Annotated in this window: 102 protein-coding genes (2 of these 102 only partly in view); 53 read left to right on the top strand and 49 right to left on the bottom strand. The window is 70.5% G+C overall.

Translation table 11 applies throughout. The annotated features are described in order from the left end of the window. Together K8625_RS12520 and K8625_RS12515 are read right to left on the bottom strand one after the other, a co-directional pair. Positions 1-2,497 carry the 5' portion of a discoidin domain-containing protein gene (locus K8625_RS12520; protein WP_223782835.1) on the bottom strand. The gene continues 113 nt to the left of window position 1, outside the view, so only the first 2,497 of its 2,610 coding nucleotides appear in the window; its start codon is at positions 2,495-2,497; its stop codon lies beyond the left edge, outside the window. A gap of 126 nt (positions 2,498-2,623) precedes the next feature. Next, positions 2,624-3,607: an NADPH:quinone oxidoreductase family protein gene (locus K8625_RS12515; protein WP_223782834.1), complete on the bottom strand. Its 984-nt coding sequence runs from the start codon at positions 3,605-3,607 to the stop codon at positions 2,624-2,626. A 35-nt stretch (positions 3,608-3,642) separates the two neighbouring features. Between K8625_RS12515 and K8625_RS12510 the strand changes: the two genes are divergently transcribed. Next, positions 3,643-4,635, top strand: a complete 993-nt coding sequence (locus K8625_RS12510) for an AraC family transcriptional regulator (protein ID WP_223782833.1) — start codon at positions 3,643-3,645, stop codon at positions 4,633-4,635. A 12-nt stretch (positions 4,636-4,647) separates the two neighbouring features. On the opposite strand, the gene K8625_RS12505 is transcribed toward K8625_RS12510, so the two are convergent. Then, positions 4,648-5,895, bottom strand: coding sequence for a serine hydrolase (locus K8625_RS12505; protein WP_223782832.1), 1,248 nt, complete (start codon positions 5,893-5,895; stop codon positions 4,648-4,650). Positions 5,896-5,970: 75 nt separating this feature from the next. Between K8625_RS12505 and K8625_RS12500 the strand changes: the two genes are divergently transcribed. The 6 genes from K8625_RS12500 (at position 5,971) to trxA (ending at position 11,595) form a co-directional block, all read left to right on the top strand. Continuing rightward, the gene (locus K8625_RS12500) at positions 5,971-6,612 is read left to right on the top strand and encodes a TetR/AcrR family transcriptional regulator (RefSeq protein ID WP_223749711.1); all 642 of its coding nucleotides are present in this window, start codon (positions 5,971-5,973) and stop codon (positions 6,610-6,612) included. Positions 6,613-6,759: 147 nt separating this feature from the next. Beyond that, on the top strand, positions 6,760-7,419 hold the full coding sequence (locus tag K8625_RS12495; protein ID WP_223782831.1) for an LON peptidase substrate-binding domain-containing protein: 660 nt from the start codon (positions 6,760-6,762) through the stop codon (positions 7,417-7,419). 93 nt (positions 7,420-7,512) lie between these two features. Beyond that, entirely contained in the window at positions 7,513-9,405 is a 1,893-nt protein-coding gene (gene nadE, locus K8625_RS12490) for an NAD(+) synthase (RefSeq protein WP_223749623.1), read from the top strand. A 152-nt stretch (positions 9,406-9,557) separates the two neighbouring features. Beyond that, positions 9,558-10,706 (top strand): outer membrane protein, encoded by a 1,149-nt coding sequence (locus K8625_RS12485; protein ID WP_223782830.1) that lies wholly within the window; start codon positions 9,558-9,560, stop codon positions 10,704-10,706. 144 nt (positions 10,707-10,850) lie between these two features. Continuing rightward, on the top strand, positions 10,851-11,174 hold the full coding sequence (locus K8625_RS12480) for an FKBP-type peptidyl-prolyl cis-trans isomerase (RefSeq protein WP_046716635.1): 324 nt from the start codon (positions 10,851-10,853) through the stop codon (positions 11,172-11,174). 40 nt (positions 11,175-11,214) lie between these two features. Further along, positions 11,215-11,595 (top strand): thioredoxin, encoded by a 381-nt coding sequence (gene trxA / locus K8625_RS12475; RefSeq protein WP_141326991.1) that lies wholly within the window; start codon positions 11,215-11,217, stop codon positions 11,593-11,595. A gap of 58 nt (positions 11,596-11,653) precedes the next feature. Here the strand turns inward: trxA and K8625_RS12470 are convergent, their stop codons facing one another. Together K8625_RS12470 and K8625_RS12465 are read right to left on the bottom strand one after the other, a co-directional pair. Then, positions 11,654-12,247, bottom strand: a complete 594-nt coding sequence (locus tag K8625_RS12470; protein WP_223749625.1) for a DUF2378 family protein — start codon at positions 12,245-12,247, stop codon at positions 11,654-11,656. A 66-nt stretch (positions 12,248-12,313) separates the two neighbouring features. Beyond that, the gene (locus tag K8625_RS12465) at positions 12,314-13,186 is read right to left on the bottom strand and encodes a hypothetical protein (protein ID WP_223782829.1); all 873 of its coding nucleotides are present in this window, start codon (positions 13,184-13,186) and stop codon (positions 12,314-12,316) included. A gap of 125 nt (positions 13,187-13,311) precedes the next feature. Here K8625_RS12465 and K8625_RS12460 point away from each other — a divergent pair, with 125 nt between their 5' ends. Then, the gene (locus K8625_RS12460; protein WP_223782828.1) at positions 13,312-16,218 is read left to right on the top strand and encodes a TonB family protein; all 2,907 of its coding nucleotides are present in this window, start codon (positions 13,312-13,314) and stop codon (positions 16,216-16,218) included. Next, a complete protein-coding gene (locus K8625_RS12455) occupies positions 16,215-17,063 on the top strand; it encodes a hypothetical protein (protein ID WP_223782827.1) in 849 nt (282 codons plus the stop codon). Before K8625_RS12460 ends, K8625_RS12455 begins: the two co-directional genes overlap by 4 nt. On the opposite strand, the gene K8625_RS12450 is transcribed toward K8625_RS12455, so the two are convergent. Further along, a complete protein-coding gene (locus K8625_RS12450) occupies positions 17,058-18,311 on the bottom strand; it encodes a sterol desaturase family protein (RefSeq protein ID WP_223782826.1) in 1,254 nt (417 codons plus the stop codon). The genes K8625_RS12455 and K8625_RS12450 overlap by 6 nt on opposite strands. A gap of 67 nt (positions 18,312-18,378) precedes the next feature. Here K8625_RS12450 and K8625_RS12445 point away from each other — a divergent pair, with 67 nt between their 5' ends. Then, complete coding sequence (locus K8625_RS12445; protein WP_223782825.1) at positions 18,379-18,966, top strand: Crp/Fnr family transcriptional regulator; 588 nt, start codon at positions 18,379-18,381, stop codon at positions 18,964-18,966. Positions 18,967-19,015: 49 nt separating this feature from the next. On the opposite strand, the gene K8625_RS12440 is transcribed toward K8625_RS12445, so the two are convergent. The 10 genes from K8625_RS12440 to K8625_RS12395 form a co-directional block, all read right to left on the bottom strand. Next, positions 19,016-20,266, bottom strand: a complete 1,251-nt coding sequence (locus K8625_RS12440; protein ID WP_223749630.1) for an Ig-like domain-containing protein — start codon at positions 20,264-20,266, stop codon at positions 19,016-19,018. Positions 20,267-20,374: 108 nt separating this feature from the next. After that, on the bottom strand, positions 20,375-21,079 hold the full coding sequence (locus K8625_RS12435) for a DUF859 domain-containing protein (protein WP_223749631.1): 705 nt from the start codon (positions 21,077-21,079) through the stop codon (positions 20,375-20,377). A 145-nt stretch (positions 21,080-21,224) separates the two neighbouring features. Then, the gene (locus K8625_RS12430) at positions 21,225-21,866 is read right to left on the bottom strand and encodes a hypothetical protein (RefSeq protein ID WP_223782824.1); all 642 of its coding nucleotides are present in this window, start codon (positions 21,864-21,866) and stop codon (positions 21,225-21,227) included. 126 nt (positions 21,867-21,992) lie between these two features. Further along, a complete protein-coding gene (locus K8625_RS12425; protein WP_223782823.1) occupies positions 21,993-22,601 on the bottom strand; it encodes a hypothetical protein in 609 nt (202 codons plus the stop codon). Between the two features lie 58 nt (positions 22,602-22,659). Next, positions 22,660-23,340, bottom strand: a complete 681-nt coding sequence (locus K8625_RS12420; protein WP_223782822.1) for a hypothetical protein — start codon at positions 23,338-23,340, stop codon at positions 22,660-22,662. A 783-nt stretch (positions 23,341-24,123) separates the two neighbouring features. Further along, positions 24,124-24,693 carry a MarR family winged helix-turn-helix transcriptional regulator gene (locus tag K8625_RS12415; RefSeq protein ID WP_223749635.1) on the bottom strand — a complete coding sequence of 190 codons (570 nt, stop codon included), beginning with the start codon at positions 24,691-24,693 and terminating at the stop codon, positions 24,124-24,126. 168 nt (positions 24,694-24,861) lie between these two features. Beyond that, a complete protein-coding gene (locus K8625_RS12410; RefSeq protein ID WP_223749636.1) occupies positions 24,862-25,491 on the bottom strand; it encodes an EcsC family protein in 630 nt (209 codons plus the stop codon). Positions 25,492-25,527: 36 nt separating this feature from the next. Further along, positions 25,528-25,971 (bottom strand): hypothetical protein, encoded by a 444-nt coding sequence (locus tag K8625_RS12405; RefSeq protein ID WP_223749637.1) that lies wholly within the window; start codon positions 25,969-25,971, stop codon positions 25,528-25,530. 102 nt (positions 25,972-26,073) lie between these two features. After that, positions 26,074-26,466 carry an aspartate 1-decarboxylase gene (gene panD / locus K8625_RS12400; RefSeq protein ID WP_141329993.1) on the bottom strand — a complete coding sequence of 131 codons (393 nt, stop codon included), beginning with the start codon at positions 26,464-26,466 and terminating at the stop codon, positions 26,074-26,076. A 96-nt stretch (positions 26,467-26,562) separates the two neighbouring features. After that, on the bottom strand, positions 26,563-27,405 hold the full coding sequence (locus K8625_RS12395; RefSeq protein ID WP_223749638.1) for an LEA type 2 family protein: 843 nt from the start codon (positions 27,403-27,405) through the stop codon (positions 26,563-26,565). Positions 27,406-27,542: 137 nt separating this feature from the next. Between K8625_RS12395 and K8625_RS12390 the strand changes: the two genes are divergently transcribed. The 5 genes from K8625_RS12390 (at position 27,543) to K8625_RS12370 (ending at position 33,322) form a co-directional block, all read left to right on the top strand. Beyond that, positions 27,543-29,036: an alpha/beta hydrolase gene (locus K8625_RS12390; protein ID WP_223782821.1), complete on the top strand. Its 1,494-nt coding sequence runs from the start codon at positions 27,543-27,545 to the stop codon at positions 29,034-29,036. A gap of 13 nt (positions 29,037-29,049) precedes the next feature. Next, positions 29,050-29,784 carry an ATP-binding cassette domain-containing protein gene (locus K8625_RS12385; RefSeq protein ID WP_223749640.1) on the top strand — a complete coding sequence of 245 codons (735 nt, stop codon included), beginning with the start codon at positions 29,050-29,052 and terminating at the stop codon, positions 29,782-29,784. Continuing rightward, a complete protein-coding gene (locus K8625_RS12380; protein ID WP_223782820.1) occupies positions 29,781-30,950 on the top strand; it encodes an ABC transporter permease in 1,170 nt (389 codons plus the stop codon). Before K8625_RS12385 ends, K8625_RS12380 begins: the two co-directional genes overlap by 4 nt. A 95-nt stretch (positions 30,951-31,045) precedes the next feature. Beyond that, on the top strand, positions 31,046-32,113 hold the full coding sequence (locus K8625_RS12375; protein ID WP_141329983.1) for a DUF2804 domain-containing protein: 1,068 nt from the start codon (positions 31,046-31,048) through the stop codon (positions 32,111-32,113). 96 nt (positions 32,114-32,209) lie between these two features. Further along, positions 32,210-33,322 carry a zinc ribbon domain-containing protein gene (locus K8625_RS12370; protein WP_223749643.1) on the top strand — a complete coding sequence of 371 codons (1,113 nt, stop codon included), beginning with the start codon at positions 32,210-32,212 and terminating at the stop codon, positions 33,320-33,322. A gap of 35 nt (positions 33,323-33,357) precedes the next feature. On the opposite strand, the gene K8625_RS12365 is transcribed toward K8625_RS12370, so the two are convergent. The 3 genes from K8625_RS12365 to K8625_RS12355 form a co-directional block, all read right to left on the bottom strand. Beyond that, entirely contained in the window at positions 33,358-34,713 is a 1,356-nt protein-coding gene (locus K8625_RS12365; protein ID WP_223749644.1) for a phosphoenolpyruvate kinase, read from the bottom strand. Positions 34,714-34,740: 27 nt separating this feature from the next. Next, positions 34,741-37,299, bottom strand: a complete 2,559-nt coding sequence (locus K8625_RS12360; RefSeq protein WP_223782819.1) for a M1 family metallopeptidase — start codon at positions 37,297-37,299, stop codon at positions 34,741-34,743. 114 nt (positions 37,300-37,413) lie between these two features. Further along, on the bottom strand, positions 37,414-37,938 hold the full coding sequence (locus K8625_RS12355) for a hypothetical protein (RefSeq protein WP_223782818.1): 525 nt from the start codon (positions 37,936-37,938) through the stop codon (positions 37,414-37,416). Positions 37,939-38,127: 189 nt separating this feature from the next. On the opposite strand from K8625_RS12355, the gene K8625_RS12350 reads away from it, so the two are divergent. Then, entirely contained in the window at positions 38,128-38,787 is a 660-nt protein-coding gene (locus tag K8625_RS12350; RefSeq protein WP_223749647.1) for a CHAP domain-containing protein, read from the top strand. A 188-nt stretch (positions 38,788-38,975) separates the two neighbouring features. Next, complete coding sequence (locus K8625_RS12345) at positions 38,976-39,740, top strand: transglycosylase domain-containing protein (RefSeq protein ID WP_370640395.1); 765 nt, start codon at positions 38,976-38,978, stop codon at positions 39,738-39,740. A gap of 140 nt (positions 39,741-39,880) precedes the next feature. Here the strand turns inward: K8625_RS12345 and K8625_RS12340 are convergent, their stop codons facing one another. From K8625_RS12340 to K8625_RS12330, 3 genes are all read right to left on the bottom strand, one after another. After that, positions 39,881-41,779: a DNRLRE domain-containing protein gene (locus K8625_RS12340; RefSeq protein WP_223782817.1), complete on the bottom strand. Its 1,899-nt coding sequence runs from the start codon at positions 41,777-41,779 to the stop codon at positions 39,881-39,883. Between the two features lie 199 nt (positions 41,780-41,978). Then, positions 41,979-42,563, bottom strand: a complete 585-nt coding sequence (locus K8625_RS12335; protein WP_223749650.1) for a hypothetical protein — start codon at positions 42,561-42,563, stop codon at positions 41,979-41,981. Further along, the gene (locus K8625_RS12330; protein WP_223749651.1) at positions 42,560-43,273 is read right to left on the bottom strand and encodes a hypothetical protein; all 714 of its coding nucleotides are present in this window, start codon (positions 43,271-43,273) and stop codon (positions 42,560-42,562) included. The genes K8625_RS12335 and K8625_RS12330 overlap by 4 nt, the downstream gene beginning before the upstream one ends. Before the next feature lie 227 nt (positions 43,274-43,500). Here K8625_RS12330 and K8625_RS12325 point away from each other — a divergent pair, with 227 nt between their 5' ends. The 10 genes from K8625_RS12325 to K8625_RS12280 all read left to right on the top strand — a co-directional run bounded on the left by K8625_RS12325 (position 43,501) and on the right by K8625_RS12280 (position 57,389). After that, complete coding sequence (locus tag K8625_RS12325) at positions 43,501-44,838, top strand: AHH domain-containing protein (RefSeq protein WP_223749652.1); 1,338 nt, start codon at positions 43,501-43,503, stop codon at positions 44,836-44,838. A 19-nt stretch (positions 44,839-44,857) separates the two neighbouring features. Further along, entirely contained in the window at positions 44,858-45,433 is a 576-nt protein-coding gene (locus K8625_RS12320; protein WP_223782816.1) for an imm11 family protein, read from the top strand. A 60-nt stretch (positions 45,434-45,493) separates the two neighbouring features. Beyond that, on the top strand, positions 45,494-46,867 hold the full coding sequence (locus K8625_RS12315; protein WP_223782815.1) for a DUF2156 domain-containing protein: 1,374 nt from the start codon (positions 45,494-45,496) through the stop codon (positions 46,865-46,867). A 181-nt stretch (positions 46,868-47,048) separates the two neighbouring features. Beyond that, positions 47,049-48,362, top strand: a complete 1,314-nt coding sequence (locus tag K8625_RS12310) for a cytochrome-c peroxidase (protein ID WP_223749655.1) — start codon at positions 47,049-47,051, stop codon at positions 48,360-48,362. Between the two features lie 13 nt (positions 48,363-48,375). Then, positions 48,376-49,494 (top strand): metallophosphoesterase, encoded by a 1,119-nt coding sequence (locus K8625_RS12305; protein WP_223782814.1) that lies wholly within the window; start codon positions 48,376-48,378, stop codon positions 49,492-49,494. A 15-nt stretch (positions 49,495-49,509) separates the two neighbouring features. Then, positions 49,510-50,349: a c-type cytochrome gene (locus K8625_RS12300; RefSeq protein WP_223782813.1), complete on the top strand. Its 840-nt coding sequence runs from the start codon at positions 49,510-49,512 to the stop codon at positions 50,347-50,349. Positions 50,350-50,511: 162 nt separating this feature from the next. Then, positions 50,512-51,240: a 2OG-Fe dioxygenase family protein gene (locus tag K8625_RS12295; protein WP_223782812.1), complete on the top strand. Its 729-nt coding sequence runs from the start codon at positions 50,512-50,514 to the stop codon at positions 51,238-51,240. A gap of 243 nt (positions 51,241-51,483) precedes the next feature. Then, positions 51,484-53,910: an ABC transporter permease gene (locus K8625_RS12290; protein WP_223782811.1), complete on the top strand. Its 2,427-nt coding sequence runs from the start codon at positions 51,484-51,486 to the stop codon at positions 53,908-53,910. A 150-nt stretch (positions 53,911-54,060) separates the two neighbouring features. Next, a complete protein-coding gene (locus K8625_RS12285) occupies positions 54,061-55,125 on the top strand; it encodes a GlxA family transcriptional regulator (RefSeq protein ID WP_223782810.1) in 1,065 nt (354 codons plus the stop codon). Between the two features lie 173 nt (positions 55,126-55,298). Then, positions 55,299-57,389: a prolyl oligopeptidase family protein gene (locus K8625_RS12280; RefSeq protein ID WP_223782809.1), complete on the top strand. Its 2,091-nt coding sequence runs from the start codon at positions 55,299-55,301 to the stop codon at positions 57,387-57,389. On the opposite strand, the gene K8625_RS12275 is transcribed toward K8625_RS12280, so the two are convergent. From K8625_RS12275 to K8625_RS12260, 4 genes are read right to left on the bottom strand one after another with little or no spacing between them, the layout of a single operon-like run. Further along, positions 57,386-58,192, bottom strand: a complete 807-nt coding sequence (locus tag K8625_RS12275; RefSeq protein ID WP_223782808.1) for an ABC transporter permease — start codon at positions 58,190-58,192, stop codon at positions 57,386-57,388. The genes K8625_RS12280 and K8625_RS12275 overlap by 4 nt on opposite strands. Positions 58,193-58,196: 4 nt before the next feature. Then, positions 58,197-58,955, bottom strand: coding sequence for an ABC transporter ATP-binding protein (locus K8625_RS12270; protein ID WP_223782807.1), 759 nt, complete (start codon positions 58,953-58,955; stop codon positions 58,197-58,199). After that, positions 58,955-59,908 (bottom strand): YdeI/OmpD-associated family protein, encoded by a 954-nt coding sequence (locus K8625_RS44435; RefSeq protein ID WP_370641905.1) that lies wholly within the window; start codon positions 59,906-59,908, stop codon positions 58,955-58,957. The genes K8625_RS12270 and K8625_RS44435 overlap by 1 nt, the downstream gene beginning before the upstream one ends. A 30-nt stretch (positions 59,909-59,938) precedes the next feature. After that, a complete protein-coding gene (locus K8625_RS12260; RefSeq protein WP_223782806.1) occupies positions 59,939-60,577 on the bottom strand; it encodes a macro domain-containing protein in 639 nt (212 codons plus the stop codon). Positions 60,578-60,624: 47 nt separating this feature from the next. Between K8625_RS12260 and K8625_RS12255 the strand changes: the two genes are divergently transcribed. Beyond that, on the top strand, positions 60,625-61,398 hold the full coding sequence (locus K8625_RS12255) for a glutathione S-transferase family protein (protein WP_223782805.1): 774 nt from the start codon (positions 60,625-60,627) through the stop codon (positions 61,396-61,398). Positions 61,399-61,404: 6 nt separating this feature from the next. Here K8625_RS12255 and K8625_RS12250 read toward each other — a convergent pair whose 3' ends face one another. Beyond that, positions 61,405-62,169 (bottom strand): hypothetical protein, encoded by a 765-nt coding sequence (locus K8625_RS12250; protein ID WP_223782804.1) that lies wholly within the window; start codon positions 62,167-62,169, stop codon positions 61,405-61,407. A gap of 121 nt (positions 62,170-62,290) precedes the next feature. Between K8625_RS12250 and K8625_RS12245 the strand changes: the two genes are divergently transcribed. Together K8625_RS12245 and K8625_RS12240 are read left to right on the top strand one after the other, a co-directional pair. Beyond that, positions 62,291-63,634 carry an AHH domain-containing protein gene (locus K8625_RS12245; protein ID WP_223782803.1) on the top strand — a complete coding sequence of 448 codons (1,344 nt, stop codon included), beginning with the start codon at positions 62,291-62,293 and terminating at the stop codon, positions 63,632-63,634. Between the two features lie 15 nt (positions 63,635-63,649). Beyond that, positions 63,650-64,219: an imm11 family protein gene (locus K8625_RS12240; RefSeq protein WP_223782802.1), complete on the top strand. Its 570-nt coding sequence runs from the start codon at positions 63,650-63,652 to the stop codon at positions 64,217-64,219. 70 nt (positions 64,220-64,289) lie between these two features. Here the strand turns inward: K8625_RS12240 and K8625_RS12235 are convergent, their stop codons facing one another. Both K8625_RS12235 and K8625_RS12230 read right to left on the bottom strand, forming a co-directional pair. After that, a complete protein-coding gene (locus K8625_RS12235; RefSeq protein WP_011556714.1) occupies positions 64,290-65,324 on the bottom strand; it encodes a rod shape-determining protein in 1,035 nt (344 codons plus the stop codon). Between the two features lie 185 nt (positions 65,325-65,509). Further along, the gene (locus tag K8625_RS12230; RefSeq protein ID WP_141325547.1) at positions 65,510-66,058 is read right to left on the bottom strand and encodes a hypothetical protein; all 549 of its coding nucleotides are present in this window, start codon (positions 66,056-66,058) and stop codon (positions 65,510-65,512) included. Positions 66,059-66,437: 379 nt separating this feature from the next. On the opposite strand from K8625_RS12230, the gene K8625_RS12225 reads away from it, so the two are divergent. The 3 genes from K8625_RS12225 to K8625_RS12215 all read left to right on the top strand — a co-directional run bounded on the left by K8625_RS12225 (position 66,438) and on the right by K8625_RS12215 (position 70,122). Next, positions 66,438-66,914 carry a hypothetical protein gene (locus K8625_RS12225; protein ID WP_223749665.1) on the top strand — a complete coding sequence of 159 codons (477 nt, stop codon included), beginning with the start codon at positions 66,438-66,440 and terminating at the stop codon, positions 66,912-66,914. Between the two features lie 185 nt (positions 66,915-67,099). After that, positions 67,100-69,214, top strand: coding sequence for a cation:proton antiporter (locus K8625_RS12220; protein ID WP_223782801.1), 2,115 nt, complete (start codon positions 67,100-67,102; stop codon positions 69,212-69,214). Positions 69,215-69,432: 218 nt separating this feature from the next. Next, positions 69,433-70,122, top strand: coding sequence for a hypothetical protein (locus K8625_RS12215; protein ID WP_223782800.1), 690 nt, complete (start codon positions 69,433-69,435; stop codon positions 70,120-70,122). Positions 70,123-70,236: 114 nt separating this feature from the next. Here the strand turns inward: K8625_RS12215 and K8625_RS12210 are convergent, their stop codons facing one another. Then, positions 70,237-70,956 (bottom strand): glycosyltransferase family 2 protein, encoded by a 720-nt coding sequence (locus K8625_RS12210; protein WP_223782799.1) that lies wholly within the window; start codon positions 70,954-70,956, stop codon positions 70,237-70,239. Between the two features lie 200 nt (positions 70,957-71,156). Here K8625_RS12210 and K8625_RS44165 point away from each other — a divergent pair, with 200 nt between their 5' ends. Beyond that, the gene (locus K8625_RS44165; protein ID WP_305070884.1) at positions 71,157-73,652 is read left to right on the top strand and encodes an ATP-binding protein; all 2,496 of its coding nucleotides are present in this window, start codon (positions 71,157-71,159) and stop codon (positions 73,650-73,652) included. On the opposite strand, the gene K8625_RS12195 is transcribed toward K8625_RS44165, so the two are convergent. Continuing rightward, on the bottom strand, positions 73,630-75,072 hold the full coding sequence (locus tag K8625_RS12195; RefSeq protein WP_223749670.1) for an aminotransferase class I/II-fold pyridoxal phosphate-dependent enzyme: 1,443 nt from the start codon (positions 75,070-75,072) through the stop codon (positions 73,630-73,632). The two genes, K8625_RS44165 and K8625_RS12195, sit on opposite strands and share 23 nt — an antisense overlap. 129 nt (positions 75,073-75,201) lie before the next feature. On the opposite strand from K8625_RS12195, the gene K8625_RS12190 reads away from it, so the two are divergent. After that, a complete protein-coding gene (locus K8625_RS12190; protein ID WP_255653472.1) occupies positions 75,202-75,438 on the top strand; it encodes a SelT/SelW/SelH family protein in 237 nt (78 codons plus the stop codon). 64 nt (positions 75,439-75,502) lie between these two features. Here K8625_RS12190 and K8625_RS12185 read toward each other — a convergent pair whose 3' ends face one another. Together K8625_RS12185 and K8625_RS12180 are read right to left on the bottom strand one after the other, a co-directional pair. Further along, positions 75,503-77,173 carry a DUF1501 domain-containing protein gene (locus K8625_RS12185; protein WP_223749671.1) on the bottom strand — a complete coding sequence of 557 codons (1,671 nt, stop codon included), beginning with the start codon at positions 77,171-77,173 and terminating at the stop codon, positions 75,503-75,505. Between the two features lie 22 nt (positions 77,174-77,195). Continuing rightward, positions 77,196-79,592: a carbohydrate-binding domain-containing protein gene (locus K8625_RS12180; RefSeq protein WP_223782798.1), complete on the bottom strand. Its 2,397-nt coding sequence runs from the start codon at positions 79,590-79,592 to the stop codon at positions 77,196-77,198. A 207-nt stretch (positions 79,593-79,799) separates the two neighbouring features. Between K8625_RS12180 and K8625_RS12175 the strand changes: the two genes are divergently transcribed. The 3 genes from K8625_RS12175 to K8625_RS12165 all read left to right on the top strand — a co-directional run bounded on the left by K8625_RS12175 (position 79,800) and on the right by K8625_RS12165 (position 81,732). Further along, on the top strand, positions 79,800-80,147 hold the full coding sequence (locus tag K8625_RS12175) for a hypothetical protein (RefSeq protein WP_223749673.1): 348 nt from the start codon (positions 79,800-79,802) through the stop codon (positions 80,145-80,147). Between the two features lie 54 nt (positions 80,148-80,201). Next, a complete protein-coding gene (locus tag K8625_RS12170) occupies positions 80,202-81,026 on the top strand; it encodes a 2,3,4,5-tetrahydropyridine-2,6-dicarboxylate N-succinyltransferase (protein WP_141329165.1) in 825 nt (274 codons plus the stop codon). Between the two features lie 67 nt (positions 81,027-81,093). Further along, positions 81,094-81,732: a cupin domain-containing protein gene (locus tag K8625_RS12165; RefSeq protein WP_223782797.1), complete on the top strand. Its 639-nt coding sequence runs from the start codon at positions 81,094-81,096 to the stop codon at positions 81,730-81,732. Between the two features lie 36 nt (positions 81,733-81,768). Here K8625_RS12165 and K8625_RS12160 read toward each other — a convergent pair whose 3' ends face one another. Further along, a complete protein-coding gene (locus K8625_RS12160) occupies positions 81,769-83,217 on the bottom strand; it encodes an ankyrin repeat domain-containing protein (RefSeq protein WP_223782796.1) in 1,449 nt (482 codons plus the stop codon). Positions 83,218-83,410: 193 nt separating this feature from the next. Between K8625_RS12160 and dapE the strand changes: the two genes are divergently transcribed. The 3 genes from dapE to K8625_RS12145 all read left to right on the top strand — a co-directional run bounded on the left by dapE (position 83,411) and on the right by K8625_RS12145 (position 86,464). Beyond that, positions 83,411-84,493 carry a succinyl-diaminopimelate desuccinylase gene (gene dapE, locus K8625_RS12155; RefSeq protein WP_046716586.1) on the top strand — a complete coding sequence of 361 codons (1,083 nt, stop codon included), beginning with the start codon at positions 83,411-83,413 and terminating at the stop codon, positions 84,491-84,493. An 88-nt stretch (positions 84,494-84,581) separates the two neighbouring features. Further along, on the top strand, positions 84,582-85,709 hold the full coding sequence (locus K8625_RS44430) for a histidine kinase (RefSeq protein ID WP_223749679.1): 1,128 nt from the start codon (positions 84,582-84,584) through the stop codon (positions 85,707-85,709). Further along, a complete protein-coding gene (locus K8625_RS12145) occupies positions 85,706-86,464 on the top strand; it encodes a LytTR family DNA-binding domain-containing protein (RefSeq protein ID WP_141329175.1) in 759 nt (252 codons plus the stop codon). The genes K8625_RS44430 and K8625_RS12145 overlap by 4 nt, the downstream gene beginning before the upstream one ends. A 4-nt stretch (positions 86,465-86,468) precedes the next feature. Here K8625_RS12145 and K8625_RS12140 read toward each other — a convergent pair whose 3' ends face one another. Then, on the bottom strand, positions 86,469-86,828 hold the full coding sequence (locus tag K8625_RS12140) for a hypothetical protein (RefSeq protein WP_223749682.1): 360 nt from the start codon (positions 86,826-86,828) through the stop codon (positions 86,469-86,471). Between the two features lie 179 nt (positions 86,829-87,007). Here K8625_RS12140 and K8625_RS12135 point away from each other — a divergent pair, with 179 nt between their 5' ends. Together K8625_RS12135 and K8625_RS12130 are read left to right on the top strand one after the other, a co-directional pair. Next, the gene (locus K8625_RS12135; RefSeq protein WP_223782795.1) at positions 87,008-88,162 is read left to right on the top strand and encodes a lipopolysaccharide assembly protein LapB; all 1,155 of its coding nucleotides are present in this window, start codon (positions 87,008-87,010) and stop codon (positions 88,160-88,162) included. Between the two features lie 130 nt (positions 88,163-88,292). After that, positions 88,293-88,685: a hypothetical protein gene (locus K8625_RS12130; protein WP_046716582.1), complete on the top strand. Its 393-nt coding sequence runs from the start codon at positions 88,293-88,295 to the stop codon at positions 88,683-88,685. Positions 88,686-88,965: 280 nt separating this feature from the next. Here the strand turns inward: K8625_RS12130 and K8625_RS12125 are convergent, their stop codons facing one another. The 5 genes from K8625_RS12125 to glpK form a co-directional block, all read right to left on the bottom strand. Further along, positions 88,966-90,426, bottom strand: coding sequence for a hypothetical protein (locus tag K8625_RS12125; protein ID WP_223782794.1), 1,461 nt, complete (start codon positions 90,424-90,426; stop codon positions 88,966-88,968). 302 nt (positions 90,427-90,728) lie between these two features. Continuing rightward, on the bottom strand, positions 90,729-91,991 hold the full coding sequence (locus K8625_RS12120) for a hypothetical protein (protein WP_223782909.1): 1,263 nt from the start codon (positions 91,989-91,991) through the stop codon (positions 90,729-90,731). Positions 91,992-92,020: 29 nt separating this feature from the next. Continuing rightward, the gene (locus tag K8625_RS12115) at positions 92,021-92,332 is read right to left on the bottom strand and encodes a 4a-hydroxytetrahydrobiopterin dehydratase (protein ID WP_223749685.1); all 312 of its coding nucleotides are present in this window, start codon (positions 92,330-92,332) and stop codon (positions 92,021-92,023) included. A gap of 45 nt (positions 92,333-92,377) precedes the next feature. Continuing rightward, positions 92,378-93,754 (bottom strand): hypothetical protein, encoded by a 1,377-nt coding sequence (locus K8625_RS12110; protein WP_223782793.1) that lies wholly within the window; start codon positions 93,752-93,754, stop codon positions 92,378-92,380. Continuing rightward, positions 93,751-95,241 carry a glycerol kinase GlpK gene (gene glpK / locus K8625_RS12105; RefSeq protein WP_223749687.1) on the bottom strand — a complete coding sequence of 497 codons (1,491 nt, stop codon included), beginning with the start codon at positions 95,239-95,241 and terminating at the stop codon, positions 93,751-93,753. Before glpK ends, K8625_RS12110 begins: the two co-directional genes overlap by 4 nt. A 247-nt stretch (positions 95,242-95,488) precedes the next feature. Here glpK and K8625_RS12100 point away from each other — a divergent pair, with 247 nt between their 5' ends. Continuing rightward, the gene (locus tag K8625_RS12100) at positions 95,489-96,457 is read left to right on the top strand and encodes an MBL fold metallo-hydrolase (protein ID WP_223782792.1); all 969 of its coding nucleotides are present in this window, start codon (positions 95,489-95,491) and stop codon (positions 96,455-96,457) included. On the opposite strand, the gene K8625_RS12095 is transcribed toward K8625_RS12100, so the two are convergent. The 3 genes from K8625_RS12095 to K8625_RS12085 all read right to left on the bottom strand — a co-directional run bounded on the left by K8625_RS12095 (position 96,432) and on the right by K8625_RS12085 (position 97,537). Continuing rightward, positions 96,432-96,935: a helix-turn-helix domain-containing protein gene (locus K8625_RS12095; protein ID WP_223782791.1), complete on the bottom strand. Its 504-nt coding sequence runs from the start codon at positions 96,933-96,935 to the stop codon at positions 96,432-96,434. The two genes, K8625_RS12100 and K8625_RS12095, sit on opposite strands and share 26 nt — an antisense overlap. A gap of 165 nt (positions 96,936-97,100) precedes the next feature. Then, complete coding sequence (locus tag K8625_RS12090; RefSeq protein ID WP_223782790.1) at positions 97,101-97,262, bottom strand: hypothetical protein; 162 nt, start codon at positions 97,260-97,262, stop codon at positions 97,101-97,103. A 62-nt stretch (positions 97,263-97,324) separates the two neighbouring features. After that, positions 97,325-97,537: a hypothetical protein gene (locus K8625_RS12085; RefSeq protein WP_223782789.1), complete on the bottom strand. Its 213-nt coding sequence runs from the start codon at positions 97,535-97,537 to the stop codon at positions 97,325-97,327. 17 nt (positions 97,538-97,554) lie between these two features. Between K8625_RS12085 and K8625_RS12080 the strand changes: the two genes are divergently transcribed. Then, complete coding sequence (locus tag K8625_RS12080) at positions 97,555-98,868, top strand: hypothetical protein (RefSeq protein ID WP_223782788.1); 1,314 nt, start codon at positions 97,555-97,557, stop codon at positions 98,866-98,868. Positions 98,869-99,558: 690 nt separating this feature from the next. On the opposite strand, the gene K8625_RS12075 is transcribed toward K8625_RS12080, so the two are convergent. The 4 genes from K8625_RS12075 to K8625_RS12060 form a co-directional block, all read right to left on the bottom strand. Continuing rightward, complete coding sequence (locus tag K8625_RS12075) at positions 99,559-100,803, bottom strand: lipocalin-like domain-containing protein (protein ID WP_223782787.1); 1,245 nt, start codon at positions 100,801-100,803, stop codon at positions 99,559-99,561. Positions 100,804-100,807: 4 nt separating this feature from the next. Further along, entirely contained in the window at positions 100,808-103,345 is a 2,538-nt protein-coding gene (locus K8625_RS12070; protein WP_223782786.1) for an ABC transporter permease, read from the bottom strand. A gap of 100 nt (positions 103,346-103,445) precedes the next feature. Beyond that, on the bottom strand, positions 103,446-104,156 hold the full coding sequence (locus tag K8625_RS12065; RefSeq protein WP_074953981.1) for an ABC transporter ATP-binding protein: 711 nt from the start codon (positions 104,154-104,156) through the stop codon (positions 103,446-103,448). A gap of 54 nt (positions 104,157-104,210) precedes the next feature. After that, positions 104,211-105,011 (bottom strand): carboxylesterase, encoded by an 801-nt coding sequence (locus K8625_RS12060; RefSeq protein ID WP_223782908.1) that lies wholly within the window; start codon positions 105,009-105,011, stop codon positions 104,211-104,213. A gap of 69 nt (positions 105,012-105,080) precedes the next feature. Between K8625_RS12060 and K8625_RS12055 the strand changes: the two genes are divergently transcribed. Beyond that, complete coding sequence (locus K8625_RS12055; protein WP_046716576.1) at positions 105,081-105,371, top strand: DUF3467 domain-containing protein; 291 nt, start codon at positions 105,081-105,083, stop codon at positions 105,369-105,371. Between the two features lie 13 nt (positions 105,372-105,384). Here the strand turns inward: K8625_RS12055 and K8625_RS12050 are convergent, their stop codons facing one another. Continuing rightward, positions 105,385-105,639, bottom strand: a complete 255-nt coding sequence (locus tag K8625_RS12050) for a hypothetical protein (protein WP_141330514.1) — start codon at positions 105,637-105,639, stop codon at positions 105,385-105,387. A gap of 193 nt (positions 105,640-105,832) precedes the next feature. On the opposite strand from K8625_RS12050, the gene K8625_RS12045 reads away from it, so the two are divergent. The 7 genes from K8625_RS12045 (at position 105,833) to K8625_RS12015 (ending at position 111,116) form a co-directional block, all read left to right on the top strand. Next, positions 105,833-106,588 carry a hypothetical protein gene (locus K8625_RS12045; RefSeq protein ID WP_074953978.1) on the top strand — a complete coding sequence of 252 codons (756 nt, stop codon included), beginning with the start codon at positions 105,833-105,835 and terminating at the stop codon, positions 106,586-106,588. A 23-nt stretch (positions 106,589-106,611) separates the two neighbouring features. Next, positions 106,612-107,526, top strand: a complete 915-nt coding sequence (hemF, locus tag K8625_RS12040) for an oxygen-dependent coproporphyrinogen oxidase (RefSeq protein WP_223782785.1) — start codon at positions 106,612-106,614, stop codon at positions 107,524-107,526. 5 nt (positions 107,527-107,531) lie between these two features. Then, the gene (locus K8625_RS12035) at positions 107,532-108,014 is read left to right on the top strand and encodes a hypothetical protein (RefSeq protein ID WP_223749695.1); all 483 of its coding nucleotides are present in this window, start codon (positions 107,532-107,534) and stop codon (positions 108,012-108,014) included. 315 nt (positions 108,015-108,329) lie between these two features. Beyond that, positions 108,330-109,247, top strand: coding sequence for an Immediate early protein ICP0 (locus K8625_RS12030; protein WP_223782784.1), 918 nt, complete (start codon positions 108,330-108,332; stop codon positions 109,245-109,247). A 78-nt stretch (positions 109,248-109,325) separates the two neighbouring features. After that, positions 109,326-109,940: an RNA polymerase sigma factor gene (locus tag K8625_RS12025; protein ID WP_141330510.1), complete on the top strand. Its 615-nt coding sequence runs from the start codon at positions 109,326-109,328 to the stop codon at positions 109,938-109,940. A 79-nt stretch (positions 109,941-110,019) separates the two neighbouring features. Beyond that, on the top strand, positions 110,020-110,661 hold the full coding sequence (locus tag K8625_RS12020) for an anti-sigma factor (RefSeq protein ID WP_046716569.1): 642 nt from the start codon (positions 110,020-110,022) through the stop codon (positions 110,659-110,661). Beyond that, on the top strand, positions 110,658-111,116 hold the full coding sequence (locus K8625_RS12015; protein ID WP_370640397.1) for a hypothetical protein: 459 nt from the start codon (positions 110,658-110,660) through the stop codon (positions 111,114-111,116). The genes K8625_RS12020 and K8625_RS12015 overlap by 4 nt, the downstream gene beginning before the upstream one ends. Before the next feature lie 50 nt (positions 111,117-111,166). Here K8625_RS12015 and K8625_RS12010 read toward each other — a convergent pair whose 3' ends face one another. Further along, positions 111,167-111,313, bottom strand: partial view of a hypothetical protein gene (locus K8625_RS12010; protein ID WP_223749698.1) — the end only. The gene runs 639 nt beyond the window's last position; 147 of the gene's 786 nt are visible here — the last part of the coding sequence; its start codon lies beyond the right edge, outside the window; the stop codon is at positions 111,167-111,169.

Below are 111,313 nucleotides of genomic sequence, written 5' to 3'. Positions count from 1 at the left end.
TGGCGTGCATGGCGCTGGTGGTGCCTCCGCACTGCGTCTCCAGCTTCGTCTTGAGCGCGGTGGATTGGGACGCGGCGCCCATGGTGTCCGAGCCGCCATGGAACGGCCAGATGGGCAGCGTGCGCAGGTTGCAGAGGTTGGTCGTGTTGGCGGAGACAGGATAATTGGTGACGGCGAGGGGGACGAAGGCCGAGACGCGGTCCATGTAGCTGGCGAGCCCGGTGGACTCGTAGAGGACGTTGGCGCCGCCGCTGAAGCCCGCGAAGTAGACGCGGTCCGCGTCGACCAGGAGGTCGCGCTTCAGCTCGCCAAGCAGCGCCATCAGGCTGCTGACGTTGAAGTAGGCGTTCTCTCCACTGACACGGCCGTTGGTCCAATAGTGCATGGACACGGCGATGGCACCGAAGCCCGCGCGGTAGGTGGCGTCGCGCAGGTTCCAGGCGAGCCCTTCCGCGTTCGTATTCACCGCCTGGTGGTCATCGGTGAGCATCACGCCGCCGGTGCCGGGCAGCGAGAAGACGATGGGCCAGCGGGCGTCGCGGTCCGCGTTGTAGCCCGCGGGGAGGAACAGCGCGTAGGCGTAGCGGGCGTCCTTCACGGTGATCTGCTCGCCGGCCGTGCACGTCAGCGGGCCGGTGCTGGGGGTGGTGGGATGGCCCATCACGCGCAGCTCGCGCACGTGGGCGTTGCTGGGGCCCAGGCCGGTGGCCGGGTCTCTGTATTCGAGCCACAGCAGTCGGACCTTGGAGGCGACCACGGGCGTGGTGAAGGTCACCGTCTTCACGGTCGTCGTCTTGGGGTTGTTGCGCACGGAGCCGCCGGGAATGGGCTTCCAGCAGCCGCCGTCCCACGCCAGCAGGTCGAAGTTGACGAGGGCCTCCGGGGAGTCGACGTAGAAGGACGAGTGCAGCTCCACGCCATGGATGAGGAAGCTGCCCTGGAGGTCGATGTCGAGGTGCGTGCCCCGCTTGGTGGTCCAGCCGGACTTCCAGAAGGTGGACAGGTTGTCATCGGTGACGCGAGTGGGGACGTTCGCGCCGTCGGTGGACAGGGCGGTGGCGGGCTTGTTCTTCGCCACGTTCGTCAGCGTGGTGGTGGGGTTCGACACCGTCACGGTGACGTCGTCCGAGTGCGTGGCGCCGTCGTCGTCCGTCACGGTGAGGCGGAAGACGAGCGTGCCGGCCGCGAGCGCGCTGACGGACAGGGACGGCGTGTTGGCGCCGCTCAGCGAAGCGGTGGGGCCGCTCACCTGCGTCCACGCATAGGACGTGATGCTGCCATCCGAGTCGGTGGCGGAGCCCGTCAGCGTGATGCCCGCGTTGGGCAGCACCACCGTGCGGTCCGCGCCCGCGTTGGCCACGGGCGGCTGGTTGGGCGGCGTGTTGGCGACCGTCACCGTGACGTCGTCGGAGTGCGTGGCGCCATCGTCATCCGTCACGGTGAGGCGGAGGACGAGCGTCCCGGCGGAGAGGTTGCTCACGGTGAGCGTCGAGGTGGCCGCGCCCGTCAGGGTGGCCGTCGGGCCGCTGACCTGCGTCCAGGCGTAGGACGCGATGGTCCCGTCCGAGTCCGATGCCGTGCCGGTGAGCGTGAGGCTCGACGTGGGCAGCACCACCGTGCGGTCCACGCCCGCGTTGGCGACGGGGGGCTGGTTCACCGGGGCGCTGGTCACCGTCACGGTGACGTCGTCCGAGTGTGTGGCGCCGTCATCGTCCGCCACGGTGAGCCGGAAGACGAAGGTGCCGGCCGTCAGGCCGCTGAGGGAGAGCGTGGCGGTGTTGGCTCCAGCGAGCGTGACCGCGGGGCCGCTGACCTTCGTCCACGAGTAGAGGGCGATGGTGCCGTCCGCGTCCGTGGCGGAGCCCGTGAGCATGAGGCTGGAGGTGGGCAGCACCACGCTCTGGTCCGTGCCGGCGTTGGCCACAGGCGGCTGATTGGCCCCGGGCGTGGCGGGCGCGCCGAACACCCAGAGCTCCTTCACACGGCAGTTCGAGCCCGCGGGCTCGTTGCACAGGAAGCGGACCTTCTGGCCCCGCACCACCTGCGTGAAGGTCCGGGACACGGCGACGCCCGTGGCCGGGTTGCCCGTCACCGTGGAGCCGGGGATGGGCTGCCAGCTCGTCCCGTCGTGGTACTGGAGCGCGAAGCTCGCGATGGCCCTGTCGCCCTGGTAGCCCGTGTAGACCTCCATCCGGTGGAGGTCGAACGTCCCCTGCAGGTCCACGTCGAGATACCGCTGCGAGGTGAAGTACTCGCCGGTGCACCAGCGCGAGTCATCCGAGGTGATGTTCCCGTCCACCGCGTACTGCGGGAGGAAGACGTAGGGGTCCGTCTGGTATTGCGACGCCGTCGCCGGCTTGTTCAACGTGACGTTGACCAGCGTCTCCAGCGACGCCGAGCGCGTCGACTCCTCGATGGGCGCCTGGGGCGTCGGGTCGCAACCGCTCAGCGCCAGGGCGCCGACACAGCTCCCCAGCAGGATGAAGGACTTGTTCAAGGTTGAATCTCCCGGACAGAACAGCAAAACAAGTTCTAGTCCAGGAGTGCACTCCAAGTACACGGGGAGGCTGGATGCTGAAGTTTCAGCGATACAGAAACAGGCGGGTGTCGATGGTGCGAGGGCTCAAGCGACGCGGATGAGGACCTTGCCGGTCGTCTTCCGGGCGGCCATGGCCTGATGCGCCTGGGCGACGGCCTCGAGCGGGAAGCCCTGCTCGAAGACGGGCTGGAGCAGACGGCGCTCCACCAGGCCGAGGGCCTCGCGAAGCGCCGCCTGACGTTGCTCGAAGGGGAGGGTGAAGGTGGCGAAGCCGACGACGGACTGATTCTGGGCCAGGACGCCCATCATCTGCTCCCGGCTCCACGCGGTGTCGAACATGCTCTCCGCGCCGAAGAGCACCAGTCTCCCCCGGAAGGCGAGGGCCCGCAGGCTCGAGGCGGGGATGGCTCCGCCTCCCGCGACGAAGACGATGTCCGCGCCCTGTCCCGACGTGGCCTCGCGTACGTGCATGGGCCAGTCGTCGCGCGAGGTGTCCACGACGGCGTCCGCGCCCAGGCGGAGGACGAGGGCGCGCTTGTCCTCACTGCTTGTGCCGCCGATGACCTTCGCGGCCCCCAGCCGCTTCGCGAGCTGCACGAGCAGGCTGCCCACGCCTCCCGCCGCGGAAGGGATGTAGACGGATTCCCCCTCGCGCAGCTTCGCGCCTTCGCGCAGACCGAGCAGTGCCGTGGGCGCCTGGGCCGGAAGACAGACGGCCTGCTCGAAGGACACGCCCTCCGGGAGGGGCAGCACGGCCGATACGGGGACCACGGCCTGCTCCGCGAAGCCTCCCTGGCTCGGCAGGAGCGCGACGACGCGGGTGCCGGGCTCGAGCCCGCGCACGTCGGGGCCCACGGCGTCCACGACTCCCGCGACCTCCAGCCCAGGGATGAAGGGGAGGGGCGGTGTGCCCGGGATGCGTCCCTCCCGCTGTCCCAGGTCCGTGAAGTTGAGGCCCGAGACGTGGACCCGGGTGCGCACCTCGTCCTTTCCGGGCGTCGGAGTGGGGACCTCGTCGAGACGCAGCCCCTCGGGGCCGCCGAAGGCATGCAGGCGGATGGCTCTCATGCGATGGACCTATAGTCCTGGGTGAAAGGACGAACATGCGCCAGAAGTCCGTTTCTCTCGTCCAACCGTCCGGCAAGCCACCCGGGCTCGATGTCCTCGGGGACGTGCTCCAGGGCGTGAAGCTGCGCAGCCGGGTGAACGCGCGCTACGAGCTGACCGCGCCGTGGGGCATGCGAATCAGTGGCTCCCCGTTCCCGCTGTTCTACGCGGTGATGCGCGGCGGCTGTCTCTTGTCCACCGACGCGCGGGAGCTGGCGCTGGCGAGTGGCGACTTCGTGTTCATCCCCGCCGACGTGAAGTTCACGCTGAAGGACCGACGCTCCACGCGCGCGCTGCCCATCGAGGAGGTCTACGCGACCCGAAAGCCCCTGCGCTGCGGCGGTTTGCTCCAGTACGGCGGCGGAGGCGAGGCGGTGACGTTGATGGTCGGCTCGTTCCTCTTCGAGGGCGAGACGCTCAGCCCGCTGGTGAGGCACCTGCCCTCGCTGCTCCACGTCCGCGCGGACGACCCCAGGTCTCCTAGGTGGCTGGAGTCGACGCTGCGCTTCGTGGCCTCCGAAATCGAGGCTCAACAGCCCGGACACGAAGTGGTCGTCAGCCGGCTCGCGGACGTGCTCTTCGTGCAGGCGCTGCGCGCGCACCTGGAGTCGTCCTCGCGGGAGAACGGCTGGCTGCGAGCCCTGGTGGACCCGCGCATCGGCGCGGTGCTCCAGCAGGTCCACGAGAAGCCCCAGGCGCCGTGGACGCTGGAGGGCCTGGCGAAGCGGGCCGGCATGTCCCGCTCCGTGTTCGCCGAGCGCTTCAAGTCGCTTGTGGGAGAGGCGCCCCTGGCGTACGTGGGGCAGTGGCGCATGCACCGGGCGATGACGCTCTTGAAGGACCGGGACGCGTCGCTGGCCGAGGTCGCTCGCGCCGTGGGCTACGAGACGGAGAGCTCCTTCGGCAAGGCCTTCCGCAAGTGGGTGGGCGTCACGCCCGGCGCGTACCGTCGGACCGGCCTCGGCGAAGGGACCTCCGAGGCCCGGTGACGAGGCCCCTGACTACGGCTTCAGCCCCGCGTAGACGGCGTCACGCACGGCGCCGGGGAACGCGCCCGACATGCCCTCGAACGCGGTGTTGGTCAGCGTCACCACGGTGACGCCGCTGCGCGGGTCCACGAACCAATTGTGTCCGTACGCGCCACCCCACTGCCACGTGCCTTGCGCCTGCTCACCCTGAGCCAGCTCCGCGTCCGCCAGCACCGCGGAGATGAGCCCCCAGCCCCAGCCCGGTCCCTGCGTCTGCGACTCCGGCCCCACGTGCACGGCGCCGAGCTTGTCCACGGTGGCCTTCTTCAGCACCGGCGCGCCGCCCTTGCGCAGCGCCTCCAGGAACTTCACATAGTCCGCCGCCGTCCCCACCATGCCCGCGCCGCCCGAGGCGTACGCCTCCGCGCTCAGCGCCCGTCCCGGTGAGAAGCGGACCTTTCCGCCCCAGAGCGGCACGTCCTGCGTCCTGCCCATGCGCGTCGGCGTGGGCTTGCCGTCCGCGTACGCCGCCACCAGCCGCGAGGCATCGCCCGCCCGGAAGGACGTGTCCTTCAAGCCCAGGGGCCTCGTGACGAGCTTCGCCACGGCCTCCGGCAGCGGCGCCCCCGCGGCGCGAGAGACCACGGCGCCGAGCACGTCCGTCGACAGCGAGTAGTTCCAGCGCTGCCCCGGCTCGGAAGACAGCGGCACCGTCGCGAGCCTGCGCAGGTTCTCCTCCAACGTGAGCCCAGCCACCTCGTCCAGCCCGTCGGAGACGCCCGCCTTCTCATGGGCGGCCTCGTTCTGCGGCTGGAAGCCGTACGTCAGCCCCGAGGTGTGCGTCAGCAGGTGCTTCACCGTGATGACCGGCTCGCGGCCATCCGACAGCTTCGGCCGGAAGTCAGGCAGCCACTTCGTGATGGGGTCCTCCAGCGACAGCTTGCCCTGCTCCACCAGCGCCAGCGCCGCCACCGAGACGAGCGGCTTCGTCATGGACGCCAGCCGGAACACGCTGTCCTCGCGCATGGGGTGCTTCGCCTCCCGGTCGGCGAAGCCCGCGGCGCGGCGGTAGACGACCTTTCCATCGCGGAGCACGGTGACCACCGTGCCGACGATGCGCTGCTCGGCCAGGGCCTGGTCGATGACCGCATCCAGGTTGCGGGCCACCGCGGCCGGGCCGGTGGCCGTCGGGGCCGCGGTGGACTTGGGAGGGGACGTGGGAGCAGCGGAGGACACACCAAGGCTGGCAGCCACCAGCAGGCTGGCGATGGCAGGATTCATGGGTCGGGACTCCTTTTTATGTAGCGATTGTTATTTAAATAGGACCCGCCTTTGGGGATTTCAATAGTGAGCGTTATGAAAAAGGACCTGGCCCTCCAGCCCCGACCCCGAGGTCGGCCCCGGGAGTTCGACGAGACGAAGGCCGTGGACCGGGCGCTGGAGGTGTTCTGGCGGCTGGGCTACGAGGGCGCGTCCGTGGCGCAGCTCACCCAGGCCATGGGGCTCACCGCGCCCAGCCTCTACGCCGCGTTCGGCTCCAAGGAGGGCCTGTACCGGCGGGTGCTGGAGCGCTACCAGCAGGGCCCGGGCGCCTACACCTGGAACGTGTTCACCGAGGAGCCCACCGTGAGGGCCGCCGTCGAGCGGCTGCTGCGCGAGACGGCCCATCACTTCACGCGCCGCAAGCAGCCTCCCGGCTGCATGATTTCCACGGCGCTCCTGCGCTGCGCGGAGGAGCACCAGCCGGTGGCGGACTTCGTCGCGAGCCTGCGCACCCGCGCGGTGGGCGTGTTCCGCGAGCACATCCAGCGCGCCATCGCCAAGGGGGAGCTGCCCGCGGGCACGGACGCGGAGGCCATGGCCCGCTACCACGGCGCCATCATCCAGGGCATGTCCGTGCAGGCCCAGGACGGCGCGAGCGAGGCGGAATTGCTCGGGCTGGTGGAGGTGGCGATGCGGGCCTGGAGCCCTCCGGCCAGCCGGCCTCGCGCGCGCTGACCCGGGGGAACACCGCCCTTTCGGGCCGGAAAGTCCCTGCGAATCCGGCCGGTTGCGCCGCTCCTTGTCCCACCTCCCCCATGCCGCGCGGGTTTGCGGTGCGACGGGCGTCCGGGAGGCTTATCAACACGGGTAAGGATGCCCGACATGACCGCCCAAGAACGCGTCGAGACCGCCGCCGCCCGCGCGCTGAAGGTGTTTCCGCTGCCGTCGGCGGTGCTCTTCCCCCACACCCTCATCCCCCTGCACATCTTCGAGCCGCGCTACCGGGACATGGTGCGTGACGCGCTCGCGGGGGACCGCGTGGTGGCGCTGGCCCAGCTGGAGACGGGCTGGGAGGGCAACTACGAGGGGCGTCCCCCCATGCAGCCCATCATGTGCGCGGGCGTCATCGCCTGGGACGAGCAGGTGGAGGAGGGCCGCTACAACATCCTCCTGCAGGGCGTCAGCCGCATCCGGATGATCTCCGAGCTGTCGGGCGACAAGTCCTACCGCGAGGTGCGCGCGCAGGTGCTCGCGGACCACCCCTACCAGGGGCCCGAGGAGGAGCGGCTGCGACAGGCCGTCTTCGAGCTGGCCGGGCGCGTGCCGCCCACCTTCGCGGAGAGCCTGCTGCCGGTGGCGGCGCGCGCGGGCGGAGGGATGCTCGCGGACGTGGTGGCCTCGGCCATCATCCCGGAGGCCGAGCGGCGCCAGCAACTGCTCGTGGAGCTGGACGTGAAGCGCCGGCTGGAGGCGGTGCTCGCGGACGTGGGTGAGCTCATCGCCCGGCTCCAGCCCGTGCGGCCCTCCGGCCCACTGAACTGAAGCACCCCGGGCCCCCCGTCGCGGGGCTTGCCTTGCGCGTCGCTCCAGGCATTGCTGGGCCCCTCGTCGGGAACGAAAGGGGAGTGGGGAACCATGCGGCTCGTGAAAGTCGGCATCGCCAGCGTCAACACCGTCGTCGGAGCCTTCGTCCGCAACACGGACCGGGCCCTGGCACTGGCGAAGCGGATGGCCGAGGACGGCGTCACCGTGGGCGTCTTCCAGGAGCAGCTCATCGCCGGCTACCCGGCCGAGGACATGGTGCAGTGGCAGGGCTTCATCGACCGGCAGTGGCCGGAGCTGGAGCGCTTCGCGAACCAGACGGCGTCGCTGCCCACGGTGTTCCTGGTGGGCGTGGGCGTGGCGCTGCAGGGCCAGCGGCTCAACTGCGCCGCGGTGGTGGCCGGAGGGCGGGTGCTGGGCCTGGTGCCCAAGGAGAAGCTGCCCACGTACAGCGTCTTCTATGAGGCGCGCACGTTCGGCCGCGGCCAGCCGGGCATGGCGGAGGTGTACCGGGGCGTGCCCCTGGGCGACTACCTGTTCCAGTTCGACTTCGGCCTCATCGCGCCGGAGGTCTGCGAGGACATCTGGAGCGCGGATGGCCCCATGCGCCGGCGCACGTACTCGGGCGCGGAGCTGGTCATCAACCTGTCCGCGTCCCCGTTCCGGCTGGGCTTCGTGGAGACGCGCCGCGAGCTCATCGCCACGCGCGCCGCGGACCACCAGTGCACCATCGCCTACTGCAACGCGGTGGGCAGCAACGACGGGCTCATCTTCGACGGCGGCGGCTTCCTCAACCAGAACGGTCGCCACGTCATGGAGACGCCGCGCTTCCAGGAGGGCTACGCGGCGGCCGTCGTCGACCTGGACCGCACCCTGCGCCTGAGGGGCGAGGCCACCACCTGGCGCGTGGACCGCGAGTCGTGGCTGTCCTCCGGTGGCAAGAGCGTGCCGGTGCTCGACTGCACCAAGACGGTGGCCACGCGGCGCGAGGCGCTCACGTATCCGGTGCCGCCGCACAGGAGCTTCTTCCTGCCCGCCCCCGACAAGCGCCGACCCGCGCGCGAGGCCTTGTGCGAGGACATCCTGGACGCGCTCGCGCTGGGCGTGGGCGACTACTTCGAGAAGACGCGCGCCTTCAAGGTGCTGGGCATCGCGCTGTCGGGCGGACGCGATTCGCTGCTCACGCTGCTCATCGCCCACCGCTACGCGAAGCGCGCGCGACCGGACAACCCCGGCTCGCTCATCCAGGCGTTCTACATGCCCAGCCGCTTCTCCAGCGACTCCACGCGCGAGGCGGCGGAGACGATTGCGCGCGAGCTGGGCGTGGCCTTCCAGGTCGTCTCCATCGACGAGGCCTTCGAGCGCGAGCGCGCCGTGGCGGAGACGATGCTGGGCGGCGCCCCCGTCACCGCCATCACCGAGCAGAACATCCAGGCCCGCCTGCGCGCCCAGCGCATGTGGAACTGGAGCAACTCCTGCGGCGGCCTGTTCCTGCAGACGGGCAACATGAGCGAGAAGTCCGTGGGCTACACCACCATCGGCGGAGACCTGATGGGCGCGCTCGCCGTCATCTCCAACGTGCCCAAGACGGTGGTGATGTACCTGCTGGACTACCTCCAGGAGACCACCGGCCACGAGGGCATCCGCAAGGTGCTCGCCAAGCCCGCCGGTCCGGAGCTGGCGCACAACCAGGTGGGCGAGGAGGAGCTGATGCCCTTCCCCATCCTGGACGCGTGCTTCTACCTGTTCGCCGCGGAGAAGCTCACGCCCGCGGAGATGCTCCAGGCGCTCACGGCCATGTTCCCGGAGGTGGACGCGACGCGGCTTGCGGGCCACGTGGACAAGTTCGTGCGGCTGTTCAACCAGTCCATCTACAAGTGGGTCCAGTCCCCGCTGTCGCTGCACATCGGCAACCTGGACCTGGACCGCGAGCGCGCGCTGCAGCTGCCCGTCGTCACCGGCTCCGAGTGGCTGCGCGCGAAGTGAGCCACTGAACGCGCAACCGTGTTGCCCGTGCCCCACGCCCGCCCGCTTGCTGGGCGTGGGGGCGCGCTGGGGTGATCTCCACCCTTGTGCTCCTTGCCGGATGTCGCCCCGGAAACAACCTTCATGTCAGCCACTCGACGACGGAGGGTTGGATGAAAGCGAAGATTCTGGCTGGCGCCATCGGGGCGCTCATGTACGGCACCTCGGCCTTGGCTTCGGATGGCGATTGCCCGCCGCCCCAGGCGAGCACGGAGCGCCAGGGGCAAGGCGTGTTGTTGGCCCAGTCGCAGGACACCTCTTCGGGCAGCTCGGACGTGCTGCAGGAGGAAGACATCATCATCGAGACCGAGCCGGTGCCCGACTCCATGGGCGTGGACGACGACTCGGGCATCGGTGGCAGTGGAACGAGCGGGCAGGATGACTCCTCCAGTGGGAGCAGCCAGGCCCTCCCGCCCGCACAGGGCGAGCTGCGCATCAACATGCCGCTGCGCTGTGAGCCCGCGGACTCGCAGCAGCAGGGCACGGGTGGCAGCGGCTTCGACAGCCAGCAGCAGGGCATCCAGAGCGTGCCAGCTCCGGCCCCCGCTCCGTCCGCGCCGCAGCCTCGTCCCGAGGCGGGGGCTCCGGTGGAGCCGCAGTCGGAGTCCTATCCGGCGCCCGAGCAGGACGCCTTCGGTGGGAGCGGCGTCGCGGCGCCTCCTCCGGCGGACTATCGGCCCTCGGCGGAATCGGCCGAGCCCATCGAGCCGCTCGAGGTGAAGAAGAAGGACAAGCACGACATGAAAGGGCTGAGCCTGCTGCTCAACGGCGGTGTGGAGGGCTACACCGGCGCGCTGGCTCCGCAGCTCAACCCGGGCCCCACGGCGGGTGTGACGGCCGCCATCCGGCCCTCGAAGGTGTTCGGCATCGAGCTGGGCTACACCGGCGCGCTCAACAACATCGACTCCAAGCGCGGCGAGGTGGACACGGACGGTCCGGACCTGGTGCGCAACGGCGGTCAGGCGGTGGCGACGCTCGGGCTGACGCCCACGCCGTGGCAGCCGTACGTGCTGGGCGGCATCGGCATCAGCGACTACAACTTCCGGGGCGGCCAGTCGCTGGGCTACAAGGATGACACCGTGGGCAACGTGCCCGCGGGCGTGGGTCTGCGGGGCCACGTGGGCAACTTCACCGTGGACGCGCGCGCCAACTACAACTTCCTCTTCGACAAGGACTTCGCTCCGGGCATCGACTCCGGCGGCGGCGACTTCGACGGGGGCGGCAGCTACCAGGGTACCGTCAGCGTGGGTGGTACCTTCTGAGTGGCGGTCCTGACGCCTTCACACAGGGCGTGGTCAGTGGCGCGGTGCCCGGTAGCCAACGGGCCCGCGCCGCTGTGTTTTCAGGTGCGGCGCGCGGGGCACCCGCGGGTTAAGGTGAAACCTTCCACTGCAACAGGAGAGGGAATGAGCCTGAAGGTCGAGGATTCGAAGGTGGGCACCGGGACGGAGGCCACCGCCGGCAAGTCGGTCACCGTGCACTACGTGGGGACGCTGACGGACGGCAAGAAGTTCGACAGCAGCCGGGACCGGGGCCAGGGCTTCACGTTCCGTCTCGGCGCGGGTCAGGTCATCCAGGGTTGGGACCAGGGCGTTGCGGGCATGAAGGTGGGCGGCGTGCGCAAGCTCACCATCCCCCCGGAGCTGGGCTACGGCTCGCGCGGCGCGGGCGGCGTCATCCCGCCCAACGCCACCCTGGTGTTCGAGGTGGAGCTGCTGGACGTCCGCTGAAGTCATGCCCCGCTGACGGCGGGGAGAAACGAGGGCCGTCATGGCGACGGTGGAAATCACCAAGGACAACTTCAAGGAAACCGTCGGCAAGGACGGTATCGTCATCCTGGACTGGTGGGCGTCGTGGTGCGGCCCGTGCCGCCTCTTCGCGCCCACCTTCGAGACGTCGTCCGGCAAGCACCCGGACATCGTCTTCGGGAAGATAGACACCGAGGCGCAGCCGGAGCTCTCCGGGGCCTTTGAAATCCGCTCCATTCCCACCCTCATGGTGTTCCGTGACGGCATCCTCCTGTTCGAGCAGGCGGGCGCGCTGCCGGCCGCCGCGCTGGAGGACCTGGTCCGTCAGGTGAGGGGCTTGGACATGGCGCAGGTGAAGAAGGAAATCGAGGAGCGCCGGGGCAAGGAAGCGCCCAAGGCCTGAGCGGCCTGGCTTCGCGCGAGCGGATGGAGGTCCGTCCGCTCGCGTGAGGTGGGGCGGCTCACCAGTGGATGAGCAGGGAGAAGTCCTTGTAGGGCGGCTCGCCCGACTCCAGCTCGACGCGGAAGCGGCGCTCGGGGTTGGTCTGCAAGAGGCCGCTGCGCACCAGGCCGCTGCACCACGCGGGGCCGAAGAACTCGTCCTTGAAGCTCAGGCGCGCGGTGGTGTCGGAGACGCGCTCGTACTCGCGCTCGCCGAAGGTGCTGGTGGCGCCCGCCAGGCCCGAGCCCACGGACAGGCCGCGGTGCGGGTCCTCGCCGGTGATGGCCATGACCATCTCGCCCACGGGGGCGGAGAAGACGTGGGAGGCGGCGGTGAAGGACAGCTGCTCCACCGCGGCCGCGTAGTCCTCACCCAGCTTCTCTCCCACGGACAGGGCGCCCTCGTGCAGCAGCGCCAGGTAGTCGCTGGCGGGCCGGTGGGTGGGCGCGCCGCGCGCGGGGACGGCGGGGATGGGCGCTTGGGCGGCGATGGCGAGCGACTGGCCCATCCTCCTGGCGATGCTCTCCCTGAGACAGTGGACGAACAGGTCGAGCACCAGGTGTTCGGGACGGCAGAGAGCCATGCGGGCTTGCAGGTGCGCGGGAGAGTCCATGTCACTTTCCTAGCGGCGCCCGGTGGGCCAAGTCCAGGGGGGCGGGCTCGTCCGCGGGTCGCTCCGTCATTTGGCGACCGTGCAAACCCCTCCGCCGTTGAGGTGGGCCTGGTCGACGATGCTCTGGGTGACGAATTGCTGCAGCGTGCGCACATCGTGGGCGCCGGGCAGATACACCACGGGTTGACCCGCCGCGTCGCGCAGCTCGCCTCCGTCCCGACCTCGCAGGTCGGTGAGCAGCTGGGAGGCGAGTCCCTCCGGAGTGATGAGGTTGCCCTCGGTCGCCGTCGCGGCGATGGCGTCGAAGCGCAGCTGCACGCCCCGGTGGGTCCCGAGCCTGTCGTAGAACATGTGCTCGGCGTGGATGGTGACCTCCACGTCCGCGCGTGAGCCCTCGGGGACGATGATGCCCTGGGTGCCGTCCACCCCGTTGATGCAGTCCACCATGCGCGCGTCGACGGGGAAGCCCATCCGGAATTCGAACACACCCACACCGGACTTCACCGCGCGCCCCTCCACCCAGTAGCTGAAGCCGCGCTCGCGCATCCTGTGCAGGTCGTCGGCGGAGACCTGTCCGTCCGCCAGCTCGGTGCCGTCGTGGGGAGGGCTGACCCGGAAGCCCACGTCCCAGCGGCCCGCGGGCAGGCCCGAAAGCTCCGTGAGCGGGATGTCTCCCTTCTGCACGTCCACCAGCACGTGGCGCGGGCTTTCGCGCACCTCGCCGGACGCGGACGTCAGGCGCACCTCGCCCAGGGACACCAGGTACTTGGTGAACTGCACGGACCAGCCATCCTGGAAGAGGGTGTCCGGCAGGCCGCGCTGGGTGCCGTCCCCACCGCTCATCGTCACGCGCACGTCTCCGGTGGCCACGTTGTCGCAGCCCGCGAACAGCAGGGGGGCGAGCACGCAGAGCAGGAGACCTCTCGGGTTCGTTTTCATGTTCCTGGGATGTATATGCAACCAAGTTGCGATTCAAGCGGGCTCGTTGTATCTGCGAGCGGTCGACGTTCGCGGTGGCGGGTGCCGCCGGTTCCAGGAGTGAGGGCCTCGCCGTGTGGATTGCGATGCTGGTGATGTGTGCGATGGGGGCGCTGGAGGAGGTGCCCATCACACCGCCGGTTCCGGTGGAGGCGGCGCCGCCGTCGATGCCGGTGGATGCGCCGGTGTTGGAGCGGCCGGCGACGGTGGTGTTGCGGCTGACCATCGACGAGGCGGGGGAGGTGTCGCGCGCGGAGGTGCAGGCCTCGGCGGGGCGGGTGTTCGACCGGGCGGCGATGGAGGCGGCGGTGCGGTGGCGCTTCCAGCCGGCGCGACGGGGTGAGGCGCCGCTCGAGGTGCGGGTGGATGTGCCGGTGCACTTCGTCCCGGAGGCGGCGGGTGGCGTGGGGGCGCACCATCATGGTGAGGCGATGGCCGCCACGGCGGTGCCGGCGCGAGGGAGCGAATCGACGGGCGCCCGGTCCACGTCGGATGGTTCGGCGGCTGGCGCAGAAGCGCCGAGCGAAGCGCCCGGTTCCACGATGGAGTCCCGCTCTTCGCGGGATGCTTCGGCGCGAGGCGCGGCGGCTGGCTCAGAATCGTCGAGCGATGTGCCCGGTTCTGCGGCGGAGTCCGGCTCGTTGCGGAAGGCTTCGGCCCAAGGCTCAGCGACTGGCGCTGCGTTGCCAGGCGAAGCGCCCGGTTCCGCGACGGCGTCACGCCCGGCACGGGGAGCTTCCGCCCTGGGCTTGGCGGCTGGTGGCGCATCGTCAGGCGAGGCGACGAGCCCCGCGTCATCGACGCAAGCAGGCTCCGCGCAGGGCGCTTCGACCCCGGACGACGCAGAGAGTTCGGATTCGTTACGGGAGCAGGGCGCCACGACGGAGACGAAGTCCTCCGAGCGGGTCCTCTCCACCACCGTCCGCGATGTCGCCGCGGCGCCTCCGCCCGTCGCGGTGGGCGACTTCCACATCGAGGTGGGGCAGCTCGCGGACGTGCCGCGCAACTCCGCCTCCGACCTGATGTTGCTCGCGCCCGGCGTGATGCTCGCGAACCACGGAGGCGAAGGACACGCGGAGACGGTGTTCATCCGGGGCTTCGACGCGGGCGAGGGCAAGGACGTGGAGATGCGCCTCAACGGCGTGCCCCTCAATGAGGTCTCCCACGCGCACGGCCACGGCTACGCGGACACGTACTTCATCATCCCGGAGCTGGTGGACGCGCTTCGAGTGACGGAAGGTCCCTATGACGCGTCCCAGGGAGACTTCGGCGTGGCGGGCACGGTGGAGTACCAGCTCGGGCTGAAGCGCCGGGGGCTCACCACGTCGGTCAGCTACGGCAGCTTCGCCTCGCGTCGGCTCGCGCTGGTGTGGGGCCCGCCCGAGTCCAGCGAGGCCACCTTCGTGGGACTGCTCCTGCGTCAGGGCGACGGCTTCGGGCCGAATCGCTCGTTCGCCAACGCGAGCGCCATGGCGCAGGTGGAACTGCTCCTCGGTGATGACACCCGGCTGCGGTTGCTCGGCACGAGCTATGGCGCGCGCTTCGCCTCCGCGGGGGTGGTGCGCGAGACGGACGTGGTGGACTCGCGGCTGCCCTGCGCGCCGGACGCGGACTCACAGTTCTTCTGCTTCTACGACGAGAACCAGGGCGGCGCGAGCCAGCGCCACATCGTCTCCGCCGAGCTCCAGTCTCGGCTGAAGCGCGGCGGCCGACTGGTGCAGCAGGGGTACGTGGTGCTGCGCCAGACGCGCATCCGCGACAACTTCACCGGCTTCATGCAGGACACCCCGCCCGTGGGGCAGTCCCAGCGAGGCGACACGGCGGAAGGCTTCTATCGCGGCAACACGCTGGGCCTGCGCGGTCGGTACATCCCGGGGCTCACGTTGCTGGGGGAAGCGCGTCCGCTGGAGCTGGGCTACGTGGCTCGCTACGACGACGTGCGCACGCGCTCACGGCGACTGCGGGACAGCGGCGGCGCGCCCTACGCCACGCTCTACGACAACCAGGTGCGCACCACGAACCTGGGTGGCTACGCGTCCCTGCGCGTCTCGCCCCGTCCCTGGCTCACGCTGCGCGCGGGCCTGCGGCTGGACACGTTCCTGTTCGGCGTGGAGGACCTGAACCGTCCCGCGGTGGACCGGGACGGGCCCCGGCTCACGGATGAGTCCGTGGATGCCTATGGCTTCTTCGCCAGCCCCAGGGCCAGCGCGGAGGTGAAGCTGTCGCCCCGGCTCACGTGGATGACGAGCGCGGGGCTCGGCGCGCGCTCCAGTGACGCGGCCGCGCTGTCCGACGCGGAGCTGGCGCCATATGCGCGGGTGGCCTCGGGAGAGACGGGGCTCGGCTGGCGGCTGGAGGGCGAGGGGCGTCCGTACACCCTGGAGGCTCGCGGCGCTGTCTTCGCCACCCGCGTGTCGCAGGACTTCGTCTTCGACGAGCGATTGGGCCGCAACCAACCCATCGGCGCGTCGCAGCGCCTGGGCGCCTTCGCCACGGGTCGCTTCGTGTGGAGCGAGTGGATGGACGTGCAGGCCTCCATCGCCTGGGCGCGCGCCACGCTGCCCACGCCCGGCGCGTCCGCGTGGAAGCTGTGGGATGGCGCGGTGATGCCGTACATCCCGGCGCTGCTGGGGCGACTGGATGCATCGGTGCGCGGCGACGTCACGCTGGCGGGTGAGCGCGTGGGCTGGAACGTGGCGTTGGGGCACAGCGCGGTGGGGCCTCGGCCGCTCCCGCTCGACCGCTACAGTGCGCCCGTCTTCCTCTTCGATGTGGCCACGCGCGCGCGCTGGAGCTGGGTGGAGTTCGGCGTGTCCGTGGAGAACGCGCTCGATACGCGCTGGCGCGAGACGGAGCTCAACTACGTCTCCAACTTCCGTGGCGCGGATGCGCCCGCCTCGCTGCTCGCCACGCGGCACTTCACCGCCGGGCCTCCGCGCACCTTCCGCGGCACCCTCACGCTGTACCTGGACTTCGAGGAGGACTCTCCATGAGCTCGCCCGTGTTTCCTCGCGGCATGTCCCGCCGTGCCTTCACGCTGGGCCTGGGCGCGGCCCTCGCGGCGGGTGGCTCAGCCTGTGGACTCTCCGGCACCGGTGGTCGCGGCATCGTGTTCCACATGGGCCTGCGCACCGCGCTCGCGCCCGAGGCCACGCAGCTCGGTGAGTTCACCACGGACACGGGCTGGGGCGTGCGGCTCACCTCGGCGCGGATGGTGCTGGGACCCATCTACCTCTTCGAGAACGCGTCCCCCCTCCAGCAACAGGCGCGCGGTGTCCTCCGCTCGCTGATGGACGTGCTCGTGCCCACGGCCCACGCGCACGACGGAGACTTCTTCTCCGGAGGCACGGTGCTCGGTGAGTGGGACCGCGAGGTGGTGTTCGACCTGCTCGCCCAGGGTGACGCGCGGGTGCTCGGGCGCTCTCCCGGCATCGCGGGTCGTGCGCGCTCGTTCTCCCTGCTGCTCCAGCCGCCCTCTCGGGCACTCGGCGACGAGGGCGCGGCGCTGCAGGGGCACTCCGTGCTGATGGAGGGCACGGCCTTCCGGGGCGAGCAGCGCGTCCCCTTCCGCGTCGCGCTCGACTTCCCTCCGCCCGTGGAGCTCCAGCGCGTGGACTTCGTGCCCATCGAGGCGGACCTGGACGACGACGGCCTCTTCGTCGTGGAGGTCCGCCCCCATCAGTGGTTCCAGGGCGCTCACTTCGACCGGCTCCCTCCGTCCACCGAGGGGCTCCCGGTGGACGTGACGCCCGAGACCCAGGTGCACCGCGCGTTGTCCGTCAACGTGCGGCGCTTCACGGCCTTCTCGGGGGCGTGGGAGCCGGGCTTCCCGTCATGACGTGCTCGCGCCACCGGGCACGGGAGACGCGCTCCGGCGGGTCGCGCGCGAGATGCTCAGCCACACCAGCGTCACCGCGAGCCAGCCCACGGTGAGCGCCCGCCACGACATGGGCGCGTTCGCCTGGGCGAGCCACAGCGTCACGGCGCCCCCCATGGCGAACACCCGCGCCATCTCCAGCGGCAGGCCCCAGCGCTTGGACTCCATCATCCCGCCCCACGCGGTGGCCATGCCCCAGAAGAAGACGCTGAGCATCAGCTTCTGCCAGCCCGACAGCGGCGAGGCGTGGTGGCTGACCAGCAGCATGAAGGGCATCGACGCAATCATCTGGAAGACGAGGTAGCCGCGGATGTTGGGCAGCTCGGTGGACTGGAACTTCACCTCGACGCCCGTCTGGTTCCACTTCGTCTCCACGCGGGCCGGCAGGTCCGCGGGGCGCCAGCCGGTGGGCATCACCCACAGCCGCAGCTTGTCCCACCAGCTGCGCGTCTTCACCGCGTCGCTGCACAGCTTCGCCCAGAACTGGAAGTTGATGACGGTGGGGTCCCACGTGTTGGGCGGCGTGGTGACGCCGTAGGAGCACTCCTCCGTCTCCTCCCGGTACGTGCCGAACAGCTTGTCCCAGATGATGAGGAAGCCCGCGTAGTTCTTGTCGATGTAGACGTCATTGCGCGCGTGGTGCACGCGGTGGTGCGACGGCGTGTTGAGCCAGGACTCAATCCACCGGGGCAGCTTGGGGATGACGCGGGTGTGGGGGATGAACTGGAGCACCAGGTGGAAGGCCACCATGGCGAGCACGGCCTCCGGCGAGAAGCCGATGACGACGAGCGGCCAGTAGAACAGGAACGAGAACAGCCGCTGGGTGACGCTGGCGCGCAGGGCCACCGCGTAGTTGAGCTCCTCGGTGGAGTGGTGGGGCGAGTGCGCGGCCCAGCCGATGTTGGTGCGGTGCCCGAAGCGGTGGAACCAGTAGAAGAGGAAGTCGACGCCCAGGAAGAGGCCGACGAGCGCCCACGGCGATGTGCTGTCGATGCGCCACAGGGACAGCTCGCCCAGCAGCGTGAACAGGGGCAGCACCATCAGCGCCACGGCCACGTTGACGCACTGGTTGAGGACCGCGGTGCCCACGCTCGCGATGGAGTCCTGGAAGCTGTAATAGCCGTTGCGCTTCGCCACGCAGTAGATGAACTCGCCCAGCGCCAGCGCGATGACGAAGGGCGTGGCGATGGCGTAGACGTTGATGGACATGCCCTCGGGTGTACGGCGCCCGGCTCGCTGGGCGCCTTAACCTGGGTTAACCTCGTCCCACCTACCCGTGAGATTCCCGACGCTCTACGAGCAGCTCGCCCCGCTCGGCCCCATTCCCCCGGGTGAGTGGGAGCGCGCCGAGTCGTTCGCGAGGGAGCAGGCGGTGGAGCGCAAGGCCCACTTCCTGCGTCCCGGAGACCCGGCGGACCGCTTCGCCGTGGTGCTCCAGGGCGTGTTCCGCCTGGTGCGCGTCTCCGCGCGGGGCGGCGAGTCGGTGAAGGCGTTCCGCGCCGAGGGTGAACTCCTGGGCGCCTACGCGGAGATGTTGCAGCGACAGCCATCGATGACGTCCATCGAGGCGCTGGAGCCCGCACGGGTGCTGGTGTTCCGCACGCGGGACTTCCAGGCGCTGGAGGAGGGCCACACGTGCTGGGTGCGCGTGGCGCGCCGCGTCGCCGAGCGGCACTTCCTGTTGAAGGAGCGCCGCGAGCAGGAGTTCCTGGAGCTGTCCGCGGAGGAGCGGCTGGACACCTTCTGGGCGGAGCACCCGCACCTGCGCGGCCGCGTCCCGCAGCGCGACGTGGCGGCCTACCTGGGCATCACCGAGGTGGCCCTGAGCCGCATCATGTCCAGACGGCGCAAGCGCACCGAGTGAAGCCCGCACCCAGGGCCCACACGGTGCGCTCGGTCCTTCGACGCGCGCTTCAGTACCGCTCGAAGACGAAGGTGAACTTCTCCAGCGGCGTCGGGCCGTAGGTGAGGCGCAGGAAGCGGTCACCGGCGGGCGCGGTGAACTTCAGCGTGTGGGTGATGGCGGGCAGGCAGACCTGCGGCGCGGGCGTCACGGTGGAGGGGACCACCGTCTCGGCCTCCGTCACGTCGTGCACCACGATGGGCACGTCCTGGTTCAGGTACAGGACGACCGGCCGGTCGCGCTCGTCCGAGACGACCTCCGAGTAGCCGAGGAACGCGCCGCCGTTCGCGGGGAGCGTCAGCTCGTAGAACTCGTGGGGCGCGTCCGTCGCGGGATACATGGCCGTGGGGGATGCGCCCGCCGTGACGGCGACAGGGGCCTCCAGCAGGGCGTGGCCACAGGCGTGCTCGGTGACGCCGTCGCGCTTGCCCGTGGTGAAGTCGAGCCGCCCGTCTCCCAGGTTCGCGTGCGTGGTGTCCAGCGCATGGCCCGCCTCGTTGCGCAGGAGCGTGAGGTCCACCGAGTAACGGCTCTCCTCTTCGAGCGGCGGCAGGTCCGACTCCGGCCGGGGAATCGAGACGGTGAGCGTCAGCGCGTCCTCGGACCAGGTGCCCGTGAGCGAGCGCGGCGCGTTGGCGGGCGCGCTCTCATCCCGCAGCGTCACGCGGCCCTCCGTGACGTCCATCTTCTCGTTGAACGTGACGGTGACGAGCCGCCGCAGCGTCGTGCTCGTGCCGACCTTGTACGTCTGCACCGGCAGCACACCCGTGGCGCCCTCCGCCGGATTCGAGGTCACGACGTGGGGCCGCGCGACGTCCGCGCCCACCTGGAACGAGAAGCTGTACGCCGTCGCCTGTCGGTTGCCGGCGAGGTCCTCGAAGCGCTCCACCGTGACGTCCACCTTCGCGCCAGCGCGAAGGGGTTGCGTGGGGTGCGCGATGAGCGTGCGCCCCTCGTCCTCCCAGTGCCCCGTCTCCAGCGAGAGGATGACGTCGCCATCCGCGGCGCGCACCGTGCCCGAGTCCCGCTGGACGGGCTCGCTGAAGCGCACCGTGATGGCGCTGCCGGGCGCCACGTCCACCGCGTCGGCCGCGGGCGTGGTGCCCGTCACCGTGGGCGGCGCGGTGTCGCCCGCGTCGGGGCCCGCGTCCGTCGTCGAGCCTGCATCCGGAGGCGTGGGCGTGGGGTCGTCATTGTCGCAGCCCGTCAGGGCCAGCAGGGTGCAGGTGGCCAGCAACGTGGCCGCGTTGGAGAAGCGCATCGGGTGTGACCTCGCGAGGGTGAGTCAAAGGACGAGGGCGGAGCACCCCGGATGTCTGGGGTGCCCCGCCGGGAGTCACGCGGACTCCTTGTGACGAATCAGCGACTGTCAGCAGTTGAAGATGGCGGGGTTGGTGTCGTCGCAGTCGAAGCGCGTCTTCGAGTAGCCGCTGTTGACCTCACAGGCGAAGCGGTAGACGGGCGTGTTCACGCCGTAGCCGTCACCGTCCTGGTCCCGGTAGTAGCGGTCGCGGTTGTTGTAGAGGTACTCGGGGACGATGCCCACCTGGTTGCCCGACGCGGTGGCCGAGACGACGATGTACTCGGTGCCCGGCGTGAGGTCGTAGACCTGCGCCTTGATGAGCGAGCAGCCCGTCTCCGCGACGGACTCGTTGATGAGCGGCGAGACCGTCGCGCTGGTGGTGGCGTTCACCACGGTGAGGGCCACGTTCTTGTTCACGTAGAACGCGACGGACTCCACGGTGCCGCTCCCGGACACGTTGGTCGGGGTGAACGTCACCGAGCCCTCGGCGCCCGCCGGCAGGGTGAGCGTGTAGTGCTTGTGCTGCGTGCTGATGTCCGGCGCCGTGTCCACGCGCGTGGCGCTGGCCGTCACGTTCACGTTGTCGCCGCTGTTGCTCGCGTGGGTGCACGCGTGCGTCGTCATGAGGGTGTCGTCCACCGACACGCACCCGGCCTCCAGCGGCTGCTCGGCCTGGCCGGTCGACTCCTGCTCCACGTCCTCCGTCGGTCCGCAGGCCGCGAGCGACAGCCCGAGCAACGCACCGCAGAGGGTCTGCTTCAGCATCTTCATGTGGGATTTCCTTTCAAGGCCGGGCGCGACGCGCGGGCACCGGAGCGGCGTCCCGAGACACGCCACGGCGCCGGTATTCATGTCTTAATGGTAACTCAGTTGCAATAACGGCGCGTGCGATTTCCAGGAGCCATCGCGTATCGCGTTACTGGAGGTGTTCGATGACCATGCCGAGCTCGGTGAGCGAGGTGGGGCCGAGCGTGAGCGTGTATTGGACGCGGTCGGTCAGCTCGTAGCCGACCATGTGTTTCAAGCCCGAGCAGAAGTCGCCGGTGGGCCTGGTGCCCGCGGGGGTCACCGTCTTCTGGACGGCGGTCTCCACGAGGGTGACGGGGACGTCCGGGGTGCTCAGGTAGACGACAAAGTTGCCGGAGGCGAAGGCCTTGTAGCTGAACGTGCCGGTGTACTGGCCATCCACCTCGCGCAGCTTCACGGTGTAGTAGGTGTGGAAGTCGTCGACGCGAGGGTCGCGGGTGGTGGAGGCGGTGACGGTGACGAAGGGGCCGCTTTCGACGTGCCAGCAGGCGTGTTCTCCGTCGTCGCCGAAGTCGAAGCCCTCGCTGGGGACGTAGTCGGGGTCCACGACGCAGGAGAGGCCGTCCTGCGCGGCCAGGTAGCCCTTGTTGCAGTGACACCAGTCACCCTCGGGCTCGCGGTGGATGTGGCCATGGGGCTCGCACGGGTCCGCCGAGGGCTCGGGCTTGGGTTCGGGCGGAGGGGCGTCGCCACCGCAGGCGGAGGTCGCCAGGGCGAGCGTGGCCAGGAGGGCACGGAGTTTCCAACGCATGGGGGAGCGCTCCACGAAGGCTCGAGAGGTGGATGTCATTGAGAGGCGGGCTGGGAAGAAGGTCTTGAACGACGCTGCCTGGGGCGGAAGTGCCCGGAACGGTTCCAGGCACCCGCCGGTGAGGGGTTACTCCTCGTGGTGGTGACCGGCCTCCTCGACGATGAGCGAGAAGGAGGCGTTGCGGCGCAGCACGGAGCGGAACTCCAGGTAGTACTCGGTGTCGGCCTCGAGGTCCGCGAGGATGGTGGTCTTCAGCGCGCCGCAGACCTCGGCGGGGATTTCGTAGCGGCACTCACGCGCCACCTCGGTGCCGGTGGCCGCCTCGTAGATGCGCAGGCCGCGGTGGCGCGACAGCATGAAGGCGAACTCACCGGACTCGTCCGGGAGGAACGAGACGCGGCCGGCCCAGCCCCAGGAGTTCGTGCTCCGCGGCAGGCTGATGTTGAACGTGGTGTGGGGCGCGCTGACGTCCACCAGCACGGGGGCGCCGAGAGCCGCGGCGGTGACGGGCTCGAAGGGTCCCATCTCCGCGTGGATGCACGCGTGCTCGATGACCTCGTCGAGCTCCTCCGGCTCGTCGCAGGAGGGCAGGGCGCCGAAGAGCAGCGCGGACTCGCTGGTGGTCAGCGCCTCGGCCTGGACGGCCGGCTCCTCGGCGGTGGTGCCGCAGCCGGTGAGCAGGAGCGCGACGCTGGTGGCGAGCAGGGACTTGTGCAGCAGGGACTGGGGCTTCATCTGGGGACTTCTCCTTGTTGTGGGTACGGCGGGTGTGTCGACTGCGAAGGGCGGTGGCTCAGGGCGTGTCCGGGCGGAGCACGACCCAGGTGGCCAGGACCTGGCCCGAGGCGAGGTGCTCGGCGGGGAGTTGCAGGTGCGCGGCGTTGCCCGGCAGACGCAGCTCGGGCGTGAGGCGGAAGGCCGCGTCGTGCGTGGCCGCGTCCGGGAAGGTGACGCGCGTGACGCAGCCCGCGGCGAAGCAGCGCGGTGGCTCGGCCTCGACGGGCTGGATGCTCGTCGCCATCCGCTGCCGCCACGTGTCCAGCGCTTCTCGGGCCCCGGCGGTCCAGGGCTCCTGGCTCGCGCCCGTGGACTCCAAGGCCGCGAGCACGGCGTCACGGCGCGCCTTGGGGTCGGCGGGGGCCTTGCGCAGGGACTGGACGAGCAGCTTGCGTGACTCGGAGAGGGGACGGCGTGCGCGGACGGAGGGCGCGGGTGGGAGCTGCTCGAGGTCGGGCGACTCGAACTCCAGCGGCTCGTCGGGGAGCGGAGGCTGGGTGGGCGCGGAGGACGGGGGGCGCGAGGGCGCCATGGGCTGGGGAGCAACCGCGACGGGCTCCTCCCTGCGCGTGGGCTCGACCTGGAAGTCCTGGGGGGCCACGGGCGGCGTCGGGAGGTCGGGGAGTCGCAACAGCGCGGACGCGACGCACGCGAGCGCGAGCCCCGCCACTCCCACGCTCCAGATGATTCGCTTCATCGCTCTGCTCCCGCGCCAGGACCGTGTCGGCGGCCGACGAGGGCGTCAGCCGGTCAGTCCCCGCGAACCCCGCAAATATGCAACTGAGGTCTAAAAGTAATCAAGTTGCATTTACTGGGCATGGCTCCGGCCTGGTCCGAGGGGTGGGCGAGTCGGGACCCGCTGCGGGGGTGTGTTGGGAGGCGCCGCGAACTCCGTGATGGGTGGCGGTGCGCACCCGCGGCCGGTGGACTTGCGCGGCCTCGGGGGCCCGCCGCGCCGCGCGTCACGCGCACGACGTGCCCGCGCGAATGCGCGGTGACTTGTTCCGGACGGTGAGGTCACCGTCGGACGCTCGCGGAGGGGCGGCACCTCGGGATGCAGGGCGCACGTGCCCCGGCGGCGATGTTCATGTGGATGTGGGAGGCTGCTCCCTCTGGAGTGGCAACCGTCCAGCGCTCGCGGAGCGAGGGCGTCACATCGGGAGGCCGCGTGGGTCGCCCTGGCCGCGACGCTGCACGAGTGCAGGGGCTGGTCCGTCCGGAGGGCACACGTCGTGCGCGCGAAGAGACGTCATCTCGGGATGCGTGAGCATCGCGCATGCCGTGATGCCCATGTTGGTGAGCGGAGGGCTGGCATCCAGTCGAGGCGCGGGTCCGCTGGGAGCGCTCACCCGTCACCCCGTCGCCGAGGAACACTCAGGTCGACGGGCGTCAGGGAGCCAGGACTTCACCGAGCCTCGCGCTCGGGGGCGACAGGAAGGCGCCGGACCCAGGATGGCCGGCGTCCACGAAACTCAGGAACTCAGGCCGCGCTGGCAGTGACGCCTACGTCCTCGACAGCGGCGAGTCGAGGTCGATGCGCCTGGGCCCGGTGGTTGGCCTCGGCCTCTTCGGCGGCCTGCTCCTCGGCGCGGTTCCAGCAACCCAGCGCCTCCACCCAGCCCTCGAGCAAGTCCATCAGCGCGCTGCGCTGCTCGCCCCCCAGCGGCATCAACAGGCGCGCCATGCGCTCCTGCACCACCGAGTCCGCGTTCTCCGCCAGCGCCCGTCCCTGCTCGGTGAGCCGCACGCGCACGCGCCGGCGGTCATGCCGCACCGAGCGCTCGCGCTGCACGAGCTTGGCATCCTCCAGCCGGTCCAGCAGCCGGCTCAGGCGGGGCAGGGCGATGCCGCCCAGGCGGTCGGCGAGCACGTTGACGGGCAGCAGGCTCTCGGCCTTCAGCCACCAGATGGCCTGGACCTCCATGGGGTCCAGCTCATGGTGAGGCAAGGCACCCAGGGGACTGGCGAGCGCGCCACACCGCGCCACATCGATGACCAGGTTGCGTAACCGCGCCACCTGAACACGCACTTCCGCCGAAAGCTCGGTCATCTTCGTGCCTCCGCCTCGCGGACACCGTCTCCCCGAACCGGCCCTTGGGAGTCCGTCGGTCGTCCGCCATGAATGGAGGGCTTTCGCCCCCTGCTTGGGGACGTGAACGTGGCGGCGAAGGAGGCATATCGGACCCGTTGGAATATTTCCGGATCCGCGGGGAAACCCTCACCCCGCCTGCTGGGGGCGCTGGGCCTTGGCCTTGGCGTGGGCCTTGTCGAAGCCCTCGTAGAAGCGCACGGCCTGCTCACCCACGCGCTGGATGTGCTGGTTGTTGAAGTACGCGGTGATGGGGGCGGCGACCAGCGGCATGGCCCGTCCCAGCGTGTGCATCCCGCCCTTCTCAAGCACCATCGCGGCCAGCTTCCCCATCACCTTGGGGCTGGAGCGCTGGACAGGGCCCAGGCCGTTGGCGTAGCCGAACAGGTCCAACATCTCCCCCCGGGCGCGCTCGCTCTTGAGGTTCACCTTGTAGAGCGTGGCCACGTCCGTGAGCAGGATGATCTGCAGATAGGACATGAACAGCAGGTCCGCGGGCAGCGCCACCAGGCCGAAGACGCCGCTGACGCCGCCCACCATGCTGGCCAGGTTCTTCTTGTCGTCCACCAGACGTTGGGCCAGCTCCCGGGTGTCCGCGCGGGGGTAGCGCTTCTCCAGCTCCGCCACCCGCACCCGGGCCCGCTTCGTCTCCTGCAGGACGATGTCCGACAGCCGCGCCGCGCCGAGCTTCTTGAGCTCCGCCGGGGTCAGCTTCTTCATGAAGGCCAGCCGCTCGGCCACGCTGTCGTAGAAGGCCATGAGGTGTGTCTCCCGCCTCGGGTTGTCCCGGGTCCTCTAATAACCCCGCTCGGCGAGGTAGAGGTCCACCAGCGCGCCTTCCTCGTACCAGGCGTGGCGCATCTCCGCGTTGAACCAGCGCGAGTCCGGCTTCGCCCCGCGCACCTCCAGCTTCACCTGGTTGGGCGACGTGTCGATGACGGCCGCGCGCGCCTTGCACGCATAGCCCGGCTCCTCGCCGTAGCCGCCCTCCAGGCAGACCTCGTCACCGACCGACAGGCGCCGCGTGTACTCGGTGGCCAGGTAGAGCGCCTCGTCGCAGTGGCCGCGCACCGAGGACTTCCCGTGGCCCGCGCACCGCGTCTGGGGCGGCGCCTTGATGACGGGGATGGCCCCGTAGAGAGGGTCTTCGTCGTTGGGGTTGGGCCGGAACGAGCCCACCCCGGAACATCCGGAGAGTCCCAGCGCGAACACGCTGACTCCCGCCCACAGCCGCCTCATCGTGATGGTGCCTCCGGGGCCATGGGCCCCCCTCTAAAAGGTGGGGCGAGCATGGCAAAAGGCGCGCGGAGGCGAAAGCCGACGGCGGGAGGACGCCTGCCCTCAGGCAATGCGGCGAGCGGGCCCCGGAATCTCCTCCGTCTGTCCGGGGACGATGCGGTTGGCCGCGTCGACGAAGACGACCTTGGGCTTCCAGTCGCGGGCCTCGGCGTCCTCGACCTCGGCGAAGGTCGCGATGATGACCAGGTCGCCGGGCTTGTTGAGGTGCGCGGCGGCGCCGTTGATGCAGATGACGCCGCTGCCGGGCTCGCCCTCGAGGGCGTACGTCTCCAGGCGCGTGCCCTGGGTGACGTTCCAGATGGCCACCTTCTCGTTGGCGATGATGTCCGCCGCACGCAGGAGGTTCAGGTCGATGGTGACCGAGCCCTCGTAGTCGAGGTCGGCCTGGGTCACCGTCGCGCGGTGGATCTTGGACTTGAAGAGGATGCGGCGCATGGCGTGTGTCCCACGAAGGGCGCCCAACCGTAACGGCTGTGACGCCCTGGGACAACCTTCAGGTGCGCTCCTGCCCGCCCGGCGCCCGGACGGGCGTCATTTCACGATGTTGACCAGCTGGCTCAGGTTGAGCGGCACGGACTGCGAGTCCGAGGTGAGCTTGCCGTCCAGGCTCAGCTTGGCGTTGCCCCCCGAGCGCAGGGCCACGGCGGCGGAGGCGGCCCGGGCGAAGTTGATGGTGAGCGGCAGCGTCACCTGCTTCGTCCCGCTGCCGTCGAGCATGCCCAGGTTGCCGGTGGACAGCGTACCCACATCCGCGCCGGCGACCTTGAGCGCGCCGGTGATTCCGGCGACGGGCAGGGGGAAGCTGTTGCGGTTGGTGATGGCCAGGGGGAACTCGACGGTGGCGCTGGTCAGCCCGATGTTGGTGATGCGCGGGGGCTGGAAGGCGACCTGGGGAATCTTGGGGACGTCGAACGCGCCCTCCTTCTGGAGGGGGAAGGAGAGCACGCCGATGGGCGTCTGCACGCCGACGCTGCCCTGGGCCTTGTAGGCGGCGCGGTCCTTGTTGAGGAAGGTCTCCACCACGGGGACGATGTCCGCGAAGCGCACGTTGGCGGGGAAGACCAGCTCGCTTCGGCCATTGGCCTTGAGGTTCAGGCCCTTGCGAGGCTTGCCGGCCACCACCTGCTTGCCCTCGACGAAGAACGAGTAGTCCACCGAGGCCAGCTCCAGACCGAAGCCGTTGGGGTTGTTGACCTCGTAGACCAGGTCGACGGTGGCGTCGGAGAGCGACGCGCTGGACAGCCGCGCCGTCTTGAAGGTGAGGGTGGGCTTCTTGAAGGCCTTCTTCAGCGCGCTCTGCAGGCCAGCGCAGCCGGCGAGGGTGGTGAAGCAGAGGGCGAACAGGACGAGGGCGAAGCGTTTCATCGTGGGCATGGGCGTATCACCAGACGGCCGCGCCCGCGTGGGATTCACGCTCGGGCGGTGTCGAGGCAATCACTTGCGGGGGCGGGTGTACTAGGAGGCGGCAGGTGTTAAAGGTCGGTGCGCCCGCACCCTACAGGGAGACACACTTGGCCGGGGCCCACACCCACATCCGCTCCATCCTCCGCCGCCTGGCCTGGGTCCTCGGGCTCGTGGCGCTGTCGGCCTGCTCGCGGGGGGGCTCGTCGCCCCAGGCGCGCACCTTGAAGCTCGAGCCCTGCCAGTTGGAGGGGCTGGCGCCCCAGGCGCAGTGCGGCACGCTGGAGGTCTTCGAGAACCGGGAGACGAAGACGGGCCGCAAGCTGTCCCTGCGCGTGGCGGTGGTGCCCGCGCTGGCGGCGCAGCCCCAGCCCGACCCCCTGGTGTTCCTGGCGGGAGGGCCCGGGCAGGCGGCCACCCGACTGGGCGCCGTGCTGCGCGCGGTGGAGCACATCCGCCGCCAGCGCGACATCGTGCTGGTGGACATGCGCGGCACGGGGGACTCGAGCCCGCTGGACTGCGAGTTCCTCCCGAAGGACGCCGGGCTGGCCGACTACTTCAGCGAAGACGACGACCTGGCGCCGCGCATCCGCGCGTGCCGGGAGCGCTGGGACGCGGACGTGCGGCAGTACACCACGCCCATCGCCATGGCGGACCTGGACGAGGTGCGCGCGGCGCTGGGGTACGAGAAGCTCAACCTCTGGGGCGGCTCCTACGGCACGCGCGCGGCGCTGGTGTACATGCGCCAGTATCCGGAGCGGGTGCGCACCGCCATCCTGGACGGCGTGGCGCCCATGAGCCTGTACCTGCCGCTGTACATGCCCCGCGACGCGCAGCGGGCGTTGGACCTGCTGCTGGCCCACTGCGAGAAGGACGCGGCCTGCGAGAAGAACTTCCCTCGGCTGCGCACGCGCACGGAGGCCCTGCTGGAGAAGCTCTCCCAGGAGCCGGCGCGGGTGCGGGTGGCCCATCCGCGCACGGGCGTGCCGGAGGACATCGTGCTGACGCGCCAGGCCTTCGTCGGAGCGCTGTTCGGGCTGCTCTACAGCGCGGAGGACTCGTCGATGGTGCCGCTGATGCTGGACCGGGTGACCCAAGGTGACTGGGCGCCGTTCGTGGCGCTGAACGTGGGGCGCGGCGAGCGGATGGAGAAGGTGATGAGCCGGGGCCTGCAGATGGCCGTCGTCTGCGCGGAGGATGTCCCGTTCCTCGACACGGCCGCGGTGGAGCGCGAGGCGAAGGGGACGTGGTTCGGCGCGAGCATGGGCCTGGAGATGATGAAGGCGTGCGAGGGCTGGCCCAAGGCGACGGTGCCCGCGGGCTTCCGCGACGCGGTGGTGTCGGACGTGCCCACGCTGCTGCTCTCCGGAGAGCTGGACCCGGTGACGCCTCCGGCGTGGGCGGAGGAGGCGAAGCGCACGCTGAAGAACAGCCTGCACGTGCAGGTCCCGGGCGTGGGGCACAACACGCTGGGCGTCGACTGTGTGCGCAAGCTGATGGTGGACCTGGTGGCGGACGGTCGGGTGGACACGCTGAAGCCCTCGTGCGGCGCGGGACTCGCGCGTCCGCCCTTCTTCACGTCCTTCGCCGGACCGGTACCCTGAGGACGCGACGCGGATGATTCGAGCGACGAATCTGCACAAGCGGTTTGGCGCCGTGACGGCGGTGGAGGATGTGTCCTTCACCGCCGAGGACGGGATGATTACCGGGCTGCTCGGCCCCAACGGCGCGGGCAAGACGACGACGCTGCGGATGCTCTACACGCTGGTGCGCCCGGACAAGGGCACCGCGGTGGTGGACGACGTGGACGTGGTGGCGCGTCCCGAGGATGCGCGCCGGGGGCTGGGCGTGCTGCCGGACACGCGGGGCCTGTACCCGCGGCTCACCGCGCGCGAGCACGCGCGCTACTTCGGGGAGCTGCACGGGCTGTCGGGCGCGGCGCTCGACAAGCGCGTGGACGAGCTGGTGGACCTGCTGGACATGAAGGACATCGTGGACCGGCGGGTGGAGGGCTTCAGCCAGGGCGAGCGGGTGAAGGTGGCGCTGGCGCGGGCGCTGGTGCACGGGCCTCGCAACGTGCTGCTGGATGAGCCCACCAACGGCCTGGATGTGATGAGCACGCGCGCGGTGCGCACGCTCCTGCGCCGGCTGCGGGACGAGGGGCGGTGCATCGTCTTCTCCAGCCACGTCATGCAGGAGGTCGCCGCGCTGTGCGAGCGCGTCGTCGTGGTGGCGCATGGCCGGGTGGTGGCGGAAGGGACGCCGGAGGCGCTGCGGCAGGCCACCGGCAAGGACAGCCTGGAAGAGGCCTTCGTGGCGACCATCGGCAGTGAGCAGGGGTTGATGCAATGAAGCGGCTGGTGGGCAGTGTCCTGCGCAAGGAGCTGACGGACCACGTCCGGGACCGACGCACGCTCAGCTCCTCGCTCCTGTGGGCGGTGTTCGGTCCGCTGGTGTTCCTGGCGACCTTCCAGCTCATGTCCAACATGATGCGGGACAAGCCGCTGGAGCTGCCCGTGGTGGGCCGGCAGCACGCGCCCAGCCTGATGGCGTTCCTGGAGCGCCAGGGCGTGACGCTGAAGGAGGCGCCCTCGGACTACGAGGCGCGCGTGCGCACGGGCGTGCTGGACGTGGTGCTGGTGGTGCCGGAGGGCTACGGCCGGGACTTCTCCACCGGGCGCACCGCGGACGTGAGCCTCATCATGGACAGCTCGCGCACGGCGGCGCGCAAGTCGGTGCAGCGCGCGCGGATGATGGTGGAGCTCTACTCGCGGCAGGTGGGCGACCAGCGGCTGTACGCGCGCGGCATGGCGCCGGAGCTGGCGATGCCGGTGGACGTGGAGGAGCTGGACCTGTCCACGCCCGAGCGCACCGCGGCCACGCTGTTCAACATGCTGCCGCTGTTCCTGGTGATGGCCACCTTCACGGGCGGCCTGCAGGTGGCGAGCGACACCATGGCGGGTGAGCGCGAGCGTGGCTCGCTGGAGCCGCTGCTGCTCAACCCGGCCCCGCGCGGGGCGCTGGTGGCGGGCAAGTGGCTGGCCACGGTGACGATGGCGGCGAGCACGGTGCTGGTGTCGCTCGTGGGCTTCGTATTGGTGGTGCGCGCGGTGCCGCTGGAGGAGCTGGGGCTCAAGGCGCGCATGGACCTGCCCATCGTCCTGGGGATGGTGCTGGCGGTGCTGCCGCTGACGCTGGCGGCCTCGGCGGTGCAGCTGTGGGTGTCCACCTATGCGCGCTCGTTCAAGGAGGCGCAGACGTACCTGAGCCTATTGACGGTGGTGCCGACGCTGCCGGGCATGTTGCTGGCGATGTCGCCGGTGCAGACGCAGACGTGGATGTTCGCGGTGCCGGTGGCGGGCCAGCAGATGCTCGCGGCCGAGGTGATGCGGGGCGAGGCGCTGGGGCCGCTGCCCTTCCTGCTCGCCGCGGCGTCCAGCGTTCTGCTGGCGCTGGTGGCCCTGCGTGTGACCACGGGGTTGTTGTCGAAGGAGAAAATCGTCTTCGGCCGGGCCTGAGCGGGTGTGGGCAGTGTCGTCGAGGCGTCGGTTGGGGATGCGGGCTGGCCGACGCCGGGTGACATCGGCGGGAGGTTGGCCTCCAATGGGGTGTGATGACACCCGAGAGAGAAGCCCTCCTGCCCCTCGCCCCGGCCTCCGTGGCCACCGCCCAGGGCGAGCCCCGATTCGGCACGTACCAGGGTGAGCTGCCCGAGGTGGACCTGCCCCGGTTGCTGGGCCGCTGGGCGCCCGAGCGCACCACGCGGCTGCTCAAGCGCAAGCGGTGGCACTACACCTTCACGGCGACGCCGGAGGTGGCCGCGCTCTTCGCGGTGGTGGACCTGGGGTACTCGGCGAGCGCGTTCGCGGTGGCGTTGGATTTGCGCGAGCGCAAGCCGCTGTGTGACGTGAGCTTCCTGGGCGTTCCCTGGCCCATGGTGTCCTTGGGGGACAAGCCCGGCGCGGGGCTCGACGCGTCGTTCCGCACGTTGGGCGGGAAGCTGGCCATCCGTCGGGGCGAGGAGGACGAGCGCTACCAGGTGGAGGTGGACGTCAGCCGCGTGCGCACGGGCAGCCTCAACACATTCCAGTGGAACGGGGAGATGTTGGTGGCGGGCGGGCCTCCCGCGCTGACGGTGATTGCGCCGGTGCAGGGGGACGGGCTCGTCAACGTCACGATGAAGCGCAACGGGCTGTTGTCCTTCGGCGGCATCGAGGCGGGCGGCAAGCGCTTCCGGTTGGATGGGGGCGTGGGCGGCATCGACTACACGCAGGGGTACCTGGCGCGGCACACGGCGTGGCGCTGGGCGTTCGCGGCGGGGCGGCTGGCGGATGGGACGCCGGTGGGGCTGAACCTCGTGGAGGGCTTCAACGAGACGGCGACCGAGGCGAACGAGAACGCCTTCTGGCTGGGGGACCGGCTGTATCCGCTGGCGCGCGCGCGGTTCGAGTACGACACGAAGGATTTGCTCGGGCCGTGGCGGATGACGACGGTGGATGGCGCGGTGGACCTGCGCTTCACGCCGTTCTACGTGCACCGCGAGGAGCGCAACCTGCGGCTCATCATCAGCCACTTCGCCCAGCCGGTGGGCTTCTTCGACGGCACGGTGACGGTGGGGGGGCGGACACACCAGCTCTCGCACGTCCCCGGCGTGAGCGAGGACCAGGACATGCTCTGGTGAGGTCGGGGGGCGTGCGCCCGGGCTCGCATCGTGCGTGGAGCCCGGGGCCGGAGGCGCTAGGCTGGGAGGCCCACGCCGTTGGTCCGGAGTGAGCCCATGTCGTCGTGTCCGCACTGCGGTCAGCCGCTTTCCGATGCTCGCGTCTTCGCGTGCCCGTCCTGTGGGCAGAGCGTGGGGGCGTCCGCGCGTGGGACCGAGTTGCCGGACGACGCCGCGGAGTCGGCGCGCCGGGCCGCGGAGGCCACGGGGCGCGCGGTGCGCACGGTGCTCGAGGACCCTCGGCTGCGTGAGCGGCTTCCTGGGGGCTCGTTGCCGCTGCTCGGCTCGGGGCTCGTCGCGGCGGCGGTGCTGCTGCCGGGGCTTCCCTTCATCAGCGGGACGATTGGCATCCCGTGGTCGGTGGTGATGCTGGGCGGGAGCCTCCTGCTGGGGGCTCGGGAGTGGAGCGCGGCGGGGCGGCCGGTTCCTCCGCTCCTGGAGCAGCTCGCGCGGATGGCCGCGTCCGCCACGTTCCTGTTGCTCTACACGTCGCTGGTCATCACCTTCGCGTTCCTCTCGCTCGGGCTCGGGTTGGTGCCGCTGGTCTGGGTCGCGGCCGCGGTGGTGCTCGGGTATGTGCAGTGGCGCGTGTTCCAGGCGTCGGCCGCCGCGATGCCGGAGCTGCGGCCCGCGCCGGGGGCCGCGCGGTTGAAGCGCTGGGTGCTCGGCGGCGCGGCCGTGTGCGCGGTGTCGCTGCTGCTCACGTGGGGCTCGGGGATGCGGACGTGGACGTCGCTGGGTGGCTACGGCTACGACAACAGCCTCGTGCACGAGGTGGACAGCACCGGTCGCTCCACGGGGCACTCGTACATCGAAACCCGTTACGGGTGGCAGCCGGGCATCACCAACACGTTCACCTCGTTCGCGACGTCCGGGCGTGCTCGGCCCGGGGCGCCGCTGGTCGTCATGGCGCTGATGTCGCTCGCCATGCTGGCCGCCGTGCCCCGGCTCCGTGAGGCGATTCCATCCCAGACGCCCTACATCCTGGCGGGCGCCATCACCGTGTGGGGGCTGCTGGGCCTGTCCCTGCGACTGGGGCCGCTGGTCTTCCTCGCGGGGGCATTGGCCATCGACTTCGCGCTGTACCAGGCGCATCGCGCGGCGAACGCGCGGGAGGAGCCTCCGCCCGGGAGCGGCGACTCATCGAGCTCCGGCCCGACGAGCGCCTGAGACACGGGCTCGCTGTCATGGCGAGCCCGTGGGTCTCACCTGCCCGTGCGGCGTGACTCGACGATGGCCTTGAACGAGCGGCTGCGCAGTTCGTCCAGCGTGAGCCCCGTGGCGAGCACTTCTTCCTGACTGAGCGCGCCACAGCTCGAGCCGCGCAGGAAGAAGTTGAGCAGGCCCTGGCCCGTGGCCGCGTCGTCGAACACGTCGCCCACCAGCGTCGCCTGCGCCGCCTTCTCCATGAAGGCCTTGAGCCGCCGCGTGGCCGCGTCCAGCCCTTCGAGGAAGAACGCATACACGGCCGCGTAGCGCACCGGGAGCTGGGCCGGATGCAAGTCCCACCCCTGATACCAGCCGCGCTCCAACGAGTGCCGGATGTGGCGATACGACATCTGCCACACCCGCTGCACCGCCTCCGCGTTCTCCCGCAACTGCGTGGGCAGGAGCGCCGTGTCCCCCTGCTTGCGATGCGGAGGCACCGGCATGACGTTCGTCGCGCCGTCCGCCATCTGGATGCCCGTGCCCGCGAGCGACACCTGCACCAAATCCCGCAGGAAGTCGCAGGCCGGGTGCAGCATGCTCTGCACATGCGCGCTCACACTGAGCGCCGCCGTGTAGTCATACAGCCCCAGGTGCACGCTGGAGCATCGCCCCGCCCCCGCGGCCACCAGCGCCGACAGGTGCAGCTTCCCCTCCCGGTCGAACAGGGCCTGCGGCGTCTCCACCATCAGCTCCAGCCCCAGCGCCCCCTTCTCCAGGCCGTGCTCCGTCTCCAGCACCTCCAGGATGCGCGCGAGCGCGGCCACCTGCTCGGGCAACGCGACCTTGGGCAGCGTGACGACGAACGACGGCGGCACCTTCCCGCCGCTCTGCTCCAACAACGTCGTGACGAACAAGTCCAACGTGCGCGACGCCCGCTCGAACAGCTCCTCGCTGAACGACTTCACCCGGATTCCGATGAACGGCGGCAACGTCCCCTGCTCGAGCCCCCGCGCCAGCTCCTTCGCGGCGGACACGGCGTGGCCATCCTCCTCCGCGTCGGAGCGGTGGCCGTAGCCGTCCTCGAAGTCGATGCGGTAGTCCTCCACCGGCTCGCGCTGGAGCTTGTCCACCACGCGCTCGTACACGCGCTGGGCGAACCTCCCTCGCTGGGGCAACCCCAGCCCGTGCGCCAGCTCGGCCGAGTCCGGCGCATAGTCCTTCAACGCACCGAGGGCCAGGTCCCCCAGCTTCCGCGCCGCCTCCGCGCGGAAGAGGTGCGCGCCGCCGTACACGACGTGCACCGGCTGGCGACGGGGGGAGTCCCCCGGGTACGTGCGTGAGAACCCGGCGTTGGCTCGCCGGAGGGACTCACGCACGCTGGAGAGGCTGTTGGGTGTCAGGGTGGTCTTCATCGAGTGCCTCTCGAACGGCGGCTCACGCTACGGCTGGCGCTTCAGCCAGGCGCTGACCTCCGGACCGCAGCGCTCCCGCAGCTCCACGTCCTGCGACAGCCGCTCCAGCGTCTGCGCCGTGGCCTGCTGCGCGTCGTTCACCGGCTGCTCCTTGAGCAGCGTCCTCACCGCGTCCAGGTGCTCGCGCGTGAGCAGCATGCCCAGCGACTCCACGATGCGGCGCACCAGCATCGGCGCGCCGCCCGTGCGGGCGACCACGTCCTTCCACTGCTTGCGCATCTGCGCCCACCACGACTCGCGGCCCGTGCGGTTGGCGAGCAGGCCCGTGGCGAAGCTCGCCACGTCCTGCGTCTTGACCGTGTCCGAGAAGAACAATGCGCGCGCACGCTCGGCCAGCGCGGGCTCCTCGAACGCCGTCAGCGCCATCAGGTACCGACGCTGCGTGGCCGGGTCCGGCTCCTTCGGCATCCGCTGCAGGAAGGTGTCGAACAGCTCCGAGTCCCCCGCGCGCGCCGCCATGGACACCGCCGCGTCGAGCAGGTTGGGCTCCAGCGCGTCACGCTCGCCCTTCAGCATCGACGTCACCCGCCGCCGCGCCTCCTCGAGCACCTTCGGCTCACGCGCCAGGCCCCCCATCGCGCGCACCAGCGCCGCGCGCCGCAGCTTCACCCGGTCCGTCTCCCCGGCCAGCGCCTGCCACCCGAGCTTCTCCAGCCCCGGGCCCAACAGCCGCGCCACCCACGCGCGCATCCGCGTCTGGTCCTCGCCCTCCACCAGCCGGCTCTCCACGTACGCCAGCCGCCCCACCAGCTCGTCCAGGACGGAGTCATCCTCCTCGTTCCCGAAGAGCGCGGCCAGGTCCAGCAGCTCCCCCACCGACGCCCGCCCCGAGCGCACCAACCCCCACTGGTCCGCCAGCAGGGAGATGCGCTCCGACGGCGCCAGCGCGTGCAGGTTCGCCGACAGGCCCGCGAGCGTCGCCTTGTCGTAGGCCACCCGGTAGAAGCCCGTGGAGCCCGCGTTGGCGCACAGCCACTTCACCGCGCCCGAGCCCGCCTCCAGCTTCACCGTGGCCTGCTTGTCGCGCAGCAGCACCCGCTGCTCCTTCACGCCGCTGGCGTCCTCGTACCGGAGCACCATGGGTACCGGCCACTTCTCCGCGCTCGCCACGCCGGGCTCCGAGTAGAAGCGCTCCTGCGACAGCGTCACCTCGCGGCCCTCCACGCGCGCCGTCACCAGGGGGAAGCCGCTCTGGCCCACCCACGCCGTGGCCAGCTCCTCCACCGGCTGCTTCGCCGCCTCACCCAGCGCGTTCCACAAATCCTCCTTCACCGCGTTGGCGCGCGCGTGCCGGCGCATGTACAGCCGGATGCCGTCGCGGAAGGGGCCCTCGCCGAGGAACCCTTCAATCATGCGCAGCACCGCGCCGCCCTTCTCGTACGTAATCGCGTCGAAGCTCTCACCGGCCTCACCCGCGTTGTTCACCTCGCCGTGGATGGGGTGCGTGGACTTGAGCGCGTCCAGGAACAGCGCGCTGGTGCGGTGCGAGTCGAAGTCCAGCCACATCCGCCACTCGGGGCGCCACTGGTCGACGATCTTGAAGGCAATCCACGTGGCGAACGCCTCGTTGAGCCACAGGTCGTCCCACCACACCATGGTGACCCAGTTGCCGAACCACTGGTGCGCCAGTTCGTGCGTCACCACCTCCGCCACGCGCTTCTGCACCGACAGCGGCGCGGTGGCCGGGTCGAGCAGCAGCGCCACCTCGCGGTAGGTAATCAGGCCGGCGTTCTCCATCGCGCCCGCCTCGAAGTCCGGGATGCCCACCTGGTCCACCTTGGTGAAGGCATACGGCAGATCGAAGTATTCTTGGAGTCGCGGCAGCACCGCGAGCGCCACGTCCTGGCCGAAGCGCGTCAGGTGCTTCTTCTCCTCCAGCGCCCAGGTGCGCACGGGCACCGTGCCCACGTGCTCCACGGGCGTGCCCACCAGCGGGCCCACCACGAGCGCGATGAGGTAGCTGCTGAGCACCTCCGTCTCCTGGAACGTCACCTTGGTCAGCGCGCCGTCCTGCTCCTCCTTCACCACCGGGCCGTTGCCCAGCACGGCGAGGCCCTGGGGCACGCGGACGCTCAGCGACCACTTCGCCTTGAAGGCCGGCTCGTCGAACGAGGGGAAGACGCGGCGGGCGTCCGCGGCCTCGAACTGCGTGGCCGCCACCTTGCCCGCCGAGTACAGGCCGCGCAGGCCGTCCGTGAAGGGGCCCGTCCAGGCGACGTCCAGCTGCGCCTCGCCCTGGGGCAGCGGCGCGTCGAAGGTCAGCCGCACCGTCTCGCTCACGGCGTTGACCTGGATGGAGGCGGGCTTGTGCGACGCGCCACCTTTCGCGCGGAACGTCACGTCCCCCAGCTTCAGGGAGATGGCGTGGAGGATGATTTCGCGCGTGGGCTCCGCCAGCGTCACGTCCACGGTCTGCTGACCGGAGAAGGTCTTCGCCTCCAGGTCCAGGGTCAGCGTGGCCGCGTAGCGCTGGGGGCGAACGGTGAGGGGAAGGCGGAAGTTCTTGTCTTCGGTCGGATGCGCCATAGGGAGGCGGAATCTAGCCTCGCTCAGGGCGCGCGTTCCCACTTCTGTCACGCCGGTGCAAGAAACCTGTCGCCGGCCGGGTGGGGTGTCGTCCGCCACACCCTTCCCGCGGGCCTATCCCCGAGCCCCCTTCGGGCCGCGCGGGACGGGCTTGGGCACCAGCTGGTGGAAGAGGCTGGATTCGCGCTCGAAGAAGCCCTCGGTGTGGAAGGAGTGGGGCAGCTCCAGGAGCTGGAAGTCCAGGTGGTGACACAGCTCGTGCAGCAGCGTGCGCAGGTACGTGCGGAAGGCCACGACGCGCGCCTGCTTCGCGGTGCGCATCCAGACCTGGAGGCGGGGGAGGCGCCCGGCCTCCCAGGTGTACAGGCCGTGCAGCTCACCCTCCTCGGAGGACGGGCGGACCTCCAGCACCTGGACCCGGACGGTGGCCACGTCCAATCGCTCGCACAGGGCATCCGTCAGGGCCCGGCTCGCGCGCTCCAGCGGGGCCCGGGCTCCGCTGGCCAGCGTCTCACGCACGGCGTCGACGAGCGGCGCCAGCGCCCCGGGGGCCCTCACCCGCAGGGACTTCACCCCGTCGCTCATGCGGTAGCTGCGCTGCTGCTCGGGGTCGAGGTTCTCGTAGTAGGCGAAGGGCACGGGGCGGCCGCGCACTCTAGGCGACCGCCGTGCGGCGTGATGCGTCGAGGTGCCAGGAGGACGACTCACCGGGGCAGGGTGGGAAAGGGATTGCTCAAGGGAGGGGCGTGCGTGGGGTGGGGAGATGTTCGCGAGCGGACGTCGGAGGCGTCGAGGGACAGGGCACGTCCATTGCTGTGGCGTGCGGGTATGCATCGTGGCGTGTGGTTGGGGGCGTTGGTGGGGTTGTGGCTGTGGGGTGGAACGGCCGAGGCCGCGAGGCGGAGCCCTCCGAAGCGGGCCGCGGCCGTGTCCCTGTCGGACCGGGCCGTGTGGCGCGCGAAGGGCTGGGTGGGACTGGGCTCGCTGAAGACGGTGAGCAGCTCGGTCAACGATGACTGTTCGGGCCTGACGCAGCTGGCCTACCGCCGCCCCGGGCTCAGCCTGATGCCGTCGCTCACCCTGCCCGGGGAGAACGGCGTGAAGGCCATCTACCGGAAGGCGGGCTCTCTGGGCGCGCTTCGCCAGACGCCGAAGCCGGGGGACCTGGTGTTCTTCCGCGAGACGCTGGACCGCAACAAGGATGGACGTCGCAACGACGGGCTCACGCACATCGGCATCGTCGAGAAGGTGGGGAAGGACGGCACCGTCACCTTCGTGCATCGCGCGGGCGGTGGGGTGAAGCGCGGCCGCTTCAACCAGGCGCGCCCGGACGTGCACAAGGACGAGAAGGGGCGCGTCGTGAATGACTGGCTGCGCCGCCGCGAGAAGCGCCAGCGGGCCTACCTGGCGGGCGAGCTGGTGGCCGGCTTCGCCTCCGTGGACGACAGCTGGCAGGCGCCCGTCACCGCGTCTCGGACGCAGCGCTGAGGGGGAGGTGACGTCCGGGTCGTGAGGCGCTATGCACGGCGCTGATGTCGACCACGGATGGACGACCGGAAGGCTCGCCGGAGGGTCCCGAGGCCACGGCCCGGACGCCTTCGGTGGCGGCTGTGTCCTCGCAGGCCCCCGCGCCTCGTCGCCGTAGGACGTGGCGATTCAAGCTGGTGCTCGGGGCCGTGGCGCTGCTCCTCGGCTTCGGGCTGTACGAGTACGTCACGCTCCCCAAGGCCGCGTCACTCGAGAAGGAGAACCCGAAGTCGACCGCGCTGATGGACCAGCGCGCCGAGGAGGCTCGGGCCGAGGGGAAGAAGGTCCGTCGGCGCCAGCACTGGGTGCCGCTCGCGTCGGTGCCGAAGCACGCGGTGGACTCGGTGCTCATCTCCGAGGACGCGAGCTTCTATCTGCACGAGGGTGTGGACACGACGGAGATGCGCAAGGCGCTGGGGGAAGCGTGGGCGAAGGGGCAGCTGGGGCGCGGGGCGTCGACCATCACCCAGCAGCTCGCGAAGAACCTCTGGCTGTCGACGGACCGCAGCTTGTTCCGCAAGGCGAAGGAGCTGGTGCTCGCTCGGCGATTGGAGGACGCGCTCTCCAAGAAGCGCATCCTCACGCTGTACCTCAACGTCGTCGAGTGGGGGAACGGCGTCTATGGCATCGACGCCGGAGCGCGGGAGCACTTCGGGGTGTCCGCGTCACAGGTCTCCGTGGCCCAGGGGGCCATCCTCGCCGCGATGCTGCCCGCGCCGCGCAAGCGTGGTCCGTCCTCCGGCTCGCGCGCGCTGTGGCGGCGTGCGCACTGGATTGTGGACCGGATGGAGTCCGTGGGGCGCATCTCCGAGGCGCAGGCCACGGATGCGCGTGCAGACATCGACCGGTTGTTGGGTCGCACGCCCGCGGGGAAGAGTGACGATGGAGACGAAGGCGCGGACGACGACGCGTGACCTGCGCGATGGCTCGCGAAGCGCCAGGTGCCATCGTGCGCCTGGTTGATGCCCGTGCCTCTTCGCGCCGTCGCTCCGTGGAGCCTGCTTCACGAGCCTCCAAGGCGGCTCGTGGCCTCAGCTGAGCGGTGGTCGTGCGTTCAGGGCGTGAGCTGGAGGAACAGCAGGTCTCCCGCGCCTCGCGAGGTGTACGACGCGTCTCCGGGCGCCAGGGCTTTCGTGAAGGGAACGCAGAGCCGGGCCTGGCCACCATACGTGACTTGGAGGGCCACGCTGTCCGGCGCGGTGCTCCCCAGCTCCCGGGCGTCGAGGTGCTTCCCCGTGCTGTCGTAGCGCGCGACGAAGTGGAGGACTTCACCCCGTGAGAGCGCCGTGCTCCTGAGCGCGCCGCCTCCGAGGTCCAGCTTCGCGTCCCGCGTCCAGCCAGCGACGACCAGCTCGCCCTTCGAGCTGCGGCCCAGGGACTGGCCGCGCGCGGCTCCCGCGCCGCCCATGACGCGCGCCCAGCCATCCGCCGCCGTCTCATGCAGCGTACCGAGCAGGACGTCCTCGCTCGCCTCGACCTCCTTCCCGTCGAAGGAGAACCGGCCGCTGACGTCACCGACGAAGGCCACGTCCCCACGTGCCATGGGCGTGAGCGCACGGATGCTGCCCTTGGCTCCGTTGAACGCGCGGAACCACTGCGGCGTGCCGTTCGCGGAGAGCTTGCCGAGGAACGGCGTCTCTCCGCCCGTCGCGTTCAGCAGCCACGAGTCCGTGTGCCCGCCGATGTAGATGAAGCCCGCTCCATCCGTGGCGAGTGCCTCCGCGCTCGAGCCCTCGTCCCCACCAGGAAACGCGAGCGACCACTCGTGCGCCCCGCTCGCATGGAACTTCGCGAGGAAGAGGGCGGGCACGGAGTCATCCCGCGTCCGGTTCCCCGGGTCCGCGTAGAGCCTCCCGCGCCCCAGGCCCATCTCGCCCGTGAAGTGGCCCGTGATGATGACGCTCCCTCGCGAGTCGAGCGTCACCGCCTGTGCCCTCGCGAGCCCCGAGCGCGTGTCCGAGATCTCCGCGCGGAAGCCTCGGGACCACAGCGGTGTCCCTTCCGGGGACAGCTTGAGCAGGAAGATGCCGGACGCCACCGACGCCTCCTCGATGTACGTCAGCGCGCCCGTGCCCAGGTCTGGGTCACCCTGATAGGCGCCCACGACCCAGACCTCACCCGAGGTCGCCACCGCGAGCCCCGTGGCCTCCACGCGCTCGCCCACCGCGTAGGCTCGCGACCACTGGTGCGAGCCATCCGCGCCGTAGCGCGCCACGACGAGTCCTCGCTCGCCCTGGAAGATTTCGCCGCCGAAGTCACCGCTGTCCTTGAAGGCGCCCGCGACGAGGAAGTCGAGCCCATCCTCCGCGCTCGCCATCGCCGTGACGCGCTCGTCTCCTGCTCCACCTCGATGCCAGCTCCAATCCGGTGCGGGTGTCCGAGGAGGCGCCGTCGGCTCCCGTGTCTCCACCACGAGGCGCGGCCGCATCGCCGGGTCCACGTCCTCGCGCGAGGCGAAGTCCGCGCCGTCGATGTCCGTCGAGAAGAGTCCGAAGTCCCGCGTGCCGTTCCCCGTCACCGCGGACGTCACATCCAGCTCCACCCAGCGGCCGGCGCGCACCTCCTTCGCGTCAGACAGCGCGGGGCCCACCGCGGCGGGCTGCCGGTCGAACGTGACGCTGTCCTCCTTCCAGTCAGAGTCCACCAACCGGACGATGGGCCCGTTTCCCGAGCCGTTCGTCACGAACAGCCGCAGCACCGCGCGCTTCACCGGGCCCTTCAGCCCCGACACCTCGAAGCGCAGGAAGGAGCGGTACTCGACGGGGGCGTCGTCCACGTAGAGCTGTGACGCGGCGCCGAAGTTCTTGTCGGGCCTGACGGAGTCGACGTGGGCATCCGCGACGGCGACGAAGGTGCCGCCCCCGGTCGCGAAGTCGCCCTGCTGCTCCAGGGGCGTCACCGCCTCGGGTGACGTGAGGCCACCACAGTGCGGCAGCAACGCCAGGACCGCCATCGCCCCCGCCTCCCGCCATCCCCGCTTCCTGCTTCCGTGCATCGCCCCTCCCCACGCCGCGTGCTCGCGAGGAGGCCGGCTGTGCATCGAGGGTGCCGCGCGCGGACGTGCGGAGCCCGACCCTCGCCTCATCCCGAGGGACGAGGCGAGGGGCAAGGCGCTTCCTCCGAGGAAGAAGGCGGGGGCCCGGAGTGGGGCGCTACAGCCCGCCCGCTTCCAGCGCGCCACCCAACCCCGGGAAGGGCTTGGTCAGCACGGCCTGGAACACGATGTCCTCGAGGACAATCTCGACGGGGAACCGGGGTGTGCCCAGCCCGCTGCGCACGACGGTGTTGCTGACGATGAACCAGACGCGCCGCTTGCCCACGGCGTCCTTCAGCGCGGGATGGTCCAACCGGATGGGTGTGCGGGTCTCCGGGTCGAAGTCCCGCGTGGGGAGGATCTCCGCCGCCTGCGCGTAGTACGCGGGCCGGTTCAGGTCCGAGTAGACGAGGGGCTCGTCCGGTGTGGCCTGCCCGGTGAAGGACAGCCGCATGGACGTGCGCAGCGTCAGCGACGGGGACGGGTTGACGATGGTGAACGTGGAGGAGACCTCCTCCACGACGATGTCCAGGTCCTCGGTGTTGACCGACTCCTCGGGCAGGTCGAGCGCCACCTCGGCGTAGACGGGCTGGAGCACGGAGGTGACGGGCACGCGCACGTCGAAGGGCTCGGTCGCGATGTCGATGCGCGCCGAGCAGCCGGACAACATCAGGACACTGCAGGCGAAGAGGGCGCGCATCATCGGAAGGACCAGGAGACATCGAAGACGGGAAGGACGGGGAGCGTCTCGCCGGGGACGGCCGGGTCGCTCAGGTCGACATACGTGGCGCCCAGGCCCAGGCCGAAGCCCTCGCCGCCATAGCGGATGCCCGCGGCGGCGCGCAGCTTCGCGCCACCCTTCACCCGCACGCCGGCCTCCGCGACCACGGACCAGTGCCCGACGAAGTTGAAGGCCGCGCCGCCGGTGAAGGACAGGTAGTCGGTGGTGTAGCGCGCGTAGCGGGCCTCGCCCTGCACCAGCAGCCGGCCGAGCGACAGGCCGTAGACGGCGTAGAACGAGGGGCCCTGGAGCTCGGGCTCGAAGCGTTGCAGGCCGGTCGTCCGGGACTCGACGATGCCCGAGTAGACGGAGGCGCCGACGAAGTGCGTGTAGCGCGCGCCCAGGACGAAGCGGTGCGGGCCGGACGCGAGCGCCCAGCGCAGGCCCAGGTTGGGTGCGAGCAGCAGGTCCGCGTAGACGGAGGTGTCCAGCGCGAGCCCCGCGAACAACGGCAACGCGGAGCGCTGCAGCCCGAGCACGGGCGCGTCGATGACCTCCGCCGCGTCCGAGCCCATCAGTCGCGCGGTGTTGGTGCGCACGCCCACCGAGGGCTCCGCGGAGGCGGGCAGGGGAGACAGCCAGGCGACGAGGAGACTGCACAGGGCGGCGGTTCCGGTGCCAATGGCTCGCACGCGAGAACGTCTGGAGTGTTTCAAATGGGGTGCTCCTGAAGTGGGCGACGCGGGTCCGGCGTGCGCCTCACGTGCGTCATCCTCGCACTGGGGTCATCTGCTCGCCAACCACCGACGGCCGGCGTCACGCGAAGGGGGGAGGCAGTGCTGACACCGGATGTCGGGTGGCCAGCACCCATGGTCCGGTATGCCATGCTCGTCCAAGGGACGCTTGTCGGGGACATTGCATGCGAATTCGCTGGGCAGTGCCGCTGCTCCTGCTGATGTGCATCACGGGCTGCGCGACGACCCGCACCGTGCGGCTGGAGACCGGGCAGGATTCTTTCGTTGTCACTCCAAGGGAGGAGCCCGACGCGGAACTGGCGTCCGTCGAATTGGATGACGAAGAGTTCGAAGCGGCTCTCACGGTGCTTGCGCGGGACGTTCGCCCGCAGCGCAACCCCATGCGGCAAGCGAGAGACCTCTTCGGTGTTCCGCCCCGAGGTGGCGTGTATGGCTATGAGGACCACCCGCCTCGGCTGACACTCCAGTCTCGAGAAGATGCGGACGGCCTTCGCCTGCTGGAGGCCTACGCCGACGAAGAGCTGACGCGTGCCTATGGCCTGTGGTGCGAGCGCAAGGACCGGCCTGGCGACTGCCTGCGCCTGTTGGAGGAAGGCCCCTTGCTGGCCAGCGACGGCAAGTTCACCTGGGCCTTCGCCATCGCGATGGATTCGGTGTGGGAGGAGACCGCCGAAGCCTTGGAGGACATGGTGGACCCCGTCGCGGTCATGTCCACCATCACCGCCGGCGCGACGATGTATCTCATGCTCTGGGCGCTACCGGAGCCGCTCTCGAAAGGTGTCGCGGCGACCTTCACAGCCCTCGCTATCGCCTACCTGGGCGTGGATACGGTCTGGCGTTTGCTGGACGGCTGGCTGACGTTGGTGCGCGAAGTGGAGCGGGCGACGACCTACGCACAGCTCCATGCGGCGAGTGAAGCGTATGGAGAAGTGTTGGGGGAGAACGCGGCGCGCGTCTTCGTGATGCTGGCGACGGCCGCGGTGGGCAGCACCGCGGGTCTGGCGTCGAAGGCCGTGGGGCTGCCGGGGTCCGCCCAGGCGGCTCTCGCCGTGGAGTCTCAGGCGGGCATTCGTTTTGTCGCTGTCGGAGGCGTGCGGACCGTCGCCGTGACGGCGGAGGGCTTCACCCTGGCGCTCGCTCCCACCGCCATGGCCATGGCGAACCAGGGCATGAGTGGTGGTGAGCGACACCACATCGCCACGAACAAGAACGATGTCTCATCCACGAGAGGTGGACCCTGGTCGCCGCGATTCAGGAAGCTGTTCGCGAGGGCTGGCATGGAGCTCAAGGATCCTGAAAACATCGTCAGGGTCTCTGGTCACAAAGGGCCTCACCCGAAGAAGTACCATGACGCGGTCTTCTTGCGGCTCCAGGATGCATTGGGCCCGTGCCGGACGGTGGAGGCTTGCCGCACGGCCCTCACGCGGGAGCTGCGCAACCTCGCCACAGAAGCGCAGACTCCGGGAACGGTCCTCAACAGGCTTGTGACTCAGGGTAAGTAGGACCCTCGAGCAATCCACCATGCCGAATCCATCGCGATACTTCAGGCTCATGGAGAACGTCCAGGCAGGGAACTGGTACCTGGGCGATCCGCTCACGAAGCAGGGACACGAGCTGGAGGACTTCAGGGAATTCTCATCGGGACGGCCCGCTCACGTCTCCGACCGCCTGACGGTTCCCATCGACGAGCCCGGGAGGCGATTGGATTTCAGCACCGCGGGTGCTGGAGCGACCCCCATCGTGCACGTCAGGGTGGCCACCCTCTTCGCGGAAATGGCCCCGAGCGACGTGCAGTTGATCCCCGTGAGCATCAAGGGCTGCCCCGATGAATACCTCATCCTCGTCGCGACGCGCCTCGTCCGATGTATCGACGATGAAGCCTCTGAAGAGGTGCTGTACTGGAAGCCGGAGGATGAGCGCCCGGACAAGCTCGGCATGTATCGAAGCGTCTTCGGGATGCGGATCGACCCCGCTCAAGTGGGTGACGCCAAGGTGTTCCGTCCCTGGGGATGGTCTGGCGTGCTCATCGTCTCCCAGGACATCAAGGCGGCGCTGGAGCGCGCGAACGTCACGGGCGCGGAGTTCGAGGAGGTCTAGTCAGATGGGCACGCTGTCGCCTGTGGGCTACCCTCGCGAGGAATGAGGAGCATCGAAGCCGTGGACGTCGAGCAAGAGCACGCAGGGGAGGAGCGGGAGCGCGCGCTGGAGCTGCTGCGCCGGTTCGGCTGGAACGCCACGTCCTTCCAGGTGCTGATGCCGGGCTTCCGCTACTGGTTCGACCCTGCGGGTGACGCCTTCGTCGCGTACGTGGACACGGGCGGCGCGTGGGTCGCCGCCGGAGCGCCCATCGCCTCGGAGGCGTCCCTGGCCCGCGCGGCGGAGGGCTTCCGTGCAGCCGCGAGGCGCGAGGGTCGGCGCGTGTGCTTCTTCGCCACCGAGCCGCGCTTCACCGAGGCCGTCCCCATGGAGTCGCTCTCCATCGGCGAGCAGCCGGTGTGGGAACCCTCCCGCTGGGACACCGTGGTGCGCGGCAGCAAGAGCCTGCGTGAGCAGCTGCGCCGCGCGCGCGCTCATGGCGTCGCGGTGCGCGAGCTGCCCTCGCAGGCGCTCGAGGACGCGGAGCACCCCTCGCGGCAGGCGCTGGAGCGGCTCAAGAAGCGGTGGCTCGCGTCGCGGCGCATGGCCCCCATGGGCTTCCTGGTCCAGCTGCGCCCGGACTCCTTCGCGCGCGAGCGACGCGCCTTCGTCGCCGAGTCGAAGGGCGAGCTCATGGGCTTCCTGCTCGTGTCCCCCGTCTACGCGCGCGACGGCTGGTTCCTCCAGGACCTGGTGAGAGATCCGGAGTCCCCCAATGGCACCGCGGAGGCCCTGGTGGACGCGGCCATGCGCACCGCCGCCGCCGAGGACCGCCGCTACGTGACGCTGGGCCTCGCGCCCCTCTCCGGCCCGGTGCGCCCGTGGCTGCGGCTGGCGCGCGCCTGCGGCCGGCCCCTGTTCGACTTCGAGGGCCTGCGCACCTTCAAGGCGAAGTTCCGCCCCGACTCCTGGGTGCCGCTCCACCTCTCGTATCCCGAGCCGCGCGGCGGCGTGCTCGCCGTCTACGACGCACTGCGAGCCTTCGCGCGCGGCAGCCTGGTGCGCTTCGGCGTCGCCACGCTGCTCAGGCGCCCCCGCCTGCTGGTGCACGCCCTCGCTGTGCTGCTCGTGCCCTGGACGGCGCTGCTCGCGCTGCCCACCACCACGCGCTGGTTCCCGTCCCTGCGCGTGCAGTGGAGCTGGGTGCTGTTCGACGTGGCGCTGGCCGCGGGCCTCTTCTCGCTGGTGCGCCGCTGGCGCAACGGGCTGGCCACCGCCCTGGTGTGCCTCACCGCCGCGGACGCGTGCCTCACCTTCGTCCAGGCCGCCGTCTACAACGCGCCCCGCGCGCGCGGCCCCGTCGACTGGCTGGTCATCACCGCCGCCATCCTCGCGCCCGCCACCGCCTCCGGCCTGCTCGTGCGCGCTCGCGACTTCCGCCTGCCCGCGCGCTGACGCGCCGCGCTCATTCCCTGGCGGACATCCCGCCCTCGCGGGTTTCCACAGGTCGACACTCCTCCGAAAGTCGCCTGGACCCGAAGGCAGGGAGAATGGTGTTTTCCGGAAAGAGCTGTTCCGGCTTCGGGCGCCGCGACTTTCTCGCGGCGCCGTCCGTCGCCGGTTGGGAGGGGTGACCATGCGAACGCCGTGGGGCGTTGCCCTGTCGCTCGCCGTGTTGCTGTGGGTCCACGAGAGCCACGCCGCGCCCGAAGCCCCGCGCTCGGCTCCGCCACCCTCGCCGTTGCCGCCCGGGGTGTCGGCCGTGCTGTGGAAGCTGTCGGTGCCGGAGAGCGCGGCGCCCACGCCGGAGCGGGTGGCGTTGGGAGAGAAGCTCTACAACGAGAAGCGCCTGTCCCTGGATGACAGCGTGTCGTGCGCCACGTGCCACGACCCGGCCAAGGGCTTCACGGACCACCTGCCGGTGTCGGCGGGCGTGAAGGGCCAGTTCGGCATGCGCAACAGCCCGACGGTGCTCAACGCGCTCTTCAACGCCTCGCAGTTCTGGGACGGGCGCGCGGCGACGCTGGAGGACCAGGCGAAGCTGCCCATCCTCAACCCGGTGGAGATGGCCATGCCGTCCCCCGAGGCCGTGGTGGCCAAGCTCAAGGGCATCCCCGAGTACGTCACCGCCTTCCAGCAGGTCTTCAAGCGCGACATCAACTACGACGACCTGGCCGCGGCCATCGCCGCCTTCGAGCGCACGCAGTTCTCCGGCAGCGCCCGCTTCGACCGCTTCATCCACGGCGAGACGAAGGCGCTCAACGAGTCCGAGCGCCGGGGCTGGGCGCTGTTCAACGGCAAGGCGCGCTGCAACTCGTGCCACGCGGGCAACGCCGTGTCGCCGCTGTTCAGTGACCAGAAGTTCCACAACATCGGCGTCTCCGCCCACAACCAGGACTTCCCGCAGCTGGCCCGCGAGGGCCTGAAAATCGTCCGCCTGGGCGACGAGAAGCAGATCGACGAGCTGGCGCTCCAGACGCGCTTCTCCGAGCTGGGCCGCTTCCTGGTGACCAAGCAGGAGAACGACGTGGGGGCCTTCAAGACGCCCACGCTGCGCAACGTGGGCATCACCGCCCCGTACATGCACGACGGCACGCTCGCGACGCTGTGGGACGTCATGGACCACTACAACAAGGGCGGCGTGGCCAACCCGTTCCTCGATGGGGGGATGCAGCGGCTGGGGCTGACGGAGCCCGAAATCGACGACCTGGTGGCCTTCCTCTTCACGCTCACCGACGAGCGCTTCACGAAGCTCAATGGCCAGGAGCTGGCGAAGCAGCGCGCGCGCAAGAACAAGCGCCCGGAGCGCGACACCGCGGTGGCGATGGGGAAGAAGGGGAACCTGGGAGACCTGGCGCCCAATCCGGACCTGGCGGTGAAGAACCCGGCGGACATCGGCGCGTATGGCACCGAGACGCTGCCCAAACCCGCTTCGACGAAGCAGCCCTGAGGAGGCGCCGTCCATGGGGAACAAGTTCCGCAGCATCGAGACGAAGCACCACGAGGAGCGCGACGCCTTCTTCGAGGGCCTCAAGCGCCTGGACCGCCGGGCCTTCCTGCGCGTGGCGGGCATGTCCGCCGGCATCGTCGCCGGCATGGGCCTGCGCACGCCGCAGAGCTTCCAGCTGGTCAACGTGGCGGAGGCACAAGGCACCAAGCCGCGCTTCACTTTCGCGTACATCTCCGACACGCACCTGTACGAGCAGAAGCTCAATGACCGCTTCGTGCGCTCCATCCTGAAGGCGGTGGACGACGTCAACGGGCTGGACCCGCAGCCGGACTTCGTCCTCTTCGGCGGGGACCTCGCCCAGCTGGGCGCGCCGGGTGAGCTGAAGCTGGGTGCCCAGATTCTCAAGAGCGTCAAGGCGCCCGTGAGGATGATGGTGGGCGAGCACGACTGGTTCCTCGACATGGGGGACATGTGGAAGGACCTGTTCGGCGCGCCGAACTACTCGTTCGACCACAAGGGCGTGCACTTCGTGGTGCTCAACTCCATCCTGGAGAAGGACTTCTGGACGGAGCGCAAGCTCACGCCCAAGGAGCGGATGCAGATTGTCGCGGGCCTGGACAACGGCATCCAGTCCCGCTTCGAGGTGGGCGAGCCGCAGCGCGCCTGGATGAAGCAGGACCTGGCGAAGGTGGACAAGAAGACGCCGGTCATCGTCTTCAGCCACTCGCCGCTCTACAAGTACTACCGCCCCTGGAACTTCTGGACGGACGACGCGGACGAGGTCCAGGCGCTGCTCAAGCCCTTCGACAAGGTCACCGTCATCCACGGGCACACGCACCAGCTGTTGTCGAACCGCATCGGCAACATCCAGTTCCACGGGATGCTGTCCACCGCGTGGCCGTGGCCGTACGCGCCCGAGGGTCTGCCGCAGCTCACGGTGCAGATGAACCGGCCGGACCCGTTCAGCCAGTTCGACGGGTGCGGAGACGGACGCATGGACGTGCTGGAGTCGGGTCTGGTGGACAAGCTGTACAACCTCTGGGAGCGCAACCCCATCACCGTCCGGGCCAGCTACCTGGGCTCGGGTGGGAAGCAGGACGCGCCGCCCCGGACGAAGCTTCCGAGCTACTGAGCGCGAGGCGACACGATGAACTTCCGGATGAAGCTGTGGGTGGGAACCGGAGCGCTGCTGTCCTTCGCGGGAGGCGTGGCCCTGGCCACCAGCCCCGCCGAGCGCCCCAAGGCGTCCTCGCTGAAGACCGAGCCGCTGCCGCGTCACCAGGTGCCCGTGTCGAAGGACGGCAACCTGGTGGTGGGCATGTGCGACGGCCAGACGTCCCTGGAGGTCAAGGGCGTCAAGGAGGGCGAGTCGCTCACGCGCGAGCAGGCCCAGCGTGTGTCCGACGAGCTGATGGCCGCGTGGCACCAGAAGAACCCGGACGCGACGTGGGACCCGCCGCCCGTGCGGCGCGTGGTGGCGCAGGCCGCGAAGCAGCCACAGAAGCAGCCGCAGCCGAACCCGCCCATGGGCACCAACCAGCCCTCGACGGGCGGCGTGGTGCGCGAGGGCGGCGTCACGGCGGAGAGCGGCGGCCGCGAGGTGCGCAAGGAGGCCGGCGCGAACATCCAGGACGGCCACTCCTACGGCGCCTTCACGCCTCGCGATGAGGCGGTGTGGGCCGCGTCCACGCAGCAGTTCGTGGAGGAGGGCCACCGCGTGTTCCACGACGCCGCGGCCGTGGGCGGCACCATCGCGGTATCCTGTGACATGTGTCACCCGGATGCATCCAACACCCACCCGGAGACGTATCCGAAGTACCAGGTGCAGCTGGGCCGCGTGGCGCTGCTGCGGGACATGATCAACTGGTGCATCGAGAATCCGGTGCGCGGCAAGCCGCTCGCGGATGGAGACCCTCGGATGCGCGCGATGGAGGCTTACATCTACGCGCAGCGCAAGGGCGTGAAGCTGGAGTACGGGAAGAAGTAGTCCGCGCGCGGGCCCGTGCCTCGGGGGAGCGGGGCACGGGTGCACAGTCGCGGTCCTTGCCCACCGGAACAGTCCGGTGTCGGTTGGGGGACCGACGAGCCCGGGGCGCACGCGAGGGTTGACGGCGGTGTCCGGAAGGACGATGTCTCGCCGGCAAGACGCATGAGCTTCTCGCCCCCCATCAGCGCTCCCTCCGAAACCGTCAACGCCCTGAGAGACAGGGGCTACGCCGTGCTGGACCGCGCGGGCCTGTCCGCGCTGGTGGGCATCCCCGCCGCGGAGCTGGATGCTTGGCGGCCCACCTGGGACGCGCTGCCGGCGGACGGCTACCTGCGCGACGGTGGCCGATATCGCACGCGCCGCCACTCGTGCTTCGTCGTGGAGGGCGACACCGTCACCCAGGTGCCCCACCGCGCGCACTGGCAGCCCGTCGAGTACAACGCGCTGCACGGCGGCCTGGAGCGCTGGTTCGAGCCGATGACGTCCACTGTCGTCGAGCACCCCGAGTGGCCCCGGCTGCTCAGCCGCCTGGCGGCCTGCGGCTCGGCGCTCAAGGGCGCGCAGCCCTGGTACGTGGAGGCGCACCAGTTCCGCATCGACACCACGGACGGCATCGGCCGGCCGACGCCCGAGGGCGCGCACCGCGACGGCGTGGACTTCGTCGTGGTGCTGCTCGTCGGACGCGACGGCATCAAGGGCGGCGAGACGCGCGTGTTCGAGGCCGCCGGCCCCAATGGCATCCGCTTCACGCTGACAGAGCCCTGGTCGGCGCTGCTGCTCGACGACGAGCGCGTCATCCACGAGAGCACGCCCATCCAGCCGCTGGGGGCCTCAGGACACCGCGACACCCTGGTGCTCACCTTCCGCGCCAAGGGCTTCCAGGGCCCCTGAGCCGCGGTCAGGACCGCCAGGCGAACCACCTCCTCCCGAGAGCCGGAGACGATACCGAGGGGCCACCGCGCGAGGCCCGGGCGACCCCCTCGTGACGAGGCGCGTCCGGAATCGTCGGAACGACGTCCTTGTCCCAGGGGGGATGTCCGCCCGACACTCGGCCTGTCGTGGTCGCGGCTCGCACGTTTTCGTGAGAGGGGGAGCGGCCAGCGGCCCGGGCCCGTCCCGGCACAGGAGCAGGTGATGTTGGACACTCTGTGGCAGGACCTCCGTTACGGCGCGCGCGTGCTCGTTCGCAGCCCCGCCTTCACCCTCGCCATCCTGTTGACGCTGGCGCTGGGCATCGGCGCGAACACGGCCATCTTCAGCCTCATCCACGTTGTGCTGCTGCGGCCGCTGCCCTATGCGGACGGCGCGCGGCTGGTGCACCTGGAGCAGCCGGTGACGCGGGCGGGCGTGGAGAACACGGGCTTCTCGCCGGTGGAACTGGGGGACTACCGGGAGCAGCTCACGCGCATCCAGGGGCTGGTGGAGTACCACTCGATGCCCTTCAACATCGTGGGGCACGGCGAGCCCCGGCGGGTGCAGACGGCGGTGGTGTCCGCGGGCTTCTTCGACACCCTGGGCGTGCGTCCGCTCCTGGGCCGCGCGTTCCTCCCCGAGGAGGAGGCCCCCGGCGCCGCGCCCGTGCTCATCCTGAGTCACGCGTATTGGAAGAACGTGCTGGGCGGAGACCCGGCCATGGTCGGGAAGACCTTCACGATGAACGGGCGAACGCACACGGTCATCGGCGTGCTGCCTCCCGTTCCGCAGTACCCGGCGGAGAACGACGTGTACATGCCCATCTCCGCGTGCCCGTTCCGCTCGGGCGCGGACTGGGCGCATGGGCGTACCAGTCGCGGGCTCACCGTGCTCGGACGACTGGCGCCAGGAGTGTCGCTCGAGGAGGCGCGCGTCGAGCTGGCCACGGTGGCGACCCGGCTCCATGAGGCGCACCCCGATGCCTATCCCGCCGCGGAGGGGTTCTCCACCACGGTGTCGAGCCTCGAGGACAGGCTGGTGGCGCGGGCGCGTCCCACGCTGCTGCTCCTGCTGGGCACCGCGCTCTTCCTGCTGCTCGTCGTCTGCGCGAACATGGCGAACCTGACGCTGGCGCGGCTGGCGCGACGTGAGCAGGAGCTGGCGGTCCGCGCGGCGCTGGGCGCGGGGCAGGGCAGGATTGCACGGCAGTTGCTGACCGAGCACCTGTTGCTGTCGCTCGTGGGCGGACTGCTCGGGCTCATGGTGGCGGCGGCGGGGATGGAGCTGCTGGTGGCGTTCGTCGCGCGCTACACGTCGCGCGCGGTGGAGGTGGAGGTCGGCTTGCCGATGCTGCTCATCAGCCTCTGCTTGTCGCTGGGCACGGGGCTGGTGCTCTCGCTGCTGCCCGCGATGCCGGCGCGCACGGTGCTCGGCTCGGCGGTCACCGGTGGCGCGGGGACCTCACGGGTGAGCCCGCGGCTGCGTGGGTTCTTCATCGTCTCTCAGGTGGCGCTCTCGTGCATCCTGCTGGTGGGCGCGGGGTTGATGTTGCGCAGCATGGCGCGGCTGCATCGCGTGGACCCGGGGTTCGACGCGGACAACGTGCTCACCGCGCGCGTGGACCTCGGGTGGGACGGGTATCGCGAGGACGACAAGGTCCGCGCCTTCGTCGAGGAGCTGTTGCCCCGACTGGAGGCGATGCCGGGGGTGACCTCCGTCGGGCTCGCCAACGCGCTGCCGCTCAGCGAGAACAGACCGTGGACGACCACGTTGCAGGTGGATGGGCAGGAGCTCGTTCCGGGACAGGTGCGGCCCCAGGCGGACCTGCGCAGCGCGACGGGGGGGTACTTCCGGGCGCTGGGTGTACCGCTGCTGAAGGGGCGGCTGTTCGAGCCGGGGGACCGTCCCGGAGCGGATCCGGTGGTGGTGGTGAACCAGGCGTTCGTGCGCGCGCATCTCGGGGGCGGGGAGGGCGTGGGGCGGCGCATCTCGTTCGATGGAGGGGCGCACTGGGTCACGGTGGTGGGCGTGGTGGGAGATGTGCGGGAGCGCGGGCTCGGTGATGAGCCGCCGCGCGAGGTGTATCTCCCGTTCGCGTTGCAGCCGCTGAGGGACTTGCGGTTGCTCGTCCGCACGCAGGGCCCGCCGATGGTGCTCGCGGAGCGCGTGCGCGCGCTGGTGCACGAACTGGACGCGGCGCAGCCGGTGACGGACGTGCATCCGCTGTCGAACGTGCGCAACGAGTCGCTCGCCGCGCCGCGCTTGATGACGATGCTCCTGGGCTTCTTCGCGGTGCTGGCGCTGGTGCTGACGTGCACGGGCCTGTCCGGCGTGGTGGCGTTCTCCGTGAGCCAGCGGGTGCGGGAGATGGGCATCCGCCTGGCGCTCGGTGCGACGCCCGCGGGCGTGCTCGTGCTGGTGCTGCGACAGGGCATGCACCTGGTGCTCTCGGGGCTCGCGCTGGGGACGGCGGGGGCACTCGGCCTGTCCTCGTTGATGGAGGGGCTGCTGTTCGGCGTGGAGCCCACGGACCCGGTGACGCTGCTGGGCGTGTTGCTGTTGCTGGGGGGCACGGGCGTGGTCGCCTGTCTGCTGCCCGCGCTGCAGGCCTCGCGGGTGGACCCGGCCATCTCGTTGCGGGGGGCGTGACGCTCGTGTGGCGCCGGGCGAGGGCGCAACCCCTCGCCGCGAGGCAGGCGCTCGCAGTCGTGCTCGTGTCCTGGGGCTCGACGCCGCGGCGTCGTGACCTCCTCGCTGTGAGGCCTCGCGGAGAGCCCACGCTCCCGAGGCGGGGCTAACATGCCGGGGCGTGAGGTGCGGATGACGGCGACACGCAGGAGGGTGGGCATTCTCGGCTACGAGGGCGTGGAGAGCCTGGACCTCGTCGGGCCGCTGGAGGCGTTCGCCAAGGTCCACTCGGGTGGACAGCGCAGCTACGAGGTGCTGGTGGTGGGACTGCACCCGGGAGAGTTCCGCTCCGAGTCGGGGGTCGTCTTCAAGCCGCACCTGGTGCTGGAGGACGCGAGTGGATTGGACACGCTCGTCATCCCCGGCGGCGCGGGCCTGCGGACCGCGGAGACCCACGCGCGGGTGACGCGCTGGCTGCGCGCGCATGGGCCCAGGCTCCGTCGCGTCGTCTCCGTGTGCACGGGCATCTACGCGCTCGCGGCCTCGGGGCTGCTCGATGGCCGACGCGCCACCACGCATTGGCAGTTCGCGCGGGACGTGGCGGAGCGCTTCCCGAAGGTCCGCATCGAAGCGGACGCGCTGTTCATCCAGGATGGCTCCTTCTACACGTCCGCGGGAATCACCGCAGGCATCGACCTGGCGCTCGCGCTCATCGAGGAGGACCACGGCCCGCGCTCGGCGCTCACCGTCGCGCGGGAGCTGGTGATGTACCTCAAGCGTCCCGGAGGTCAGGCCCAGTACTCCGAGCCGCTGCGCTTCCAGGAGGAGAGCGGAGGCCGGTTCGGAGACCTGCCGAGCTGGATGCTGGTCAACCTCGCGAAGGACCTCTCGGTGGAGGCCCTGGCCGAGCGTGTCTCCCTCAGCCCACGACACTTCGCGCGTCAGTTCCGCTCCGTCTTCGGACAGACGCCGGCCGCATATGTCGAGCAGCTCCGGCTGGAGGAGGCGCGGCGCAGGCTGGTGGAGGGCCAGAGCGGCATCGAGCAGGTGGCGCTCGCCGTGGGCTTCCAGAGCGCGGACGTCTTCCGCAGGGCCTTCGAGCGTCGGTTCGGCGTGGCGCCGAGTCTGTATCGCGAGGGTTTCCGCGCCCGCGCCTCGGGGACCAGGACCACTCCACGGCCCGGGCGTGCTGGCGGCTCCAGGCGCACGGGGGCTCGAGCACGGGCCTCACGCTGAGCCTGAAGTCGGGACTCGGCGTGTCGTCAGCGGGGCACGCCGGGCGGATGGCGGGGACCCCGCGCTTCAAGGGAAGCTGCCTGCCGTGTGGGAGGAAGCGGGGCCGTGGCCTGGAATGGGCGCGGCCGAGCCGTGTTGGAGGCCCGCCGCATCCCCACCAGGAGACGAGGACCATGGGCAGGTTGTTTGTCGCGCCGCTGCTGACCGGGCTGTTGACCGCTTCGGCGGCGATGGCGGAGGAGGACCCCTTCCTGTGGCTGGAGGAGGTGCAGGGACAGCGCGCGCTGGAGTGGGTGCGCGCGCAGAACGCGAAGACGGAGGCCGTGCTGGAGAAGGACCCGCGCTTCGCGCCCTTCCAGGCCGAGGCGCTGCGCATCTTCACCGCCACGGACCGCATCCCCGGGCCCTCGTTCCGCGCGGGCGGCGTGGACACCTTCTGGCAGGACGCGGCGAACCCTCGCGGCCAGTGGCGACACACCACCACCGAGGGCTACGCGAGCCCCACCATCCCCTGGCAGACGGTGCTGGACGTGGACGCGCTGTCGAAGGCGGAGGGCGCCAACTGGATATGGAAGGGCAAGGAGTGCCTGCCTCCCGCGGACCAGCGCTGCATCGTGCGCCTGTCCAACGGCGGCAAGGACGCGGTGGAGGCGCGCGAGTTCGACGCGGGCGCGAAGCAGTTCGTCGAGAACGGCTTCAAGCTCACCGAGGGCAAGCAGTCCGTGGACTGGCTGGACGCGGACACGCTGCTCGTGGGGCGTGACTGGGGCGGGGACACGCTCACCGAGTCCGGTTACCCGTTCGTGCTCAAGCGCTGGAAGCGCGGCACGCCGGTGGAGCAGGCGACGGAGGTGTTCCGCGGCGAGCGCACCGACGTCTCCGCGTCGCCCATCATCCTGCGGGACGAGGAGGGCGTGCTCCAGGCGGTGTTCGTCAACCGCGGGGTGACGTTCTACGAGTCGGAGCTGTACCTCCTGGGAGACGCGGCGCCCGTGCGGCTGCCGTTCCCGAGGAAGGTGTCCTTCCAGGCGTTCCTCCAGGGGCAGGTGGTCTTCACCATCGAGGAGGACTGGGGCGGCTTCAAGCAGGGCGCGCTGCTGGCCTATCCGCTGGCGGCGCTGAAGGCGGACCCGGCGAAGGCGAAGCCCACGCTCATCCTCCAGCCCGGTCCTCGCCAGGGCATCGAGCGCGTGGCGGCCACGCGCAACCTGCTGCTCGTCAACGTGTACGAGGACGTGAAGGGCGCGCTGGACGTCTACACGCCGGGCAAGAAGCGCTGGACGCGCAAGCGGCTGGCGATGCCGAAGAACGCGTCGGTGGAGATCGTCGATACGTCCTCCTCGCACGACCAGGTGTTCGCGGGCGCGGAGGGCTTCCTGGAGCCTGGGTCGCTGTGGTTCGGCGACGCGGCGGCGGGGAAGGTGAAGCGCATCAAGTCCCTGCCCGCGCGCTTCGATGCGTCCAAGCACCGCGTCGAGCAGTTCTGGGTGAAGTCGAAGGACGGGACGAAGGTGCCGTACTTCCTGGTGCGCCCGGTGAAGCCGAAGGTGGCCGGCGTCACGCCGATGGTGGTGTACGGCTACGGCGGCTTCCAGGTGTCCAAGCCGCCCGTCTACCTGCCGGAGATGGGCAAGCTGTGGCTGGAGCGGGGCGGCGCGTACGTCGTCGCCAACATCCGCGGCGGTGGTGAGTTCGGCCCGAGCTGGCACCAGGCCGCCCTGCGCGAGAAGCGTCAGCGCGCGTTCGATGACTTCGCCGCGGTGCTGGAAGACCTGGTGCGCCGCAAGGTGACGTCGCCGAAGCACATCGGCATCTACGGGCGCTCGAATGGTGGCGTGCTCACCAGCGTGGTGATGACGCAGCGGCCGGAGCTGCTCAACGCGGCGGTCATCGAGAGCCCGCTCATCGACATGATGCGCTACCCGAAGCTGCCCGCGGGCGCGTCCTGGGTGGGCGAGTACGGCGACCCGGCGGTGCCCGAGGACGCGGCGTTCATCTCGAAGTACTCGGCCTACCAGAACCTCAAGCCGGGCGTGCGCTACCCCAAGCCGTACATCACCACGAACACGAAGGACGACCGCGTCCACCCGGGACACGCGCGCAAGTTCGCCGCGAAGCTGGAGTCCATGGGTCTGCCGTATCTGTATTACGAGAACACGGACGGCGGGCACAGCAACGACTCCGACCCGATGCTGAACGCGCGCCGGTGGGCGCTGCACCACGTGTACCTGTCGCAGCAGCTGATGGACGCCGCGGCGCCCTAGCTGACGCTCTCCGCGCTGTAGCGGGCGATGAGGCCCGTGCGCACGGCGTGGCGGAAGACGCGGGTGAAGAAGAAGGCGGCCAGCAGGATGTAGAGGATGGCGAGGCCGCCTCCCAGCGCCACCGTGGACCAGGACACCGAGCCACCGGCGACGATGGCTCGCATGCCCTCGAACACGTACGAGGGTGGCAGCATGCGGCTGATGCCCTGCATCCACGAGGGCAGCGTGGACAGCGGGTAGAAGACGCCGACGAACGGGGACAGGAGCGCGGGGATGGGCCAGATGAACCACTCCGCGGACGGCCCCAGCCGCAGCACCACCGCCGTGCCGATGATGCCCAGCGCGATGCCGAAGAGGAACAGCACGAGCAGGAACGGCACCAGCATGGCGCCATAGACGAGCATCGACAGGCCGAACACCGTGCCCGCGACCACGAGCATGACGATGAGGCCCACCGAGCTGGTCGCGATGCTGGAGAGCACCAGTCCCAGCACGTACTCGCTGATGGACATGGGCGTGGCGAAGACGTTGAGGAAGTTGCGCGACCAGACGTCCTCGAAGAAGGCCATCGTCACGCCCTGCATGACGCGGGTGAGGAAGTCCCAGAGGAGCACGGCGCCCAGCAGCGCGGGCACCAGGTCCATGCCGGGCTCGTGGGTGATGGTGCCCAGATAGCGGGTGATGAAGCCCCACAGGACGATGTCGATGGCCACCCACGCGAAGAGGGGGAAGACGCGCGAGGGGCTGCCCTTGAGCAGGTAGAACTGGCGCAGGACGACGGCGGCGGCGCGGGACAGTCGCATGGCTTCAGTGATTCCCCAGCGCGAGCGGCTCGCGGGCGACGGTGATGAACAGCTCCTCAAGCGTGGCCTTGCCGTGCTCCTGCGGCAGCTTGCGAGGGTCTCCCTGGAGCAGCACCTCGCCGCGCGACATGAAGAGGACGCGGTCGCAGACCTCCTCGACCTCGTACATGTTGTGGGACGTCCACAGCACGCCGCCGGTGCCCTGGGCCGCGAAGTCGCGGATGCGGGCGCGGATGTCCTTCGCGGTGGCCGGGTCCAGGGACGCGGTGGGCTCGTCGAGCAGGAGCAGCTGCGGCTGGTTGAGCATGGCCTTGGCGAGCGCCACGCGGGTCTGCTCGCCCGAGGACAGCACGCCGCTCTTGGTGTCGCGGAAGCGCACGAGGTCGAATTCCTTCAGCAGGGTCTCGATGCGCTGGGAGACGTGCTTCACGCCGTAGATGAGCCCGAAGTAGCGCAGGTTCTGCTCGACGGTGAGGTTGCCGGGCAGGGGCGCGTAGACGGCGGCGAAGTTGGTGCGCTCCAGGGCCTGGGAGCGGTGCTTCGCCAGGTCCACGCCCTGGATGTGGATGGAGCCGGAGGTGGGCTCGAGCACGCCGAGCACCATGTTGATGGTCGTCGTCTTGCCGGCGCCGTTGGGGCCGAGCAGCCCGACGATTTCGTTGCGGCCCACCTCGAAGGAGATGCCGTCGACGGCGACCGTGCCCGCGTAGGTCTTGCACAGCTCGCGCACGGCGAGCACGGGGGAGGAGCTGGAGGCGGGCATCAGGAGTGGATCTTCTCGTTCCGGGCGAGCATGTCGACGTACTCGGCGATCTTGCGGGCGCGGGTCTCCGCCTTCTTGACGTTCTGGACGCGGAACAGGATGGCGTAGCGGTTGACGGAGTTGAGTGTCGCGAAGAACGCCTGGGCGCGCGGGTTGGCGGCCAGGGCCTGGGCGAGGTCCTCCGGCACGGTGGATGTGCGCGCGGAGTCGTAGGCGGCGTCCCAGCGGCCGTTCTTCTTCGCGTTCTCGACTTCGGCCAGCCCCGTGGGGCGCATCTTCCCGGCGTCGATGAGGGCGAGCACCTTCTCGCGGTTGATCTTCGACCAGATGCTGCGCGGGCCGCGTGGGGTGAAGCGCAGCAGGTACGCGGTCTCGTCGAAGCGGCCCTTCTGGCCGTCGATCCAACCCCAGATCAGCGCGACCTCCAGCGCCTCCTGGTAGGTGACCGAGGTGGGGCTGTGGCCCTTCTTCGTGAACTTGAGCCACGCGCCGCGCGTGGTGTGGTGCTTCTCCATCCAGCGGTCGAAGGCGGCGGGGGTCTCGAAGAAGACGATGGGCAGGCCGTCCGTGGGGGCGGGGGCGGACGGCGTCTTGGTCGCGGCGGGCGCGGACTTGGATGGCATGGGCGGGTTTCGAGCGGCGCTGGTGGTGGGCTTCGCGGCCGGGGACTTGTGGGTCGCGGCGCTGGCGAGCGTCTTTCGAGCACCGGCCTTGCGCGGCGCGGTGCTGGCGGTGGGCTTCGTGGCCGAGGACTTGCCGGTCGCCGCGCTGGCCGAGGGCTTCGGGGCGGAGGACTTGCCGCCCCTGGCGCCGCGAGGAGGCGTCTGCGGTGCCACGGACTTCGCGGCGAGGGCGTTCCGGGCGGCCTTCACGGGGGCGGTGGTCTTCCCGCGCTTCGACGCGGGGCGGGAGGACTGCTTCGTCGAGGAGCGGGGCTCGCGGGCAGGGCTCATGGGCCCGGCTTGTAGCACGGGTCCGCGGCGCTATGGCTTCAGCCGGGCGTCATCCGTCGCGGCTGCGCGGAGGGTGCCGGGGATGAAGTCCGGTCCCACCACGGTGCGCAGCCACGCGTCCTTCATCTGTCGCGCGCAGCGGAGGGCGGGCATGCGGCCGACGGCGGTGCCCAGGCCTGGGGTGAGGATGGTGCGGATGGGTGTCTTCGCCGTCTTGTTGTACGCGAGCACGCAGCGCAGCGAGGCGCGCATGGCGAGGTAGGCGTTCACCGTCTCGCTGACATCCGTGGGCACGCGCATGGTGGGCGCGCTGATGCACCAGGGAATCTCCTCGCGGCCGGTGGGGACGAGCACCGCGTTGCCCACGGGCAGCTCGCCGCCCCAGTCCTTCTCGAGCAGCTCGCGCAGGCGGTCCTGTACCTGCTGGCCGAGCTGGTACGTGTAGACGGCGTCGATGCCGCCATCCATGAACCCGAAGCTGTTGGCGGGGCTGATGATGGCGTCGGCGCGGATGTCGATGGGGTCGTTGGGGGACACCTGTCCCTCGCGCTCGGAGAAGATGTCTCCTCGGGAGATGGTGACGCCGTCGAGGCCCGCGAACTCCTGGCGCCAGGCCTCCACCAGGGCGTGGCTGAGGTCACGCAGGTGCAGTCGGAGGGGAGGCGTCATGTCCTGGTTATACATCCCGCCCTGGTCCGGCGTAGGTTCCGGGGCCTATGCGCACTCTGTATGGGTTGCGGTACTCGGGTTGGACGGAGAAGGCCCTCTGGGCGTTGGACCACCACGGTGTCGACTACCGCTACCGCGAGCACACGCCGCTGACGGGTGAGCTGGCGCTGCGCTGGCGCACGCCGAAGGGCACGCGTCCCACGGTGCCGTTGCTCGTGGAGCCGGAGGGGGCGACGACGGGTTCGTTCTCGATTGCACGCAGGGCGGAGGCACAGGGGCGCGGTGCGCCGCTGTTTCCCGCGAATGCGATGGAGACCATCGAGCGCTGGGAGCTGGTGAGCGACGCGGTGCTGGGCATCGCCCGGGCCAACGTGTTGCGACGGATGCTCGAGAATCCGCGCGCGCAGCGCGAGAGCCTGCCTGGGTACATCCCTGGGTTTCTTCGGGGGCTGTCCGCGCCGGTGGCCCGACTGGGGGTGCGGTTCATCTCGCGCAAGCATCACGCGGTGGCGGACCCCGAGCGGGTGCTGCATGAGAAGGCGGTCCCCGCGTTGGAGCGGCTCCGCGCGGAGCTGAAGGGGCGTCCCTATCTGATGGACGGCTTCACGTACGCGGACATCACGGCGGGGCTGATGCTCCAGTTCGTGCGGCCCGTGGATGACGCGTGGTTGCCGGTGGGGCCGGGGACGCGTGAGGTGTGGCATCACGAGTCGCTGGCCGCGGCGTTCCCGGACCTGCTCGCGTGGAGGGACTCGCTGTATGCGAAGCACCGCCGCCCCGCGTTGTTGGGGGCTGGCGGTGTGGTGGCTCGCGCGAGCTGAAGCGGGCTACTTCGTCTTCGCGGGCGGGGTGCTCTGGGGGGCAGCCATGCGCTGACGAATCATCTCTTGAATCTGCTCGGGGGACTTGCCCTTGAAGTCCTCGGGCTTGAAGGAGCCCATGACGGAGTCGTTGGGGCCGGGGGCGTCGAGTTCCTCGTAGTCAGCGGGGATGGTGAAGAGGGAGGCAGGCTGCTCGCCGACCTTGATGTTGGTGACGTCGATTTCGGCCTGGAGCTTGCCCTTGGTGTCGAAGGTCTGGCTGCGCACGTAGGCGACCTCGGGGAGGTCGGTGGGGCGCCACACCTTCTGACGCTCGACGGCGCCCTCGGCACCGGGAGGGACACCTTCATAGATGACGGTGGGGTGGCCGTTGACCTTCTGGGTGCCGACCTTCTTGAAGCCCTGCTCCTTGAAGCACGCGTCGAAGTCCTGGTTCTTCCCGGAGCAGGCGCCGGGAATCTTCACGGACATGTCGTCGAGGTTGCGGGTGGTGGCGGCCTTGCGCTCGTGGAAGAGGGTGGAGCCGGTGCGCTTCTCCCAGTTGAAGAGGATGGACATTCCGCCGGGGACCTCGGCGGGGGACAGGTCCATGCGCAGCATGCCGGTGCGGCCGTACATCTTGCCCTTGGTCTCGGGGGCGGCCTTCTGGCCGGGCGGGGGCGCGCTCTTCACGCGCAGGTCACCGACCCAGTCCGCGAGCGCGGGCGAGGACACGAGCAGCGTGGCGGCGAGGACCTTCGACAACGTGTGACGAACCGTGGATGTGCTCATGGGCGCACCACAATCCAGGGCCTGTGTGGGTGTCAAACCCGCTCGTGCTCCCTTTCTGGCCCGGGTGAGGGGACGTGTCAGGGCCGCGAGGCATGGTTCGGGCTCCTGACACGGAGGGCCCATGTCGCCACGTTGGTGCGTCGCGCTGCTCATGCTGTTGACGGGAGTTGGGTGCTCCTCGGCCCGGGTCGTTCGTCTCGACACGGGGCGCGAGGTCCTGACCCTGGCGCCCCATGAGGAAGAGGGTGCGGAGCTGGCCGAGGCCCGACTCGAAGATGACGAGTTCGAGGATGCGATGAAGTCCCTGTCGCGTGATGTCGTTCCCTCGAACAACCCGATGAGGCAGGCCCGTGAACTGTTCGGGCTCCCCTCCCGCAGCGGGTTGTACCTCTACGAGCACCGGGCGCACCGGCTCTCGGTCAGAGGCGAGCCCTCGGCTGAGGGGCCTCACCTGCTGGAGACCTATGCGGACGAGGAGATGACCCAGGCCTATGGCCGATGGTGTCGGAACAAGGGCACGCCGGGTGATTGCCTGAGTCTGCTGGAAGAAGGCCCGCTGCTCGGCAGTGATGGCAAGTACGTGCTGGCGATGGCCATCGCCATGGGCTCGGTCTGGGATGAGTCGGCCGAGGCGCTGGAGGACATGACCGACCCCAAGCAAGTCCTCTCGGTGGTGATGGCCTCCGTGACGATGTACATGCTCCTGTGGTCCTTGCCCGAGCCTGTGTCGAAGGGCCTGGCGACGTTGCTGACAGCGACGGCCATCGCCTATCTGGGCGTCGATACGGTGTTGGGCATCATCGGGGGATGGTGCGCGCTCGTCAGGGATGTGGACCGTGCCACCACCTTCGAGCAGCTCGACGAAGCGGGCTCCGCATTTGGAGCGGTGCTGGGGGAGAACGCAGCGCGTGTCTTCGTGATGTTGGCCACCGCCGCTATCGGCAACACGGCGGGGTTGGCGGCGAAGTCAGCGCAACTGCCGGGCTCCGCACAGGCGGCGCTGGCGGTCGAATCTCAGGCGGGTTTCCAGTTCGCGGCCATGGGGGCGGTGCGTTCGGTCGCGGTGTCGGGCGAGGGACTCACCATCGCGCTCGCACCCAATGCGCTGGCGATGGCTGGCCAGCGAAACGGTACGAGCAAGCCGCATCGCCATCACATCGCCACGGACAAGAACAGCGTCTCCGCTGTCCAGGGGGGACCCTGGACTCCTCAGTTCAGGAGAATCTTCCGCAAGGCGGGAATGAAGCTGAAGGACCCGGAGAACGTCGTGGAAGTGCGAGGCCACAAAGGCCCTCACCCTCAGAAGTACCACGAAGCCATTTACGAGCGGCTCAACAGCGTGACGAGGACGTGTCGCACCGTGGAAGCTTGTCGCAAGGCGCTGACCACCGAACTCCAGGCCCTGTCCGTGGAAGTCAGGACGAAGGGGACGAGACTCAACGAACTGGTGACGCGAGGAAAGTGAGGTAGAGGGCCAGATATGCCCAAGCGTTACTTCAAGCTCGCGCAGGTGGTGGAGTCGGGGAACTGGGACCTGGGAGATCCGTTGGATGAGCGTGGCGTGGAACTGGAGGACCCCTATGTCTTCCGTTCTGGACGTGCGCTTCCACCCCAAGGACGTTTGAGCATCCCCATCGATGAGCCCGGGCGACGCCTGGAGTTCAGCACCGCGGGGCTTGGCATGGCGCCAGTCGTCCATGTCCGTGTCGCCACGCTCTTCATGGAGCTGGCTCCTGACGCAGTGCAGTTCTGCCCCGTCGAAATCCAGGGGTTGCCCGACCAGTACCTCATCCTGGTGGCCACGAAGCTCCTGCGCTGCATCGACGATGAGGCGTCCGAGGAGGTCCTGTACTGGAAGCCCGAAGACGGTCAGCCCGAGCGGGTGGGGGAGTACAGGTCCGTCATCGGCATGCGCATCGACAAGTCGAAGGTCGGTGACGCCAAGGTGTTCCGCACCTGGGGCTGGGACCTGGGCCTCATCGTCTCCGAGGACCTCAAGCTCGCACTGGAGCGCGCTCAAGTCACCGGCGTGAGGTTCACCGAGGTCTGACCTCTGGAAACACGAACGGCGCCGGCCTCCAGGAGGCACGGCGCCGCGGTGCTCACGACAGGGCCGAGGCTCAGCCCGGCTGGCAGACCTGGCGGAGGATGTCGAGCGACTCCAGCGCCTTGCCCGCGCCAATCACCACGGCGGAAAGTGGGTCCTCGGCCAGGAACACCGGCAGGCCCGTCTCCTCACGCAACAGCGTGTCCAGGTTCTTCAGCAGCGCGCCACCACCGGCCAGCACGATGCCCCTGTCGGCGATGTCACCGGCCAGCTCCGGGGGCGTGCGCTCCAGCGTCAGCTTCACCGCCTCGACGATGCCGTTCACCGGCTCGGCGAGCGCGTCACGCACCTCGTCGCTCGACACCGTCAGCGTGCGCGGCACACCCGCCACCAGGTCGCGACCCTTGATCTCCATGGTCATGACCTCGTCCGTCGGATACGCCGTGCCGATGCCCATCTTGATGAGCTCCGCCGTGCGCTCGCCGATGAGCAGGTTGTACTTGCGCTTCACGTACTGGATGATCGCCTCGTCCAGCTTGTCGCCGCCGATGCGCACGCTCTTGGCGAACACGATGCCCGCCAGGCTGATGACCGCGACGTCGGACGTGCCACCGCCGATGTCCACAATCATGTTGCCGCTGGGCTCCGTCACCGGCAGGCCCGCGCCGATGGCCGCCGCCATGGGCTGCTCAATCAGGTAGACCTCGCGCGCGCCCGCGTTCGCCGCCGCCTCGCGCACCGCGCGGCGCTCCACCTCCGTGATTCCAGAGGGGATGCCGATGATGATGCGCGGGTTCACCAGCGTCTTGCGGTTGTGCGCGCTCTGGATGAAGTAGCGCAGCATCGCCGCCGTGATTTCGAAGTCGGCGATGACGCCGTCCTTCATCGGCCGGATGGCGACGATGTTGCCCGGCGTGCGGCCCAACATCTCCTTGGCTTCCTTGCCCACCGCGAGGACCTTCTTGCCCCCGCGCGCGTCCTGCTGGACGGCCACCACCGAGGGCTCGTTGGACACGATGCCCTGACCGCGGATGTAGATGAGCGTGTTCGCCGTGCCGAGGTCGATGGCGAGGTCGCGCGAAAAGAGGGTGTGAAGCCAGTCGAACATACGAGGGCGGAAACTTTCGGAGAGTCGGCGGAATTTCCCGCTGGCGCGTGGGGGAATGCGGCCGCGAAGGTACTACGCGACGCGGCACGGAGGAAGAAAAGCCGGAAGCCCTTTCACAACCGCCTGGGGAGCAGTCGACCAGCGGACTCGGGCGGGGGAAGGGCCACCCCCCACGAACCCCCGCCTCAGGGGGAGACTTCCACCACCTGGGCCCGCTCGAAGCGCGTGGCCACCACACCCGCCTGCTCCGCCTCGCCCTCGGGAAGGCACCCGGCGGGCACCACCCCGGCCTCCTCGGCCTCCCGGTACTCGGGCGTGTGCCGCAAAGCCTCGCTGGTGACGTGGAGCAGCCCGTCGCGGACCGGCTCGAACAGCAGCGCGGTGAGGTACCAGGCGGGCGCGTAGTCCAGGCGGATGAGCCCGTGCACGCTCCAGCGGTGCGGCGTGTAGTCCCACGGGCAGCGGCCGAGCACCTTCTTCAAGAGCCACCCCGTGGCGTACTCCGCCCCGAAGATGAGGGCCGTGTAGGCCAGCGCCCTCACCGGCCGGGGCAGGGGCTTGAGCCTGGCGGAGACCTCCTCCAGCGCCAGCGCCGTCCCCCCGTAGATGGGGTGCATCCAGAGATAGGTCTGCGCCGTGGCGCTCCTGTCCCGGCGCAGGGCCGCGTTCGCCCCCGTGAAGAGGACCTCCAGCACCCAACCCGTGCACCCGTAGAGCAGGAATCGTGAAAGCACATCCTCAACCTAGGGATGCTCCCCCTCGGCGGCACGCCCATGCACGGGCCGCATCGACGCCTGCCATCGCTGTGCACGGGCGGACGTTGTCATCGTCCACGCGCGCCTTCGCGCCCCGTCCCGGTCGACTCATTCGTGGAGAGGAGGACATGGGCCTACAGCCCGGTGACGCACCCGCCTGGAACGGGGTGTCGTCCCCTCGCGTCAGGGCGCGTGGAGCCACGGGCACATGGCCGCGCCGCCGCTCCGCGCGCTCGCCACCTCGTCCGCGCGGTGGGGCTTGAGCGGACTGGCGGGCGGGGGACAACCCGCGCTTTACGGGGCCATGTCCGGCGTAGTACCTGAACGGCCGATGCGCTCCCCCGGCCCGACATCGCGAATGCCCGGTTCCGGGAGTGAGCTGCTCCGTGCCGGGCTGCTGGCCCTGGGCATGGCGCTGGTCCTGGCGACCGTCCTGCGCGCCGGGGACGCCGAGTGCCCCACCCGAAGCACCCCCGAGCGCGGCTTCTACGCCGACTCCGGCGTGACGTCGGTGCTCCAGGGCGCCGGGTCCTCCAAGAAGTCCTCGCGGCGCTGGGGCGCGCAGTTCCACATCACGGACCTGGGCGGCTGGGACCTGGGGCTCCATGTGGGCGCGGGGCCCGTCGTCTTCGCGGCCTCCTCGGTGCGGACCCGCACGGGGCTGGAGCCGGACCTGCTGGCCCTGTACCGCTGGGGCCGCGAGCGTCACCACGCCTTCACGCGCGTCACCCTGCGCGAACGTCGTGCCCCGGCGGCGCCCACGTCGAGCGGGGAAGTCGCGGACCGTCCCTCCATCGCCAGTCGGACGCTGCGCGGACCGCCCGAGTTCGGCTGACCCGTGCGCGACGCGGGCCCTCTGCCGGGCCGGGGTCGCGCGTGGAGTCCCGCGGTGGTCCGGGCGAGAAGCCCGGCGTGACGTCGTCTTTTCCTTTCATCCCCGAGGGATGGCCCTTGTCTTTCCGAGTCCTCGGAAAAAAGCGGGGCGCGTCCCGTCCGAGTCTTCCAGATTGAGGTGACCTGATGCACGGAGCCCACGAGGTCCTCCAGGCCATTGCCATTGTCCTGTGCGTCGCCGCGGTGACGACGGTGGTCTTCCAGAAGCTGCGCCAGCCCGTGGTGCTCGGCTACATCCTCGCGGGCCTCGTGGTGGGCCCCTACCTGCCGATTCCGCTGGTCGCCAACCAGGAGGTGGTGACGACGCTGTCGGAGCTGGGCGTCATCCTGCTGATGTTCTCGCTCGGGCTGGAGTTCAGCCTGCGCAAGCTGTTCTCGGTGGGGTTCACCGCCGGGCTCACGGCCGTCATCCAGTGCAGCATCATGGTGTGGCTGGGCTTCGTGGTGGGGCGCGCCTTCGGCTGGACGACGCTGGAGAGCATCTTCACCGGCGCCATCATCGCCGTGTCCAGCACCACCATCATCGCCAAGGTGTTCGACGAGCAGGGCATCCGCGGGAAGCTGCGGGAGCTGGTGGTGGGCGTGCTCATCGTCGAGGACCTCATCGCGGTGCTGCTGATGGCCACGCTGACGGCCATCTCCACGGGCGCGGGCCTGTCGGTGAAGGACCTGACGCTGACCACGGGCAAGCTGGTGGCGTTCCTGGTGGGCCTGGTGGCGGTGGGCCTGTTCATCATCCCCCGGGCCATGCGCGCGGTCATCAAGCTGAACCGGCCGGAGACGACGCTCGTGACGAGCGTGGGCATCTGCTTCGCGGTGGCGCTGCTGGCCCAGTCGTTCGGCTACTCGGTGGCGCTGGGCGCGTTCCTGGCGGGCTCGCTGGTGGCGGAGTCGGGTGAGGAGAAGCTGGTCGAGCACCTGGTGCAGCCGGTGCGCGACATGTTCGCGGCCATCTTCTTCGTGTCGGTGGGCATGCTCATCAGCCCCGCGCTCATCATGGAGCACTGGGCGGCCATCCTGGTGCTCACCGTGGTGGTCATCGTCGGCAAGCTGGTCAGCGTGGCGCTGGGCGCGTTCCTGACGGGCAACAGCACGCGCACCTCCGTGCAGGCGGGCCTGAGCCTGGCGCAGATTGGCGAGTTCTCCTTCATCATCGCCGCGCTGGGCCTGTCGCTGAAGGCCACCGGCTCGTTCATCTACCCGGTGGCGGTGGCCGTGTCGGCCATCACCACGCTCACCACGCCCCTGCTCATCAAGGCCTCGGGGCCGGTGGCGTCGTGGGTGGACCGCAAGCTGCCCAAGCCCCTGCAGACCTTCGTCACGCTGTACGGTACGTGGGTGGAGCGGCTGCGGCAGGCGCCGCGTCGGGAGACGTTGGGCGCGGGCGTGCGGCGCCTCATCCGGCTGTTGGTGCTGGACGCGGTGCTGCTGGTGGTCCTGGTCATCGGCACGGCGCTGATGGCGGACCGCATGGCCCACTTCGTCGAGGTCCAGACGGGCGTGGACGAGGACCTGTCGAAGAACCTCATCCTGGGCGGCGCGGTGCTGCTGGCGGTGCCGTTCATCCTGGGCGTCATCGGCATGGCGCGGCGGCTGGGCTCGATTCTGTCGGAGGCGGCGCTGCCGGCGCGCAAGGACGGCAAGCTGGACCTGGCCGCGGCGCCTCGGCGGGTGCTGCTCGTCACGCTGCAGGTGGGCATCGTCCTGCTGGTGGCCATCCCCGTGGTGGTGGTGACGCAGCCCTTCTTGAAGGGCGTGGCGGGCCCCCTGGTGTTGCTGGTGCTGGTGGGCGCGCTGGGCGTCGCCTTCTGGCGCGGGGCGACCAATCTGCACGGCCACGTGCGCGCCGGCGCGCAGGTGCTGGTGGCGGCGCTGGCGGCGCAGTCGCACTCGAAGGAGCCGGGCGCGGAGGAGCACGCGCTGGACCACGTGCAGGGGCTGTTGCCGGGCCTGGGCGCGCCGGCCTCCGTGCGGCTGGAGGAGTCCAGCCCCGGCGCGGGCAAGACGCTGGCCCAGGTGAACCTGCGCGGCCTCACGGGCGCGACGGTGCTGGCCATCCAGCGTGGCGAGCAGAGCCTGTCGGTGCCCACCGCGCAGGAGGTGCTGCGGGTGGGCGACGTGCTCGCGCTGACGGGGACGAGCGAGGCGGTGGACGCGGCGAAGGCGCTGCTCCTGGGCGCGCCGCCCTCGGTGCCGCCGCCCGAGCCCCCTCCCACGGAGGAGACGCGCGCCCACGGGTAGCCTGTCCGCCTGGGGGGCGGTGAGCCTCACCGCCCCCGTCGCGCGACGCGGCCCCCGCGCCCGTGCGAGCACGCTCCCTTGCCTCACAGTCCACGGAAGGGGCGATGTGTCTGGGCGTCCTGCTCTCCGAGCGACGGCCCGACACCCGCCGCCGTGCCCCTGTCCTTCGTGCGCCTCGTTTTCACATTGAGAGGTCCACAGTGGTGGGGAGCACGACCATGAAAGATTTCCGAAGAGGGTGGTTGATTGGCGCGCTGGTGCCGGCGATGGCGCTGGGCTGGGCCTGTGAGTCCCGGCAGTCCGCGGATTCACGCAACGAGCAGGGCACAGGGGGCTCGGGTCGCACGACGGAGATGACGGGGGGCTCGCAGGACGCCGTCCCGAGTGGCGCCACGCAGGACCACGGCGGTGCGGGCTCGAGCGACGACGGCATCGGGGGCAGCGGCAGCAGCTCCGATGTCCAGGGCTCGGGCGCCCAGCCGGGCAGCACCGGCTCCGGTGTCTACGGCACGGGCGCGGGGGGCAGCAGCACCGGCTCGGATGTCAGCGGCTCGGGCTCGAGCGGCACCGGCTCCGACCTCAACGGCACGGGGGCGGGTGGCAGCGGCACCGGCAGCCAGGGCACTACCGGCTCCGACCTCAACGGCACGGGCTCCGGCGGCAGCGGCGCGAGCGGGACGGACACCACGGATACGTCGGGCACGAGCAGCACGAACGACCCGGCCACCAGCGGCACCAGCCCGGGAGGCACCGGCGGCACGGGCGCGAGCGGCACCCGCACGGACACCCCGAACAACACCGGTGGCACGGGCGGCTCGGGCGCGGGGCTCGACAACAGCAGCTCCGGCGGCACCACGGGCACCAACGCGGGACCCTCGGGCAGCAGTGACAGCGGCACCCGGCGCTAGTCGTGAAGGGGGCGTGTGTCCGGGCGGACCTCGTGCACGCGAGGCCCGCGCCGGACGACCCGGGAGGTCCACTCCGTCCCGACGGGGACGGGGCCTTCCCGGACGGCGCGCGGACTAGCGCTTCAGCGCGTACTTGCCGATGGCATAGAGGGCGCGCACGCCGTCCTTCCAGCCAATCTTCTTGCCCTCCTCGTACGTGCGCCCGTGGTAGCTGATGGGCACCTCGTAGATGCGCCAGTTGCCGCGGGCCACCTTGGCGGTGATTTCGGGCTCGAAGCCGAAGCGGTCCTCCTCCACCTCGACGGAGCGCAGCACCTCGGCGCGGAAGGCCTTGTAGCAGGTCTCCATGTCGGTGAGGTTCAGCCCGCTCGTCATGTTGGAGAGCGTGGTCAGCAGGTTGTTGATGACCGTGTGCCAGAAGTACAGCACCCGGCGGGGCGTCCCCGTGAAGCGGCTGCCGAAGACGACGTCGGCCTCACCGTCCAGGATGGGCTGAATCACCCGCGGGATGTCGCGCGGGTCGTATTCCAGGTCCGCGTCCTGCACGAGGATGATGTCCCCGGTGGCCTCGGCGAAGCCCCTGCGCAGCGCGGCGCCCTTGCCCTGGTTCTGCTCCTGGAACAGCACCCGGATGTCGTTGCGGTTCTTCGGCGTGCCCCCCAGCAGGCCCACACCCTGCTCGGCCAGCTGCTGCAACAGCTCCCGGCTTCCGTCCCGGGAGCAATCGTCCACGAGGACAAGCTCCTTGGGGAAGTCGACCGCGATGCAGCGGCGCAGCAGCTCCGCCAGGGTGGGAATCTCGTTGTAGACGGGGATGACCAGGGAGACGAGCATGTCGCCCCGGGCTCTATCGCATTTCGACCCGGGGGGCGACTGTCCAGCACCCGGCGCGTGTACCCACGTCTCATGCCCTTTCCCCGCGTCCCGGTGTGAGATGGGGGGTGGCAAGAGTCACCTGTTTTGCATGGAATACTTCCTCCGGGGGGAACAGCCGTGGGGGTCCCCCGCCATGCGTGACAGTGGAAGGGAACGCCATGAACGACCAGCTCGGACATGCGGTGCGCGGCGCGGTTTCCCTGGAGCGGTTCTCCCAGCTCACAGAGGGCCTGCGGGACTTCTTCTACGGTGCCTGGAACATGCCACACGGGCACTGCTACCTGTGGAAACAGGACCTGGTGGCGATGCACGTCCTGTCGGACATCCTCATCGGCTCGGCGTACTTCTTCATCTCGCTGACGCTGTACGCGCTGGTGCGGCGGGCGCGGCTGCCCTTCGGCGGGATGATTCTGTCGTTCGGGGTCTTCATCGGCGCGTGTGGGCTGACGCACCTGATGGAGGTGTGGAACGTCTGGTACTCGGCCTACTACCTGGGGGGCGGCATCAAGGTGGTGACGGCGGTGGCCTCGGTGGCCACGGGCATGTACCTGGTGCCGCTGCGCGGGCGGGTGGTGGAGGTGACGGAGGCGGCGCGGCTGTCCGAGGAGCGCCGGGTGCAGTTGGAGAAGAGCTCGCGGGAGCTGGAGACGCTGTACGCGAAGCTGAAGGCCTCCGAGGCGCAGCGCACCGGCTTCTTCGCCAACGTCAGCCATGAGCTGCGCACGCCGCTGACGCTCATCCTGGGGCCGGTGGACCGGCTGCTCCAGCAGGGCACGCTGCCGGACGCGGCGCACCGCGATTTGGAGGTGGTGCGCCGCAACGCGCGGGTGCTGCTCCGGCACGTCAACGCGCTGCTCGACGTGGCCAAGCTGGACGCGGGGCAGATGCGGCTGTCGTACGAGGAGGTGGACCTGGCGCGGCTGGTGCGGCTGGCCGCGGAGAACTTCGAGGGGCTGGTGGCCGAGCGCGAGCTGGACTTCGCGCTGGACTTGCCCGCGATGCTGCCGGCGCAGGTGGACCCGGAGAAGGTGGAGCGCGTGGTGCTCAACCTCCTGTCCAACGCGGCCAAGTTCACGCCCGAGGGCGGGCACATCCGCGTGGCGGTGAGCGCGGAGGCGGGGCAGGGGCGGCTGGTGGTGGAGGACAGCGGGCCGGGCGTGCCCGCCGAGCATCGCGAGAGCATCTTCGAGCGCTTCCGCCAGGGGGACGCGGCCACCACGCGCGACACCGGGGGCACGGGGCTGGGGCTGGCCATCGCCCGGGACTTCGTGGCGCTGCACGAGGGGCGCATCTGGGCGGAGGAGCGCCCGGGTGGCGGCGCGCGCTTCGTGGTGGAGCTGCCGCTGCTCGCGCCCACGGGGGTGAAGCTCGCGGCGCGCGCGGACGCCCCGGCGCACGAGGTGGATGTCGAGGCGGCGCGCGCGGAGCTGGACGTGCTGCGGCCGCCCGAGCGCGAGGTGGCGGTGGCCACGCGGGCGGATGACTCGAGCCGGCCGCGCGTGCTGGTGGTGGAGGACACCCAGGAGATGCGCCGCTACGTGGTGGACACGCTGGCGAAGGACTTCCAGGTGGCCACCGCCGAGGACGGCCTGGAGGGGCTGGCGAAGGCGGAGCGGATGCTGCCGGACGTCATCGTGAGCGACTTGATGATGCCGCGCATGGGCGGAGACCAGCTGGTGCGCGCGGTGCGCACGCGCCCGGGGCTGGAGTCCACGCCCATCCTGCTGCTCACCGCGCGCGCGGATGATGCGCTGAGGGTGGACCTGCTGCGCGGCGGCGCGCAGGACTACGTGGTGAAGCCCTTCGTGTCCGAGGAGCTGGTGGCGCGGGTGACGAACCTGGCCGTGATGAAGCGCACGCGCGAGGTGCTCCAGGGGCTGCTCGCCGCGCGCTCGGTGGACCTGGAGGCGATGGCGCGCGAATTGGGCATGCGCAAGCGGCAGCTGGAGGTGGCGCTGGAGACCACCGAGCGCGCCAGCGCGTCGCGCAGCACGCTGCTGCAGCTGGTGTCACACGAGCTGCGCACGCCGCTGTCGGTGTTGCAGCTCACCCAGCACGCGCTGCAGCGGGAGCTGGGAGGGCTGCCGCCCCGGGCGCTGGACATGTTCGACCGGATGCACCGCTCCACGCTGCGGCTGCGCGACATGGTGGAGATGGTGCTCCAGTACAACCAGCTGGAGGAGGGCAGGCTGGTGGTGCGGCGCGAGACGGTGGACCTGGGCGCGGTGGTGGACGAGGTGGTGGAGGAGGCGCGGCTGGAGGCGCGGCGCAAGGGGCTGGCGCTGGAGTGGGACCGGCCCCGGGGGCAGGCAGTGGCGCGCACGGATCCGCGCATCGTGCAGATGGTGCTGCTCAACCTGGTGTCCAACGCGGTGAAGTACACCGAGCAGGGCGGGGTGTCGGTGGCGGTGGAGGCGCGGCCCCAGGGCTGGCGCCTGCGGGTGCGCGACACCGGGCCTGGCATCCCCCGCGCCGAGCAGGCCCACATCTTCGAGCCCTTCTCACACCTGGAGCCCCTGGACCACAAGTCCAAGCCGGGCGTGGGGCTGGGGCTGACGCTGGTGCGGGAGATGGTGTCGGTGCTGGGCGGCGTCGTCTCGGTGGCGTCCGAGCCCGGCGTCGGCAGCGAGTTCACCGTCGAGCTGCCGTCCTGAGCGCCTCCATCAGCGCGTCCAGGTCCGCGTCGGTGGTGAGCGGGTTGATGACGGTGACGCGCAGGAACACGCCCTGGGGCAGCTTCGTCTGCACCAGATAGAAGTCTCCGCGCGTCACCAGCCGCTCGCGCAGGCGCGCCTGCAGCGCGTCCCACGCCTCGGGCGGCACGTGTCCGGGGGTGTGGCGGAAGCAGAGGATGTTGCAGTCGGGCGGGACGGGGACCTGGAAGTCGCCGGCCTGGGAGAGCCGCTCGGCGAAGCGGCGGGTGAGGGCGTAGGACTCCGTCACCGCGTCGGCGAACAGGCGGGTGCCCAGCACGCTCAGGCAGGCGTACAGCTTGAGCGCCATCATCTCCTTGGTGCACTCCATCGTGCGCAGGGCCACGTCGCTCCACGGGCGCTCGGTGTCGCCGAAGAGGTAGCTGGCCTCCTGGGCGAAGGACTCGAAGGAGCGCGCGCCGTCGCGGAAGAGCACCGCCGTCACCAGCGCGGGCATGAGCAGGCCCTTGTGCGCGTCCCAGACGACGGAGTCCGCGCGGGCGATTCCGCGCACCTGGTGGCGATGGGCGGCGCTGAGCGCGGCGGAGGCGCCGTGCGCGGCGTCCACGTGGAACCACAGGCCGTGGTGCTCGCAGAAGTCCGCCACGGGCTCCAGCGGGTCGAACGCGCCGGTGGCGGTGGAGCCCGCGCTGGCGACGACGGCGATGACCTTGCGGCCCTGTCGCGTGGCGGACTCCAGCGCGGGGCCGAGCGCGTCGGGGCGCAGGCGGAAGCGCTCGTCCACGGCGACGGGGATGGCGCCGCCCTGGCCCCAGCCCATGACGCGGAGGGCGCGCGACAGGCTGTAGTGGGCGGTGGCGGGCACCAGCACCGCGAGCGGCGGGCCCGCGTGGGCGCCCTCGTTCCACGCGTCGTAGCCGGCCTTCGCCTGGCGGGCGGCGAGCAGGGCGGTGAGGTTGCCCAGGGAGCCGCCGGAGGTGAGCACGCCGTCCGCGGACTCCGGCAGGCCCAGGCGCGCGGCCATCCAGCGCAGCACGTTGCGCTCCATGGCGGTGGAGACGGGGCCCATCTCGTACACGGCCATGCCGTTGTTGAGCAGCGAGGAGACGGCGTCGCACAGCGCGGCCAGCGGCACGGGGGCCGTCACCTGGTGGCCCACGTAGCGCGGGTGGTGCAGGTGGTTGGAGCCGGAGAGCACGCGCGCCACCAGCTCCGCGAAGTCGCCCGTGGGCTCCTCGGGGAAGGCGGCGGGGAAGCGGTCCACACTCACCGCGGGCGCGGCCCAGGGCAGTACCGGCAGGCCCTCTCCGCGCTCGGCCTGGGCCAGGTAGTCCGCCAGCGTGTCCACCAGCCGCTGGCCCTCGCGGCGGAAGGACTCGACGTCATAGGCGGCGGCGATGCGCTCACGAAAGTCCGTCATGGCGGAGAAGAACCTAGCGCCGCGGACGGCGCGCGTCCTGTCCCCGGCGCCAGGCGTGGGCTGGCTCGCGGGCCGCGAACGCATTATCTCTTCGGGGACGGGGTCGAGCCCCGCGCGAGGAGACACGCCATGGCCGACAAGAAGGTCACGATTACGTACTGCAACTCCTGAGGCTACAAGCCCAGGGCCGCCCGTGCGGCGGCCGCGTTGAAGGACGAGCTGGATGTGGAGGCGGAGCTGAAGCCCGGGCCGTCGGGCAGCTACGAGGTCGCCGTCGACGGCAAGGTGGTCATCCGGAAGGCGTCGCTGGCCTTCCCCACGGACCAGGAGGTGGTGGACGCGGTGGCGCGCGTCCTCGACGCCTGAAGTCGCCTGAGCCTTGGGGGCCGCCTCCGGAGGGACGGTGGCGGCCCCGCATCATGCGGGCGCTTCAGCGCTTGATGAACGTCATGGGCGGGCGGTCGTTCTTGCCCTTGCCCGCGGCCTTGAGCGCCGCCGGGTCCAACCCGGACAGGTGGAGCGCCGTGGCGTACACGTGGCCGGCGTCGGACACGAAGCTGGTGGCGTTCTTGGTCCGCCCCGGCACCAGCAGGCCCGTGTCCGGGTCGTACGCCGGGTCCAGCGTGCCGTTGGGCATCATCGGGATGCCGTCCAGGGACGCGCTGCCCACGCGGCCATACTGCGTGTTGCCGCGCACGGTGCCACCCAGGAAGGCCACGCTGTTGACGCGCCAGTGCTGGCAGCAGTCCTGGAGCATGATCTCCTCGTACTTCTGCGCGTCCGTCACGCCCGCCTTGGCGAGGATGCCCTCCACGTCGCCCTGAATCGTGCGGCCCATCTCCGAGGCGAGGACGATGGTGGTGAAGTCGTAGTAGCTCTTGCCCGTGGTGCCGTAGGGCGTGGACTTGAGCTTCGCCACCAGCGTCCTGAGCGGGTTCCAGAGGTTCTTGCGCATCATGTCGCGCTGCTCCGTCTGGCCCTTGTTGTTCATGATGGAGCGGCGGTCGCGGTGCGTGTCGAACTGGCGCAGGCCGCGGTTCTCGATGAAGAAGCCGATGGACAGCCCCTTCGTCATCATCTCGTACGTCATCAACGCCTGCACGTTGGTGTTGGGCGTCTCCTTGGTGCGCGCGGGGTTGCCGTTGATGGACGACGAGTCCGTGGCCTCGTCCGCCGCGGTGATGCCGAACTCGGCGCGCAGCGTGGTGTGGGTGAACAGCGTGCGAGGGTCCAGGTTGATGCTGCCGCCGGCCGTCAGCGCCCGGTGAATCTGGAGCGCGGAGTTGAAGGCGCGCACCGACTCGCTGTTCTTCTCCGCCAGGAAGCTCGCCTGCAGGTTGTCGGTGAACTGGCGGATGCGCGCGTCGCGCTGGCCCTGCGCCACGTTGCCCAGCGACGCGAGCCGCTCGCGCATCGCCGCGGGCGTCTTGCCGTAGAGCGTGTGCGCGTGCACCGGGCCCAGCTTCTCGTAGTAGCCGGTGCCCTCGGGATAGGACGGGATGGACAGCTCACCGTCGGACAGCCACCGGTGCCACGAGACGTGGGGCAAGAGGAAGCCCGTGCCGTACGCCTCGCAGAACGCCTGCATCACCGTGCGCTCGTCCGCGCCCCGCTTGCCCGACAGCGACGCGCTGTACTTGCCGTAGTGGTACTCCCACCGTCCGCCCGAGTGGAAGGTGTTGCCGTTGTGGCTGGACACCACCGCCAGGTCGGGGAACAGGTCCAGGCCGTCCTGCGCCAGGTAGCCGTACTGGATGTTGCCCTGCGTCTTCGGCGGGTCCGACGGCGTGGCGCCGTAGCCCTTGGGCCGGTAGCGGTGGTTCGTCCACGACGGGGTGGGGCGCAGTTCGCCCGCGGGGATGACGCGGATGGAGTCATTGGGCGTGTGGACGGGGTTGAACATCGAGTACCCGTCCCAGCCTCCCTCCTGGAACCAGTAGATGAGGAAGCGGGGGTTGTCGGCCTCGGCGGCGGCGGCCTCGGCGAAGCCCAGCTCCTTCTTCGTCCCGGGCACTCCGAAGGCGCGGAAGAAGCGGAGCCAGTCCAGGGTGCTGATGGCGGCGCCCGCGGCGGCGCCCGCGAGGAATCGGCGGCGGTTCATGGCGGCGGTCCTTTGGGCGGCGCTACTGGCGCAGGTATTCGGGAGAGGTGGCGAGGGTCTTGAGCACGGCCTTGAGGTTGCCGTCGTGCTCGTGGCTGACGTCCCACAGGCGCTTGTAGATGGCGCGCTCGTCCTGCTCGTGGCGCATCTCGCGGCCGAACAGCAGGGCGAACTGGGCGTTGAGCGTGCGGCGCACGAAGGCCTCCTTCTTCACCGCCTGCGTGGCGAAGGCCTCCATGCCCTGGCCCTTGAAGGCATAGGTGGCGGCGAGGTTCCTGTCCGTGTCGTCCAGCGTGACGCCCTGCTCGTCCTGGGTGCGGTAGTTGCCCTCGTCGTCCCAGCGCAGGCGCTGGTGCGCCAGCGGGGTGAGCGTCTGGTGGCAGGAGTAGCAGATGCTGCTGGGGTCCACGGTGGAGGACGCGGTGGCCGCGCCGCGCATGTCGAAGACCTCGGCGGGGACCTCGTACAGGGTGCCCATGAAGTCCGTCATCACGCGCGCCGCGTAGTTGTAGTGCGGCAGGCCCGGCTTGTTCTTGATGAAGCCCTTCATCGTAAGCACGCCCGTCTTGCCGTGCTGCGGGGGGCGCGTCACCTGCTGGAAGCTTCCGTCCACCGAGTAGTCGCCGGTGAGCAGCTCCCCGAACGGCCGCTCCTGCTCGACCAGGAAGGTCCACAGCCGCGCGGGCTCGTCCGTGTCGGGCGTGCCCTCGCTCTCGGTGCGCACGCGCATGCGCTTGAAGTAGTTCGCCCGGAAGTCCGCCGAGGCCAGGTATCCGTCCACCATCGCCTCCCACGACTTCTGCCCGTCCTCCAGCGCGGTGAAGTCCTGCGCGGACGGCGGCCTGCCCAGCAGGTCCATGGCCAGCTTCACCAAGAGCAGCCGCTCGCGCTCCTTGCCCGTGAAGCGCTCGTACGAGGGCGGCAGCGTGAAGAGGAAGTCGGGCGCGCGCATCAGGCCCTCGCACAGGCCGCTCCAGGCCTTGGTGGCGTTGGCCTCGATGCCCAGCAGGTCCGTCACCAGCGCGTAGCCGTTGGCGCGCTCCTCGGGGGAGGAGGCCCGGTACAGCATCCGCCGGTAGAGCGTGTCCACCTTGGCCTTCGCCGCGTCCGCGCGCTGGGTGCCGGTGGCGGCCTCCGTGGGGCCGTACACCACGAGCGCGTCCACGTGCAGGTTGCGGTCGCAGACACCCGTCTCGCCGTAGTCGTTGGTGAAGCCCACCGTGAGGAGGTGGTCCCCGCCGGCGACGGCCTGCGTGTGCACGAAGTCCGCGTAGGCCGTGTTGTTGGCGACGCTCCACTCCTTCACCAGCACGCCGTCCACCTTGAGCTGCATGTTCGGCAGGTCCGGGCCGCACAGGTCCCCCTTGGCCTTCACCGTGAAGCGGTAGGTGGCGGACGCGGGGAAGACGTAGGGCTGCAGCGTGGTGAGGGTGCCGGTGGTGTAGAGGTTCCAGCCCGTGCTGCCGGACTTGCCGCCGGTGCTCGCGAGAATCTGCGTGCCCGCGGGGAGGGTGGTGCCGTCGCGCGCGGCGGCCTCCATCTCGTACGTCTTGGTGGTGGGCGCGGGGATGTCCGTCAGCGGCTGTGCCAGGTCCAGGCCCGTGAAGGGGCCCGTCTTGTGGGTGGCGGCCGTGAGGCACACGTCGCGCGACAGGTCATCCAGGCCCAGGAAGAAGTCGGCGGTGGCGACGCGCGCCTCGACGAAGTGGTCCTTGTAGTCCACGCCGCCCAGCAGGCCCACGTTCTGCGCGAAGCGGTCCACCCCGCCGCGCACCCAGTCGTCGTTGAAGACGGCCTTCACCTTGCCCTTGAGCTGCTCGAAGCCCAGGAAGGGATTGTCATACGTGGCGACGGAGGGGCCCCGGTAGGGCTCCAGGAGCGCTGGCGGGAACTCCTCGTCCGGACGCGACGAGGGCTGGCGCGTCTCCACCGCCTTGAGCTGACAGGTGAGCGCGGCCACCGCGGCGATTTCGCGCGCGTTCCACGCCGGCTCGCCGCGCGGCATGCGCGCGCTCTCGTCCGTCGTGACGAGGCGCGACAGCATGGAGCCCGACGCGGGCGTGAGGTAGCCGGCGGCGCGGATGGCGTAGAAGTTCTCCACGCCGTTGAGGCCCACCTTGAAGAGCCGGCCGCTCGTCGTCGCGTGGCAGGAGATGCAGCCGGACACCTCGCGCACCAGGGCCGGGTGCACCTCGCGCTCGAAGTCGGAGGCGATGCTCGCGAGCGTCACGCCCGCCGGCACCCGGTCCAGGTCACAGTCGAGCGTGCCGTCCTGCTGCACCGGCGGGGGCTGGGGGTTGGGGTTGCCGGGGCCCGGCAGACCTTGCATGTCGAGCGCCGCCTCGCCGAGGCATCCGGCGACGAACGACGCGAGCACTGCCACGGCGAGGCTCCACGGGCGCGAGGGGGTAGCGCTCATGTGCCCTCCAGGGGGTGAGGGATGACCCGATGCTGGCACGACCAGGGGTCGATTGACCAGTTGTGGACACTGCTCAACGCGACAAAACAGAGAGTTATCGGAGCCCTTGGGACTCAAGTTGCCTCAAGCAGGCGAGGAAGCGGGCGCGCGAGGGGTGCTCCTCTGTGGGCAGGAGGAGGTGCACCTTGGGGGCAGGAGGTGGAACGCATGGCCTGGCCCGAGACGGCGTCGCCCTATGAGCGGCGCTCCATCACCCGAGGGATGCGCGTGCGCGACGAGGGCGGCGCGCTGCTGGGATACGTGGCGCTGTTGAGCGACACGCACCTCTACGTGCGTCGCTGGCCCTTCAGCCGGACCTGGGGCGAGGTGCCCATGGCGCGGGTGAGACATGTTTCACGGGGCGCGGTGGAGCTGGAGGGACGCGGGCACACGGAGGTGGCGCCCCGGACGTTGCATGGGGAGATCACCACGCAGACGCTGCCCCTGGCGGAGCCCGCGGGCCTGATTGAGCCGGACGCGAGCCAGGCGTCGGAGCCGGACGCGTCCCACCCCTGAGGGCGGGCAGGTTGGTGCGGCGCGGCGCGCCGAAGTGTGCTTCAAGGTGGCGCCATGTTGCCCATCGAAGAACTGTCCCAGAAGGTCTCGGCCGCGTTCGCGGACCGGACGAAGCTCAAGGATGCGGACTTCGTGTCCGCCGTGCGCGAGACGGTGGCGCGCCTGGACGCGGGCGAGCTGCGCGTGGCGGAGAAGGGCCCGGACGGCTGGAAGGTCCACGCCTGGGTCAAGGAGGCCATCCTCCTGTTCTTCGCCGTGTCGGAGATGAAGGTGATGGAGGTGGGGCCCTTCGAGTTCCACGACAAGGTCCCCCTGAAGAAGAACCTGGACAAGGCGGGCGTGCGGGTCGTCCCGCCGGGCACGGTGCGCTACGGGGCCTTCGTGGAGAAGGGCGCGGTGGTGATGCCCGGCTACGTGAACATCGGCGCGCGCGTGGGCGCGGGCACCATGGTGGACACGTGGGCCACGGTGGGCAGCTGCGCGCAGGTGGGCAGCGACGTGCACCTGTCGGGTGGCGTGGGGCTGGGCGGGGTGCTCGAGCCGCCCACGGCGTCTCCCGTCATCATCGAGGACCGCGCGTTCCTGGGCAGCCGCTGCATCGTGGTGGAGGGCGTGGTGGTGGAGGAGGAGGCGGTGCTGGGCGCCAACGTGGTGCTCACCGCGTCCACGCAAATCATCGACGTCACCGGCCCCGAGGAGCGCGTCTACAAGGGCCGCGTCCCCGCGCGCAGCGTGGTGATTCCGGGCATGCGCGAGAAGCAGTTCCCCGCGGGCAGGTACATGGTGCCGTGCGCGCTCATCATCGGGCAGCGGACACAGTCCACGGACAAGAAGACAAGCCTCAACTCGGCCCTTCGCGACTTCGCGGTGGCGGTGTAGCCCCCAGGGAAATCCACCCGGGCGGTGGCTTCCGTAGGGCTCGTGTGATGGGACGGGATGGGACGCGATGACGGAGCACCTCGACGACATCCTGGCCGAGTGGGCACTGGGGACGCTGGACTCCTCCTCGCGGGAGGTGCTGGAGCGACACCTGGCGACGTGCGAGCGCTGCCGGGTCGAGGCCGACCGCCTGTCCTCGGTGCGCGGGGGCCTGCTGGCGCTGGAGTCGCCGGTGGAGCCTCCGGCCGGGGTGCTGGCCGCGTTGATGGCCCGGATGGAGGGGCCGCGCCGGCTGGAGCGCTTCGCGCAGGAGCTGGCGGCCTTCTTCGACGTGACGCGGGAGCGGGCGAGCGCGCTGCTCGAGTCGCTGGAGGACGCGTCGCTGTGGATGCCGGGGCCGGTGGAGGGCTCGGAGCTGTTCCCGGTGGAGACGGGCCCCGCGCGCGAGGGGATGATGGCCGCGGTGCTGCGGCTGAACCCGGGCGTGCGCTATCCGCGTCACACGCACCTGGGGCGCGAGTGGAACCTGGTGCTGGAGGGCGGGCTGCGCGAGGACGGCGGGCACGAGGTGTGGCCCGGTGAGACGCTCGACAAGCTGGAGGGCAGCGCGCATGGCTTCACCGCGTTGCAGGGCCCCGCGTGTCTCTGCGCGTCGCTGCTGGAGGGCGCGACGGAGTTCGAGGAAGCGCTCGCACCGGCCGGCTGAGCGTGGAGCTCGACTTCATCCGGACGCTCTGAGGGGCTACTCGCGGAAGACGGGCAGGCCCTTGCTGATGCGGTGGAAGAGCTCGCCCTTGTCGAGGCGGGCCGGCTCGCCGTCCTCTTCGTCCGTCTCCTCGGTGGTCTCGAAGACCTCGTCGACGAAGAGGGCCTTCAGCTCCTCCGCCACGCCGTCGCCGTAGCCCTGCGCGTAGGTGTCGATGTCGAAGTGGTGCTGCGCCTCGGTGCGGGCATCGAAGGCGTGGTCATCCTCGATGACGACGCGGGCCCGGATGGTGTTCGCCGAGAGCAGGTGGTCGTTGTAGTAGCCGAGCACCACGTCGCGCGCCTCGATGTCCTGGGCGACGCTGAACTCGCCGCTCGAGTAGAGCCCGTGGCACGTCAGCTTGCCCAGGATGTTCACCAGCGAGTCGTTGCCCGAGTCCCACACCACGCCGTGCACGATGACGTCCCCCGTCACCGCGAACGGCCGGCCGATGTCCAGGTTGCCGTCCACCTCCAGGTCGCCGTGGTGGAAGAAGGCGCTCCGGATGCTCAGCGACTCCCGGATGTGGACCTTCCTGGGCGGCGTGGTGAGCGTGTCCCGCAGCGTCTCCAGCTTGCCGAGGGCCTCGGCGGGGTCTCCATGGCCGTGCAGTCCCGTGATGGCCTCCTGCGCGGAGGCGATGGCGTGCTTGAAGGAGAGCTTCTGCTTCTTCTCCGCCAGGGCCCCGCGGAACGCCGCCTCGTCGATGGGGTAGGGGGCGAAGACGTCATCGCTCAGGGGAATGGAGACGCTGGCCTTGCCGCCCGCGGCCTCGAGTACCTGGATGACGGCGTTGAACCCGGCCGTCCGCTTGTTGTGCGCGACCCAGACCTCCTCCTTGGTGCGCAGCGCGATGCCCAGCGCCGTGCGGCCCTGGCCGTCGATGGCGTTCACATCGGCGCCGCGCTCCAGCATCAACTGGATGACGTCGGGGTCTCCGGAGACCACGGCGCTGTGGAGCGGCGTCCCGCCCCGCTCGTTGCGCGCGTCGAGGCGAGCCCCCGCGTCGAGCACCTCCTTGAGGAGCCTGGCGGTCGTCCAGCGGAACGCCGCGCCGTTTCCGTCCACCACGTCCGAGGGCACCTTCCCACCAGCGGCCTTCAAGAGGGCGATGAGCTCCAGCGCCAGCGCCTCGTTCTCCGGGGTCTTCTCCGAGGGGAAGGCGCGGGTCAGCGGCGTCTGCTGGTGGTTGTCCCGCGCATTCACATCCGCGCCCGCCTCGATGAGCGCGCGCACCACCGCGACGTCCGGGAGCGGATCCCCCTTCTGGTACTGCCCCTGGACGGCGTGGTGCAGGGCGCTCTGGCCATTGACGTCCCGAGCGTTCACGTCCGCGCCCTCGGCGAGCAGCTTCCTCACCGCGTCCACGGTGAGCTCCGCCTTCCATCGGCGCTTGTCGCCGCAGAGGGAGAGCAGGGCCTGGGTCGCTTCGCTGTTCGACGACATTTCATCCTCGGAGGATTGGGGGCGGCGGCAGCTTCGGTGAACGTGCGATCAGTGTCACGCCCCGCCTTCGAGTGAGACGACGGAATCACCGGGCGTCAATCCGGAGGCTCCGGAGTCCTGGGGAGACCGGTTCGTTGTCGGAGAGCGGGGAGGCCAGCGAAGGGGGAGGGGGTGGGGTTATGGTGGTGTCCGCATGTCCTCTCAAGACCTCGCCACGAGGCTCGCCCGCACGACGCTCGAGCTGTGCCGCATCTCCAGTCCCATCACGCAGGAAGGCCCCATCGCGGACTTCGTCGAGCGCTGGGCGCTCCAGCACTTCCCACCCGGGGAGGTCTTCCGCGTGGGGCACACGTTGTTGCTCGGTCGTCTGGAGGACCCTCGCCCCACGGTGGCGCTCATCGGTCACCTGGACACGGTGCCCGCGCACCCGAGCGACCAGGGGCGTGAGCCTCGCATCGAGGGAGAGCGCGTCTTCGGCCTGGGCGCCTCGGACATGAAGGGCGGGCTCGCGGTGATGATGGCGCTGGCGGAGGACCTCCGTCGCGACACGCTGCCGGTCAACCTGGCCTTCCTCTTCTACGAGCGCGAGGAGGGCGCATATGCGGAGAGCGGCCTCATCCCGTTGTTCGCGGCGCGCCCGGACCTGGCGAAGGTGAAGTTCGGCATCGCGATGGAGCCCACGGACAGCGAGGTGCAGGTGGGCTGCGTCGGCTCCATGCAGGTGACGGTGCGCTTCGGCGGACGCAGCGCGCACTCTGCGCGGCCGTGGCAGGGGGAGAACGCCATCCACAAGGCGGGCCCGTTCCTCACGGAGCTCCTGGCGCGTCAGCGGGTGGAGGTGGATGTGCAGGGCTTCCGCTTCTACGAGGTCATCAACGCCACGCTGGCCAAGGGCGGCCGCGCGCGCAACGTCATCCCCGAGTCGTTCGAGCTGAACCTCAACTACCGCTTCGCGCCGGGAAAGAGCATCGAGCAGGCGAAGGCGGACGTGCACGCGCTCGTCGCGGGACGCGCGGAGGTCATCATCACGGATGCCTCGCCCAGCGGCCCCGTGGTGGCGGGCAATCCGCTGTTCCAGAAGCTGCTCGCCATCACCGGACTGCCCGCCGCGTCGAAGCAGGCGTGGACGGACGTGGCCCGGTTCGGTGAGTGGGGCGTGGACGCCATCAACTACGGGCCCGGCGAGACGGCGCAGGCGCACCAGGCCAACGAGAGCGCGCCCATTGCTCCGCTCGCGGTGGCGTACGAGAAGCTGGCGGCGTTCCTCAAGGGCTGAAGGGACGGGCTTCGGCAAGGGACGCGTGGACGGACTAGAGTCCACGCCGTCCATCATGTCGACGAGCCCGACCGTGTCATGGAGTCCCGTGTCCGCCGCTGAGTCCTCGTCCACCGGGGCCCGGTGGGGACTGTCGTCCCGGTGGTTCTGGCCCGCGGTGATTCTGGCCGGGTACACGGTGCTCGCGCTGCTCTATGGGGCGCAGCTCTTCGTGTACCGCGCCTCGCACGGGGAGCCGCCGCGTCTGGGCGAGGCCCTGCTGACGGGCGCGTGTGTCTGGTACGCCTGGGCAGCGCTCACGCCGTTCGTGCTGGCGGTGGCGCGCCGGATTCGCGCGACGGGCCGGCCGTGGTTCGTGCAACTGCTGCTGCACCTGGTGCCCGGCGTGGGCTTCGCGGTGCTGGCGCTGGGGCTGTTCGCGGTGCTGCGCGAGTGGCTGGTGGTGGAGGTCAGCGGCGGCGCGTCCGCGGCGTGGACCTACTTCCTGTTCATCGCCTCGAAGACGACGGACTTCGACCTGCTCATCTACTTCTCCCTGGTGGGCATGGAGGCTGCGGTGGCGTACGCGCGGCGGATGCGCGAGGAGGCGGTGCGCGCGTCCCAGCTGGAGGCGCAGCTCGCGCAGGCCCAGCTGCAGCTCTTGCGAAGTCAGCTCCAGCCCCACTTCCTGTTCAATACGTTGCACGCCATCTCCGCGCTGATGCACCGGGATGTGGAGTCCGCGGACCGGATGGTGGGGCAGTTGAGCGAGCTGCTGCGCGCGAGCCTGGAGCGCGACGGGCGACACGAGGTCCCGCTCTCGGAGGAGCTGGAGCTGCTCTCGCCCTACCTGGACATCGAGCGCACGCGCTTCTCGGACCGGCTCCAGGTGGACGTCGATGTCGCGGAGGACGCGAGGGATGCGCTGGTGCCGTCGTTGTTGCTCCAGCCGCTGGTGGAGAACGCCATCCGACACGGCATCGCGCCGCGCAGGGGACCCGGGAAGGTCTGGGTCCGGGTCCGGCGTGATGGTGCGCGGCTGGCGGTGGAGGTGGAGGACGACGGGGTGGGGCCGCCGGCGGGGCGCACGGAGCTGGAGGAGGGAATCGGGCTGGGGGCCACGCGGGCGCGACTGGAGCGACTGCACGGTGTCGAGCAGTCGGTGACGTGGAAGGTGCGTGCGCCGAGTGGGTTCCTGCTCTCGCTCTCGCTGCCCTATCGGAGGACGCGGGCATGACGGTGCGCACGCTCATCGTCGATGACGAGCCGCTGGCGCGCGAGCGACTGCGGACGTTGCTGGCATCGGAGACGGACCTGCATCCCGTCGTAGAGTGCGGGGACGGGCAGGAGGCGCTGGAGCTTCTGGCGCGCGAGCGGCCGGCGCTGGTGTTCCTGGATGTGGAGATGCCGGAGCGGGACGGGTTCGGCGTGCTGGCGGAGCTGGGGCAGGCCGCGCCTCCCGTGGTCGTCTTCGTCACGGCGTGGCCGCAGCATGCCTTGCGTGCGTTCGATGCCGCCGCGGTGGACTACCTGCTCAAGCCATTCACGGTGGAGCGCTTCCGACGTACGTTGACGCGGGTGCGGGAGCGGCTGACGGCGCCTCCGGGAGACTTGAGGCAGCAGCTCCAGCGGATGTTCCAGGAGCTGAAGCCGGAGCCCACGGAGCGGCTCGTGGTGAAGTCGGCGACGCGGACGCTGCTCGTGCCGGTAGAGGACCTGGACTGGGTGGAGTCCGCGGGGAACTACGTCACGCTGCATGTCGGCACCCAGACACATCTGTTGCGCGAGACGATGGCGGAGCTGGAGGGCCGGCTTCCGGCGCGGCGCTTCGCGCGGGTGCATCGCTCGGCGCTCGTGAACGTGGACCGGATTGTCTCCCTGACCCCCACGCTGTCCGGGGACCATCGACTGGTGCTGAAGGATGGCCAGGAGCTGACGCTGAGCCGCACGTACCGGGCCCGGCTGGAGCAGGTGCTCGGCCATCCGCTGTGAGGCGTCAGTCCTCTTCGAGCAGCGCGAGGGCGAGCGGCTTCGTCGTCCGGTTCAGGTTGATGGGCGACACCGCGCGGATGCGCTCCATCGACTCGCGGTCCCCGAGCAGCGCGAGCCCCAGCGAGGCCAGCCCGTATTCGTTGTGCGAGCTGGTCCTGGCGAAGAACGACTCGTCGAACACCCGGCGCAGCGTCGCAATCGCGCCCGTGTCCCCCGCGAGCGCCTGACGCGCCGCCACCGCGAGCTTCCCGTAGCCCATGCGGTCGTCCTCGTCCCTGCGCGTGGGGGACTCCCAGCGGACCACCTGCTCCAACAGGAGCGCCCGCGCTTGCTCCACGAGCTTCTGTCGTTCCTCGGCCGTCATGATGTCGCAGAGGGTAACCCCATCCGAGGCACCCCCGACAGCGGGACACTCATCCTTCCCCGTCCGCGGCTCGTCCCTCCCATCCGCGTCTCATCCCATCAGCGCCCCACGGCGCGACTCACTCCCTAGCCTCGTCTCCGCGATGGAGGGGCACGACGCCTCTCCCGGAGGACTCGGACATGCGGCAGGTCATCTGTGTGGGACTGGCATCACTCGTCACCGCTTGCGCGACCGGCCGGTCCGCCCAGGCCACCAGCATCGGCACGGCCGCGGAGCAGGGGCGCCCCTTCAGCGAGGCCGCCGTCACCGTGATGCAGGCCTACGATTTGGAGAGCCGCTTCGATGACGCCGTGTCGCTGGGTCAGTTCGCCAGTGAGCGCGCTCGGACCCTGAAGGACCCGGGAGGGGAAGCCCGCATCCTCGCCGAGCAGGGCCGCGTCATGTCCCGCATGCTCCGTCACCAGCCAGGGATGGACACCACCCAGGTGCTCGACGTGCTGCGCCGCGCCCGCCACCTCGCCGACGCCTCGGGTGACGCCCGTGCCCGCGTCGCCGCGCTCGACGCCGAGGGCATGTTCCACTACTTCATCGTGCTCCTCACCGGCCAGGGCGAGTGGGCCCCCGTCGTCGCCCTCTTCGAGCAGGCCCGGGACCTCGCCGTGTCCTCCGGTGACTCGCGAGGACACATCGAGGCCCTGTTCCATCTGGGCCTCACCCAACAGTTCCAGGGCCAGGCCGAGGCCGCGAGGTCGACCTACGCGCATGGCCTGTCCCTCGCCCGCGCCTCGAACGACGTCCTGATGGAGTCCTACCACCTTCGCCACCTCGCCTCCCTCGACGAGGACCAGGGCCAGCTCGACTCCGCCATCACCCTGTATGAACAGTCCCTGCGGCTGCGCGAGCAGGTCGGCTTCAACACCGGCCAGATGTTCGCCCTGGTCGCCCTCGCCAACGTGCGCTCGCGCAAGGACCCCAAGGACGCCCAGGCCCTGGCGCTCTCGGAGAAGGCCCTCGCCCTGGCTCGTCGGGTGAAGGACCCCGCTGGCCAGCGCGAGGCCCATACCTCCCTCGGCCGGCTCCACCTGCGTCGGGGCGATGTCCCCGCCGCGCTGCCCCATCTGGAGCAGGCCCTCACCAACGCGGAGTCCCACGAGGACTGGTGGTCCGCCGTCGATGCGTTGCTGGAGCTGGGCCGGGCCCACGCGCTGCTCGGGGAGAAGGCGCGCGTCGAGGAGCGCCTGCGGCGCGCGCGCGCGGTGGCTTCCTCACGAGGACTGAAGGAAGCGCTCGGACAGGTGGAGAAGGCGGAGCGCGAACTCGGCTACGCACCCTGATGGGCGAGGCCCGACGCGCCATTCGTCCGCTGTCGTTCATCTTCGCGAGGGGGAGGGCTCTCATCGCGCGCGCACAGGCGTACGCTGCGTTTCGCATCGCCTGTTGTTCTCGTTCACCGGAGGAGATGGAATGACTCACGAGACCGTCAATTCGCAGATCACCGACAGCCTGGCCCCCTCGGAGATGGCCCTGGCTCCCTCGACGTCCTCGACGCGCAAGTCATCCTCGCGGCGCCGTCGCGCCACGAAGAAGGCGTCGGGCCGCACCGGTGCTCGCGCGAAGAAGACCACCTCGCGCCGCAAGGCCGCGGCGAAGCGCACGACCACGCGCGGAAAGACTGCTCGCAAGAAGACCCCGGCCCGGAGCAAGCGGGGCGGTGCTCGCAAGACGACCGCGCGTCGGACCGGAACGGCGGGTCGCACCGCTCGCAAGAGCCCGGCCCGTGGCCGCACCACCGCGCGCAAGGGGGCGGCTCGCAAGGGCGCGGCCCGGAAGACCTCGCGTCGCACCACGCGCCGCTAGGCGCCCTGTCCACACGCTCCGGTGAGCCGACCGCCTCGGGATGCAGGTGCCTTCCGAGCGGCGGCTGACCGGGGACTTCCGGCGCGAAGGCCACGCGCGCGCCGCGGATGTGTCTGTCTCGAGGCCCGGTGGGCTCAGCCGCCCCGGCGCCGCGCACCCATCACACGAGGGTGGACCCGACACGAGGCTCGACGCCGCTCGTCGCGGCGTGAGCCAAGAGGCCCGTGTCATCCGAGCGCAGGCGAAGGGCCCCGAGTCATGCTCGAGGCCCTCGCGCCGCCTATTGCTTCATGCGCAGCAGGAACAAATCACTGCGCGCCGGCGCGCGCCGGCCGGTGCCGAAGTCCGAGTTGCGGTCCGTGTGGCCGAACAGCAGGACATCGCCGTCCGGGAGCATGCCCACGAAGCGGAGGTCCTCCACGCCGTACAGCTCGCCTCGCGGTTGGGGCGGGTCGGAGATGTACAGCTTCAGCCCGAGCGACGCGCCGTCCGCGCCGTAGCGCAGGGCCACGGGCTGCGCCGAGCCCAGTCCATCCGGCCCCGCCGCGCCGTCCACGATGAGCGAGTACGTGAAGCCGCCCACCACCAGCTCGCCCGAGGGCTTCACCCCGAGCGCTCCGGCCCGCAGTCCATCGCCCAGGTTGCGGCTCCAGCGCTCCTTGCCCGCCGCGTCCGCGGACACGAGGAAGGGGCTCGCCCGGTACGCGTGGCCCTGGAGCTTCGCCGTCCCCCAGGACACCGTGCCCAGGAAGGAGCCGAGCGCCACCACCGTGCCTCGCGCATCCACCCCCACGTCGCTCACCGTGCCCTTCGCCTGCGCGAGCGGCCGCGCCCAGACCAGTGCGCCCGTCGGCAGGTACATGGCGACGAACGCGCTGCCCTCGGAGGCGCCCTCCGAGCGCTGCGTCCCGAAGCGGACCGCGCCCGTGTAGCGCCCGCCCACCACCACGTGCCCGTCCGGCCCCAGGGCCATCGTGGTGATGAGGACGCGCGCGCCCTCGCCCTCCGCGCGTCCGACGTTCAGCGCCTGCTCGGGCTTGCCGTCCACCGAGTACGTCACCACCACCGCGCCGGAGCCGACCACGCCCTCGCCGAAGTCGGTGGAGCCGGAGGTGTTGAACGCGACCATCGGCCGGCCCTGGGCGTCGAGCAGCAGGTCCGCCACCGTCGCGTCGCCCCCGGGGACACGCGCCGTCCAGACCAGGTTGCCCGCCGAATCCAACCGCGCCAGGAACGCGCCGTCCCCCAGTTCCTGGGGTTCGAAGTCCACCAGGCCCCGGGCATCCACGGCCACGAAGAGTCCCCCCTCCGGCGCCGGCGCGACGCGTGCATTCACCTCCGCGCGCAGGGACTCCGGCGTCTGGGCCACGCGCACCGGATAGGCGCGTGTCCACCGCACGTCGCCCGTCTCCGCGCGGCGGGTGAGCACCAGCCGCACGGTGTCGTCCGTGGGCTGACGTTCCTGGAGGTCATCCAGCTCGTACTGCGCCGCCGTGAGGATGTCGCCGTTGGCGTCCACCGCGGCGCCGAGCGCCAGGTCATCCTGCGCGGTGCCCTCGCGCGCCATCCACAGCGTGCTCCCCGTCGTCGCCGGTGGCGGCGGAGGCGGAGGCTCCAGGGGCGGTGGACCCGCGTCGGGTGTCCCCGCGTCTGCCTCGGGAGGTGGCGTGCCCGCGTCCTCCTCGGGAGGCGGCAGCTCCTGCGCGGGCTCGGGACATCCCCCTCGTCGTGGTTCGCTCACACAATCGGTTGGCTCCTCCGGGTCCGAGTCCTCACAGCCCGTCAGCCAGCCCGCCCAACCCAGCGCTGTCGCGCACGCGACAGTCCGCAACCACCGCCGCCCTTGATGCATGAAGCCCCCTCCGCACTCGGAGGGTCTCCATGCTGGTAGGTGCCAGCAATACCGTGTGCGATGTCTGCTCGCTCGCCCGCTTCGACGCGCGCGCCAGGTTTCCCTCGAGGAGTGGCGGCGTGCCCTGGTCGCGCACCCGGTGTCGCCACGGAGGCCCGTGCGCTACCCACGTGCGGGCGCGCGCCGCGCCTTCAGCGCCAGAAGCCGATGGACAGGCCGACGTTGGTGTAGCGGCTCGCCAGGTCGAAGGAGGCGTTGATGGACCAGTCCTCCCAGTAGCGCAGGACGAACACCTCGAAGCCGCCGGTGATGTGCGGCCGCGGCGGCCGGCCATCGAAGGGCGAGGGCTCCGCGTACACGCCCGCGCGCAGGCGAATCATCCCTGGCACGGTGTCGTGCTCCACGCCCAGCCGGGGCGCGAACTCGGAGGTGTGGCCCACGAGCTGCTCCTGGGCCGTGGACGCGAAGGTGCGCAGCGGCACCGCGTTGTCCACGCCGGACAAGAGGTCCACCTGCGCGCTGATGAGCCACCGTCCCGCGGGCGCGTCCCGGGGCTCCTCCTCCGGCACCGGGAGCGCGTCCCCGTCCACGAGCAGCTGCCGCCGCGCCGCGGGGGACAGGCGGTTGTAGCGCTCCGCGCCCTCGCCCAGCCGCCAGCTCGCGCCCAAAGACAGCACTGCGGGCGACACCACCGCGCTGAACAGCGTGCGGTCCGCCAGCACCGGCGCCTGGCCGTCCTTGCGGCGCCAGTCCGCCACCACCTCGGGCCGCACCGTCACGCCCAGCCGCCAGGCGCGACCATGCGGCCGGTACAGCATGTCCACGGCCACGCCCGTGTCGCCGTAGCGCCAGTCCTCACCGCCGGAGGACAGCCGGAAGGTGGCCTGCGCCGCGTAGATGCCCAGCGCGAGGATGAAGTCGTCCTGGCCGAAGGACACCGCGCCCGCCAGCACCGACTGCGTCATGGACACGCGGATGCGCTCGCTGTCCGTCGCGCACGCCACCGTGGCGCAGTAGGTGACGGCGCTGTTGCGCAGCGCGAAGCCGATGCCGAAGCGCTTGTATTGCAGCAGCAGGCCGCCGAGCAGCTGCCGCCGGTCCTGGGACTCGTCCGCGCGGCCGTCGTTGTCCACGTCGCGCGCGCGTCCGCTGGTGAACGGCAGGTCCAGCCAGGACAGGGTGACGCCCAGGTCCCAGTCCTTCTCCAGCGCGGGGCCCCGGTGGGCCAGCGCCGCCAGGTTGCTGGGGAAGCCCGCCGCGCCCTCGGCGATGCCCACGTAGGCACCCCCCAGCGCGACGACGCGCGCCGAGCCCAACAGCGAGCCGGGGTTGAAGTACAGCCGCTCCGGACGCGGCTCCGTGGGCTGCTCGTCCTGCGCGAGCGCGGCGGACGACAGCATCACCACCGCGCACCCGACGAGCGCGCGCAGCCCCGCGAGGGTCCTGGAGGTCATCACGACGAAGCCACTCACAGCCCAGGTGCTCACTTCTGGGGCACCACCTCGTCGAAGAGCCGGTCCGCCTCATGGGCGAGGTCGGTGTCCTTGGACGTCAGGCCGTTGGAGTCGTGTGTGACGAGCGCCAGCGTCACCTTGCGCCAGCGGATGTCGATGTCCGGGTGGTGGTCCGCCTTCTCCGCCGCGTGCGCCACGCGCTCCACGAAGGCGATGCCCGCGAGGAAGGACGGGGCCTCATAGGTGCGGCGAATCATCCCGCCTTCGTGCTTCCACTCGGGATGCTGGGCGAGGAAGGACTGGAGGGCCTCGGGCGCGAGCAGGGGGGCTTTCTGGGACATGGTGCCCTCCTTCATATCCGCTTGGCCGCCCGAGGAAAGCACCCGTCAGGGGGAGGACGTCCACGGATGCACGCGCACCCCCGGCGCGCCGAGACGGTTCACCGTCCAGGTGAAATGGTCCGAGATGCGCGTAATGTGATTCGCGTGTCCGGGGTCGGGTAGCAACGCGAGCACGAGCGCGGTTCGCTCCGCGTTCCATCGGGGCGTGGCGAGGGTTCCGACTCCGCTCGAGGACTTGAGCAGCGGATGGGAGGGCCCGGGCCGCAGCTCCTGCACGAAGCTGGTGATGCTGCTGTCCAGCGAGAGCGCGCCCGCCTCCTGGAGGCCGTGCGCGGCGCTCACTTCATGACGGTGCAGCACGGGGATGAAGCCGGTCGAGGTCTGCACCGTGTCACGGGTCCACACCACGCCCTCGCCATGGCCCACGGGCTCGCCGGCGAGCACCGCACACGCGCGGGTGGTGCTGGGACGATAGAAGCCCCGCGCGTCCACCTGGAAGGGACAGGCCTGGGTGCGCGGGGTGAAGGTGACGGAGTCCTGCGCGGAGCTCACCAGCCACACGGTGTCCCCGCCGCGCACCAGGATGGCGCGGGTGCTGTCGGTGCCGAAGGTGAGCTGTGGTGTGGAGAGCGAGCTCCAGGGGGTGTTGGAGAAGGCGAGCACCCCTTCACCCTCACGGAAGATGAAGCGGTGCAGCGTCGTCGCGTCCGCCACCAGGTACTCGTCCTCGGTGGCGAGCCGCGAGTGGGGCGTGCGGTCCGTGTCGTACGAGCCGGGCGGGAGGGGCGCGGCGCCGGTGAGGACGAGGGGCCCCGTGCCCGGGTCGACGTAGCGGCGCACCTCGGTTTCCGTCATCGTCCACACCACGTCTCCGGCCACGGCGGTGGCCGGCTGGGTCTCACGGCCCACGGGCTGGGGCGGCGTCCCCGGCTCGCGCAGGGCCAGGTGGTCGCACAGCCAGGTCCCGCTGCGCGTGCGGTCCACGAAGAGACAGGTGGGGCGCGGGTCGAGCGTCGCCACCGGGGGGAGCGAGCGCTCATCCTGGGCCACGTGGACGTCGAACTGACGCAGGCTGCCCACGGGCGCGAAGGCGACGATGACGTGGTGGCGGCCCGTGGACTTCGGCGTGAAGCGCACGGTGGCGAACCAGGTGCCCGGCTGCAACTCCACCGTGGCGGGCACGGGCAGGTTGTCGGGGCCGTGGACCTCCACGGTGACGGACTCGGGCGTGTGGGCGTCCTCCGGCGTGTCGCAGACCTGGGGGCTGGTGGCGGGGACGCGCACGCTCGCCGTCTCCCCTTGCGCGATGATGAGCGTGGGGGGCTCCGCCGCGCCGGTGAGGAAACACTCCTCGGGAGGCAGGGCGTCCGGGCAGCCCGTGAGCAAGGCGAGGGCGAGCAGGAGGAGCCGCCGGGACTTCATGCGCGCTCCACCGCGCGCTTCCACTTGGCGAGGTGGCGCTCGCGCTCGGGCGGCTTCATCCTCGGCTTGAAGGTCTTGTCAGCCTTCCACGCGCGCTTGATGGCCTCCGGGCTGTCCCAGACGCCCGCGCCCAGGCCGCCCAGGAAGGCCGCGCCCAGGCTGGTGGTCTCCAGGTTCTTCGGACGCACCACGGGCACGCCGAGCAGGTCCGCCTGGTACTGCATGAGCAGGTTGTTGGCCGCGGCGCCGCCGTCCGCCTTGAAGACGGGGATGGTGCGGCCGCTGTCGCGGCGCATGGCCTCGGCCAGGTCGTGAATCTGCAGGGCGATGCCCTCGAGCACCGCGCGCGCCATGTGGGCCACGGTGGTGGAGCGGTCCATGCCGGCGAACAGGCCGCGCGCCTCAGGGCGCCAGTGCGGCGCGCCCAGGCCGGCGAGCGCGGGGACGAAGACGACGTCGCCGGAGTCCTTCACGCTGGCGGCGAGCGCCTCGATGTCGGGGGCGCGCTTGATGGCCTTGAGGCCGTCGCGCATCCACTGCACGGCGGCGCCGGCGATGAAGCTGGAGCCCTCCAGCGCGTACGTGGTGGAGCCGGTGCCGCCCAGCCGCCACGCCACGGTGGTGAGCAGGCCCGCCGACGAGCGCACCGGCTCCGTGCCGGTGTTCATCAGGAGGAACGCGCCGGTGCCGTAGGTGCACTTGGATTCGCCGGGCTCGAAGCAGGCCTGGCCGAAGAGGGCGGCCTGCTGGTCCCCGGCCATGCCCGCCACGGGCACGCCGTCGGGCAGGCTGCGCATGCCGCGCGTGGTGCCGTAGACCTCGGCCGAGCCGCGAATCTGCGGCAGGCACGCGCCGGGCACGTCGAGCAGCGAGCGCATCTCGTCGCTCCACTGCAGGGTGCGCAGGTCCATCAGCAGGGTGCGGCTGGCGTTGGACACGTCGGTGACGTGGGTGGTGCCGCCGGTGAGCTTGTAGACGAGCCACGTGTCGATGGTGCCGAAGCACACGTCGCCGCGCTCGGCCTTGGCGCGCGCGCCCTTCACGTGCTCGAAGAGCCAGGTGAGCTTGGTGCCGGAGAAGTACGGGTCCACCACCAGGCCCGTCGTCTCGCGCACGCGGGGCTCCACGCCGCGCTCCTTGAGCTTGCGGCACAGGTCCGCGGTGCGCCGGTCCTGCCAGACGATGGCGCGGTGCAGGGGCTTGCCGGTGTCGCGTGTCCACAGGCCCGTCGTCTCGCGCTGGTTGGTGATGCCCACCGCGGAGATGTCCCGGCCGGTGAGCCCCGCGCTCTTGAGCGCCCGGGCGATGCACCACTCGCTGGTGGCCCAGATTTCATCCAGGTCGTGCTCCACCCAGGACGGCTTGGGGAAGTGCTGGGTGAACTCCTTGTAGGACTTGCCCACCACCTTGAGCTTCGAGTCGAGGATGGAGACGTGGGTGCCAGTGGTGCCCTGGTCCAGGGCCAGCACGTACTTCGTCTTCGGCATGAGGTGGGTCCTCCCGGGGATGTGGGGGGAACCTACTCCACGTCCCCGGCCGGTGTGGATGCCGTTGGCGGGGCGGTGTGTTGGCGCCCGCACGAGTCGGGCCCGTGGAGGGGCTTCGGCCGGGATGGCGGATGGGAGCAAATCGATGGCCGATGCGCGCAAGCAGGCCAGGAGCCGCTGGCGCATCTTCCGCCTCGTTCGCCGGGCCCTCGGGTGGGGCCGGCCTTTCGGCACGAGGTGGAAGACGATGCGTGGGTTCGAGATGAAGTCGGTGGTGTGGATGTTGGGCGCGCTGTTGGGGATGGGCTGCGCGGGGACGAAGGCGGGGCTGGGGGAGGCGCGGCTGGAGCGCTACACGAGTGACGCGAGCGGGTTCGACACGCACTCGTTCTTCTACGACACGGGCGCGGAGGTGGTGGTGTTCGACGCGCAGTTCACGGAAGGGGAGGCGAACAAGGTGCTGGAGCACATCCGCGCGCGCACCGCGCATCCCATCCGCTACGTGGTCATCACGCATCCGAACCCGGACAAGTTCAACGGTGCGGCGGTGTTCCAGCGCGTGGGGGCGAAGGTGGTCGCGAGCAAGGCCACCGCCGAGGCGATTCCCGCCGTGCACGCGTACAAGAAGTTCTATTGGGTGAACGTGGCGAAGGCCTTCACGGAGGAGACCTATCCCGCCGAGGCCACGGTGGATGTCACCTTCACGGGGAGCTACTCGCTGCCGCTCGAAGGGGGCGCGAAGGTGGAGCTGACGGAGCTGAAGCACGCGGGTGTGACGGTGACGCAGACGGTGGCGTACGTGCCGGGGAGCGAGGCGCTCATCGTCGGGGATTTGGTGCACCACGGCGCGCACGCGTGGCTGGAGGGCGGGGTGCGCGAGGGCAAGGTGGTGCCGGACGTGGCGTCATGGAAGGCGGCGCTGGGGGAGCTGTCCGCGTGGCCTCGGGCCACGGTGCATGGCGGGCGAGGGGACAGCGCGCCGGTGGTGGATGTGATTGAAGCGCAGCGGCGCTACCTGGATGGGATGGTGGCGCTGGTGGAAGGGTACGCGGCGGAGCTGGGCGAGCGCAGGTCGGAGCTGTGCGGCGAGCAGGCGTCGACGCACTACGGGCAGTTGGAGCAGCGCGCGGTGGCGGCGTTCCCGGAGCTGAAGCTGCCGTACCTGGTGGGCTACGGCGTGTACGGCCTGGTCAACCGCGTCGCCTGCGGCGGGTAGGGGAGGGGAGCGCGGTGGTGCCCTTGGCGATGCGTTGGCGGAAGTCGCGGGGGCGCTCACCGGTGAAGGCGGTGAAGGCGTGGGTGAAGGCGGCGAGGCTCTCGAAGCCCACGGCGTAGGCGGTCTGCGTGACGCGGGCGCCGTCCTCGGCGAGCAGCTCCATGGCGCGCAGCATGCGGGCGTCGTGGAGGAAGCGGCGCCAGGAGGTGCCGGCCTCGTCATCGAAGCGGCGGGCGAGGGTGCGCTGGGCGAGTCCCGCGGCCTTCGCCGCGCCCGCGAGGGTGACGGGGCCTGGGAGGTGGGCCAGGGTGTAGGCCATGGCGCGCTCCAGCTCGGGTGTGCGGGCGCGGGGCAGGCGCCAGTCGCGAGGCTCCGCGCTCCATTCGGACAGCAGGTGCGCGAGGGTGGAGAAGAAGCTCTCGGCGACGGGGTCGCGAGGTGAGCGCTCGGGTCCCCAGCGGGTGGAGTGGAGGAGCATCTCGCGCGCGAGGGGTGGCAGGACGAAGACGCGGCAGTCGCCGGAGGGGGCGGCGGGGACGCGCGAGGGCTTCAGGTAGACGGTGCAGAGGGTGGCGGGCTGGGTGGTGCGGACGCGGTGGCGGGTGCCGGCGGCGAGCCAGGCGGCGCGTTGAGGAGGCAGGAGCTACTGGGCCTCGGCGACCTCGAGGTGGAGGGCGCCGCTGGCGGCGTAGAGGAGCTGGTGGCGACGGTGGGTGTGCCACGGGGAGGTGGAGGGGGACAGGGCGTCGGTGAGGCAGAAGGCGGACGCGGGCGCCGAGTCCACATCGACCAGGGGTCTGGGCACGGCTCCTCCGGGCTCGGGCGCGCGGCGTCACGAGCGGGCACGAGCATACGGTGGGCGGTGCGTCAGGCGGGCTTTGAGTTGGAGTGGTCGGTGGTCTTGCTGACCAGGTAGCCGCCGTGGCTGATGGCGAGCAGGGCGATGAAGCCCTGGGAGAGCGCGGGCAGCTCCGCCACGCTGCCAGGCTTGCTGGAGGCGCAGATGGAACCTCGAGCCGGCCACTTTTTCCGCGCGGGTGCGAAGGAATCCAGCCGCTCGCGTTGAACCCGATCAGCCATGATAAGGAGATTCTCCCATGCGAACCGGCCTCATCGTCCTCGCGCTCGGGGCGTTGCTCTTCCTGGGGTGTGGTGACTCCGGGGATTCCGAAGAACCGAACGACTGTCCCACCATGGGCCAGGGCACGCTGGAGGTCACCATCCGCGGGCTCCCCGCCTCCGCCGCCTCCATCGTCACCCTGCGCAACGGGAGCGGGCTGCGGATCATCGATGCCTCGCGCAGGCTGGAGGGGCTCTCCGCGGGCACGTGGAACCTCCTTCCCGAGCCTACCGGCGGGAGCGGGCCGCTGATTCGCACGGCCTATGACGCACCGACCTCCCAGGTCTGCGTCCGGGACGGGCAGACGGCCACCGCCACGGTCGACTATGCGCTCGTCCCCAGCAGCCAGAAGCTGTGGCTGTCCACGAGCAATGGCGCCGCCGAAATCGAGGCCTTCTCCGCAGAGAGCCTCGGCGCCTCCGGGAGCCCCTCGGCCACGGTGTTGCTCGACTCCTCCCCGGCCATCCCCCGCGCATCAGGGCTCGCGTTCGACCGACGAGGCAACCTCTGGGTGGCGCTCGGCTCGGGGGAAATCCGGCGCTATCCAGCCCGGGACCTCGGTGCCTCGGGTGTCCGCGCGCCCGACATCACCCTGACGGGTAGTGCCCTGCGCGGGGGCGTCCCGGGCCCCATTGCCCTCGCCTTCGACAAGATGGGGAACCTCTGGGTCTCCGTCGGCTTCAGCGACAAGGTGCTGCGCTTCGGCGCCGCCCAGCTCACCACCAGCGGCTCGCCCACGCCCGAGGTGGAGCTCTCGGGGCTCGGCGAGCCGAGCGCCCTGGCGTTCGACGCCGATGGCCACCTGTGGGTGGCGGACAGCGCCAGCACTGGCTCCCGCGTGCACCAGGTGGGGAGCTTGCGCCTGGGCACGTCGGGCACGGTGACTCCCGAGACGAGCATCGACGTCAAGCCCACTCCGGATGGCGTCAGCTTCGCCGGCCCCTCAGGGCTCGCCTTCGACGAGGAAGGCAACCTGTGGGTCGCCTATGCCGCGAGTGGCATCGTCGCCCGGCTCACGCCCAGGGAGCAGGGCGACGCGGGCCCACGGACCGTCACGCCCGCGGTGTGGCTCGACGTAGGGGGCCCTAGGGAGCTCGCCTTCGACGAGGAGGGCGGGCTCTGGCTGGGCTACGATTCCGGCGACATCGCCCGCTTGAGCCCGGGGCAGCTCGCCGCCACCGGTGCGCCGACGCCCCAGACTCTCATCTCCAGCGCCGACCTCGGCGTCACCCACGGCGTGGCCATCTATCCCGCCCCCGCCAACCTGCCCCTGTTCCACGGGCTGGACTGACGCTCGGCCCCCGGCGCGAAGGCCACTCTCCGCGCCGGGTGTCGCGCTGGTATTATGGCATCCCATCCGCTTCGCACGGCCCGTGCCCCGGAGCGTCCCGCCCGTGAACACGCTTCGAGGGCGCGCTCGACAGGTCGTCGCGGGCAGGCTCGCTCAACGGTGGGTTTCGGGGGGAGAAGCGCTTGCCGCGCCAATGGCGAGAGGAAGACCAGCGCCGTCTGCAACTGCCATGACCTCGTCCCTTGCCCCGCTTCGTCTTTCCGACGCAGGGCAGCGTTTCTTCGCCGAGGCGAAGAACGCGTCGACGAATCCCTCCTCCAGGTCGAATCCTCCGCGCACCTTGAGGGCCAGGGCCCGCAGGGCGGTAGGGAAGGAGCCGTCCTTCACGCAGTCCTGGAACCAACGGTAGACTGTCTTGCAGGGCGGATGCTTTCCCCTGCGGCAGGCAGGAGCAGCTCGTCTCCAGGGAGCGCACGGAGGTCTGACGAGGCCAGCAGGGCTCGTGCATCTTGTGGGGACAAGGTGGCCACTCGTTGGAACCACTCCCTCACGATTTCAGGGTCCAGGATGTCGTCCTCTTGTCGTGGACCCAGATCCTCGATGAGGCGTGCGCGCAGGTTCATGGCTCGACTCATCGACGGAATCCAATCCGTGCCTGCCAAGGGTTGTATCGGATTCGGGGCGTGCGCCTCAGTGACCGCCGCGAGTCTCCGGGGTTCCACGGGCCCGGGTCTCTGGTCGCCGCGTGGAGGCGTGTGTGTCCGCGTAGCCCGTCAGCTCCACGTAGCCGCGTCCTCGCACCGGCTGGCCCGCACGATTGCCATCCAGCGCCACCGTGCCCTCCCAGTAGCGCACGCTCACTGGCAGCTCCTGGTCCGCGAGCTTCGGCGTCACCGTCAGCTCCAGCCCGAGCTTCGCCACGCGCAGCCGCCACCGCGATGGATACTCCCCACCGCGCGGGCTCTTCCACGTGTCCAGCACTGACAGCTCCACGTCGTCCCGGGTCAGATGCACTGACGCACTGTCCACCGCCCCCACCGGCGGCACCCACGTCCCCGCGCTGAACGGGTCCACCGAGCCGTCCTTCTTCCGCAACTGGTAGTACATCAGCTCGCTGCCATCGGAGAGCTGCAGCGAGAACCAATCCCAGCCCACCTGGTCCGGTCCCAGCGCGCTGGTGCTCCACTCGCGGTCCATCCAGCTCTCCCCCGTCACCGCGTACGTCTGTCCCTCCACCTTCACCGTGCCCCGCGAGGGCATCCGCGTCATCGAGTAGTAGTACGACGCGTTCCCCGGCTCCGCGCTCTTCTGGCTCAACCCCCGCTCACCCTCGAGCACCGGCGGCTTGCCCGGCTCCAACAACAACTCCAACGTCACATCGTCACCTTGCGCGCGCAGCCGCACCGGCCACATCGACTCGCCCGCGGTCGTGGCCTCCCAGCTCTCCAGCCACACCTTGAACGGCTGCGTGCTCGCCCCCGCCAGTCCCAGCGCCGCCCGGCTGTAGCGCTCCGCGACGTGGAACCGTCCCGCCGCCACGTCTGTCACCGTGAAGTGCCCCAGGTACACCTGCCGCGCTCCCCACGCCGAGTCACGCTGTGACTCCGTCGGCGACAGCGCATTGCGGAACAGCGTGAACTGATACCCGAACGCCCGTCCGTCCGCGGTCTCCAGATTTCCCGTCCAGTACCACCACTCCGTGCGGAACTCCGGATGCGGACCGTGGTCCTCGGGGAAGTGGAACTCACGAGGCTCGAAGGCCCGTGCATAGCCCTCCATCCCACCGTCGCTCCCGCCGAGCGCCGACGCCACCGTCAACGTGCCGCCCCGCGCCAGGGGCGGCAGCTCCGTCTCGCGCGTCACGAAGTACGCCGCCACCGCCAGCGCCACCAGCACCACCGCCGTCCCGATGACGAGCCCTCGGCCGTTGCTCATGGCGTCACTCCTCCCTCAACGCGAGCGCGGGATTGGCTCTCGCCATCCGCCACGCCGGGTACAGCCCCGCCAGCGCCGAGGCCACCAGCGCCAGCAACATCGCCTGACCCAACGTCTCCGACGTCACCGCGAGCCGCAGCGTCCACCCGAAGGAGCGCTGGTTGATGACGTGCACCAGGATGTACGCCAGCCCCACGCCCAGCGGCATGGAGAACAATCCCGCCAGCAACCCCAACGGCCCCGTCTGCAGCGACACCAGTCCCCACAACTGCCCCGGCGTCAGTCCCATCGCGCGCAGCACCGCGAACTCGCGCGAGCGCTCCAGTTGCAATGACATCAACGCGCTCAGCACGCCCACGAACGCCACGCCGATGGCCAGCAGCCGCAGCACCTGCGTAATCGTGAACGTGCGGTCGAACACCTCCATCGACGCTTGTCGCAGTGAGCGATTCGGGCGCACCAGCAGCGCCTGTTCATCCCCCGCTTGCGCTCGCACGGTGTTCACCAGCGCGTCCACGTCCTGCCCCGGCGCCGCGTACAGCGCGACGCCGCTGACGCCCCGGTCGTCGAACCAGCGGTCATACGTAGCGCGAGGCATCAGCATCGTCCCCACGTCGGAGCCGTAGTCGAAGTACACCCCCGCCACATTGAAGTCATGCGGCCCCCGGTCCGTGGAGAGCCGCACCGTGTCGCCCACCTTCACGCGCCGATGGAACGCGAAGGGCTCGGACACGACGAGCGAGTCTTTTGACGCGTCCAGCTCGCGCCACACCGCGGCCTCGTCGCCGCCCTCCTTGAAGCGATAGGGCCGCGCCGGTGATTGGCTGAAGTCGACGGCGATCAGGTCCGTGGGAATCTCATCCGCGCGCACCAGCGCCACGCGCAGCGTGCTGCTGCCCGCGATGCCCGGCGTCGCGCGCAACTTCTCGGCGAGCCCCGGCACCATCGTGGCGCCACCTCGCCGCGCCACCAGTGACGGCGGCGAGATGAACACGTCCGCCTGGAGCGACGTCTCCAGCCAGGACAGCACCGTGCCCCGGAAGCTGGACACCATCAGTCCCACGCCCACCGTCGTCGCCACCGCCACCATCAGCGCCGCCAGCGCCACCGCCGTGCGGCTCAGGCTGGTCCTCACCCCACGCGCGGCCATGCGCCCGAGCAATCCGAACGAGAGCCCCAGCGGCAGCGCCGCGTACAGCGACAGCCGCTCCGTCACCCACGGCACCAACAGCGCCGCGCCAAGCAGCACCGCGAACAGGCCCACGTACGCGGGGAACAGCGCTGGCGTGGACCAGCTCAGGAGCCCCACGCCCACCGCGAGCACGGCGACTCCCAGCACCGCGAGCCGAGGCGCGCGAGTCCTCGACACATCCTCCAGCGTCGAGCGTCGCAGCGTCGTCGCCGGAGCCGAGCGCGCGGCCTCCCAGGCCGGCACCAGCGCCGCGAGCACCGTCGCGCCGAGCCCCAGCGCCAATCCCTTGGCCAACGTGAAGGGCTCCAGCGCCAGCCCGCGCACGCTCACCACGAAGTAGAGGTCATTGATGGTCTGGGTGATGAGCCCCACCAACCCACGACCCAACAGGATGCCGAGCAACAGCCCCGCCACGGTGCCCACGACGCCGAGCACCAGCGCCTCACCGAGCACCAGCGCGAACAGCTCGTTCCGGGTGATTCCCACCGCGCGCAGCCGTCCCAGCAGACCGCGCCGCTGCACCACCGAGAACGTCATCGTGTTGTAGATGAGGAACATCCCCACCACGAGCGCCAGGAGCGACAGCGCGGTGAGGTTGGTGCGGAACGCCCGCGTCATCTGCTCCACCGTGTTCGCCCGCGCCGACGAGCGCACCACCTCCACGCCTTCGGGGAGCGTCGAGCGCAGCGCCTCCGCCTGGTCCTCCGTCAGCCGCAGGTCCACGCGCGTCAGCCGGCCCATGCGGCCCAGCACCTCCTGCGCCGTGGAGATGTCCGTCAGCACCAGGGCCTCCAACGCTCGCGCGGTATCCTCGTCGGCGGGAGCGAGCAGCGCGGCGATACGCAGCGAGACCTCACGTCCCTCCACGCGCACAGGCAACCGCTCTCCGGTGCGGACACCCAGCGCCCGCGCGGCGCGCTCGCTCAGGAGCACCGCGCCCGGCTCGGTGAGCAGCGCGCTCACGTCACCGACCGCTTCGCCTCCCGCATACGCGCGGAAGGGAGACTCCATGAACGGGTCCACGCCCAGCACCGTGAGTGTGCGCCGGTCCCCTACGGCGGCCTGTACGTAGCCCTCGACGACGGGCGCCGCCACGGGCGCGTCCTGTCGCAAGCGCAAGTCGCGATACACGTCCTCCGACAAGCCCGACGTCCCGCCCACGAGCTGATGCGTGGCACGTCCCGCCACCGCGTCCGTGGATCGCTCGAAGGCACGAAGCGCGCTGCCGCTCGCCAGGTCGATGGACACCACCACCGCCACGCCGAGCGCGATGCCGAGGAGCGACAATGCCGTCAACCACGGATGCCGCCCCAGGTGACGCAGGCTGGAGCGCACGAGCAGGTTCCTCACGGGCGCCCCCCGGTCCGGGCTTCATGCGCGCCGCGGCTTCCATCCTCGATGCCCGGACAGCTCGCCCACGCCCAGCCGTCCGTGTGCGCGATGCACCGATTCACGGCCGCTCCTTCCGGTGCGCCTCGCGCTCCACCAGTCTCCCGCCCACCATCTCCAGCACCCGGTCCGCGCGCGCCACCAACCCCGGCTCATGCGTGACGACGAGCGCACACGCCTGTCCCCGCCGCGTGAGCCCCTCCAGCAAATCCAGCACCTGCCGCCCCGTGGCCTCGTCCAGGTTCCCCGTGGGCTCATCCGCCAACAGCAACGGCGGCGCATGTGCCAGCGCCCGCGCCACCGCCACGCGCTGCTGCTCTCCGCCCGACAGCCGGTCCGGGAAGCTGCCCCCGCGGTTCGCCAGCCCCACCTGCTCCAACAGCTCGCGCGCCCGCGCCCCCGCCTTCGCCGCGTCGCTCCCGTTCAGCTCCACCGGCAGCCGCACGTTCTCCTCCACCGTCAACGTGGGCAGCAGGTTGAAGGCCTGGAAGATGAACCCCACGCGCTCGCGGCGCAGCAGCGTCCGCTCACGCTCGCTCAGCGCGCCCAGGTTCTTCCCATCGACGTGCACCTCGCCGCGCGTGGGCAGGTCGATGCCGCTGATGAGGTTGAGCAGCGTGGACTTGCCCGAGCCGCTGCGGCCCAGCAGCACCACGAACTCACCGCGCCACAGCGACAGGCTCACCCCGGAGAGCACCTCGCGCGCGGTGTCGCCTTCGACATAGGACTTGGTGACGTCTCTCAGCTCGACGACGGGAGGCGTGTCGGACATGGGTGGGCTCTTGATACACGGGCGCCCGGCTTTTCGCCGCGCCCCGAACCCACCTCATGCGCCCGTGGGTTGTGGCTCCCATTCCCCGAAGTCACGCCACTGCCCCAGGAAGTCCGCCACCTCCCGCGCGAACAGCCGCCCGTCCGTGTCCCGCGGAATCACATGGAAGCCGCGCCGCAGCGACACCACGCGCACACACGGCGACGCCGTGAGCCGCCGCGCCAGCCAACGGCCCCCCTCCGGGTCCACCACGTGGTCCTGCTCGGCCACCGCCACCAACACCGGACAGCGCACCTGCGCCACCCGCCGCGCCGCCTCGTCCTGCAGCGTCACCAAATCCCGCAGCCGCGCCACCGGGAACGCCGACAGCACCGGCGCCTCCGCCAGCGCCGCCGGGTCCGAGATGTCCGTGCCCGTCTTCTCCACCCACGGCCGCGCCCACTCCAGCAGCGGCGTGCGCGACAACTGTCGGATGAGCATCATCCGAGGCCCCCGGAAGCGAATCGCCGGCGCCGCGAGCGCCAACGCCCGCACCGCCTCCGGCCGCTCCGCCGCCAGCCCCAGCGCCAACAACGCCCCCATGGACAGCCCCGCCACGTAGACGCTGGAGTGCCCCCGCAGGTCGTCCAGCGCCTCCAGCGCCGCCTCCCGCCAGTCCCGCCAGGTGACGCGCAACAGCGCCTGGGGCGTCGTGCCATGGCCGGGCAAGAGGGGGGCCACCACCCGCATGCCCCGCGCGGCCAGCGCCTCGCCCAGGGGCCTCACATCCCAGGGACTGCCGGTGAAGCCGTGAAGCAAGAGGCACGCCTCCGGGCCTTGCCCCAGGTCGAAGGGCTCCGTCTTCGCCGCGTCCATCGGGAGCAAGGTGTCCATCATGAAGACACGCTGGTCACGCGAGGGCCCAGGCGCTATGCCACATGCCTCATGGCGGACACTCCGAAGCCCCCGGACATGCAGTTGCAGATTCAAATCGACGAGGACGTCGCCAATGGTCAGTACGCCAACATGGCCCTCGTGAACCACACGGACACGGAATTCACCCTGGACTTCATCTACGTCCAGCCGCAGCAGCTGCGGGCCAAGGTGCGCTCGCGCATCATCACCAGCCCCAAGCACATGAAGCGGCTGATGCTGGCCATGCAGGACAACCTCAACCGCTACGAGGCGAAGTACGGCCCCATCGTCCTGCGCGAGGACGACGGGGGCATGCACTGACGCCCGGGCGCGCTCACTCCTCGGTGGGCTCGCTGGGGTCCCTGCCCAGCGCCAGGTAGTGCTGGGCGCGCGTCTCCAGGAACGCGGCGAAGCGCGGCTCCACCCGCTCCAGCACCTCCCACTCGAAGTCCGGCGCCCGGCGCACGACGGGCTTCGACGGTGACAGCGGCTCGCCCAGGACGTACGTGCCCGTGGGCACCTGGGCCAGCTTGGAGTCGCGGTCCCCCGCGCCGAGGCTCGGTTGCGACCTGGCCAGGCCGTCACCCACGTCGAGAGGCGTGAGCGCATGGAAATATGTCCGGAGGTGGCCCCGTACGTGGAGTGACGTGAAGCACGGTCCGACGCCCGGGGCGATGGCGTGGGCTTCGCGTGCTGGAACGCACGGGGCGTGGTCCCCATATCGCCAGGGCCCGGGAACGGATTTGGCATCCACCCCGCAGGGGCGCAGACTTGGCTCCACCGTGCTCCGATTCCTCGTGCCGTTGTTCGTGCTGCTCCTCGCCCGCGACGCCTTCGCCCAGTGCCTGGGGGACGGCGTGCAGGTCTTCCCCACGCCGGGCGCCATCGTCCCCATCAACAGCCGCTTCCTCCTGGAGGGCGTGGGCACGGCCCGCGAGCCGGTGGTGGCGCTGGTGGGCAAGAAGCTGCGGCTGGTGGCGGACGGCCACGAGGCGGAGGTGAAGGCGCAGCGCGGTTGGGAGAGCAGCCTGGGCCGGGCCACCATCATCCTCAAGGTGGTGGGCAAGCTGGAGGCGGACAAGCGCTACACGCTGCGCATCGACGAGGCGCTGCCCAACGTGGCGCTGCTCAACGGCCGCGGCGGCGCGGTGCTGCCCGAGTGGCACACCGGCAAGGGCGCCGACACCCAGCCGCCGCGCTGGCTCAAGCGCCCCGCCGTCTCCGAGGGCTTCCTGCGTCGCACCGCCCAGGGCACCGCCCGCTTCGTGCGCTTGAACCTGTCCCTGCGCGAGGAGAGCCCCGCCTACCTGGTGGTCAAGCTGGAGCCCCGGCGCCCGGGCCCCAGCGTGCAGCAGTACGTGGTGCCGGTGACGAACAACGCGGCCTTCATCGGCCATGAGGCGTGCAGCGGGACGTTCGCCATGGAGGACGGCCGCAGCTACCGCGCCCGCATCGAGGCGTTCGATGCCGCCGGGCACAATGCGCCCCCCGTTCCTCCTGTGGACTTCGAGGCGCCGGCCGACTACTCCGCGCAGTGAGTGGGCATCGCCGGGAGCCGAGCATGACGAAGGTGGACGTGGAGAGTCTCAAGGAGCGGATGGCCGCCTTCACCCAGTCCCTGCAGGACGAAATCTGTCAGGCGCTGGAGACGCTGGATGGCTCGGCCCGCTTCCGCGAGGACCCGTGGCAGCGCCCCGGCGGTGGCGGCGGGCGCACCCGCGTGCTGGAGGACGGCGCCGTGCTGGAGAAGGCGGGCGTCAACACCTCGGTGGTCTTCGGCGAGCTGGAGGACCAGTTCGCCAAGAAGCTCCAGGGCGAGGGGCGCAGCTTCTGGGCCGGCGGCATCTCCCTGGTGCTCCACCCGCGCAACCCCCACGTGCCCACCGTGCACGCCAACTACCGCTTCATCCACCAGGGCGGCAAGGCGTGGTTCGGCGGCGGCGCGGACCTGACGCCGTACTACCTCTACGAAGAGGACGCGGCGCACTTCCACCGCGTGCACAAGGCCGCGTGCGACAAGCACGACGCCTCCTACTACCCGCGCTTCAAGGCGGCGTGCGACCAGTACTTCTTCCTGCGCCACCGCGACGAGACGCGCGGCGTGGGCGGCGTCTTCTTCGAGAACATGGGGGGGGAGCTGGAGCGCGAGTTCGACTTCGTGCGCGACTGCGGCCGGGCCTTCGTGGACGCGTACCTGCCCATCGCCCAGAAGCGCAAGGACACGCCCTACACCCCCGAGCAGCGCGTCTGGCAGGAGGTGCGGCGCGGCCGGTACGTGGAGTTCAACCTCGTGTACGACCGGGGCACCGTCTTCGGCCTGGAGACGCGCGGGCGCACCGAGTCCATCCTCATGTCCCTGCCGCCCCAGACGCGCTGGCGCTACGACTTCCACCCGGAGCCCGGCACCTGGGAGGCCCGGCTGGTGGACGTGCTGCGCAGCCCGCGCGACTGGGCCGCGTGGACGAAGGAGGGCTGAGCGCCATGGCGAAGACACCCGCACCGAGCGGTATGGGCAGGAAGTGGCCCTTCGCCGTCGTCGGGCTCGTGCTCGCGACCGGGGCCGCCTTCGTGTTCGCGTACCGGCTGTCGCCCGCGCCCGCCGAGCCGCTGACGGACCGCGAGGCGCGCCTCAACGTGCTGGCCTTGTGTGACGCGGTGCAGGCCTACCGCGACGAGCACGGCAACTACCAGCTCGCCGGGCCCACGCCGCGGGAGGTGCCCCGGGGCGGCCGCGCGGTGCCCTTCCCGGAGGACGAGGCCTTCCACCGGCTGGGCTTCGAGCCCCAGGACGGCGTGCGCTTCCAGTACGAGGTGGTGCTGCAGGAGAGCCCCGTGGGCGAGCCGGAGGTGTCGTGCCTGGCGCGCGGCGACTTCGACGCGGACGGGCTCAACTCCGTCTACCGCGTGCGCCTGGACTCCAATGGCATGACGACGCCCATCGAGGTCGAGCGCGAGGGCGAGTAGCCCCCGGGCGCAACCCGCCCCGCTCCTGGCGCGAGAATCCGGGAGATGGGCCACGTCGGAGACATCCGGGCGCCTCGCGAGGGCCCCCGCTCGGGCAGGGGAGGTGGGCGCCCGGGCTCGGGGACACCGCCCGCCGGCCTGCCTGTGCTCCCTGGGGACGGCGTGGCGTACGGCACCGAGCCTGGCCGCCCGCCGCGCGCGTCGGTGGCGGACACTTCGTTCAACCCCCGGAACGGTCCTCCGGAGCGACCCGCGCTAGGCTCCGACCCTCTCGAGCAGCCGCCGTCCCACTCCACGGCCGATGAGGAACCCGCCATGTCTTCTTCCTCGCGCGTCCCCTCTGCCTTCGCCCGGCTGGCCCAGCACATCCTCAAGTCGCCGGCGGGCCCCATCCCCCGCGTGGGCCCCAAGGCGCCGGAGCGCGGCGGCCTCCCGGGGGGCAACAAGGACGGCTTCAAGAGCCAGGTGCCCACCACGGGCCAGCCGACGCTGGGGGGCCAGGAGCGCGCCCCGCTGCGCAAGGTGGCGGAGCTGGTGCCCCCTGGGCTGGAGAAGCTGGTGGGCAAGCAGGAGCTGGGCGTGCGCTTCGGCTCGGACGCGGCGCTCCTGTCCGCGCACCTGCAGCCCTCGGGCATGTCCGGCTCCGAGCGCGCCACCCGGCTGTGGGCCTTCTTCGCCGCGTACGCGGAGACGGCCGCCGCCCAGCCGCCCCAGAAGGAGGGCCAGGAGGCCTTCCGGGAGTCGCTGGAGGGCCACGGCTTCGCGGAGCTGCGCGACGCGAACACGGGGAAGGACGGCGTGACGCAGGGGCTGTGGGTGCTGGAGGCCCGCACGCCCGACGAGGCCCGCGAGCGCGTGGCCAGCGTCCGGCTGGAGCCGCCCCCGGAGGTCCGCCACTCGGAGGCCGCGGTGCGCGCCGAGGGGACCGTCGACCCGGGGCTCGCGGCCCAGGGCCGGGGCCCGGACTCGCTGCGAGGCGCGCCCGCGCCCCTCGCGATGCGGCCGGCGGAGTCCCAGGAGCGGGACGAGGGCGAGCCGGACGACGAGGGCCTCCCGCGCCGCACGACGAACAAGAAGCTGGGCGCGATGATGCTCTGGAACGTGCTGCACCGCTTCCGCGACGACGCCGAGGACGGCTCGGTGGCGCAGGGGCAGTGGGACCGGGTGGCCTTCGGGGCGGTGCTGGCCCTGGTGGGAATCGCGCTCGTCGTGCTGGCGCTCGTCAGCCTCTAGGGCGGGCGAGGGGGACTCTTCCGGTCCGCGTGCGAAAAGTCTCGGCCCCCGCCGGCTTGTGGTACGTTGCCGCACCCATTGGCAACCGACGACCTCACACTCGTCAAGCGCGTCCGGAGCGGCGACCAACGCGCCTTCAAGCTCCTCGTCGAGCGTTACCAGCGCAAGGTGTACGCAGTCGCGCTCGGCATGCTCAAGGACAAGGAGGAGGCGATGGACGTCTCCCAGGAGGCGTTCGTCAAGGTCTACAAGTACCTGGACCACTTCAAGGGCGACTCGTCCTTCTACACGTGGCTCTACCGCATCACCGTGAACATCTGCATCGACGTGCTGCGAAAGCGCGGCGGTGGAGGCGAGGCGGTGGAGTTCGACGAGAGCCAGGCCATGGACCTGTCCGAGGCGCGCATCGGCGCTTTGGGCAGCCGCCTGGGCACCAACCCCCAGAAGAGCGCGCTCCGGCGGGAGCTGGCGGAGAAGATTCAGGAGGCCCTGAGCACGGTGCCGGAGAAGCACCGCGCCATCCTGCTGCTCCGGGAGATCGAAGGCATGTCCTACGAGGACCTGGCCCGCACGCTCGATATTCCCAAGGGCACCGTGATGAGCCGGCTGTTCCATGCCCGGGCCAAGGTCCAGAAAATCCTGAGTGAATACCTGGAGTTGGACGAAGCGAAGAGCGGCGTGGGGAACGAATGAAGGGCCCTCGAATATCTGAGGGGACCCGGCGTCACAGCCACAGCATTCGCAGCTTCCACCACCGAGCAGGGTGAAGGTTATGGCCGGAAATCCCGCATGTGAGCGTTTCGTCCCCATGCTCTCTCCGTACGTCGACGGAGAGCTGACGCCCGCGGAGCGGGTGAACGTGGAGCGGCATCTCACCGCCTGCCGAGACTGCACCGGGCGCGCGGCGGACCTGCGCGCCGAGTCGGGCCTGCTCCGGGTCGGCCTGGACATGGCGGTGGACGACGTCGACTTCAAGGACTTCGCCCAGAAGGTCATGGCGCGGGTGACGCCGGAGAAGCCGCCCCTGTTGGAGCGGCTCAAGCTGGCCCTGTCGGAGATGTTCCTCTACCAGCGCACGGCGATGGTCTCCTCGCTGGCCACCGCGGCGGTGCTGGTGGCGGTGGGCCTGCCGCTGCTGCTCAGCGACAGGGCCCCGGTGGGCTACGGCGCCGAGCGCATGACGGTGAAGTCCATCCAGCCCTACCAGGACGCGCGCGTGGCGCCCGTGGTGATGGAGACGGACAATGGTGGCACCATCATCTGGCTGGTCGACGAGGAGACGCAGGACGACCCGTCCCAGGAGGATGAGGAGCAGGGCGAGGACATTGGGGGCGGCCTTCGTGGCGGCAAGGGAGTAAAACCCCTGGGCAAGCCGAAGTCGGAAGTGGAGCGGCCCTCGGGAGGTCCCCTGTGATGAGACACATGTCGTCCGGCCGGGTGTTGCTGGCCGTGCTGGGCCTGGGCGTGCTCATGCCGCTGGTGAGCCAGGCCCAGGAGGAGCAGAAGGTCAGCGTCCAGGTGGAGGTGGTGCTCGCCTCCAAGAAGGGCACGGAGGTGGACCCTCCGGAGCTGGCGAAGATGAAGGAGCAGTTCCAGAAGCAGAACTTCAACTTCACCTCCTTCAAGCGGCTGTCCAACGACACGCTGGACGTCACCGCGAAGCAGTCCACCGAGGTGAAGCTGCCCAACGGCAGCAACGCGTCGCTGCAGCTGGTGGGCATGAAGGACGGCACCGCCACCGTGCGCGTGGCCATCCCCCGCCAGCCCACGCTGGACGTGGAGCTGGGTCGTCAGGGCGCCGTCTACCAGAAGGCCGGCAAGCACGTGGGCGGAGAGCTCATCCTGGTGCTCTCCCCGCCCTCGAAGTAACCCCGGGCCGGCCGCGTCACGCTTTGGCCGGCCAAGGTCTTCTCGGGACTTCAGGCGGCCCGGTCCACCGCGAGCGCCACGTCGCTGAAGTCCGTCTCGTCCACCTCGAAGGGCTCCTCGACGCGCGAGGGCGCTGGGGCCACCGTCGCCTGGCGGGGCTCGGCCTGGTCGGCGCGCTCGTGCTCCAGGTGGATGCG

It is taken from the genome of Myxococcus sp. AS-1-15 (assembly GCF_020037055.1).
In the GTDB taxonomy this organism is placed as follows: domain Bacteria; phylum Myxococcota; class Myxococcia; order Myxococcales; family Myxococcaceae; genus Myxococcus; species Myxococcus fulvus.
Note: the sequence above shows the minus strand (reverse complement) of the source record. Positions and strands in the feature narration are given on the sequence as shown.

Excerpts from the sequence above, each read along its gene's own strand:
- K8625_RS12185 (WP_223749671.1), bottom strand. The coding sequence starts at position 77,173 with ATGAACCGCCGCCGATTCCTCGCGGGCGCCGCCGCGGGCGCCGCCATC.
- K8625_RS12065 (WP_074953981.1), bottom strand. The coding sequence starts at position 104,156 with ATGTCCGACACGCCTCCCGTCGTCGAGCTGAGAGACGTCACCAAGTCC.
- K8625_RS12245 (WP_223782803.1), top strand. The coding sequence starts at position 62,291 with ATGTCGCCACGTTGGTGCGTCGCGCTGCTCATGCTGTTGACGGGAGTT.
- K8625_RS12035 (WP_223749695.1), top strand. The coding sequence starts at position 107,532 with ATGGCGAAGACACCCGCACCGAGCGGTATGGGCAGGAAGTGGCCCTTC.
- K8625_RS12100 (WP_223782792.1), top strand. The coding sequence starts at position 95,489 with ATGCGTGGGTTCGAGATGAAGTCGGTGGTGTGGATGTTGGGCGCGCTG.
- K8625_RS12075 (WP_223782787.1), bottom strand. The coding sequence starts at position 100,803 with ATGAGCAACGGCCGAGGGCTCGTCATCGGGACGGCGGTGGTGCTGGTG.
- K8625_RS12325 (WP_223749652.1), top strand. The coding sequence starts at position 43,501 with ATGCGAATTCGCTGGGCAGTGCCGCTGCTCCTGCTGATGTGCATCACG.
- K8625_RS12515 (WP_223782834.1), bottom strand. The coding sequence starts at position 3,607 with ATGAGAGCCATCCGCCTGCATGCCTTCGGCGGCCCCGAGGGGCTGCGT.
- hemF (WP_223782785.1), top strand. The coding sequence starts at position 106,612 with ATGACGAAGGTGGACGTGGAGAGTCTCAAGGAGCGGATGGCCGCCTTC.
- K8625_RS12020 (WP_046716569.1), top strand. The coding sequence starts at position 110,020 with ATGGCCGGAAATCCCGCATGTGAGCGTTTCGTCCCCATGCTCTCTCCG.
- K8625_RS12365 (WP_223749644.1), bottom strand. The coding sequence starts at position 34,713 with ATGAAGACCACCCTGACACCCAACAGCCTCTCCAGCGTGCGTGAGTCC.
- K8625_RS12255 (WP_223782805.1), top strand. The coding sequence starts at position 60,625 with ATGCGCACTCTGTATGGGTTGCGGTACTCGGGTTGGACGGAGAAGGCC.
- K8625_RS12030 (WP_223782784.1), top strand. The coding sequence starts at position 108,330 with ATGTCTTCTTCCTCGCGCGTCCCCTCTGCCTTCGCCCGGCTGGCCCAG.
- K8625_RS12250 (WP_223782804.1), bottom strand. The coding sequence starts at position 62,169 with ATGAGCACATCCACGGTTCGTCACACGTTGTCGAAGGTCCTCGCCGCC.
- K8625_RS12505 (WP_223782832.1), bottom strand. The coding sequence starts at position 5,895 with ATGAATCCTGCCATCGCCAGCCTGCTGGTGGCTGCCAGCCTTGGTGTG.
- dapE (WP_046716586.1), top strand. The coding sequence starts at position 83,411 with ATGTCCTCTCAAGACCTCGCCACGAGGCTCGCCCGCACGACGCTCGAG.
- K8625_RS12140 (WP_223749682.1), bottom strand. The coding sequence starts at position 86,828 with ATGACGGCCGAGGAACGACAGAAGCTCGTGGAGCAAGCGCGGGCGCTC.
- K8625_RS12180 (WP_223782798.1), bottom strand. The coding sequence starts at position 79,592 with ATGAGCGCTACCCCCTCGCGCCCGTGGAGCCTCGCCGTGGCAGTGCTC.
- K8625_RS12430 (WP_223782824.1), bottom strand. The coding sequence starts at position 21,866 with ATGCGTTGGAAACTCCGTGCCCTCCTGGCCACGCTCGCCCTGGCGACC.
- K8625_RS12270 (WP_223782807.1), bottom strand. The coding sequence starts at position 58,955 with ATGCCCGCCTCCAGCTCCTCCCCCGTGCTCGCCGTGCGCGAGCTGTGC.
- K8625_RS12495 (WP_223782831.1), top strand. The coding sequence starts at position 6,760 with ATGACCGCCCAAGAACGCGTCGAGACCGCCGCCGCCCGCGCGCTGAAG.
- glpK (WP_223749687.1), bottom strand. The coding sequence starts at position 95,241 with ATGCCGAAGACGAAGTACGTGCTGGCCCTGGACCAGGGCACCACTGGC.
- K8625_RS12420 (WP_223782822.1), bottom strand. The coding sequence starts at position 23,340 with ATGAAGCGAATCATCTGGAGCGTGGGAGTGGCGGGGCTCGCGCTCGCG.
- K8625_RS12435 (WP_223749631.1), bottom strand. The coding sequence starts at position 21,079 with ATGAAGATGCTGAAGCAGACCCTCTGCGGTGCGTTGCTCGGGCTGTCG.
- K8625_RS12120 (WP_223782909.1), bottom strand. The coding sequence starts at position 91,991 with ATGACCTCCAGGACCCTCGCGGGGCTGCGCGCGCTCGTCGGGTGCGCG.
- panD (WP_141329993.1), bottom strand. The coding sequence starts at position 26,466 with ATGCGCCGCATCCTCTTCAAGTCCAAGATCCACCGCGCGACGGTGACC.
- K8625_RS12300 (WP_223782813.1), top strand. The coding sequence starts at position 49,510 with ATGAACTTCCGGATGAAGCTGTGGGTGGGAACCGGAGCGCTGCTGTCC.
- K8625_RS12375 (WP_141329983.1), top strand. The coding sequence starts at position 31,046 with ATGACACCCGAGAGAGAAGCCCTCCTGCCCCTCGCCCCGGCCTCCGTG.
- K8625_RS12235 (WP_011556714.1), bottom strand. The coding sequence starts at position 65,324 with ATGTTCGACTGGCTTCACACCCTCTTTTCGCGCGACCTCGCCATCGAC.
- K8625_RS44435 (WP_370641905.1), bottom strand. The coding sequence starts at position 59,908 with ATGAGCCCTGCCCGCGAGCCCCGCTCCTCGACGAAGCAGTCCTCCCGC.
- K8625_RS12410 (WP_223749636.1), bottom strand. The coding sequence starts at position 25,491 with ATGGCCTTCTACGACAGCGTGGCCGAGCGGCTGGCCTTCATGAAGAAG.
- K8625_RS12425 (WP_223782823.1), bottom strand. The coding sequence starts at position 22,601 with ATGAAGCCCCAGTCCCTGCTGCACAAGTCCCTGCTCGCCACCAGCGTC.
- K8625_RS12260 (WP_223782806.1), bottom strand. The coding sequence starts at position 60,577 with ATGACGCCTCCCCTCCGACTGCACCTGCGTGACCTCAGCCACGCCCTG.
- K8625_RS12290 (WP_223782811.1), top strand. The coding sequence starts at position 51,484 with ATGTTGGACACTCTGTGGCAGGACCTCCGTTACGGCGCGCGCGTGCTC.
- K8625_RS12210 (WP_223782799.1), bottom strand. The coding sequence starts at position 70,956 with ATGCTCGTCTCCCTGGTCATCCCCGTCTACAACGAGATTCCCACCCTG.
- K8625_RS12360 (WP_223782819.1), bottom strand. The coding sequence starts at position 37,299 with ATGGCGCATCCGACCGAAGACAAGAACTTCCGCCTTCCCCTCACCGTT.
- K8625_RS12285 (WP_223782810.1), top strand. The coding sequence starts at position 54,061 with ATGCCGGGGCGTGAGGTGCGGATGACGGCGACACGCAGGAGGGTGGGC.
- nadE (WP_223749623.1), top strand. The coding sequence starts at position 7,513 with ATGCGGCTCGTGAAAGTCGGCATCGCCAGCGTCAACACCGTCGTCGGA.
- K8625_RS12060 (WP_223782908.1), bottom strand. The coding sequence starts at position 105,011 with ATGGACGCGGCGAAGACGGAGCCCTTCGACCTGGGGCAAGGCCCGGAG.
- K8625_RS12095 (WP_223782791.1), bottom strand. The coding sequence starts at position 96,935 with ATGCTCCTCCACTCCACCCGCTGGGGACCCGAGCGCTCACCTCGCGAC.
- K8625_RS12110 (WP_223782793.1), bottom strand. The coding sequence starts at position 93,754 with ATGAAGTCCCGGCGGCTCCTCCTGCTCGCCCTCGCCTTGCTCACGGGC.
- K8625_RS12480 (WP_046716635.1), top strand. The coding sequence starts at position 10,851 with ATGAGCCTGAAGGTCGAGGATTCGAAGGTGGGCACCGGGACGGAGGCC.
- K8625_RS12450 (WP_223782826.1), bottom strand. The coding sequence starts at position 18,311 with ATGTCCATCAACGTCTACGCCATCGCCACGCCCTTCGTCATCGCGCTG.
- K8625_RS12115 (WP_223749685.1), bottom strand. The coding sequence starts at position 92,332 with ATGTCCCAGAAAGCCCCCCTGCTCGCGCCCGAGGCCCTCCAGTCCTTC.
- K8625_RS12380 (WP_223782820.1), top strand. The coding sequence starts at position 29,781 with ATGAAGCGGCTGGTGGGCAGTGTCCTGCGCAAGGAGCTGACGGACCAC.
- K8625_RS12340 (WP_223782817.1), bottom strand. The coding sequence starts at position 41,779 with ATGGCGGTCCTGGCGTTGCTGCCGCACTGTGGTGGCCTCACGTCACCC.
- K8625_RS12215 (WP_223782800.1), top strand. The coding sequence starts at position 69,433 with ATGAAAGATTTCCGAAGAGGGTGGTTGATTGGCGCGCTGGTGCCGGCG.
- K8625_RS12145 (WP_141329175.1), top strand. The coding sequence starts at position 85,706 with ATGACGGTGCGCACGCTCATCGTCGATGACGAGCCGCTGGCGCGCGAG.
- K8625_RS12470 (WP_223749625.1), bottom strand. The coding sequence starts at position 12,247 with ATGGACTCTCCCGCGCACCTGCAAGCCCGCATGGCTCTCTGCCGTCCC.
- K8625_RS12440 (WP_223749630.1), bottom strand. The coding sequence starts at position 20,266 with ATGCGCTTCTCCAACGCGGCCACGTTGCTGGCCACCTGCACCCTGCTG.
- K8625_RS12195 (WP_223749670.1), bottom strand. The coding sequence starts at position 75,072 with ATGACGGACTTTCGTGAGCGCATCGCCGCCGCCTATGACGTCGAGTCC.
- K8625_RS44165 (WP_305070884.1), top strand. The coding sequence starts at position 71,157 with ATGAACGACCAGCTCGGACATGCGGTGCGCGGCGCGGTTTCCCTGGAG.
- K8625_RS12130 (WP_046716582.1), top strand. The coding sequence starts at position 88,293 with ATGACTCACGAGACCGTCAATTCGCAGATCACCGACAGCCTGGCCCCC.
- K8625_RS12220 (WP_223782801.1), top strand. The coding sequence starts at position 67,100 with ATGCACGGAGCCCACGAGGTCCTCCAGGCCATTGCCATTGTCCTGTGC.
- K8625_RS12275 (WP_223782808.1), bottom strand. The coding sequence starts at position 58,192 with ATGCGACTGTCCCGCGCCGCCGCCGTCGTCCTGCGCCAGTTCTACCTG.
- K8625_RS12240 (WP_223782802.1), top strand. The coding sequence starts at position 63,650 with ATGCCCAAGCGTTACTTCAAGCTCGCGCAGGTGGTGGAGTCGGGGAAC.
- K8625_RS12085 (WP_223782789.1), bottom strand. The coding sequence starts at position 97,537 with ATGGCTGATCGGGTTCAACGCGAGCGGCTGGATTCCTTCGCACCCGCG.
- K8625_RS12370 (WP_223749643.1), top strand. The coding sequence starts at position 32,210 with ATGTCGTCGTGTCCGCACTGCGGTCAGCCGCTTTCCGATGCTCGCGTC.
- K8625_RS12335 (WP_223749650.1), bottom strand. The coding sequence starts at position 42,563 with ATGATGCGCGCCCTCTTCGCCTGCAGTGTCCTGATGTTGTCCGGCTGC.
- K8625_RS12170 (WP_141329165.1), top strand. The coding sequence starts at position 80,202 with ATGTTGCCCATCGAAGAACTGTCCCAGAAGGTCTCGGCCGCGTTCGCG.
- K8625_RS12080 (WP_223782788.1), top strand. The coding sequence starts at position 97,555 with ATGCGAACCGGCCTCATCGTCCTCGCGCTCGGGGCGTTGCTCTTCCTG.
- K8625_RS12395 (WP_223749638.1), bottom strand. The coding sequence starts at position 27,405 with ATGCCCACGATGAAACGCTTCGCCCTCGTCCTGTTCGCCCTCTGCTTC.
- K8625_RS12350 (WP_223749647.1), top strand. The coding sequence starts at position 38,128 with ATGCATCGTGGCGTGTGGTTGGGGGCGTTGGTGGGGTTGTGGCTGTGG.
- K8625_RS12305 (WP_223782814.1), top strand. The coding sequence starts at position 48,376 with ATGGGGAACAAGTTCCGCAGCATCGAGACGAAGCACCACGAGGAGCGC.
- K8625_RS12485 (WP_223782830.1), top strand. The coding sequence starts at position 9,558 with ATGAAAGCGAAGATTCTGGCTGGCGCCATCGGGGCGCTCATGTACGGC.
- K8625_RS12320 (WP_223782816.1), top strand. The coding sequence starts at position 44,858 with ATGCCGAATCCATCGCGATACTTCAGGCTCATGGAGAACGTCCAGGCA.
- K8625_RS12280 (WP_223782809.1), top strand. The coding sequence starts at position 55,299 with ATGGGCAGGTTGTTTGTCGCGCCGCTGCTGACCGGGCTGTTGACCGCT.
- K8625_RS12135 (WP_223782795.1), top strand. The coding sequence starts at position 87,008 with ATGCGGCAGGTCATCTGTGTGGGACTGGCATCACTCGTCACCGCTTGC.
- K8625_RS12385 (WP_223749640.1), top strand. The coding sequence starts at position 29,050 with ATGATTCGAGCGACGAATCTGCACAAGCGGTTTGGCGCCGTGACGGCG.
- K8625_RS12500 (WP_223749711.1), top strand. The coding sequence starts at position 5,971 with ATGAAAAAGGACCTGGCCCTCCAGCCCCGACCCCGAGGTCGGCCCCGG.
- K8625_RS12225 (WP_223749665.1), top strand. The coding sequence starts at position 66,438 with ATGCCCGGTTCCGGGAGTGAGCTGCTCCGTGCCGGGCTGCTGGCCCTG.
- K8625_RS12460 (WP_223782828.1), top strand. The coding sequence starts at position 13,312 with ATGCTGGTGATGTGTGCGATGGGGGCGCTGGAGGAGGTGCCCATCACA.
- K8625_RS12165 (WP_223782797.1), top strand. The coding sequence starts at position 81,094 with ATGACGGAGCACCTCGACGACATCCTGGCCGAGTGGGCACTGGGGACG.
- K8625_RS12405 (WP_223749637.1), bottom strand. The coding sequence starts at position 25,971 with ATGAGGCGGCTGTGGGCGGGAGTCAGCGTGTTCGCGCTGGGACTCTCC.
- trxA (WP_141326991.1), top strand. The coding sequence starts at position 11,215 with ATGGCGACGGTGGAAATCACCAAGGACAACTTCAAGGAAACCGTCGGC.
- K8625_RS12415 (WP_223749635.1), bottom strand. The coding sequence starts at position 24,693 with ATGACCGAGCTTTCGGCGGAAGTGCGTGTTCAGGTGGCGCGGTTACGC.
- K8625_RS12175 (WP_223749673.1), top strand. The coding sequence starts at position 79,800 with ATGGCCTGGCCCGAGACGGCGTCGCCCTATGAGCGGCGCTCCATCACC.
- K8625_RS12455 (WP_223782827.1), top strand. The coding sequence starts at position 16,215 with ATGAGCTCGCCCGTGTTTCCTCGCGGCATGTCCCGCCGTGCCTTCACG.
- K8625_RS12510 (WP_223782833.1), top strand. The coding sequence starts at position 3,643 with ATGCGCCAGAAGTCCGTTTCTCTCGTCCAACCGTCCGGCAAGCCACCC.
- K8625_RS12465 (WP_223782829.1), bottom strand. The coding sequence starts at position 13,186 with ATGAAAACGAACCCGAGAGGTCTCCTGCTCTGCGTGCTCGCCCCCCTG.
- K8625_RS12295 (WP_223782812.1), top strand. The coding sequence starts at position 50,512 with ATGAGCTTCTCGCCCCCCATCAGCGCTCCCTCCGAAACCGTCAACGCC.
- K8625_RS12160 (WP_223782796.1), bottom strand. The coding sequence starts at position 83,217 with ATGTCGTCGAACAGCGAAGCGACCCAGGCCCTGCTCTCCCTCTGCGGC.
- K8625_RS12055 (WP_046716576.1), top strand. The coding sequence starts at position 105,081 with ATGGCGGACACTCCGAAGCCCCCGGACATGCAGTTGCAGATTCAAATC.
- K8625_RS12310 (WP_223749655.1), top strand. The coding sequence starts at position 47,049 with ATGCGAACGCCGTGGGGCGTTGCCCTGTCGCTCGCCGTGTTGCTGTGG.